This window comes from Clostridium paraputrificum (assembly GCF_900447045.1).
GTDB classification, from domain to species: Bacteria; Bacillota; Clostridia; order Clostridiales; family Clostridiaceae; genus Clostridium; species Clostridium paraputrificum.
This window is the reverse complement of record NZ_UAWH01000005.1, coordinates 1-115,343: the sequence shown is the minus strand read 5'-3', so window position 1 is coordinate 115,343 and position 115,343 is coordinate 1. Positions and strand designations below refer to the sequence as shown.

The following is a 115,343-nucleotide window of genomic DNA, read 5'->3' as shown; positions in this document are numbered from 1 at the left end:
CGGTTTAGGTATAGAAATTAACTATAAATACCTTTGCAATGAACACCATCGTGGTAAAAACGGACCACATCACTCTATTGAAATAGATTTAAAATATAAATTAGAACTACAAAAAGAATTACTTAAGCTTCTTGACAAAAATTTCTATACAATAAAAGAGTTAAGTAACACTTTAAATTTTTCTTTAAATGTTGCAAAACGTATAACTAAAGATTTGCGCCTATATAAAGAAGGTTATAAGAAAGAAGATATTATATTATATCTCATGGGTGGGACTTTATACACCGAAGAAATGATTGAAAATATAAAAATTCAAAAACTACTTGAAGAAATTTATTGAATACAAAAAGCTCTAGCATTTTTGCTAGAGCTTTTTATTAAAATGAATTGTCTAACTAAGTTTAACACCTTACTTTTTATTCATTAAATACTTATTCTATTATAAAAATTATATTAATCAAAAATAGAAGCTCCATTACTTTCAATAACTTTCTTATACCAATAAAAACTGTCTTTTTTGATTCTTCTTAAATCCTTTATTTCTTTATCTTCTCTATTTACATAAACTAATCCATATCTTTTATTATATCCATTACTTGTACTTAAAACATCCACAAAAGACCATGGAAGGAAACCAAAGATATCAACACCTAATTCAATAGCACGATGAATTGATTTTAAATGTTTTGTCCAATAATCAATTCTATAATCATCGTGAACAGTTTCATCTTCTTCTAGCTTATCATAAGCCCCTAATCCATTTTCAGTTATTATTATTGGAATATTGTAACGTTGATAAATATCTCTAAGCAAATATTCCATTCCACTAGGATCAATAGTCCAATCCCAATCATTAGTTTCAGCATTAGGATTTTTAATATATTCATAAAAATCTGGCATCATTTCATATGCTCCCATAGCGCCTTTTTTTCCTTCTAAATTACTTTTAGCTTCTCTTAAATAATTATTATCTTCACTTGGGAACTTTACACATTTACTTGCATAATAGTTTACACCTAAGAAATCAGAATATCCAGCTTTAATAATATCCATATCTCCATCTTCTATTTTTGGTGCTATATTTTGTTCTTCTAAATATTTCATTGCTCCCACAGGATAGCTTCCTTTAAAGTATATATCTAAAAAGAAATGATTCTTTAAATTCTCAGCATTTAACATCGCTAACATATTTTTAGGAGAAGAGTCTAAAGCATAGATTGGTGAATAGCCAATAGCAGCACCAGCTTTACCCCCTTCAACATATTTATGTACTAATTGGCATGCTTTTGCATGAGCAAGGTTCATATGATGATTTATTTGAAATTTTATTTGATGATTATCATGATACTTTTCTGGTATATAGTTTTTCTTTTTCCAGAATTCAACTATAATACTTTGCTCATTTATAGTAATCCAGTTCTTAATTTTATCTTTATAACGCTTAATTATAAATTCTGCATAATAAACAAAATCCTCTACGCTCTGTCTGCTTATCCATCCATCATATTTTTCTACTAATGCCATTGGCATATCATAATGATAAATTGTTGGAATAGGTTCAATACCATTTTTTATTAATTCATCAATAAAATTATCATAAAATTCTATTCCTTTTAAATTAACTTCCCCTGTTCCATTAGGAAACACTCTTGACCATGCAATAGAAAAGCGATAAGCAGTAAACCCGCATTCTTTCATTAATTTTATATCTTCTTTATATCTATGATAACCATCACTAGCTATACTAGCATCAGAAAAACCTGTATTCTCATTTAAAACATCCATCTGAGATAACTTTTTACCATCTTCTAATGCTGCTCCTTCCACTTGAAAAGCACTCGTTGCTGCTCCCCACAAGAATTTTGCCGGCATTTCCTTTTTTCTATTCACAACTATTATCCTCCAATTTCTTAATTCTTTCCTCTAAACTAGTGTATAGAATATACATATTTTCAGCTAAGTTTCTTTCTGACATAATAGTCATCAAAGTATCTTGGGCATGTATAAATAACAATGATGGAGATATAGCTGATCCTGTTGCCTCCTCTTGAATTATTTGAGTTTGAGACGCATGTGCTTGACGTATATTTTCTTTCGCCTCTTTCATTTCTTTTTCATAGCCTAATTTGTCATTTTTAGATAAACAATTTATCGCCGTTTTTATATTCTCACGTGCATCTCCAGCTTTTAAGATTATTTTCATTGCAACTTGTTCTAATCTATTATCCAATTATATCATCCTTTCTTGTATTATTCTTTTCTGCGCATAAACTACTATCATATGCTTTAAAAAATGGATACCATATTATTGTATAAACAACTAATAAAACTGCCCATAATATAATTGCTCTTAAGTCGCTAGTAACAAGTACTGAACTAATTGGCATAGGTAATTTTACCCCTGTTAATAGCTTTGCAGGAACATTAACTAGGCCACCCTTCATAAATATCCATGTAATTATAGGTCCAACAATTCCATTTATCCACATAGGTGCCATTAAATAAGGATTGAATGCTACTGGAGCTCCAAAAATTACAGGTTCATTTATATTGAAAAGTGATGGAATTAAGAACACTTTACCCATTGTTCTTAATTTCTTACTTCTAGCTCTTAGCATTAATAATACTAAGGACATTGTTGCTCCCATTCCTCCAATCCAAACAAATCCAACAAAAATAGTCTCTTGTGTAACAATATTCATAGGCTGTAATCCTGAATTTAGTGCTTCAATATTTGCAGTTATACCTTCTAACATAATTGGTGTATATATAGGTGATAATAACCAGCTGCTTATTCCTAAAGAATATAGTATAACTGGTGTAAAACATATTAAAATAAAACCTGGTAATGTTTGTCCAAATTGATTAATAGGAGCAAACAATTTAGTAACAGCTACAAAAATATCAATTTTCAAAGTATGTACAACTATCATAGTTATAAATAGCGCAAAGAAAGTTGGTATTATTTGATTCAACCATTTAAGAATAAATTCTGGTACAGATGTAACATTTTTAAATGGATTAATTTTTGCATAAATATTTAATATTACTGAAGCTAATAATCCAGCTAAAAAGGCTATAAGTATTCCCTTTGGTCCTAAACGACTAAATTCAAAAGAAATTGTCCCATTATCTAAAGTTGGATTTAACATCATTAAAAATGTACTTAATCCAATTATTCCAGAACAAATTTGATATTCCTTATGTCCTAGTTTTACCATTCCTTGATACCCTAATAAAAAGGCAAGTATTAGTGAATATAATCCAAAGCTAAAATTATATATAGGTTGAATATCAGGTATTGCTGGTATATATCCTCTAAGAATATTGTATATAGATATTATTGATCCTAGAAAAATCGTTGGTAGTACAAGCATTATACCTGTAGAAATAATTTGTATCCATTTATTCTCGGCAAACTTGTTCATTTTTGGTGCAAAATTATTTTTTAGAAACTTAATAAATGATTTCATTAAAAAACCCCCTTCATATATCCATTAGTGTAAAGTTTGTTACACATTCATAAAATTAACTTAGTTTTTCTAATACAAAATCTAGTAAACCTTCTCCATCTATTTCTCCATAAATATCTTCTGGGATAATTTCCATTTTTACACCATTTTCTTCAGCCTTCTGTCTTAATGTTTCAAATACATACTTCATATGAGGTGCAACTAATAGAATATCAACTTTAGCTATATATGAATCAACTTCACTTTCTGCTGTTGCTAAAACTTCAATTAAGACCTTTTTCTTTTTTGCAGCCTTTCTCAATGCTTGTGCTAAAAAACCACTTGACATACCTGCTCCACAACATAAAAATATTCTTTTCATTTCCATAATATATTCCTCCTTATTGATTCCGTTTTCACAATTATCATATTATAAATTTTAGATTTAATCTTTCACTAATTTTCCTTCATTAACGAAATAACTTATTTCGCCAATATACGAAATTTTAAATTTGAAAAAATCCTTTAAACTTGCTACTATTATTTTAAATATAGAGAATTGGGGTGATTACTTGAATCAAAAATTACTTAATGTTATTGAATATTTATACCAACAATCTTCTCCTATTTCTTGCAAGGAATTAGCTCAACAATTTAAAGTTACTACAAGAACTATTCAAAACTATGTTAAAGATATTAATCATATATCTAGTAGTAATGCTATTATTTCAAGTAAAAATGGATATATGTTAAATAAACAAAAAACTGATATACTTTTTAAAAAAATTAATGTAAATATTCCTGATGATAATTTATCTAGATGTACTTATATTCTAAAAAAACTTCTAACTCACACAAAAGAAAGTATAAATATATTTGACCTAAGCGATGAATTATTTATAAGCTATTCTACCTTTAGAAATGTACTTTCTTATACAAACAATTATCTCAAGAAGTATAATATTAAGATTGTTTCTAATAACAACCTACTTTATCTCCAGGGTAATGAAAGAGATTTAAGAAAACTTATGAGTACAATTATATATGATGAGGTTTCTATAAATAGTTTTTCTATTGAAAATCTATATGAATATTTTAATTCTGTACTAGTAACAAAAGTTATAGATTTTTTAGATTCATTCTCTAAAAGTAATGATTTTACTATAAACCATTTTACAAAAATGAATTTAATTCTTCATTTTTGCATCTTAATTAAAAGAATTCAAGATGGTAATATAGAAATGAATTCTTCTGTTAATTCTGATAATAGTAAATTTTCACTTGAATGTGATCATAAACTAATAGCTAAACTTCATAAGGAAATATTTGATACTTTTAATATTTATATAGACAATGATAATTTAAAGGAAGCTTATCTACTTCTTCAAATTAATTCTGATTTAAGTTTAAACTTAGCAAATGATATGCTTGGAAATGAAATACTATCTTTAATGAAAGAAATTATTAAAGAAATTAAAGTTAATTATCTATTAGATTTGAATACGCCTGAATTTATTACTCCTTTTTCCTTGCATCTTAAAAGACTTATTTTTAGAATACAACATGGAAAGGTAGAAAAGAATCCTATTTTAAAGCACATAAAGAAAACGATTCCCATGATTTATGATATTTCAACTTATGTGTCTCTTTATATAAACAATTTCTTTGAAAATGAAGTTGTTGCCGAAGATGAAATCGGGTTCATTGCTCTTCACATAGGTGCAGAAATCAATAGACAAAAGTCTGATGGGGAAAAAATATCTACTATATTGGTTTTACCAAAATATTTGGAGTTAGAAAGCTATGTAAAAAAACAAATATTAAAGAACTTCCATGAAAAATTAAATATAGTTAACTCAATTTACTCTCACGAATATATACATAACATCTCCGACACAGCAGAGTTGATTATTACTACATTTCCTCTATCACACTTTAAGAATACAAATAAATTGGAGATAGTCTCTATATCTCCGTTTTTTAATTATGAAGATCAATTAAAGGTTCATGAGGGAATTGATTCTATAAAGAAGAAAAGATTAAATCAAATCCTTATTAGTCAATTTGATTATTTTTTTAACAAAGAACTTTTTCATTTAGATAATGGTTCATACAAGGATGAATATGATGTAATTAATTTTTTAGCAAAAGATCTAATTGATAAAAATTATGCTCCAAAAGAGTTTTTAACTCATATAATTAATCGTGAAAAACTAACTTCTACTGCTTTTAATAATGTTTCTGTTCCACATCAATTTTTTACTGAAACTATGAGAACCGGAACAAATATATTAATATCAAAAGAAGGTATACATTGGAAAAACAACTTAGTTCATATAGTTTTAATGGTTTGTATAAAAAATGAAGATAAAAAGAATTTTGCCTTTTTATATGAAGCACTATTAAATTTATTTACCCAGGATGATATAGTACAAATAGTAAAAAATTCAATCTCATTTGAAGATTTTAAAAATAAAGTTCTATTATTTATCAAATAATAAATAGTACATATTAGACAACGTCAGGTTTACTTTTTTCTATTACATAATATAATAAAATTAAATATGTTACTCATATTAGGATGAAACAGTAGATGAATAGAAAAGTAATTTATAGAATCATTCTATGATAATTAGTTTAATATATAGGACAAGTTTGCTATCACAAACGTTAACATAAATATAATACACAAAAATCTAGGAAGTAGAAACTACATATTCTCTCCTTCCTACTTTTTATTAAACAGAATTATTCATCGAAGTTATTTTTAATTTATTATATAATAAGCACATATTAAATAAAGATATATGTTATTGTTCTTTTGTGAAATATGTAATAAGCCAGCTGATATACACCTCATAACTCATAGAATTGAAGGCGGTTTAGATATAGAAATTAAATATAAATACCTTTGCGTATAACTAAAGATTTGCGCCTATATAAAGAAGGTTATAAGAAAGAAGATATTATATTATATCTCATGGGTGGGACTTTATATACCGAAGAAATGATTGAAAATATAAAAATTCAAAAACTACTTGAAGAAATCTATTAAATACAAAAAGCTCTAGCATTTTCGCTAGAGCTTTTTATAAATGTAGTTTTGGAGCGGAAAACGGGATTCGAACCCGCAACATCCACCTTGGCAAGGTGGCGCTCTACCGTTGAGCCATTTCCGCATAAATGGTGCAGATGAAGGGAGTCGAACCCCCACGCCTAAGGCGCTAGATCCTAAGTCTAGTGCGTCTGCCAATTCCGCCACATCTGCATTCATTACCATTATTATACAATACCTTTTCCCTATAAATCAATATCTTTATACTCATTTTATCTTTAACTTTGTAATATAAAAAGCCAGGAGAGCCTTCTTTCTAGTTAATTTACTATCTCCCAGCTTTAATATAATTCAAATAACTTTAATGTCTTACTTTTTTATGCTCGTTTCTTTCTAATAAACATAAAAATCACTCCAGCACCCATAAGCAATAAAATTCCCCATGCAATAAAGTTGCTTGAATCCCCAGTTTTTTCAGTAGCGCTTGCATCTTTATCATCTCCATCTTCATCATTATTTGGATTTTCTGGTTTAATCGGCTTTGTTGATGTGGACTTTTTAACAGTTACTTTAATTTCTTTACTAGCATTTCCATCATTGCTTTTTACATTAACAAAAGTATTTCCTTCTTTTACAGCAGTGATGTATCCATCTTTTACTGTTGCTACTGTTTCGTCATCGCTTGACCAATTTAATGATTTATCTGTTGCATTTTCAGGAACTACTTTACAATCTACCTTAATACTTTCTCCTTCACTTAATACAACTTCATCTTTATCAGTAATAATTGTTTCAACAAGTACATTCTGTTGTGCAATGTATTCTTTAGATAAAGTCATAACACCTTCGCGCATACGTTCTGTTTCTGTAAATACAATCTTACGCTCTTCTTCACTTGCAGCTACAGCACTTCCATATCCATTTCCGCCTTGTTTTGGTCTTCTCATTGACTCAACTAGTTCAGTAATCTCAGTATTTAGTTCTTCTGACTTTTCCATAAGATATTTCGCCTTATTAATATCACGTACACCTTTTTTTAGCATTTCATATCTTGGTGTACTGTAATAATAATCAGGATTTGAATCATCACCCTTTTCTACAGGATAAATGAACCATCCATCCCCTGGCTCCCAATACTTATATGTCACATTATTTAATGGATCTTGTACCCAATTATCCCAAGCCCAACGCATAAATCCATCTGTATTATGAGCTAATGTGTACCACATCATCCATGTGTTATCAGCTGGATCACTAATTGTAAAGTTTCCTGGATAATCTCCTGTACATGCATAAATAGTAGTTGTTAATCCAAGATTTCTACGATGTTCAGACATTTCTCTCATTTTATCACTTTGATGAGATACATGACTTACCCCTATAGATATATCATCAATACGATCAGTAAATGAATAATCTGTCTGACTGTCATAATTAAATGCTGATGAAATTTTAAAACTTTCACCATTTTCATCTTTTACTGATTCAATTAAATCTACAGCTGGACGTAATTGTTCTAAGCCACGTTCATCCATAGAAATATATGTCATATCAAACCAACCTTTTTCCTTACTGTGCTTCATAAAATCTCTTAAAAATGGTTTCCACATATCTATCCAGTTTTGATTTCCCGGATTAAATGTATAACTAACATTTCTTCCTAAAGCTTCATCATAATAAGCTATTGTATTATTCCAAGGAACAATACTATAGCATTTTATCTGCCCAATATTATTTTCTGGATCTAGTACTCCACATTCTATCTGGAAATTAATCCATGCATCATACCATGTATAATCAAATTCAAATGTTCCATCTTTCTTCTTTGTCCACTTTACCATAGATGGATCACTGTAATATGATTGATGTCCCCACGCTTCTTCAACAATATTTGCAACTACATCTTTTCCACCTAAGTCTTTATATTCTTTCATTGAAGAACGCATATATTTAAAATGTTCTTCAGTAAAATATTCTTCTTCTTCTACACCATAGTAGTTTGCTACAGCAAATGGATGTTGCCAAATTTGAATTTGTGTATCAGTTTCACTTGTTTCTGGCTGAACTAAATCAAGGACTTCAAATTGATAATCAAATTCATATGCCTTATCTAATTCATCTGCTGTTACTTTAATTTTACCTTTATATATCCCTGGTTTTGCATCCTTAGGTATATTTATATTAATCCATGCAGATTGTACTGTTTCTGGTTCAATATCAATCTTTCCACCTTTGTATATTACATCCGGAAATGGTTTTACAGGTGCAGAACTATTTCCACGACCAATATTAGCCATTACTTCTTTCAACCATTTTACTTCGATGTTAGACGCTTTAATTAAAGAATTGTCACTCTTAAAATCACTTGCAATAACTTGTACATTATGAACTTTCTCATCTCTAGAACAGGTTACAATCTTAGAATTTAACACATCTCCTCTCCAAGCAACATCGCTCCAAGTTTCTTTGTACTGACTCATAAGCTTATAGTAATCATCTTGTGTATCCAATATATCTGTAGATCCTATGAATGCTGATAAATACTCAATAGCTGGTACTACTTTAACATTAACTTCCGCCTTAATGTTTGTTCCTTTTATTGAAGCTATTACCTTTGTAGTAGCTTCTACTTTACTTACTGCACTAATCATTCCTGTAGAATCTACTGTTACAATATCTTCATCTTCACTTTGCCAAACAACTTCTTTATTTGTTGCTATACTTGGTGAAACATTTGCATTAACCTTTCTTGTCATACCGCTTTCTAATAATAAATCATACTCACTTAATGCAATATTTGTAGCATTAATTGGTGTCTTGTGATACACTTTAGCAAAATCAACCTGAATTGCTTTATTTGATTCCTCTGGTAATGCAACTTTAAGTATATGCTCACCTTCTACTAAATTCTCAGAAGCATAAATTAATTGTTGGTGCTTATTGCTTCCTACAGTAGTTCCATCTGCAATTCCAACCTTTTCTCCATCTATAAACACATCATATACACCATGTGCTTCATTCTTAGTTGCATAAATTTCAATCTTTGATCCTATAAACTTAATCTCATAATAGTCACCTGAATATGCATAATGTTCATCTCCGTTAGAAAATATTTCTGGGGATCCACTACCGCTTTTCCAGTTTCCTGTATACTTAAATTTAAAAAGCTCACTTTTAGTTGTAGTGTCGCTATCTTCAATTTTAGAAATATACGTTCCTATATCCCCTTCAGTTTCTTCAGAAATCCCAAATATCTTCACATAATCAACTTCTCCGTCTGCAGCTGATGAATTAACACTCTTTGTTCCTGATAACTCAACTTTTAATATATGTTCTTCATAATCAAGCCCTGTTTTAGAATATAACTTTTGATTAGACATTATACTTGAGCTATATGCATCTACCGTATCAATCTTTTTTCCATCTAGATAAATATTATATATACCTAAATTGGGTTGCTTTTCTCCATAAAGTTCAATTCCAGTACCCTTAAATTTAACACTATAGCTTGGAAGATCATCACCTTCTGTATAATTTTCAAAATTAAACCAATGTTCATCTCCTCCGTTGAACCTATCTGGGTATCCAACACTAGTTTTCCAGTTACCTTGAAAATTAAACTTATTTACCCCTTCTCCTATGTCAGAATCATTGATAATCAACTCACTACTAGCAGCTTTTATACTCAATACTTGAAATGGAAATAGTGCTAATATAATCATTAAGGCTAAAATAATACTAGTAACCTTTTTAATTTTTAAACGCTTTACTTTCATATTTCCTCCTAATATTAATTATTGAATATGTGCAAATACCTATTTAGATATTAATTTTTATTACATCTTTTTAATATATATCATTACAACGTTTACTTTAATTAGCGATGATAATATACCTCTTTAACTTAGAACGTACTAAAAATATTCAATATCCTCCTTCCTAATATTGATTGCTTAACATTATTTATAGATACCTCCTCACCTATATTCTTAATAGATACAAAGCTCATTTTTTTAGATTATATCTACCTATAATTAAAGAGTATAGAAAGAAAACAGTTCTGTATTTACATTATATGGTAATACATTTGTGTTTTTTAACTATTTTCAGCAACAATATTTTTAAATATATAAATATCTCAAATGGTACAACTTATATTTATATCTACTTCTAGTAGTTTTTCTTTACTGTATATGTAAATATTATTTATTTTAATAATTTAACATGTTGACATAAAAAAATTAAATAACTATAATTAATAAATAAAATATAATTTTTAAAACGTTGAAGAGAAGAGTAAGTTATTAACTTCATTTTCAGAGAGAGGATACATTAGCTGGAAGTATCTTTAAATGAGCATAACTGAAGACCACCTCTGAGTGACTCTAATAAAGTCCGTAATTATCACGTTACGATAAACTTAAGTGACCTATAATATACTTTTATGGGTAATTAGAGTGGAACCACGGATATTTCTTCGTCTCTATATTTTTAGAGAACGGAGTTTTTTTATTTTAGAAAAGAGTTTGGAAGGAGATATAAAAATGATTAAAGTTACTTTAAAAGATGGCTCAGTTAAAGAATTTGAAGCCGGACTATCAGTACTTGATATAGCTAAATCTATTAGTGAAGGATTAGCTAGAAACGCATGTTGCGGTATTATTAATGGAAAAGTTGTAGACCTTCGTCATATTGTTAATGAAGATGTGGAGCTTGCTATATGCACATTTGATTCTCAAGAAGGTAAGGATGCTGTAAGACACAGTATATCTCACGTTTTAGCTTATGCTGTAAAAAGATTATTCCCAGAAGCAAAGCTTGCTATTGGCCCATCCATTGAAAATGGATTCTACTATGATTTCGATAGAGATATAGCTTTTTCTGCTGAAGATGTTGAAAAGTTAGAAGAAGAAATGAAAAAAATAATTAAGGAAAATCCAGCTATAGAAAGATTTGAACTTCCAAGAGATGAAGCTTTAAAATTAATGGCAGATGAGCCTTACAAAGTTGAATTAATAAATGACCTACCAGAAGATGAAGTTATTTCATTCTACAAAATGGGTGATTTCACAGACTTATGTGCTGGACCACACTTAATGTCAATTAAAAATGTAAAAGCAATAAAACTTCTTAGAACTGCTGGTGCATACTGGAAGGGTGACGAAAAGAATAAAATGCTTTCTAGAATCTATGGTACTGCATTCTTAAAGAAAGCTGACTTAGATGCTTATCTAGAAGCTTTAGAAGAAGCTAAAAAGAGAGATCACAATAAATTAGGAAGAGAACTTGGAATATTTACAACTCATGAAAATGTAGGTCAAGGACTTCCTCTATTCATGCCAAAGGGGGCTAAACTTTTCCAAACTCTTCAAAGATGGATTGAAGATGAAGAAGAAAGAAGAGGATATGTTTTAACTAAGACTCCATATATGGCTAAGAGTGACCTATACAAAGTATCTGGTCACTGGTCTCACTATAAAGACGGTATGTTTGTTTTAGGTGATGAAGAAAAAGATGATGAAGTTATGGCTTTAAGACCAATGACTTGTCCATTCCAATTCACTATATATAATGCAGAACAACACAGCTATAGAGACCTTCCAATAAGATATGCTGAAACTTCAACTCTATTCAGAAATGAATCATCAGGAGAGATGCACGGACTAACTAGAGTTAGACAATTCACTTTATCTGAAGGTCACATAATTGTTACTCCTGAACAACTTGAAGAAGAATTCAAAGGAGTTGTTGATTTAATTAACTACGTTATGGATACTTTAGGAATCTCTGAAGATATAACTTACAGATTCTCTAAATGGGATCCAACAGACAAGATTAAATATATAGATAACGCTAAGGCTTGGGAAGAAACTCAAGTTATAATGAAAAACATCTTAGATCACATTGGAATTCCATATGTTGAAGCTGCTGGTGAAGCTGCATTCTATGGTCCAAAGCTTGATATTCAATGTAAGAATGTTCACGGAAAAGAAGATACAATAATAACTGTTCAAATTGACTTTGCATTAGCAGATAGATTTAATATGACTTACATCGATAAAGATGGTAATAAGAAAACTCCTTATATCATTCATAGATCATCAATTGGATGCTATGAAAGAACAATTGCTACTTTAATCGAAAAGTATGCTGGAGCATTCCCAACTTGGATGGCACCAGTTCAAGCTAAGATTTTACCAATATCAGATAAATATAATGATTATGCTGAATCTATTGTTAAATCTCTTAGAAATAAGGGAATTAGAATTGAAGCTGACTACAGAGCTGAAAAGATAGGATATAAGATAAGAGAAGCTAGATTAGAAAGAGTTCCTTATATCTTAGTTGTTGGTGAAAAAGAAGCTGAAAACAATGCTGTTGCTGTTAGAAGTAGAAAGAATGGTGATGAAGGAAGCATGGCATATGCAGACTTTGAAGCTAGAATTCTTGAAGAGATAGCAAACAAAGAAAGATAGTAAAGATGGGGCTGTTGCACTAAATAATTAGTGCATAGCTCCTTTTTTAATTCTTTAGGAAATTATAATTGAAAAAATATAGTTTCTTATCTTTTTAAAAAGTTAAGAACTTACGAACTTATATTAAAAAAGAAGCTGTACACACAGCTCCTTTTTATTCACTCTCTATATATGACTCTACTTCCTCCATTGTAGGGATAGATGTTATTGCTCCATAGTTTGTGCAAGTTATTGCTCCAACCTTATTAGCAAACTCAATTATTTTCTTCCAAATATCAAATGATACATCATTTTTATTATCTATTTTTGATAATTGTGATAATACAGCTCCTACAAACGCATCCCCTGCTCCAGTTGAATCCTTTTGTTTTATTTTGATAGAGCCAATAACAATTGCCTTTCCATCTTTAATTATCATAGTACCTTCTTTTCCTAAAGTAATTGCTATTGCATTCAATTTACTATTTATCAAAGACTTAACGGCTAATTCTATATTATCAGTTTCAGTTAGAAGCTTAGCCTCTTCATCACTTATCTTTATAAATTCAGCTTCCCTCATAAAATTCCAACAATCATCTTTATATTGTTTCATTATATCATCTGTTATTAATACTTCTCTATAGTTAGGATCAAATGTTATTGTTGCCTTTTTATTCTTAGCATCTTCTAAAACTTTATAATAAGTATTTCTAAGATTTCCTGGTAAAAATGCTGTTGCTGATCCAAAATGAACTATAGTATCACTATCTATTGATAAATCATTTATATCAACCTCATATTCTCCATCTCCACCTCTATAAAAATCAAAGTTTCTTTCTCCGGATTTATCTAGGGAGACCATAGCTAAGGTTGTCCTTCCTTCTTTTTTTAGATACTTTGTATCTACATTATTATCTATTAGAACCTCTTCTAAATATTTACCAAAGTTATCTTTACCTACTTGCCCTAAAAAGTAAGCTTTTCCTCCTAACTTGCTAATTGCTACTGCAACATTTGCTGGAGCTCCCCCTGGTTTCTTGCTATATTCCTCTCCATTGTTAGATACAAAATCTATTAGTAGTTCTCCAATACAATATACTTTTTTCATTGTACTACTCCTTTAATCTAAAATTCCTGAATTCAACACATGCTTAGTATAATTATATCTTATTTCATTATCTGCATATATCTCTATTCCTGTAGACTTTTCTAATGGAAATACCCTTGTACTCATAGTTATTTTGCCACCATCTATAAATATTTCAACTATACTATTATCAACTATAACTTCAATATCTATATTTTTATCTATATTTATTTCTGCTTCTCTAGTTAATCCATATTCTTCAATAAATCTATTCTTCATTTTATTTCTATTTAAGGAAACACTATTATTTTCTCTATTGAAGTTTAACTCTAGTCTTTCTTCATTAGAAGAACATAAATTTATCCCAAAATTATTTGCTTCATTTAAAGTTAAATTCGCTTTCAAATAATAAGTATTATTGTCATTTGCTATTATTTCTTTTTTATTAACAATTCCATTTTCACTTACTACTAACTTACTTAATTTTAGTATCTCCTTAGCTGGTTTTTGTATTAATTTATTATTACTAATGGATAATTCTCTAGGAAAGGTTAGACAATGTGCCCATAACTTTTTATCTGTTGGGTATTTAAATTCTCCCATTCCAGCCCAAGCAAACAGTAATGCTTGTCCATCTTTTCCTTTAAAACTTTGTGGTGCATAAAAATCAAAGCCTTTATCTAGTTCTTCATATGAATCCACCTTAAATTTCAAATTATCTATATCTAGCTTTCCTATTGCATATATTACATTAAATATATTGTTATATTTGTTTCCTTCCTCATCTATACCTTGTGGGGAAAATATTAAAACATCTTTATCATCTATTTTCACATAATCAGGACATTCCCACATGTAACCAAATTCTTTAGGAAAATTCTCTAATTCCAGCTCACCAATTAATTCCCATTTGATTCCGTCAATAGATTTATACATAATAAATGTTCCAGTTTCATTTACTCTTTGTGCACCAAGTATCATGTAATAATTTTCTTTTAATTTAAAAACCTTAGGATCTCTTACATGTCCTGTATATCCATTAGGAACACCTTCAATTATAGGATTATTCTCATACTTCTTTATTTCGCCATCTTTATTCATTATGGCTAAACATTGATTTGCACTCCTATTATTTTTATCAAATTTTATATTTCCAGTATAGTATAGATACAACTCTTCATTTATTTCAATTGAATTTCCCGAGTAAGCTCCATGTGATTCGTACGTTTCAGTTGGAATTATCGCAACTGGTAGTCTATTCCATAAAACTAAGTCCTCTGATTCTAAATGAGCCCAATGCTTCATTCCATGTGTAACTCCAAAAGGATACCATTGGTGAAAAACATGATATTTTCCGTTAAAATAAGCTAATCCATTGGGATCATTTAGCAATCCATATTGTGGATATATATGATATATAGGTTTCCATAGCTTATCTTTTGCTTTATCTTTTAGCTCTAAAAGTTCTTCATTTGTTGCTTCTAATATAGTTCTATGTTTTTCTTCTTTAAAAATATCCATCAATACATCCTCTCTTTAACTAACTATTTTATCTTCAATTTCACTTTTTCATATAGAATTGTAAATATCGCTCCTGCTAATAATGCTATAAGATGAGCTATTAAATAATTTAAGTGTCCATTATTTTCAGCCGCTACAATAGCAAGTCCAGGAATAGCTGTAGCTCCAAATCCTATTGCTGATACCTTAGTTATATAAATGTACGCTCCACCTAGGGTAGCTGCTAAACACCCCGCTATTAATGGAAACTTATTCTTTAATGTTACACCAAAAATTGCTGGTTCTGATATTCCAAAAAGAACTGATCCAAATGATGATATGCAAATTTGCTTTGTTTTATCATCTTTCCATTTTAAATATAAATATCCTAATACAGCTCCACCTTGTGCAATTAATGCTATTGACATTAAAGGCATTATAAAGTTTCTACCTGTATCTGCTATTAATTGAGCTTCTACAGCTCCTATAACATGATGTAATCCTGTAATAACTATTATTTGTTGAATTCCTGCGAATAGCATATATCCTAATATACCTAAGTTTTCTGTAGACCATAATAATGATGTTGTTACAATATTAGCTAATTCACGACCTATTGGACCTATTATAGTAAATAATAAAAATGTAGCTACTATAACTGTAGATATTGGTGATAAAAATAATTTAACCATATCTGGTATTTTCTTATTGAAGAATTTATCTAACTTAGCAGTTACAAATCCCATCATTAAAGCTATTATTATTCCACCTTGGAATGCAACTAACTCTACTTTTAAACCAAATAAATTAATTACTTCTGGTTCGACACTTCCATTAGCAGCTGAATATGCATTTGCTAGGTCTGGATGTAGCATTATAGCTCCAATAACTAAACCTAAAACTGGAGAACCACCATAACGTTTAGTAGCTGAATATGCTACTAAAAGTGGTAATATTGTAAATATACCTGTAGATGCTATTTGTATAAACCTATTTAAACCTGCTAAAGCTGGATACATTTCTACTATTGATTGTTCACCAAATATACCTTGTTGGCTTAATAATCCTGTAATTCCCATTAATAAAGCTGCTGCAAGTAAACCTGGAATTATTTCAACAAATACATCTGATAATGATTTTATTGACTTTTGAAACCAATTTTGTTTTTGAGAAGCTACTGCTTTTACTTCTCCTAATGACATTTCACCTTTACCTGTCTCTTCTATGAATGCATCATAAACATTGTTTACAGTACCTGCCCCAAATATTATTTGTAATTGATCTCCTGCAATAAATACTCCCTTAACTAAGTCAATTTTCTCAATTGCTTTTAAGTCTGCCCTATCATTATTATTCAAAATTAGTCTTAATCTAGTAGCACAGTGAGCTGCCCCTTGCACATTTTCTTTTCCCCCAATAAACTTCAATAGTTCCTGAGAAATTAATTTGTATTGTTCTTTCTTTTGGCTCATTTTAATCCTCCCATCTTGGAAACCGGTTTCCAAAGTTCTATAAATAAAATATAGCACTATTCTTTTTTAATTCAATGCTTTCAGAAAACTTTTTCATAAATAAGTTTACAATTTCTCATATTATTAAAAAAAGTTATGAAATTTAATAAAATCTCATAACTTTACTCTTAATTTTTTATTTTTTTAATACTATTTCCTTTAATTAAATCAAATCCTATTGTTTGAAGATCCGGAATCTCCTTTCCTTCAATCATACTAATTATACTGTTAGCCGCAATATTTCCCACTTCTTCATTATGAAACTTAATTGTAGTTAAACTAGGTGTAATAATCTCTGATATATCATATCCTCCAAATCCAGATAAAGATATATCATCTTTAACCATTTTGCCTAATGACTGCATTGCTTTTAACACACCTAAGGCTATATTATCTGTAGCACATATAACCATTGTTGGATTATAATTTTGTAATACCTTATAAGCTATTTTTTCTGTTGTTTTGGTTGTAAAATCTGTAATCTCAACTCTAATTTCTTCAACATTATATTCTTTTAGCTTATCTATTATCCCAGCTTTACGTTTTACTCCAACAGCTATATCAAATTCATCTACCCCAAAATATAATATTTTTTTATGTCCTAGCTTCGCTACATATTCCCCAATAGTTGCTCCAGCATTATAATCATCATTTGCTATTGATTTAACTTCCTTACATTCCTGTCCTACTATTAAAACAGGCACCCTCAACTTATTTATAATCTCTTTATGCCTACTTGTAATTTCAGTAGCTACTAAAATTATTCCGTCTACTTTTAATCTATTCAAACTCTCTAAGTTATCTATTTCTAAATCCTTATTGTGACTAGTATTTAGTATTAATGGATTATACGAATTTTCCCTTAATGTTCTATCTATAGACATTATAACTCTTGATGTAACAATTGAATCTAAACATGGTGCTATAATTCCTATAAACTTACTTCTTTTTGCTTTCAAACTTTGTGCAAATGCATTAGGTTCATAATTATTTTCTTCTACTACTTTTTTTATCTTTATTTTTGTTGCTTCACTAACACTTCCACCATTTAAGTATTTAGAAACTGTACTTTTTGCCACACCTGCTAATTCAGCAATATCCTTAATAGTTAAATTACTCATATTTTCTCCTACATAAACTTCACTCTTATTTTATAGTAATTTATTTTGAATATTATATTCTTCTAACTTTAATATATATCAATTATAGGATAAAAATATGTTTATGTAAAAACACATTTTTCTTATTTAATAAAGTATTTTAAATAATTTAATTTCCCTACATCTATCATCACATAAAAAAGGAAGGGAAAATTACCATTCACTTTCCCTTCCACATTTCTTTTATCTTTATTATATTATTTTAACAACGCTTGTTTTAAGTCATCAATAATATCTTCCACATTTTCTAAACCAACAGATAATCTAACTAATCCTGGTGTAATTCCTGCTGCTTCTAATTGTTCATCTGTTAATTGTCTGTGAGTCGAACTTGCTGGGTGAAGTACGCAAGTTCTTATATCTGCAACATGTACTACATTTGAAGCTAAGTTTAATGAATCCATAAACTTAACCGCTTCTTCTCTTCCCCCTTTTATTGAGAAAGATATTACTCCACTACATCCTTCAGGAAGATACTTATTTGCTAAATTATGATATTTATTTTCTTTTAAAGTAGGATAATTTACAAATTCAATTTTATCTGATGAATTTAAAAACTCTGCTATCTTTTCAGCATTTCTGCAATGTCTTTCTATTCTAACTGGCAATGTTTCTAAACCTAAATTTAATAAAAAAGCATTTTGTGCAGATGGATAACACCCTAAGTCCCTCATAAGTTGAACTCTTGCTTTTGTTATATAGGCTGCTTTTCCAAAGCTCTCAGTATATACAACACCATGATAAGATTCATCTGGTTCAGCAAACTCTGGGAACTTGCCGTTTGTCCAATCAAAATTACCGCTATCTACAATAACTCCACCTACTTGAACCGCATGTCCATCCATATATTTTGTTGTTGAATGGATAACTATATCTGCACCATGCTCTATTGGTCTACACAAAATAGGTGTTGCAAATGTATTATCTATAATTAATGGTACGTTATTTTTATGGGCAATATTAGCAAACTTTTCTATATCTAATATTGAAATAGCTGGATTTGCAATAGTCTCTCCAAATACAGCTTTAGTAGTATCTTTAAATGCTTTTTGGATTTCCTCCTCTGATGCATCTGGGTCAACAAAGGTACATTCTATACCAAATTTCTTAAGAGTAACTGCCAAAAGATTTATTGTTCCCCCATATATGGTAGCTGCACTTACAATATGGTCACCTGCACTAAGTATATTTAATATACTTATCATCGATGCTGCTTGACCAGATGTAGTACATAGGGCACCTACTCCCCCTTCTAATGATGCTATCTTTTCCTCAACTGCCCCAACAGTAGGATTAGATATTCTTGAATACATATGCCCATTTGCTGTTAGATCAAATAATTTACCTATTTGATCTGTGGATTCATAAGTATAAGTTGTGCTTTGATATATTGGCAAAGCTCTTGGTTCTCCATTTTTAGGCTTATAGCCCTCATGTAAACACTTTGTTTCTATTTTCATAATAGCCCCTCCTAATAATTTTATATAAAAAATAAAGCTATCTATCAAAGAGATAAATAGCAACAACGACATAATTTATATTAACTTCGTCATAACTTAACCTCTCATTTCTCAGGAAACTCCTGCAGGATTTAGCACAGTTCTAATAAATGAATATTAGTTGTTGCTAGGCTTCATAGGGCCAGTCCCTCCACCATTCTTAATAAAAGATTATACGATTAATCTAATTATACACCATCTTATTTACTTTTCAAGCATTTTATGGTTTCTTTTTCTGTAATTACCATGTCAACTTTTATATCATGTTTTTCAGAGGGTAATTCTTTTAATATTTGAATATTATAAGCTAATGCTATAGTTGGAATATCACTGCTCATTTCACATAAAAATTTGTCATAATATCCTCCTCCATAGCCAACTCTATTTCCACTTCTATCAAAAGCTACCCCTGGCATTATTACTAAATCTATATCCTCTTTGTTAAATATCTTAGAAGTATCTGCGGGCTCTAATATTCCAAATTTATTTTTCTTTAATCCATCTAAAGTATTTATCTCTATTCCATGCATTACTTTATTTTTCATATCTGTATATGGAATAATTATTTTCTTTCCTTCATCAAGAAAGTCTTCCACATATTTAATAGTATTTATCTCGCTTCCAAAACCTAAATATATGAAAATATTTTTGCTATTTTTATATATCTTCTTATTTCTTAACCTCTCCTCAATTACTTTATCTAGTTCACTTTTGTTCTTTAACAAATCTCTTTTTGCAATTACTTCTCTTCTTATCTCTTTTTTATTCATATTAACCACCAAAATAGAGAAACCCAAGCGTTATTTGCTTGAGTTTCATAATTATTCTTATTGCTTATTTTAACCTAACTAATTACTTCCTACAATAACTTCTAAGTTCTTAATCTTTACATCACACTCTTCAACTACTACATAGTGTTCTAAGAACTTATCAAAGATAACGTCTGTATCCTTTAAGTAGAATTCATTTAATCCAACTTCAAACTCTACTTCTGCTCCCTCTACAGGACAGAAATAAACAACTTCATCATCGTAATGGTCTAACATATAATTAAGTATTAATTCATTTAGTTTTTCACATACAACTAGATATGCTACTTCCATACCCTTTTTCTTATGTATTAAAGAAAATATACAAGCAGTAGTTCCTAATATACCTTCTTCTTTACTTCTTACATTATATTTATTTTCATAGAAGCTCTTAATAGCTTTTACCCTAACTTCAAACTTATTTTCTATTGCATAGTTTAATTTACTTTCTACAGCATCATTATACTCATCTATTATTCTTACTAAATCTTCATAAGATATATCCGATCCCTTTACCTTAGTTAAATCTGTAACTTGAACAACCTTCTCAATCACATTCTCAACCACGTTCTCAACAACCTTTTCTTCTATTTTATTCTTTTCCTCTTTTACTTCTTCATTAGAACTATTGTAATAGTAATTAAAATAGTCTTCATTAGTTGTATTTTCTTCTAAAGAAGCAACATCTCCTTGAACAGGTTGTACAACTTCCACCTCTGGGATTTCTTCTGCAGCTTCCTTTGCTTCTACCCATTGGCTGTCTACTATAGGATCTTCAACTATTTCTTCTAAGTTATTCTCATCAGCATTAACTAATATAACTTCGTCATCTAGCTTAATATTAGATGAACCAAAATCACTATTATCTTCTTCTGCGATTAAATCTAAGTCATCATCATATCCTAATAAATCGTCATCTCCATCTGCTTCTCCCATAAGATCTTTTAATATATCTTTTTGAAGTTCTTCTTCATAAAGCTCTGTTTCACTTTTTAAAGTTACTATATTTCCTTCCACCTTAAACTTTGGTGATTGCTGTAATGCCTCTAATATGTCTTCCTTTTTTAATTCAGGAAACCACGCATATACAGCACTTAAAGTTAACTGTCTTAACCCCATAAGCATAAATTCAAGTTTACTTAACATTCTCTCCATAAATACCACCTCAACGCCTTAATTTAACATAAACACCCTATAATTAATATTTTATACTATTGTGGAAATATTTACAATGAGTTTTTCTTTTTTTACTTTAAATTTGTTATATCTCTAACTATTGATGCTGCTGCATTTTCTACACCTGAAGCTCCCCCTATAATTGTTATATTGCCAAGGACATCAGTATTAAATAAAATCCCTTTGTTTTTCCTATCTACACTATATAAACTATGGTCAGCATTTAATACTTCTGGTGAAACTTTTATTTTTATTTCATTATTTTCTATATATGTTTTTCCCAAAAGTTTAATCTTTCCTCCACTATCTTTTGCCCTATTAATAACTTCTTTGGATATATTGCTTATACCAACTATATCTACATCCTTTAGTTTTATTTGTGAATCAAAAAAATAGTTGGTAAGAATAATCATTTTTATAGCAGTATCATACCCTTCCACATCCATATAAGGATTAGTTTCAGCTATGCCTATACTTTGCGCTTTATGTAAAGCTTCCTCATAGCTAACTGCCTTTTCTGACATCTCACTTAAAATAAAGTTACTTGTTCCATTTAATATTCCTTCAATGCATAATATATCTGCTCCTGCACAGCCAACTGCACCACCTTCTATAGTAGGAAGTGCAGCTCCCACTGTGCATCCTATTCCTAACTTAGCATTATTTTCTTCAGCTAACCTTTTCAAACCTTTATAATCTATTAATATAGGCCCTTTATTTCCAGTAACTACACTTATACCATTTTTCAATGCTAACTTTATAAATGATAACGCAGGCTCTCCAGTATCTTTATTAGTTGGAGTAATCTCAATTAAGTAATCAATACCAATATCTATAACATTCTCTAAGCTTAACCCCTTTGACCAAAATTCATGCCTCTGCAGGTTATCTTCATTTATAAGTATACTATCTATATTTATTCCACTTTTGCAGACAATTCCACCATCACTCTTTATTACAAATTTTATATTAAAATCATACTTTTTCTTTTTTATTAATCTAACTAATGCTTTTCCAACGCCACCATAACCTATTATTCCTATATTCATACTCTCTCCCCAATCTTAAGTAATAAAAAGGTTGGGTGGATATTTATTTTACTTGTTCCATCGCTACGTTCCAAGTCACATCAAAATAAATATCCACCACACTCCTACTAAAGGTAATGAAATTATAAAATTATTATCCTTGATTTTATAATTTCCTATTCATCAAAAAAACTCGCAAAGCGAGTTTTTTATTATATATTATAAAATTCAGTGAATGCTTTTACTGTATATTCATTATCTAGCACACTTGCTAACTCTCTTACAGAATGCATTGATAATAAAGGTGCTCCCATATCAACGACTGGAATACATAAATTAGCTGCTGTTATTGGTCCTATTGTAGTACCACCTCTTACATCTGATCTATTAACAAACACTTGACATGGAACATTTGCGTTTGCACAAACTCCCTTAAAAATAGCAGATGCATAACTATCAGTTGAATAGCTACCTGATGCTGCCATTTTAATTACAGGTCCTCCACCTAGTACTGGTTTATTAACTGGATCATGTTTTTCCACCTGATTTGGGTGAACAGCATGAGCTAAATCTGCTGATATCATAACTGAATTTGATAAAGCTCTCATAAACTCTTCTCTGTCTTTTCCTAAAGCTAGTGTAATTCTTTCTAAAACTGTTTGTAATAGAGTTGAGTTTGCACCTTGAGCTGTTAAACTTCCAATCTCTTCATTATCTATACATACCATAACCTTTGTAGCTTTAGAATCATTACTATCTATAAGCGCTTTAACTCCAGCATAAACCATCCATAAATCATCAAGTCTTCCTGCAGAAATTAACTCCTCTTCTAAACCTAATAAACAACCCTTTTCACATTCATATAAGAATAAATCAAAATCTAAAATTTCTTCTATTTTTACTCCTAATTCATCACTTATTAACTTTAAAAGATATCCCTCTTTTTCAAACTTTTCATTTATAAAACCTAATAGTGGTAATGTATCTTTTTGTCTATTAATTGCATATCCTTCATTAACACTTCTATTCATATGAATAGCTAAGTTTGGTATTATTAATAGTGGCTTTTTTAAATCTATTAGCTTTATTGAAGGCTTTAAAGGATTTTCTCCCTTTATCGCAACCCTACCTGCTAATGAAAGTGGTCTATCAAACCAAGTACTTAAAATTGGGCCACCATAAACTTCAGTATTTAATTTTACATACTTATTTTCCACCTTCATTTCTGCATTAGGCTTTATTTTAAATGTAGGTGAATCAGTATGTGCCCCTATTAACTTAAATCCACCATTTTCAATTTCTTCACTTCCTATTTGAAAGGCTATTATTGCAGAACCATTCTTCATAAAGTAATACTTACCACCACTAGTTAAATTCCACTTTTCATTTTCCTTTACTTCCTTATAGCCAACTTTGTCTAACATATTCTTTACATTATGTGCTCCATGATACGCAGTTGGACTTTCATTTATAAATTCGATCAATTCTTTTGCTAATTCTTTTTTCATGTTTATGCTCCTTAATTTTATCTTATAGTGATTATATTTTAACAAAACTACCCAAGCTTTATAAAGTATTTTTCAACAAACCCTATCCTTTTTCCTATTGTACTTTGGTACACTATCTTATACCAATCTCCAATTTCCTGCATAACATTAACTTTTTGTGCAGCTAATAAGTAACCCACTACATAGTTTTCTTCTCCTGCACCTCTTCTTACAGCTAAATTGGTATCTATATTTACAACAGTTCCTTCCCTGTTTATATCTCTTTTTATTGTAGGAACAGTTACTTCTCTTTTTTTAGTTATAGTACTATTCTCTACCTTAGGAACTTCTATTATACTATCTTTTCTTTTACTCAATTTTTCTAGTTCTTCTAAGGCATTGTATGTCTTTTTAGGTTGTTTATAAAACTTACTTATTTCTTTTAATGCCTCTTCTTCACTTATGTCCCCTAAAGCTTCTTCCTCTTCAGTATCTAAGTCTTCTATTTCTATATATTCTTTATTTAAATAACCTACTATTATTTTATCTTCTGTTTCATAGGTAGTCTTTACCCATTCTCCCCGTTTTTCGTATATATTAAAACTATCTTTTGCAGCAATCCTACCTATTACCTCTGATTCATCATTAGGCTCTTTTCTTAAATTTAGTGATGAAAGTACTCCTATAATTTTTCCCTTTGCTATAGGAGTTAATTCGCTTTCTATCCCCTTTAAAGCAAGTTTAAATCTATTCCAAGCCTTCTCATTCACTAATAATTCAGGACAAATCTTACCTGTAACATCATAATGTCTTTTTACGTTATTAATTCCTATACCATAAATCCCTCTAAGTTTATTAACTAATACTATAACATTTTTTAGAGTTCTACTTATATCCTTACTATCTCTAATAAACATAGCAACAGAAATACTGTTAGAATTAGTTACTTCCTTTGATGGCTTGTCCCCTACGTGCCACCCTCTCCAATCGTCCTCTAATAACTTTATTACATTCCTTGGTCCTACTAAATAATGTATAGATTCTTTTGCATCTTTCTCTCTAGCAATATAATTTCTATACTCTCTCATAGTAGTAAATCTATTATCTGATATATCATGAACAACTATATATTTAGGCTTTATAAATATTCCTTTTGTATAGTTTATTCCAATTAAGTTTTTAGTTATGCTTATTCCGTTTACTTCTGTAATAGCCTGCTTCATGATATTTCCCACCTCACTTACCACTAATTTACATAATTGATTATACCATATTCATCCAAAATTAAGTACAGATTTTCTGCATTTTTAGTGATATAATTGATTATTATATTTAAGTGATATAGAATAATATATGTTTATATATAATGATAGGAGTTGATGTTATTGATATCAAACTTTTTAGTAAAGAAGTTTATTAAAAATAGTGAAGACATAAAAAGTGAAAAGGTAAGAAGTACCTATGGAGTACTTGGTGGCGTAGTAGGAATAACAATTAATTTAATTTTATTCGCTATCAAACTTACAGTAGGTGTGGTAGCTTCAAGTATTGCTATTATGGCAGATGCATTTAATAACTTATCTGACGCTGCTTCTTCTATCGTTACAATTATTGGTTTTAAAATGGCTGATAAGCCTGCTGATGCTGAACATCCATTTGGCCATGGTAGAATGGAATATATATCAGCTTTAATAGTAGCATTCATGGTAATGCTAGTAGGTATACAGTTTATTAAGTCATCTTTTGAACGTATACTTAACCCTGTTAGTATAACATTTGAATTTATACCATTTGTACTATTATTAGTATCAATTTTATTTAAACTTTGGTTATCAAGATTTAATAAGTTTATAGGTAATTCTATTAATTCTTCTGCATTGAAAGCTGCTTCTGTAGATGCATTAGGAGATGTTTTCACTTCTTCTTGTGTTACAATTTCATTTTTAGCATCTAAGTTTACATCTTTCCCTATAGATGGATACTTTGGTCTTATTGTAGCAGTATTTATAGTTTATTCTGGTTATACACTCATTAAAGAAACCATAAATCCTATCTTAGGAGAAGCCCCTGACCCAGAATTAGTTAACAGTATTAAAGACATGGTTCAATCATATGAACACATTACAGGAGTTCACGATTTAATTGTTCATAACTATGGGCCTGGAAGATGTATGGCATCTATCCATGCAGAAATACCATCTGATATATCGGTTATGAAAATTCATGAAATAATTGATACAGCTGAAAGAGAAATTTCTAGCAAGTTAAATATCTATTTAGTTATTCATATGGATCCTATTTGTGTATTTACTGATGAAGTTAAGCTAGCTTATGATGAGATTAATAAAATAATAAAATATAATCCTTTAATAAAATCTATGCATGACTTTAGAGTTGTTGGGGAAGGTGAAAAGAAGAACTTAATTTTTGATATTGTAGTTAATCCAGAAAATCTTAAAAAGATTATGAGTGTTGACGAGTTAAAAGAAGATATAATAGCAGCAATTAAATCTATACATCCGGAATATAATTGTATAATAACAATAGACAATGATTATGTATAAATATAAGTAGATAGATAAAAGGAAGTTGCATAGCAACTTCCTTTTACCTTTTTACCTTGTACCTATCAAAGTACTTTTGATAAGAAATCTATTGTTCTTGGATTTTTAGGATTGTTGAATATTTCCTCAGGAGTTCCTTGTTCTACAATTACTCCCCCATCCATGAATAAAACTCTATCTCCAACTTCTTTAGCAAATCCCATTTCATGAGTAACTATAACCATTGTCATTCCGCCCTTGGCTAAGTCCTTCATTACTCCTAAAACTTCTCCTACCATTTCAGGGTCTAATGCAGATGTTGGCTCATCAAAAAGCATAACATCAGGTTCCATTGCAAGTGCTCTAGCTATAGCTATTCTTTGCTTTTGTCCTCCAGATAGGGATGATGGATAAGCTTCTGCTTTGTCAACAAGGCCTACCATCTTCAAAAGCTCCATAGCTTTTTTATTAGCTTCCTCTTTATTTATTCCTTTAACCTTAATAGGAGAAATTGTTATATTCTCTAACACTGTTTTATGTGGGAAAAGATTAAATTGTTGGAATACCATACCCATCTTTTGTCTTAACTTATTAATATCATTCTTTTTATCTGTAATATCATTACCTTCAAATATTATTTTACCTTCAGTAGGTACTTCTAAAAGGTTAAGGCATCTTAAAAAAGTTGATTTTCCTGAGCCAGATGGTCCAATAACAACTACCACTTCCCCTTTATTTATGTGCTCATTAATTCCCTTTAAAACATCATTTTTTCCAAAGCTTTTGTGTAAATTGTTAACGTGAATCACTAGCCTTCAACCTCCTTTCAAGATATCCCATAAGTCTTCCTAAAGTAAATGTAAGTATGAAATAAAATATAGCCGCGATCATTAGTGGTTCCATACTTCTATATGTAGCTCCAGTAACTATTTTAGACGCATACATTATTTCCGCCACACCAATTACAGAAGCCATAGATGACTCTTTTATTACTGCAACAAACTCATTACCTATCGCTGGTAATATATTCTTTATTGCTTGCGGTAATATAATATTAAACATTGCCATTTTACTAGTCATCCCTAAACTTCTAGCTGCCTCCATCTGGCCACTATCTACAGCCTCAATACCACTTCTAATTATTTCTGCTACGTAGGCTGCAGAATTAACTGATAATGCAATAATTGCTGATGTAAATGCACCTAGCTTTATTCCAAAAGCTGTTAATCCAAAGTAAACAATATATACTTGTAAAAGTACTGGTGTACCTCTAACTATCTCGATGTATATATTTGCAATTGCTCTTAATATTATAAATTTTGATTTCTTCATAAAACATAGAATACTTCCTAGTATAACACCAAATATCACGGCTAATAAAGCTATTAATAATGTCCATAATAATCCTTCAATAAACAGTGGAAAATATTCACTTAAAAAATTAAAGCTTAAACCTTTCATACTTACTCTCCTTAAAAATATAGTAAGAGCCTCTTAAAACATTAAGAGACTCTATCATTAATTACTCTCCAACAACTTCACTCTTAGATAGTTTAACTGCATCCTTATAGAATGTATCTATCTTTCCTTCGTCAATTAATCTCTTGATTGTCTTATTTATTTCATCTAATAAAGCTTTTTGATCCTTTGGAACGGCAATTGCGGACCCTCCGCCTGCTTCGTCTTTAACTTTTTCTTCTGCTCTTGCAAGTTCTGGATGAATTACACTTTGAACATCTGCAACAGGTAATTCAACTATAACTGCATCTAAATTTCCTGCAAGTAAATCTTGAATTAATACTGGAACTTCTTCTAAAAATTTAGTTTTTGCATCTGGAATTGTGTTTGCAATATCTGCTTGAATAGAACCAAGTTGAGCTCCTACTTTTAGTCCTTTAAGATCTTCTAGTTTTTTAATTTTAGAAGCATCTTTTTTATTTATTAATATTCCTTGCTCTGCCTCAAAATAAATGTCTGAAAAATCTACTATTTCTTTTCTCTTTTCATCCGGTGATAATCCAGATAATCCTATATCAACTTGTCCAGCATTAACTGCTGTACATATACCCTTAAACTCCATTTCTTCGACTTTAAAGTCAACTCCAATATCTTTAGCTACTTCTTTTAGAATCTCTAAATCCATTCCAACCATCTTTTTCTTACCATTTTCCATAACAAAAAATTCATATGGAGCATAGTCTACACTCATACCAACTGTTAATTCACCTTTTTCTTTTATTTTTGTTAATGCATCTTTCTCACCTGCATCTTCTCCCCCACATGCAACCATTGAAATTGCCATAGTCCCAACAAGTGTTGTAGCGAATAGCTTCCTTAATAATCCTTTTTTCATTTTATGTTGTCCCCCTTTATTTCTAAAACTTATCTTTCATTTATCATGGTATAATTATACACCATAGTTTTATATTTATGCAATACCCTTTGTATATTTTTTTAATATTTTTCCATACCATTAAAAATTATTCCTTGATATTATGCAAAACACTTATATTTATACCACCTTTCCTTATTTATCAAGTAACTTTATGCATAGTTTATTTTTATAAAACTTTTATCACCTTACTCATGTAAATCATATATTATATTGATTTGAAAATATAATTTGAGTATAGGAGCAAAGTATGAATTATTCTAAACAAAGAGATTTATTTCCAGGTGGTAACACTTCCAAAGGTTTTTATTCTTTCTATAGGTATATCTTGACACAAGAAGATGCTAACAAAATTATTTGCCTTAAAGGTGGACCTGGTACAGGTAAATCTTCATTCATGAAAAAGATAGGCGCTTACTTTTTAGATCTTGGCTATTCCCTTGAATACCATCATTGTTCTTCAGACAATAATTCTTTAGATGGTATAGTAATTAAGGAACTTAACGTAGCTATACTAGATGGAACTTCACCTCACGTTGTAGATCCTATTACTCCAGGTGCTGTAGATGAGATAGTAAACTTAGGAACAGCTCTTGATATGGATTTACTTAGTAAAAATAAAAAAGAACTAATTAGTATTAACAAAGAAATAGGAAAAACCTTCAAACGAGCATACAGATTTTTAGGAGCAGCAAAAGGTGTTCATGAAGATTGGAGCACTTTAAATTATGAGTCCTTAAACTCTTATAAGGTAAATACTTTTATGGATAAAATAAAAGGTGAAATATTAAACTCCTCAAAATCAGGCTTTGGTGGCGAGAGACATTTATTTGGTACGGCTTTTACACCTAATGGAATAGTCACTTACAATAAGGCTTTATCCTCTAATGTTGATAAATTATATGCTTTAAAAGGCGGTCCTGGCTTTGGCAAAACTGATATATTAAGATATATAGGATCTGAAGCTCAAAAGCTAGGCTACTTCGTTGAATATTTACACGACCCTCTAATTCCAGAAAGATTAGAAAACATTATAATTCCAGAAATATCAACTGGAATATTTACAACAAATGAAATAAGCAGACTTTCCTATGATTGCACTGTATATGATATGAATGACTTATGTTCATCTCAAGCTCTATCTTCTAGAAAATCAGAAGTTGAAAATGATAAAGTTTTATTTGATACTCTTATAGCTAAAGCTTTGCAATGTATTAAAAAAGCTAAAAGCTTCCATGATGAACTTGAAAGTTATTATATTAAGGCCATGGATTTTTCTGTAGTTGATGATATATATAAAGATACTTTGAAAAAAATAGAGAAATATACCAAGTAAAAAGGGTGGGGAATATTTATTTTGCTTGTTCCGTCACTGCACTCCTAAACAGTAAAAAAGCAGTCTTATGACTGCTTTTTTATTATAGATAATCTATGAAGTGCTCTTGTGCACATAATATATTTAACTAAATTTGGAGTTTCTTCTCCCTCTTCTAGAATTATTACCCCGTCAAACTCTAGGCCTTTTGCATAATATGCAGGAATTACTACATTTCCTCCATTATAAATTAAATCATCTCTATCAAAGCTCATGATCTTAATTCTTTCTTTTAATAAACTTGATATTTCCGGAATGTTTTCTTTATTTTTAGTTATAACTGCTATGCTCTCTAATCCATCTTCTTGATAATCTTCTATTATAGATACAATAGTTTCAACTAAATCTTCCTTTGATGTAGTTTCTTCCTCTATAACAGGCTCTCCTTCTCTAACTAAAGGTATAACCTTATCTTCATTTAAGAATCTACTTGCATATTCCATTATTTGTTGAGTTGATCTATAGCTCTTTAATAAACTAAATTCCTTAACAGAATCTCCAAATACTTCTTCTAGATTTAACATAGCTGGCTCTTCTAATGTTGTAATTAGCCTTTGATTACTATCTCCAACTATAGTATAGCTCTTACATCCAGTAAGCTCCTTTATAAGCTTAAATTGTGTTGTATTATAATCTTGTGCTTCATCAATTACTACATGCTTATATTCTTTTTTACACTTTTTGCCCTCAAGCATAACCATTAAATATAATATTCCTGCTAAATCCATATATCCAAGAGCTTCAGTATTAGTTATTCTTTTATATAGGCTTACTGTATCTTCGTGATTAATCCATGATTCTAACTCATCTCTAGAATTCATCACCCCTCTAACAATTTCCCTTATTCTTATTCTTCTCTTAAATAAAAGATTGTTCTTTTCAATTTCTAATTCATCTGGAGATAACTTTGATATTTCTTCTTTAATATTAGCTTCTAACTCCCTTACTAGTTCATCTCTCTTATCCTTAATTTTAGAAGTAAGTATTCTCTTAATCTTTTCACTTCTTCTAAATAGAGGCATATATCCATAATATTTAGTAAATAATTCTTTAATTTCATCTACAGAAACAATCTCTTCATCAAAGAATCTCACAGGTTGTATTTTAAAATATTCCTCATTCATCTTTTCTAAAGTCTTATCTAATAACTCTGTAAATTTCTTAGAACTTTTATACTTATATTCTTTAAGAGCTTCTTCATTTCCACTCATTGCTTCTTCTATATATTCAGAGAAACCTTTTACTGGTTCTTCTAATCCTATTTCTGATATAGCAAAGTTTTGGAATGTCATTTGAGTAACTCCACTTTCACCTAAGGTAGGCAGAACCTGACCAATATAATCCATAAATATGTCATTAGGTCCAAGTATTAATACCTTATCGCCAAATTGTTTTCTAAAATTATAAAGTAAATATGAAACTCTATGAAGGGCTATAGTTGTTTTACCTGAACCTGCCACTCCATTTACAACAACAACCTTATCCTTTGGAGCTCTTATTATTTCATCTTGCTCTTCTTGAATTGTCATTACTATATCTTTTAGCTTTTCACTTGAATTAGATGTTAAAACCATTTGAAGTATATCATCTTTTACATCTATAGCTGAATCAAATAAGCCTTTAAGTTCACCTTTTTTAACTATTAGCTGTCTTCTTCCTAAAAGATTTGCATTTATAGCTCCATTAGGACAATCATAAGTAGTTTCTCCTAATGTACCTTTATAAAATAATGATGCAACTGGTGCTCTCCAGTCTACTATAACAGGGTCATAACTATCTTCTGGTGTTAACCCAAATCTACCAATATAGAATTCCTCTGCCCCTTCATCCTCTTCTGTGAATGCTATCTTACCAAAGTAAGGGGAATCCTTTAATATAGTAAATTCCTTTAATCTCTTATCTATAGTTTTAAATGCTTCTTCCTTAACATAGTTTTCATGGTCAAAGTACTCAATTACCTTATCTTCATCATCTCTATATTCTTCAATTACCTTTTTTCTATAATCAACTATATAATCTGTTATACTTTTTCTTTTAGATAGATAATTTAAAATTTCATTATTTAAAATCTTAAGTGTCTCCTCTAGCTTTCCTTCTTCCATAATAAACTCTAAATCCTTATTCAAAAAAACACCTCCAAAATAACTAGGCTAAAAAATCACAGAAGTCTATTTTAGGCAACTGTGATTTTTTTACTATATATTATTATTCATTATTTGTTTTATCTTCTGTTTCAGTAGTATTATCAACTTCAACAACTGCTTCAGTATTTACCTCTTCAAGCTTTTCTTTAGCTTCTTCTTTTTTTAGCTCTGGATATTTTTCACATACTATTGCCATGAATTCATCTCCAAATAGAGTTTCCTTCTCTAATAATATCTCAGATATCTTATCTAATAAATCTCTATTCTCTCTTAATAACGCTCTAGCTTTATTATGAGCATCTTTTATTACTTTTAGTATTTCTTCATCTATTATAGTAGAAGTTTCTTCACTACAATTTCTTACAGCTCTACCATCTAAGTATCTATTTTGCATTGATTCAAGGCCCATCATATCAAATCTTTCACTCATACCATACATAGTAACCATACTTCTTGCTGTTTGAGTTGCTCTTTCAATATCATTAGATGCTCCTGTAGATATTAGCCCAAATACTTCTTCTTCAGCAGATCTACCACCAAGCATAACCATAATTTGATTCATAAGCTCTTCTTTTGAAATTAAGTATTTTTCCTCTTCAGGAAGTTGCATAGTGTACCCTAAAGCTCCCATAGTTCTAGGCACAATAGTAATCTTATGTACTGGATCTGTTCCTTCTAATAGGGCAGCAACAAGTGCGTGTCCTACTTCATGGAATGCAACAGCTTTCTTTTCCTTATCTGAAAGTATTCTATCCTTCTTTTCTTTACCAGCTATTATAACTTCCACAGCATCTCTTAAGTCTTCTTGTAAAACTGCTTTTCTTCCATGTTTTACAGCTCTTAAAGCAGCTTCATTTATAATATTTGCTAAATCTGCCCCAACTGCACCTGGAGTTCCTTTAGCTATTTCTTTTAAATCAACTTCTGCATCTAAGCATACATTTTTAGCATGTACTCTAAGAATAGCTTCTCTACCTTTAAAATCAGGTCTGTCTACAATTATTCTTCTATCAAATCTTCCTGGTCTTAATAATGCCTTATCTAAAATTTCTGGTCTATTTGTAGCTGCTAGTATTACAATACCTTTAGAAGAATCAAAGCCATCCATTTCAGAAAGTAATTGATTTAGAGTTTGCTCTCTTTCATCATTACTTTGTAGCTGATTATCTCTACTCTTACCTATAGCATCAATTTCATCTATGAATATTATACATGGTGCTTTCGCTTCTGCATCCTTAAATAATTCTCTTACTCTTGATGCACCTACACCAACAAACATTTCTACAAAACTTGAACCTGATAACGAGAAAAACGGTACCTTTGCTTCACCTGCTACAGCTTTAGCAATAAGTGTCTTTCCTGTACCTGGAGGTCCTACTAATAATGCTCCCTTTGGAAGTTTTGCACCTATTTCAGTATATTTAGCTGGACAATTTAAGAAATCAATTACCTCTTCTAATGATTCTTTGGCCTCTTCTTGTCCTGCAACATCTTTAAATGTTACACCAATTTCATTTTCAACATATACCTTAGCATTATTTTTGCCTATAGAGCCCATTCCTCCACCCATTTTACCCATTCTATTGAAAACCATTTTCCACATAAAGAATAGAAGTAACAGTGGAATTGCCATAGAAATTAAACTCTCTAATAAAACAGATTCCTTTGGATTTGTTCCATAGAATTCTATATCATCTGACTCCTTCAATTCCTTTATTAATTCTTCATCATTAAGATTTACTGTATATAATGTTTTACCTTTATATTCTGAATCCTCACTTGGAGTTATTATTAAATTTTCTTTAGATATAACTATTTTAGTTATTTGCTTTTTTTGCATTAGTGCTAAGAAATCATTGTATGAAATCTCTTGATTCTTATACATATTTCTTCCATAGCTAACCATGAATAATATTGCTCCAATTAATATAAAATACGTCCAAAAAGACGACTTATTCTTTTTAGGTTCCTTTTCCATACCTATATTCACCTCTTTCGTAAAATTACTTTATACTACCAAAATCCTTAAATGGATATACTTTTATTTGTGCCTTAGCTTCTATATATTTTCCATCAATATATGGATTTATCCACTTTCTAGAATCATGAGATATTGGCCTATTATCTCCTAAGAAGAAGTATTTCCCTTCTGGCACTTCAAATTTACCATAAAAGTGATCATTATTTACTACATAATCTTCTTGTAAAACTTCGCCATTTACCGATACTACTCCATCTTCTATATCAATTTTATCTCCTGGAAGACCAATTACTCTTTTAATTAGCATATCATCTAATTCTTCTGACCTAAACACAAGTATATCTCCACGTTTTATGTTATCAAGGTTGTATATCCTACTAACAAATAACTGATCATCAACATTTAAAGTAGGAATCATTGAACCTGATGGTATTTCAACTTTAAATATTAAAAATTGCTTAATTAATAAAGCAATTACAAATGCTAGTAAGATTGGTAATACCCAGTCTTTTATAAAATTACTCTTTTGCTCACTCATTAATCAGCCCACATTCCCTTCATTAAGTTTGAAATTTCTTCTTTTCTTTTTTTAGTTTCTTCTATATCTATACGGAAGTGGCCATCTTTCTTTACTAAACAATCTCCCTCTTTAGCTCCACTTTCTACTAAATACTTCTCTACATTTATTATATCTTCTTCTGGTGTTTCTATTACAAAATAGTCACCCTCTATTCTATCTACTGTAAACACTTCTTTCATCTGTCTATATCTTATCCTTCCTTTCCCCAAATTCATATTTTAAGTATAACATATTAAATGTTTTTTATAACCTCTTTACAATATATTTAATAAAAAATAAATATTTTATTATTGTTATTATACCCAATATTTCGACATAAAAAAAAGGCTATATAAAACTTAATATAACCTTTTAATAATTAGCTAATTTATTTCATTTTTTATTAAGTCTTCATAGCTTTCTCTCTTAGCTACTACCCTTGAATTACCTTCCATTGTCATTACTACTGCAGCTTTTGGAATCTTATTATAATTATTAGACATTGAATATCCATAAGCTCCTGTTGACATGATTGCAAGAATATCTCCAGTTTCACAAACTGGTAACATTGTATCCTTAATTAAGATATCTCCTGATTCACAACACTTTCCAGCTATAGTTACCTTTTCAATACAATCTTCATTCATTTTATTGGCTATGCAACATTCATACTTAGCATCATAAAGAGCTGGTCTAATATTATCAACCATACCTCCATCTACTGAAATATACTTTCTTACCTTAGGTATATCCTTAATTGCTCCAACTTTGTATAAAGTTAACCCTGCATTTCCAACTATTGAACGTCCTGGCTCTATAGTCAAGATTGGCTTCTTAATATTTAGGTTTTTGCATACATAATCAACCTTATTTAAAATAGCCTTACAATATTCTTTTGTTTCTTTAGGTGAATCTGCTTCTGTATAGTATATACCAAATCCTCCACCTAAATCTAACTCATCTATAATATATCCAGTTTCATTTTTTATCTTGTTTATTAAATTAAGCATTACTTCCGCTGCATCTTCAAAAGGTTCTAATTCAAATATTTGAGAACCAATATGACAATGAAGCCCTGATAAATTTATATTCTCTAGGGATATTGCTTTCTTAATAGCAGACATGATAATATCTCCAACTGGTGCAAATCCAAACTTAGAATCTATTTGACCTGTCTTTATATAATCATGTGTGTGTGCTTCTATACCTGGAGTAATTCTTAAATATATATCTTGTACCTTTCCATACTCCTTGGCAAACTTATCAAGATATTCCATTTCATATAAATTATCTACAATAAACCTACCTACGCCTAATTTTACTCCTAATTCTATCTCATCTAGGGTCTTATTGTTTCCATGAAAATATATTCTTTCCATAGGAACCCCTGCTTTATATGCAGTATATAATTCCCCACCAGAGACTACATCAAGACATAATCCCTCTTCTTTTATTAACTTTGCCATTTCTACTGTTAAAAATGCTTTTCCTGCAAAAGCTACCCTATTTCCCTCTTCATCACATTTGAAGTTTTTATAATACTCATTACAGGTATCTCTAAGTAACTTTTCATCCATTACATATAAAGGTGTTCCATATTCTTTTACTAAATTACTTGCCCTAACGCCCCCAATTATTAACTCTTGGTCTCTTACTTCCATGCTTCCAAATAATTTCATACATAAAGCCCCCAATTTTAAAATTAACCTTTTAGAGTAAAAAAAATGTCACAGAATCTTCTGTGACTACTACTAAACAAATCTAAACTTGTTAAAATACATTATGATAATGTACCTTGTAGCTCATCACACTTTGTGACAGTTATATATATATTCTATATATAACCAGAAAAAGCATCTGCAAATACTATTTCTTCGGCCTAACACCTTTCATTAATCTTCTTCATCTGCCGACTCTGATTAACTACTATTTGCTTTGGCACCTCTACCCTAGGCATATTCCTACTATATTATTTTACTCAAGGTTTAAACTTATGATACCATATTTTTCACTTATTTCAATATTTTTATCCGCATTCTTCTAAAATTCTCTATACTTATCCATTAATTCACTCATTACCTCTGCTGTAGTTGGTGGAGTATATGTTATAGCATTTGCTCCTGCTAATATTGTCTCTTTAATACTTTCCCTTGTTGGACCACCTGTAGCTATAACAGGGAACTCTGGGAACTGCTCTTTTATCTTTCTTACTATCTTAGGAGTATTCTTTCCTCCTGATACATTCAAAATTGTAGCTCCTGATTCAATTCTTTCAGCTATATTTTCATATTCAGATACTATTGTAACAACTACAGGTATATCTATAGTTGCTCTTACTTTCCTAACTACTTCATTTGATGTAGGAGAATTTACAACTACACCCATTGCACCTTTAAACTCTGCATCCATAGCAAGATTTACAACTCTTTTCCCTTGAGTTATTCCTCCTCCTACTCCACAAAATACAGGTACATCAGCTGCCATTATTAGCGCTTCCGTAATAAGAGGCTGTGGGGTAAATGGATAAACTGCGATAATAGCATCTGCATTTGTATTTCTTATAATTGCTACATCTGTAGTAAATAATAATGATTTAATTCTCTTGCCAAATATTTTTATTCCTCCACAATTTCTGATTTCAGGTGGAACTTCAACCACATGATTTCTTAAAGTCCCCTTAATTTCAGGAAGGAATTTGCTTTCTTTCTCCATTCCCTACACTCCCTTTTAATTATTATGTTATTTCCTAAATATATTATAAGATATTAATTGAGTATTTTTATAAAAAATATATTAATTTTATAAATAAAAATTATACTCTTATACTACTTTACCCAAAAAGAGATCCTAGCTAGACTAAGATCTTATCTTTTTAAAATATCTAGTACTTTTTTAATAACCTTTTTTCCTATTACATCTTCACTCATTAATTCTAAAGACTTATTGAGTTTTTCCCAAGAAACAGCTTCAACTTCATCAGATTTGATTATATGTCCATCCTTATAAAAGGCCATAAATGTAAGCATCAACAATTCCTTACCTTCTACATATTCCGTTCCTAAGAATCTAACATTATCAATTTTTATTCCAGTTTCCTCTAAAACTTCTCTATGAACTGTATCCTCTGCCTTTTCATCTATACCTATATACCCTGAAATAAGAACTCTAGAATTCTTATAAATATAACTTTGCTTTAATAATAAAACTTCATCATCTTTAATTACAGCCACCATAATGCAAGGTTTAGGCACATCAAAGAATAACAAATCATCCTTTACACAATAGGGTACTCCACCTTCATCCCAACTATATTTTTCTTCTAACTTAGCTCCACACTTAGGACAATAAATAAATTTCATAGCTTACCCCCAAATACAATTATACTATTAACTATATCATAGAGAATTTTCTATCACAATATAATATCTAAAGGCTTATATAAAGTAATACCATCCTCTGTAACCCTACAAGAATAAGCAAAAATATCCACACCATTTTCATTAGCTAATCTTAAAGCTTCTGCAAACTTAGGATCTGTTTCATCATTAGGAGTAAAGGATATTACATCTTCAATTTGTATTAAAAATAATACCCCAGCCCCTCTGCCACTTTTCTTAACTTCTATTAACTCAAGTAAATGTTTTCTTCCCCTATCAGTTGGTGCATCAGGAAATCTGCATCTTCTTTCTTCTTCTAAAGTTACACCCTTTACTTCTAAATAATATTCTTCTCCATCATCATTAGATAATTTAAAATCGAACCTACTATCTCCAAAAGTTTTCTCACTTAATATATTATTATATTTTTTTAACTTTTCCACAGCTCCTAATTCTAATGCTTCTTTTACCACCTTATTAGGAATTTGTGAATCAATACTTATTAACTTATCTCCCTTAATTGCAGCTATTAAATCATACTTAGTCTTTCTATTTGGATTTAACTCCTCCCTTAGATAAACTGTACATCCAGGAATCAATATTTCTCTGCATCTTCCTGTATTAGGAACATGAACTACAATTTCTTCCCCATCAATTAATACAGATGCATTAAATCTATTAGGTCTTTTTATAAAGCTTGCTTTTATAATTTTCTTATTATATTTCATTTTTCCACCTCATTATCCACATTATCCACAGATTTAATCCACAGTTTTGTGGATTTTGTGTATAGTTATCAACAAAAATTACTATCTATATGTAACAAATTCTAACTGATAATAATTTTTTATGCAATATTCTCTATATTGTTGTAGAAATATATCTTATTCATATATATTGTGTCCACACTTATATTAATCTTAATCCCCAATTAAAATAATTTATCCACATTTTTGTTCACTTTATCCACACTATAAACAAAACCTTGTATTTATCAGCCTTCTCACTGTTAATAACTTATAATAGTTATACACATCCACTTTTTAATAAAAAATTAAGAAATCTTAACTTTATATTAAACATCATTCACTATCTTGTATTGTATAATACCAAATCATATAATATAGTTATAAAATAACATAGGAGGCTTGGTAATGAACATACAGTTAAAGAAAGGAATCTTAGAACTATGCGTCTTATCAGTACTTTCTAAAAAAGATTGCTATGGATATGAACTAGTAAATGAAATATCAAAGCATATTTCTATATCTGATGGAACTATATACCCTATTCTTAGAAGATTAACCAACGAGGGCTACTTCACAACATATTTACAGGAATCTCAAGAAGGACCACCTAGAAAATACTATCGACTTACAGAGTCTGGATATAAAATAAAAAATGAGCTAGAAAGAGAATGGTTAGACTTTCAAAACTCAGTAAACAATATTTTATTAGGAGGCTTAGAATATGAATAAAATGGAATTTTTTAAAATTCTTGAAGAAGGTTTAATAGATTTTCCTGCTCATGAATTACAAGAAATTTTATATGACTATAAAGAACACTTTTCCAATGCACAATCTGATGGAAAAACAGAAGAAGAAATAATAGAGGAACTTGGTGACCCCTATACTATAGTAAATCAATATAGAAGTAACTATATGCAAGTTTCTGCCACTAATACAGAATACGAAGATACTTATGAAGAAAAAGAACCTATCAACGAAACATACACTAATTACAGTGATGATTCCAATGAAAAATACTCTAATAATACTAATAACTCATCTAATTCTTTAATTAATACAATTCTAAAGATTTGTATGGTTATTGGTTTGTTAATATTGTTTTTCCCTATTGGAGTAGCAGGGTTAGCAACTGTATTTGGACTGGGAATAGGTTTATTAGCAATACCTTTTGCCTTTAGTATCTCAGGAATACTTATGCTTTTAGGAAAATTCGGTTTTACCATTTTAGGATTTGGAGTACCTGCATTCTTTGCTGACTTTCCTACTTCCGTGACTCTCTTAATTACTATAGGTTCAGTTTCAGCTACTTTAATATGCTTCATTCTGTTAATTTATCTTATAAAATTTATAATTTTAATAATTAAAAAGCTTATAAATAAATTATCAAATAAGGAGGGTATATAATGAAAAGCTTTATGTCTAGAAAAATGAAAATTTTTCTCTCTGTTCTTGCTATAATAAGTCTTACTTCTTATATATCTGCAGCTATTGTTCTTTATAATAGTGATTTTAAGTTATCTAATTATATAAATAAATGGAATGATGATTTTAATTTTAACTGGCACAATTATAAAAATATAGGCTCTTTAGAAAAAGAACTTTCCTCGGATATTAAAACAATAGATATTACAACTTCATCAGTTGATGTAAAAATACAATTTTATGATGGAAATGTTATAAAAATAGATGGTACTTCCTATACCTTAGGGGATATTACTATCTCAAATATAGTTAGTGATATCTCTTCGTTAAATAATACATTTACAGTAAATTTGAATACTAACGGATACAATGATATTAATATAAATATTTATGTTCCTTTAACTTACAAAAATAATATTAAGATCAATTCTATAAGTGGTGACTGTGAAATTACTGGTGGAGATCTTGAAAATATTATCATTAATTCTAATAGCGGAGAAATTCAACTAAAAAACCTAACTTCAAAAACATTAAAACTTCAAACTACTAGTAATGATATAGATTTATCTGATATAAAATCACTTGATTCAACCTTAAACACCTCAACTGGTGATATTAAAGTTTCAGTTTCTTCACTAGGAGAGCTTTCTTCTTCTACATCTTCTGGAGAAACCGAGTTATATCTTAACAACTTAGGAGACAAATCTACAATATCCTCTACATCAGGAGACATAGATTTATTTATAAATGAATCTATTGGTTATGCTTTAGTATTTAGCACTTCATCAGGTAATATTGATAGTGATAGATTAACACCTAACTTTTTAAATAATAATAACTACTCTGTAACTAATGGTGATGGTAGTAAGAAGGTAGAGGTAAAAACCACAAGTGGTGAACTCTATGTAAGGTAAAAGACTCTGAATTAACAGAGTCTTTTATTTTTATTCTTTATATTTTTTCAATTTTAAATCTCTTCTTATATTATAAATATCTTCTTTGGTAAGTTGTCTATATTTTGTTGCCCATAATAATTCATCCTTCTTTACAAAGACTAATTGTCCATCTTTCTCCTTAGATATATCTCTGCACCAATATTCTAATGAATATCTACAACTACACTCAATTATTATACCGTTCTTTTTATTTTTTCCTATCTTGATATCAAAACATTGTCTTCTTTTTAAATAATTAAAAAATTCTATAGGGGTATCAGCTAACTTTTCTTCACTTATAAATTCATCTAGAAAAATACAATTAGATGTATCTGAAAATGCTCCAAGTTTTATTATATCTATATTATTTGAGAATAAATACTCTTTACAATAGGAATATAAATATAAAGTATATAAATCTAGCTGCATAAATACACCACCCAAAAGATAATTATATTTTAATTATACAATATTTTCCTTAGGCGTTCTATAAAATTGTCTTTATTTTCTAATTTTTCTGAAAATTCTATTTTTCTCCTAATCTTATAAGTTCATCAGCTACTTTTTCTTGTATTTCCTTTATATTAAAGTTCTTTCCAGGACATAGTGTATTATAAACATCCTTATGCCTCTCAGATTCTTCAATGTTATATTTTATTATCATATCTGCTGAGAGCTTTACTAATGAATTCATTTGTTTATATGTAATTAATTCCTCTTCAAAATTTCCTTCTAAACATATACCTATACTATCTCTGTTTCTCCCTTTAGCATGAGCACCTATCATTTCTTCTTTTCTACCTCTATATATTGTTCCATCTTTTCTAATATAGAAATGATATCCTATACCACTCCATCCCCTTTGTAAGTGCATATCATGTATTTGTTCTGGAGACAAATTAGAGGATGCTGAATGATGATAAATAATATATTTGGGTTTATTTCCTAGTTCAATCCCATCTCCCCAGTTGTAATCTATATTTTGTATATTTAGTTCCTTCTCATAGTCTTTCCTTAAGTCCCTTAAGTCCTCTAATACATATCTACCTTTTCCAATATTATATAAATAATCAACTTTATTTTTAGAATGTCCATAAATTATAATACCTAAAATAGATATTATTAACAGAAGCGAAACTATATAAGTTCTTTTTCTTCTCCTTTTCATTATCCTTTGATAATCTATTCTCTTTATTTCTAGCTGTTCCATAATCGCTCCTCCATTCTTATGTAAAATTATACCATATATATTTTACAACAAATGTAGATATTCTTCATATCCTTTCTTTTTCATTTCTTCTTTAGGTATAAACTTTAAAGCTGCAGAATTAATACAATATCTTAGTCCACCTAACTCTTCAGGACCATCACAAAATACATGTCCTAAATGTGCATCTCCAGTTTTACTTCTAACCTCTGTTCTAACCATTCCATGACTTCTATCTACTTTTTCATTAATTAGCTTTCTATCTATAGGTTTTGAAAACGCAGGCCATCCACACCCTGAATTAAATTTATCAGTAGAAATAAATAGTGGCTCTCCTGTAGTTATATCCACATATATCCCCTCTTCATAATTATCATTGTATCTATTTCTAAAGGGATATTCAGTACCATTCTCTTGAGTCACCCTATACTCTTCATCTGATAAAACCTTTTTAAGTTCTTCCTTATTCTTTTTTCTATATCTATTAGTCATTATTTCTCCTCCTTACCTTTTCTCTAATTTATTATCTGTTTTTATGAATTTTTTATTATATTACACAAAAACTATAGTGGGTGATTTTTATGTATATGTTTATTTATTCTTCTATTTCAGCTATTTTGACTGCTTTACCTTTTTATTTTGAAAATTTGTGGCCTATTACTTTTATTAGCCTTACTCCATTTTTATACTACTTAATAAAAAATAAGCTCTCTAAGTTAAATGCTTTCTTGTATGGTTTTACATATGGCTTTATCTTTTATTTATTAGGAGTTCATTGGCTATGGTCTCTATACCCACTGACTAACTTTGGATTTAATAAATTATCAAGTTTTCTTATTATCCTTGGTTGTTGGTTATTTATAAGTATATATGAAGGAGCTTTGTTTTCTCTAATAAGCTTTTTATTAAATATATTAAATTTAGGTTTAATTCAAAAAGCTATTTACATAGCAAGCTTATGGATTTTTTTAGAGTGGTTTCAAGGTTTAGGCCCATTAGGGTTCTCTTGGTTTCCTCTTTCTCTCCCTCTAACTAACTGTCCATTCCTTATACAGATAGCATCCGTATTTGGAAGCCTATTTATTTCCTTTTTTATAGTTTTTATAAACTGTATTTTTTCAATAATTATACTTAATAAAAATAGTAGAAAAAAATCTTTCGTAATATTATGTATATCGCTAGTTCTTATCACCATAGGTAACTATATATGTTTAAATATAGGAAATAATAAATATAGCACTATTGACTATTCTATTATTCAAGGTAATATATCTTCTTATAATAAAATTGAAGAAAACTTTGTTAAAGAAAACTTAGATACATACATATCTTTAACTAATGAATCTTTTGAAGATAATCCTAACATTGATTTAGTTATATGGCCAGAAACAGCTGTACCAATATATTTGAATAAAAATGAGGATGTATATAATTTATATAAAGAAATTGCAATAAAAAATAAATCTAATTTACTCGTAGGAGCTTTTACATTTTCTGATTTTAAAAAGTATAATGCTTTATATTGTTTTAATCCTGATGGAAATATTTCAGGCATATATAGAAAAGGACACTTAGTCCCTTTAGGGGAATTTATTCCTTTCTCAAATATGATATTTAAAACCTTTCCTAAATTAAAAGAATTAAAGGCTTTTTCAGATAACTTACAGGGAGATGAAAGCACTCCTACAATAAAAACTAGTTTCGGAACAATAGGACCATTTATTTGTTTCGAATCCATTTTTTCTGATATACCTAAAAGCGAAATAAAAAAGGGAGCTCAAATATTATGTGTAGCCACCAATGATTCATGGTTTAAAGAATCAAAACAACTTGAACAACATCTTAGACATTCTGTATTACGTGCAATCGAATTTAATAGATATATACTTACTTCTGCAAATACAGGAATATCTGCAGTTATAGATAATAAAGGTAGGATATTAAATACAGTTCCACAATCTACTTTGGGATATATCACTGGAACCGCAAACTTAATTGATAACAGAACACTATATTCTTATTGGGGGAACATACCTATACTAACTTTCTGTATTTTTATAATATCTTTTCAATTCTTAAAAAGTAAAAATCTATACAAAAAGTGTTGAGCCATTTTCATAGCTCAACACTTTTCTTAAATTTATTTTATTTTTCTTCTATCCCATAAAGATACGCTCCATACTCTGGAGTATATAAAGGAGTTTTTAATCTCCCCTTTTTATTCATATATTTCATAATTGGTGTCTTTATTAGCTCTTCTGACTTAAATACACCACCAATATAGGAAACAGGTACATTATCTTCCTTAAAGTCAATCAAAAGTAAATTAATTAATTCAGCAATTTCTTTTCCTGCATCATTAAATATTGAAATAGCCACTTCATCATTTTTTTCTGCTGCCTTTGAACAAGTTAATGAAAACTTAGCAATCTCTTCTCTCTTGAATTTAAGCTTCTCATTAACATAAGAAATTAACTCATAAGGATCACCAAAGCCACATTCCTTCATAACTATATTATATAGTTCTCCTTTAGGTAGTCTTCCATCAACTTCTTTTGAAAAAGCATTTAATGTTTTATTACCTATCCAATAAGCACTACCTTCATCACCTATACTAAAGCCCCAGCCACCTGATCTTTTAGTCTTGCCTTTATTAATAGAGAATGCGATAGATCCAGTCCCTGCTATTACTACTATTCCATCCTTCCCACCTAGAGCACCCTTCATTGCAATTTCAACATCATTATGTAATAAGTACTTAATACCATTGCATGCTTTTTCTACTGAACTTTCTATATTTGCTCTTATTTCAGGGTTTTTACCATAGCCTGCTAATCCAAAAGAAACTATTAAATCCTCCTTTTCAATCTCTACTGGAGAATTTTCTAATATATTATTAATTCCTTCCTTAATAACACTATATAATCCTTCATATCCAACCTGCATAAAGTGGCAAGTACCTAAAATCACCTTATATAGTACATCTCCTTCATGGTTAAATAATGAAAATAATGTTTTTGTACCGCCTGCATCTACTCCAATATAGTACATATTTACCTCCTATACACTCTGAAAGCTAAACTTTTGCCATGGCTTTATTTCTTTCAAAATAAATACCTCATCTTCTATAATATGACCAACTACATTACTCCTACCACTATTCTCCATTTCATTTAATACTATCTGTAATTCTCCGGCATAGTGTCCATATTCACTACTTTCAATTATTATATCTCCTGGCTTTAAAATATCTGGAGTATTAAACTTTCTAAACTCATGATTCTTATACTTAACTCTACTTTGAGTGGAACGTATCATATTGTCACTCTTATCTCCCCTATTAAAATGTAATTCATCTAAAATTATCTTTTTTTCTATTTCCGGAAGATTATCAACCAAATTTACGTTAAAAGTAACCATATCCCTACGTATTTTTGACAATTCATTTATTTCCTCTTTCGTTGGATAACAATTAGAAATTACTATATCATCAATACAACCTAAAGCAATTAAATGCTTAGCTTGTACCTGAATTGGTAAAGTTCTATGAATCTCTAAAGTAGGTAATCCATCTGTTACAGGCCAAGGCCCAAAAGCCTCATTACTTTGTGAAGTAATGAATGCTGCTGTTCTTAACCCATACTTTTTAAATCTAGCTGTGCAATCTAAAAAATGTTGTAAGTTTAATCCACTATACCTATGAGGATAAAAATTATGACAAGCAATTAAATTATACTTATTAGGCATATAGTCCATTATAGTATCAATATAATTTGTATTGTTACTCATATTTATCTCAATCTTCAACCCTTGAGGATTGAAAGTCATAATTGATTCTTCACTTCCACTATAACCTGCATCTAAACGTACTCCATCTGCTCCTATTTCTTTAAAAAAGGTTAAATCATTATAACTAATCCCTAACTTTGTAAACACCTTTGGACTTACATCTACTATTATTTCAAATCCTTTCTTTGAGGCATATTCATTTATACTTTTAAAAGTTTTTTTAATATTTTCTTTATCTTCTTCTGCTGAAAGAAGACATGAAAAAATTCTGCTAAAGCCTGCTTCATGTGCTTCATCTATATATTTTAATATTCTTTCTTTAGTAGACTTCTCTGGATAAATCGAAATTCCTAACTTACGCATGTTTTATTCTCCTCGTAAAATATTCTATTATCATATAATTTAAAAAATGGATAATATACAATTACTGATATTATTATTTGTATAGCACATAAAATAATAGCTGATATATCTCCACCTGTAGATACGAAAGCCCCTATTGGAGCTGGAAGTACCCACGGTACTAATATAAATGGAGCATTTACTAATCCACTATTCATAGCAAACCAAGCTACTGTTCCAGATATAAGTGGTGCTATTAAAAATGGTATCATCATATTCTTATTACATGATATAGGTGTACCAAATATTACTCCCTCATTTATATTAAACAAGGATGATATAAATGTACTCTTTCCGATTTCTTTAAGATGATTACTCTTAGATAGGTATCTCATCAAAAGTACAAGTCCTATAGTACATCCAGAGCCCCCCACCCATATAAACCATTGATAAAATATTTCATTAGCTATATAAGGACAAGTAAATCCATTTATTTGGGCAAAGGCATTTAAGAATATCATTTGAAACCAAAAAGGCCTAATTAATGTGCCTATTACAGCTACTCCATGTATACCTAGAATCCAAAACAAACAAGTAATTACTACTATTAATACCATACCAAAATATGATCCTATAAAATTCATTACTACAGTTAATATATTACTTATAGGTGTAATCCAATTAAAGGATAATAAATTCGCAAATATAGTTATTATTATAACTACTAGAAAAATAGAAATCATTCCATCTAAGTATTCTATAGCAGCTACGGGAACTTCTTTAAAACTTAATTTCTTTAGACTTATCTTAGAAAACAATCTATACAATTCTACAGATATAATTGAAATTATAATGGTAGGAAAATATGATAAAAATAAATATTCATATATATTCATATATATTTCCCCAAAATTAATATATTGAATAAACAAAATTAAAGTGGTAGAAAAAATGGATATAAATCCAACTTTTTTCCCATCAAGTCCATAAGAAATACTTAATTCCGATCCTATTCCATATGAAATATAGATAAATAATATAGCATTGAAAAGAAAATATGGAAGCACTAAAGCTACCTTATTATCTTGTATAAAACCACTATTAAATCTCATTCCTAAAGAAGCAATTAATAAAAATGTACCTAATACTGTTAATAATGGCATTGCGCCTATTATTGCCATCTTTATAGCCTTTAAATGTCTTTGCCCAGATAAAAACATTATGGGTGTTGATAGTTTCTCGTTTAACTTTTCTGCTAATTCATTCATTTAATTTCCTCCTACAAAAGGACAGTCACATATAGATCCCAGTACAACCTTTTCCCTTGCTCCTGTAGCACTTGGTACATTAGAAAAACTTCTATGTATTGTTTCATTTCCTAATATAATAAAAGCAATGGCCTCTTTTGCATCACTTGAATATCCTTCTTCCTCTTGAGTTACCACTTGAATTTCTGGTAATAATTCTCTTAAATATCTTAGTAATGTATAGTTATGTGCACCGCCGCCACCTATAATAACTTTATTAATAACATGCTTTTTTAAGATAAAATTCTTATAATTTTCTGCTATAGATTTCGCTGTAAACATAGTTACCGTCGAAACAATATCTTCCTTTTTAATAGAATTAAATTTCTTAAGTAACTTTTCTACATATTGTTCTCCAAACTCTTCCCTACCTGTTGTTTTAGGTGGAATAGCACTTATATAAGGATTAGACATCATAAACTCCAGCATCTCTTCATTTACACTACCTATAGCTGAAGTTTCTCCATTTAAATCATATCTTTTATTGAATAGTCTAAGCATTACCTCATCAATAATCATATTACCTGGTCCAGTATCAAAGGCGTAAATTTCATCAACTCCTACATTCTTAGGAATCACTGTTACATTACCTATTCCTCCTATGTTTTGAAGAAGCACCCCTTCTCCCTTGCTTCCATAAAGTATATACTCACTAAATGGTACGAGTGGAGCTCCCTCCCCTCCAGCTGCCATATCCATAACTCTAAAGTTTGAAATTACTTTTTTTCCGGTTTCATAGGCTATGATAGCGCTTTCCCCTATCTGTAAAGTAGACGGAATCACATCCTTACCTTTCCTTGGAACATGATAAATAGTCTGTCCATGACTAGCTATAAAATCCAATTTTGATATATCAAAGTTACTTTCTTCACATATCTTCTTAACACAGTCCGCAAATAAATATCCCAATTTAAAATTTAAGCTACATATTAATCTCACATTAGAATACTCTAAACTACATGCCATTTTTATTTCTTTTTTTATATCATCTGGAATTACATAAGTATTAAATCCTATCATCTCTATTCTTGTATCTAAACCACTTCCATTTACTTTTACTAGAGCAGCATCTACGCCATCTAAGGAAGTACCTGACATTAAGCCTACAGCATACATATACTTTACCTCCTATTCGAAAAAAGACTGTATAAAAATACAGTCTTTTTAATTATTAATTATTTATAGCCTTCTTAACAAAGCCTTTACTTGCATTTAATCTCTTAACTGCCTCTTCTTTGCTACAATCTAATAACACCATTATTATAGCTACCTTACATTCTCTATCTGACTCCTCAAATTTAATGCTTGCTGTTTCATAGGTACACCCTGTAGCCTCCATTATAATTCTTTTAGACCTTTCAATAAGCTTTAAATTTGTAGCTTTCATATCTACCATTAGGTTTTGATATGTTTTTCCTATACCTACCATACTAGCTGTAGAAAGCATATTCAATACTAACTTTTGAGCTGTTCCTGCCTTTAATCTTGTGGACCCAGTTATTACTTCCGGCCCAACTTCAACTTCAATAGCAATATCAGCAATTTTTCCTACTTCACTATTAGGGTTACAACTTAAGCTTACAGTAAATGCTCCAATTTCCTTTGCTTTTTCTAATGCACCTATAGTATGAGGAGTTCTGCCACTAGCAGCTATTCCAACTACTACATCATTGCTTTTAACCCCCGCATCTACTATATCTTTTGCTCCTTGTTCCTTTTCGTCTTCAGCACCCTCTTTGGCCTTAACAAAAGCACTTGGACCTCCTGCTATTAATCCAATTACCTCAGTGGTAGTCCCAAATGTAGGAGGACATTCTACTGCATCAAGCACTCCTAAACGTCCACTTGTACCAGACCCTATATATATTAACCTTCCATTATTATTTAATGCCTCTATAATATGTTTCACAGCTTCTTCTATTTCAGGAAGTGCTTTTTTAACGCTCTCGGCAACTGTAGAGTCCTCTTCATTCATTACTTTTAAAAAGCTACAAATGCTCATTTCGTCGAGTCCCATAGTTTTCTGATTTCTTTTTTCTGTGATTAAATGAGTGATTTTTACTTCTGACATTGGGAACCTCCTTAGTTTTCTATTCTCTTATATATTTATGCTCTAAATTCTAACGAATCTAATTTTTGTCTTGTAATCCAAATATTCTAGTAAATCTACATATTCAGGATGTATAAAACCAATAATATTAACTCTGGCATCAGCTTCAAAATCTTTTTTAAGTAATTGAATCTCTCCACAATATCTACCTATAAGCTCATTATCTATAGTTATAGAGCCTCTTCTACGGAATCCATTATTATATGGTCTGATTCCAGATGTTCTTGGTGTAATTAAACGTAAAACTGATTCCGAGAAATCTTTACGACAAGTATATTCTTCTTTATATAAATACTCATACTCTTTTTCAAAATGAGCTTTTATAGTTATTACTTTATCTTCTATATATCTATTTATATATTCTAATGTTTCTATCTTAGCTTTACTGTCTCCTATTAATACATCATCTACTCCACAGTTCTTGATTAATTCTACAGCAGCAACGTATGGATGAACTTGACGATGTCTTTCTACAGTAGGCAACCCTTCATATAATGGAAAACGCTTTAAATCATCTCCTGGTACAAAAGCTTGTACTTTTAAACCATATTCCTTAAATACCCTATTCTTCTCTTTAAAATAATCTAATCCAAGTCCTGTATTATTTCTAGGATAAAAATTATGAGTTAGGGAAATATTTGTAAAATCTACTTGAGCTTCTTTTGCCTCTTTTAAATATTCTTCATTAACAACACTTGCATTTAGCATTAATTTAAAATTTTTTGATAGCTCCTTTATAGTATCAAAGTCATCAAATCCATAATCTAGTCTTAATGCCTTAAATCCTAACTCTTTTAATTTCTTATAATCCTTAGGTGGAACATTCAACTTTTCAAAAGTTACTGGAGATACATCGGGAACTATTTCTAAATCTAGACTTCTACAAGTTTCTAAAAATATTGGCATCTTTTTATCTAATTCCGAATAATCTTCCTCTGGAATATGAAGTGATGTAAAAATGTATTTTGCACCTATCTTTGCTGCTTTTTCAAGATAATCATAATCTAAATCTTGAAAGTAAACTGAGATTCCTAACATATTCTCCTCCTACTATTTACCATCTATTGGTAATAATTCATCCTTTAAATCATTCTTTTCCATAGCTTTTACGAATGGCCAGAATACAACTGCTAATATAACCCATGTTGCTATAACAAAAAGTGCTGCTGCAAAACTACCATTAGTAGATAAGAATGCTTTTATTGGGGCTGGTGTTATCCATGGTACTGTTAAGACTGGTACTGGTAAAATACCTGTTGATACTAACACAACTGCTACAACTGCAATTACCATATAACTTAAAACAAATGGAATCATCATTAATGGATTCATAACTATTGGTAATCCAAAGATTAATGGTTCCCCAATATTAAATAAAGCCGCTGGTAATGATAATACTCCTAATGCTTTAATACGTTTTGACTTAGAGAAACACATAATAGCTGATAAAGGTGCTAGCCCTATCCAAATATAGTTGTCATAAAATACACCACTAAATAAATGTGGTAATGATTCACCAGCAGCCATAGCAGCTTGGTTAGCAACATTCATTTGAGTCCAAATTGGTGATGCAACAGAACCTACTACGTTACCTCCATGTATACCAACTGACCAAAGTATACGATTTAAGAAGCTGGATGTCATTACTGTAGCTACACTATCACCTGCGCTTACTAGCGGTTGGAATGCATTCATAATGATTTGTGGTAAATTAATATTAAGTACAACTCTAATTACCCACCAGAAAGTAACTATTAATAGTGATGGTATTAAAGCTACAAAAGCTTGTGCAACCATTGGAGGAACTCCTTCTGGCATCTTTATAACTAACTTTTTACGCACAAAGAAACGATATAATTCTGCAGTAACAATTGCAATTATAAGTGCTGCAAATACTCCCTTAGGCCCTAAGAAATCTGTAGGAACCCCTGCAAAAGTTCCTGGATCTTTACCTTCAATAAAAGTTTTTACAGTTTGAGCTGGAACTATTAAAAAGAAACATGCAACTGAAAGAATTACTGGTCCTAAAATATCATTGTTTTCACCATTTTTATTGTAATACTCTATAGTTGCGAAAGCAGCTGATATTACTACAAATAAACCTATGAATGATGTACCAACTCCTGATGCTGCTGCAAACTTAGCTGAAAAAGTTCCAATAAAATCTTTATATCCTTGTACAGGGAATGATGCAAGTAATAAGAATAATGACCCAACAATTAGTAATCCTGTAAAAGTAATAAAAGTTCTTTGAATAATTTGAACATATCTCATTTGAGAAAATTTTATTAGTGGTGGTGCTATCTTTTCCTCAATGAATCTTGTTAATTTTTCCATGTATATTACCTCTCTCTCTTTATATTTGTAATCTATTACAATAATAAGTCTATCACACTAAAAATATTATTTCAATATTTTTTTATATTTTTTGAAATAATATTTTATAAACACTAAAAATTAAGGAGGAAGTCTCAATAAAACTTCCTCCTTTAACAATGTTTTTATATTAGCTAAATAATATTTTCATTATCTTTTCATGTATTTTCTTACGCTCTTCAATTATCTTAATATTTTCTCTTGTAGGATGCACCCTATTACTAAGTACTATTATTGAAATTTTATTTCCTTTATCAATCAACAATGATGTTCCTGTAAACCCAGTATGAAAGATAGATTCACTAGAGTTCATTGTACTAAATGGACTCCTTACATCAAAAGTAAGATAACCTAATCCTCTATTAATTTCTCCAATAGGAGTTTGTCTCTTAAATAATGATTCTACTGATTTCTCACTTAAAATTCTTTTTTTATTATATTCGCCTCCATTCAAAATCATCCTTGCAAACTTACTCATATCATCTATATCTGAAAAGATTCCTGCATGACCTGAAACTCCCCCCATTAAATAAGCCTTCCTATCGTGAACCTCTCCCCTTAATATCTTACGAAAATGTGGAGAATTTTCTGTTGGTGCACATCTATCAACTAATTTACTATCTGGTAGATAAGAAGTATCATCCATATTTAATGGGGTAAATATAAATTCCTTGGATACTATATCCAGAGGCTTCCCTACTATCTCTTCAATTATGAATCCAAGCAATATAAATCCTATATCCGAATATAAAACTTTTGTGTTTTTTTCATATATTGAATCACAATAATATATTTTCCTTCTTATTGTCTCTTTATCTGCACTTAAATCTAATTTTATATCAGCTGGTAATCCACTAGTATGAGTCAATAAATCAAAAATATTTATATTTTTATTTTTAAATTCTGGAATTACATCTTTTACAAGAGTATCTAACTTTAATTTTCCAATATCTATCAGTTTCATAGTCAATGTCGTAGTAACTAATACTTTTGTTAAAGACGCTATGTCGTAAATAGTATCAATACCATTTAATTCCTCTTTCGGTAAAATTGATTTTTTCCCTACCGAAAATAAATATTCATCATCGTCTAATAAGATAGCAACATTTGCTCCGGGAAATACTCCTCTAGAGCAACAATCCTCAATAATAAATTTAATCTCTCTTTTTTGATCTTCTCTCATTTAAATACCCCTCTTGAAATTTTATTTTACTTACATTATCTTTATATTGATATTTTATGTCAAGGTTGGTAAACTATATTTATAACTAAGAATATTAATATTAAAAAGAGAGGATGATTATAAATGATAGTTGTAAACAGTGCAATAATGCAAGATAAGCTAAAAAAATTAATTGAATCTATTGATTCTCCAAAATTTACTTTTATAAAAAAAGAAGGTATAAAACTTTGTTTTTCATGCGATTTTGAAGATGATGAAGCTGCTATAGCAGTAGCAAAAAAAGCTATTAAATCAGATCCTATAGCTTCAACCCTACTAATCTCAGTAAAATCAGAAGCTTAATTTTATATTATATATAATAAAAATCCAAAAGAATTCATTTATATAAATAAATTCTTTTGGATTTTTTATAATATATCACTTTATTTTTCCTATTATTTCTCGAGTTTTAACTATCTGCTTTTTAGTTATTCCTATATCTTGTTTAGCAATTCCTAAGTACAATAAGTCAGTTAAAATCAGAGACGCCATTCTTGATGATATAGCTCCTATCCTTAATTCTTTTTCTTCACTTGGTATATGTAAAACTAACTCTGATGCCTTAACCAAAGGACTATTACTAAATTGAGTTATTGCTATTGTTTTTGCTCCAACTTCTTTTGCATAAAACATAGCTTCGTTTATCTCCTTTGTATTTCCACTATAGCTTATTGCTATAGCAACATCATCTTTATTTATATGTACAGCTGATGCCAATTGAATATGCGTGTCTGTATGATGAATAACATTCCTATTAATTCTCGATAGTTTCTGTTGGAAATCGTTGCATACAATTCCCGATGTACCAACACCAAATAGATAAATATTCTTACATCCAATTAAATACTCTATTGCTTTCTCTAAATTACTATAATTTATTAGATTATAAGTTTTTTGTAAAGTTTGATAATTTAAACTTAGTGTTTTATCTACTAAAGCCTTAACATCATCATCTTCTTTAATAACTTCATCAAAATATTGATTTGGCTCACTATTATCTTTTGCCAATTCAACCTTTAACTCAGTAAATCCTTTATACCCTACTTTTTTAGAAAACCTAATTACTGCAGCAGCTGATGTTTCTACTCTATCCGCAAACTCTTGAGCACTCAGCATAACCACTTCATTTTTATTATTTAAAATATATTCTGCTAATTTTTCTTCTGTGCCTGTAAAACTCCCCATACCCTCTTTTATCTTATATATGCAGCTCATTTTCTCCCCTCCTTATGTTAATTGTAAAATTTCATATATATCTTTGTCAACGCGAAATTTTATTTCACCATTAACTTATCCACTTATCTCCAAAATACTTTATTCCAACAGCCCCAAGTGGAGCAGTAACTATTATAGATAAAACTGCAATAGCTAATATTAAATTTCCTGAAGCCACCCCTGATGCAAGTGGCACTGCCCCCATAGCTGCTTGAACTGTTGCTTTTGGTATAAATGAAATTATACAAAATATCTTTTCTTTTAAATTAAGGTTACTTCCCATAAGAGAAATATATACACCTATACTTCTTGCCACTAACCCTATAAATAAAACTAATAATCCTAATAATCCAGAGTGTACAATTACCTTCACATCTACTTGAGCCCCAACCAATACAAATAAAAGTATTTCCGCAAAAACCCATACCTTATTAAACTTTTCAGATATCCTGTTTGCTACCTTAGGATATTTATCTAACAATATAAAGCCTACTACCATAACTCCTAATAAACTAGCTATAGGCACTCTGTTTTTAAATATATCTTCTAAACTAGTTAAAAACATACCTGATGCAAGTATTATTAACGTCTTTTCTGTATCTCTTAGGTGGAATTTCTTAAATATCCCTATTAATAATAGTGCTATTAATATCCCCATTCCCCCTCCTAGTAATATAGAAATAGGTATACTAAGTAACTTTCCAGAAATACTAATATTACTTCCTCCATATAACCCTAAAAAGGTTGAAAATATAGTTATTGCAAATACATCATCTATAGATGATGCTGCTAAAATTATAGTTGGAACACCATTTTCTCTTCCTTTTCCTTTATTTATTAACTCTAACATTTGAGGTACTACAACTGCAGGAGAAACCGCTGCTATTATAAAACCTAACATTCCAGCCTCAATAAAGGATATATTTAATATATGCTTGCTAACAAAAGCAATAGTAAACCCTTCAATTACACAAGGCAGAAAGCTCATTTTTAAAGCTGTCTTCCCTACCTTTTTTAATGTGCTTCTATTAATTCCAAGACCAGCTCTTAAAAGTATAACAATTAATGCTATCTTTCTTAAATCTGATGATATAGTAAGTATATCATCGCTAATTAAATTCAACATATTAGGACCAACTATAATTCCTAATATAAGCATACCTAATAATCCTGGCAATTTTATAGACTTGAATAGCTTATTAAATATAAGCCCTAATGTAATAATTACTGCTAAACTTAGTATCATACTTTAACCTCCATATAATTTTTGACAATAAAAAAACCTACAAAATATAGACTTCAATCTATACTTTGTAGGAGTCATTAGCATAAAGCATTTAATGGCGAACTCCATCGCCCTTATTATTCCAACTTATTTTATCATTTATTATATTATATGTCTACTAAAGAGCCCACTTTTTATCTCCCGTAAAATTTACATTCATCCACTTATCTAACTTTATACCAGCCATATTTTTATAAACTCTTTCTCTTACTTTATCCATTTCTTCAAGCTCATTTAGTGTTGATTCCTCATTAAACACAAAATCAATTTCAATTCTTAATTCTCTTCCAACTTTACTTACCCTTGTAATAGAATCTTCAAAATTATAATCCTCTTCAATATCTTTTACAATTGTATATATCTTATTATTTATATCATCGTCAGCATTAACATTTACAATCTCTTTAAAACTATTTATTAGTGTTACTACAGGAACTCTGATAAATATTACAGATGATATTATAACCATAAACGGATCCACATATATTGTTAAATATGATAAAGAAGTTTTAGATAAAATAAATGATACCATAAATCCAACAAGAACTGCTGCACTTAAAATTGTATCCATAAGCCATTGGTTACTTTCCGCATTCAAAAGGTCAGATGATAATTTTTTCCCCTTCCTATCTATTACAAAATATACAATGGCACAACCTACAGTAGATATTATTGAATACCATAATGCCATATTAGTATCTACAGGATTGCCTCCTGCCATCACTTCTTTCACTGCATTAATAAAAGTTGTACTACACATTATAATTAACACTATAGATTTAAAAGCTACAGTTATTGGCTCTAACATACCTTTTCCAAAAGGAAACTTTTCAAAATCATTTTTACTTATATAATTAGTTATCCATAATGCTAGAATAGATAAAAATAAACTAATAAATGAGTATAATCCATCAAACATAATCATGCTTGACTTTATTACTATTCCCCATCCTAATCCTAATGCAGCGAAAAACAAACAGCCTAAGGCTGAAAACTTCAGCATGTTTTTTTCCACTTTCATATTATTCACCTCAATTAATAATCGCTAATTCTATTATACCGTTACAATTTTTCAGGCACAACTGACTAAAACTAGTTAAATACGACACTAATATAGGGTGATATGAATTGTTACATTAATTGTAAATAACATATTAGTACCTTTTTTATATTGAATAAGTACATATTTACATCAATATTCACCATTAGCTAAATAATAGATATTCAATTTTATCAGCCAAAGTAATATTATTAATATTCCATTCTCTATCCATATATTCTTTATATTCTATTCTCTTATTAATACCTTTTATAAATTCTCTAAACTCATTATCTAACCATGGTGCTGTCCAAGCACCAGACCTACATACATGCAATGTATTTACCTGTACTTGTGGCTCTAATTCATCAATTTCTTTATATAATATATCAAAGCTTTCGTTTATTTCCTTAAAATATTCCTCTTTTTCACTTGTGTATGGACTTAATATAATATTTCCTCTTCTCACTTCTCCTTCATTAAGAAGTTTACCTAACCAATTTGCACAATTAACTTCATAATTAAGACTTTCTAAACCTCCATATCCTAAGTCAGTATGAGAATCAAAGTTATACACTTCTTCACACTTAGTTATTTTAGCTAAATCATAAGCTATTTTATGGGAATCAGAAACTATTATTTTATCTATAGTATTTAAATTAAAATATTTACTTATTTTTGTCCAAAAATTATTCTTCTCTTTTCCAACAACCATTCTTTTAGTTATATCTATACCACATTGTTTTTTCTCTAAATATAATTTATACCAATGCTTGTCTATATTTCTCCTATTCTCTAGATAAGATAAATTAAAATAACCTACATATGGCATAAAATAATCCCAATCTATAGTCAAGAGCGCCTTCATAATAATCACATTCTCCTTATACTTATAAAACATTTCTTACCCTCATTATATACTTCCTATATATTCCAATCAAATATATATTGTAACACTACCTCAATAATTTACATAGTATATACAAGTAAAACCTTTAAAGAGGATTAGGAGGAGAACCAATGAGAGATTTATGCGAATGCAGTGGTTTTGAGAGAAATTGCTGTTGCGAAAATAATAGTCAAGATCCATGTTCAACCATAGGAAATATCCAAAACGATTTATGTGATATGAAAGCTAACCTAGCAGAAATAAAGGCTAACTTGCTCAACCTTGTTAGAATTATGTGCATTTGCAATGGATGCATTTGTGATGAAGAACAAGAGTTATTATTAGCTATTGAAAGAGGAGTGAATGATGCTACTTCTACACTTGCTCAAACAAGAAAAAATATCAACTCTTTAAACAATGATATTTGCTAATTAAATAATTTAACTGATATATGTCAAAATTAATTTATTATTTTTGACATATATCAGCACATTTATCTCTTTAATTGCAAAAACAATAACCTTAACACCCTATTATTCATACTATATATTGAATAATATTAGGAGGTTATACCTATGGATAAAAACATGTTTGATTGTCGTACAAGCTCAGATGAATTATCTTCATTATTTGAATCTCAAACTTGCCCTCAAAAACCTTGTGTTGACCCAGTAACTAAAGAATTAAGTACTTTATCTGAAGAATTATGTGATATGAGAGTTACTTTAGCAGAAACAAAAGCTAATTTATTATTTCTAACTCAAGTTTTATGTAATTCAGGATGTATAAATGAAACTGAAAAATTCCTTCTATTATCTTTAGATAAGCAAGTTAAAGGTCTAAACTGTCATGTAGCAGATTCTCGTTGTGCAGTTGATCGTCTATATGATTTATTACACTAATTGAAAAATAAAATATTAGTGGATAATAAAAAGTAGTCTAATTTTAATTAGACTACTTTTTGCTATCATAATGCTTCTTTAAATAAAACCTTAGATAATTAAGGCTTTAGGATTACCTTTATGCAGTTATCCAATTTTTCATCAAATATACTATAAGCGTGTTTTCCTTCATCTAAGCTTAATTTATGTGTAATTATATCTGTGGCATCAAACTTACCACTTTTTATTAAATCTAAAATAGGATCTACGTATCTTTGAGCTGGACATTGCCCCATCTTTAAAGTAACATTTCTCGCATAAAAATCACCTAAAGGAAACATATTATATCTTGCTCCATAAACTCCTACAAAGACAACAGTACCACACTTTCTAACTGCTTGAGTAGCAATTTCTATAGCTGATTTTGATCCACCTTGAAGCTTAAACATAGTTTCTACTTTTTCTATATTAGACGCTTTTCCATCCATTCCTACACAATCTAAAACCACATCTGCACCACCATGAGTAATTTCTTTTATATATTCTCCCGTATTATCATGTTCTTCAAAATTTATAACCTCAACACCTTTGTATGAAGCTGCATGTTCTAACCTATAACTTATATGATCTACTGCTATAACTCTTTTAGCTCCTCTAAAAATAGCCCACTTTATTGATAGCAACCCTACAGGACCACAACCTAACACAACAACTGTATCCCCAGGTTTTACTCCTCCAATTTCTGCGCCCCAATATGAAGTAGGTAAAATATCAGTTAAAAATAGCACTTGCTCATCCTCAAGCTCCTCTGGAATAACCTTAGGTCCAACATTAGCATATGGAACTCTTATATATTCTGCTTGCCCTCCTGCATATCCACCATAAGTATTACTATATCCAAATAAACCACCAACCTCGCCATTTGAATTGGAGTTATCACATTGACTATATTGTTCATGTTCACAAAAATAGCAATGCCCACAAGCTACAGGAAACGGGATTATAACTCTATCATTTTTCTTTACTTTTGTTACTCCACTACCTACTTCTTCTACTATTCCCATAGTTTCGTGCCCTAATACAAATCCACTTGGCATATTGGGAATCATTCCATGAATTAGGTGAAGATCTGATCCACAAATGGCTGTTGATGTTACCTTAACAACTATATCGTCTTCCTTTTCAATTTTAGGATCTTCAACTTTTTCAACCTCAACATCTCTTTTTCCTCTATAAACTATTGCTTTCATACGTACCCTCCTTAATCTAACTTGTGCTTATTTTTACCAACTAAGGAATGTATTATGTATGTAAAACAAAAAAGGACATATACAAAATGTCCTTTTTACATTATTTCCTCATCCTTAACAGTCCTTGACAAGTAAAGCTACGTTCTCCGCAGTAGTATGCAATACAAATCTCTTCGTTCTTTGGCATACCTTGCATGGAACGTGCTATATACTTCTCTTCGTCCTTAACAGTCCTTGACAAGTAAAGCTACGTTCTCAATATGAGCTGTTTGTGGAAACATATCTACAGGCTGTACTTCAATAGTCTTATATCCTTGTTCCTCTAATATCTTTAAATCTCTGCCTAAAGTACTTGGATCACAAGATACATAAACAACCCTCTCTGGTCTAGTCTTACCAATAGCTTCTAGTAATTTTATATCGCATCCTTTTCTTGGTGGGTCAACAACTATTACATCAGCTTCAATTCCTTTACTAATTAACTCTGGAATAACCTCCTCTGATTTCCCCACAAAAAATTCTGCATTATTTACACTATTTAACTTTGCATTTTCTTTAGCATTAACTATAGCCGGCTCTATTATTTCAACCCCATAAACCATCTTTGCTTTTTGCGATAAAAATAAAGTTATTGTTCCTGTACCACAATATGCATCAAATACAACCTCTTCACCGCTTAAATTTGCAAATTCAAGTGTTTTGTTATATAGCACTTCAGTTTGTATTGGATTAACCTGAAAGAATGATAAAGGAGATATATTAAACTTAAAGTCCCCTATGTAATCCTGAATTGTATCTGACCCATATAAATTTATACACTCTGCACCTAATATTACATTTGTATTCTTACTATTTATGTTTAAAACAATACTCTTTATTTCTTTAATATTTTCAATAATTAACCTCTTAAATTCCTCTATATGAGGTATGTCTTTTTTAGTTGCAACTAAAACAACCATAACATCTTTAGTTTTAAATCCTCTCCTAATCATGATATGCCTTAATATACCATTAGGATTGAATTCTCCATCTATAGTTACTGGCTCTAAGTTATACTTTTTTATCCATTGCTTTGTTAATATTGCTACTTTATCAGCTACCTCATCTTGAATTAAACAAGTATCTATATCTATAATATTGTGACTTCTCGGTGCATAAAAACCAACTACAACCTCACCATTTACTTTTCCAATTGGTAGTTGTACTTTATTTCTATATCTATATGGATTAGTATCCATCCCTAAAGGATAACTTACTATATCTTCTGATAAACCACCAATCTTACTTATACAATCTTTAACTCTTTCCCACTTAAAATCTAATTGTTTTTTATAACTCATGTGCTGTATAGAACATCCACCACATCTTTTGTAATATATACACTTCTCTACTTCTCTATCTAATGATGGTGCTATTATTTCTTCTATTTTTCCATAAGCATAACTTTTTTTAACTTTAATTATCTTAACTCTAACCTTTTCTCCAGTAAGTGCTCCCGAAATAAATATTGGATAACTATCTATCTTTGCTATCCCTTCTCCTTCATATCCTTGAGCTACTATATCTAAAACATATTCTTTATTCTTTTCAACCACAAAAATCACCTTTCGTTTACCTAATTCCAATAAATTATATCATATAATAATAGCTCAAGTCCTTTATTATTCAACAAATGTTTCACATAAGGTTTCTCTTGGTTCTGAAGCTTTATCTCCTCTTATTGCTATATCTAAAGCTTCGCACTTTCCATTTCCATTGTAAAAACAACGAATAGCATGACACCCTACATTAGGACTCATTTTTATCTCATCATTTGAAGAAAAAATTTGCATAAGCTCTCCCATATAATTAGTATTTGTAACTGCTGCTGTAAATTGTTCACCTATTGAATCTTCTCTAAAGCTACTACAAAATGTTTCTGTGCTAGTATTTGCATCAGTTCCTTCTACTAATATATTTTCTGCTTCACACAAACCTCCTTCATTATGAACACAAGTCCTGGCTGTACAACTTAATCTTGTCATAATAATCTCCTCCAAATAAAATAAATTTCATTTATGCTATAGAATAGTATGCTCTTTTATATAAGAATTTATTTATTTTTTCATATGCTTATCTATAAAACGGTTATTCTATCAGTATTATGGCAAATAGATTTCTTTTAGAATTTATTAAATAAAAATTTATTCATCTACTCATCTTTACTATGCACATTTATTTCTTTATATATTTATATATTGGGGGGCTAATAGTTCATTAGCCAAAAAATCTATTCAACACCGTATTTTTACTATAACTTCTTAAGAACTTATATTTTTTCATATAAAATTTTTCAATGTAAAAAGATTACTCTCCCAATCTTTTTTCATATATCTATTCTTTTTCTATGGATAAAATATTGCAGCCCCTTTTGTATTGACTATAAGTATACAGCCTCCTGCTCATATTCATATTTCTTTACACTTTTATTAAAGAACTAATCTACAAAAATAATACCTTTTTAAAATAAAACAACTAGATTAGAATTTTAATAAGCAAAGATATTAAGAAGATTTATATAAAAATATTGGGATATTTATTTTGCTCGTTCAGTCGCAAGCTTCAAGTAGACTATATATCAATCGATTTTTTTCGCCCATATACATTTGCAAAGCTTGCCTGTGAAAAATCTCGCATGTACATATATTTTATTTTTATCCTTTAGGAACTAATAAGCTTTAGTAACATCAAAATACTGAAGTTATCCATAATTTAATTGAAGCTATAGTTTCCTAAAAAATAAAAAAAGCACCCTTTCGGGTGCAAATACAGAATCAGTTGCCATTTAATTCCATATTTCAATTATGCCTAACTTCTGCTGATATTATACATTATATCCTAATATATGGATGGCTATTTGTAAACTTTTTGTTAATATTAACTATTTGTATTAAAAAATAATAATACCTTTGATTTATAACTAATTAAAATTTTATACTTTTCTAGAAGTTAAAAAAACAGAGCATTGATAATTTCAATGCTCTATTTTATATATTATTCTACTACGCTTATCTTCATTAAGTTAGTAGCTCCAACCTTATCAACTGGAACTCCAGCAGCTATAACTACTGTTTCACCCTTATTAACGAATCCATTCTTTTCAGCTATTTCAACTGACTTATCCATCATTTCATCTGTAGATTCTACTCTATCAGCAACTATTGGATATACTCCCCATGAGAATGCTAATGACTTAGCAACCTTTTCACATGGTGTTACAGCAATAATTGGACATTCTGGTCTACATTGAGAAATTCTTCTAGCAGTTGCACCACTTTGAGTTGAAGAAATTATAGCTGATGCTTGTAATTCATTTGCAGCATTACATGCAGCTCTTGAAATAACCCCTCCAATAGCTGGTATATGTTTCTTAGCTTGTGATACAGCTATTTCATAATCTAATTGCTTTTCTGTTTCTGTAGCAATTCTAGACATTGTTTGAACAGCTTCTACTGGGTAAGTACCGTTAGCACTTTCTCCTGATAACATTATAGCATCTGTACCATCTAAAATAGCATTAGCTACGTCTGAAACTTCTGCTCTTGTTGGTCTTGGGTTTCTAATCATTGAATCTAGCATTTGAGTTGCAGTTATTACTGGCTTACCTACTGCATTACACTTTTCAATAATCATCTTTTGAACTGCAGGTACTTTTTCTATTGGAATTTCAACACCTAGGTCTCCTCTAGCAACCATTATTGCATCAGAAACTTCTAAGATTGAATCAATGTTATCTACACCTTCTTGGTTTTCGATCTTTGAACAGATCATGATGTGTTCTCCACCATTTTTGTTTAATAACTCTCTTATTGCAACAACGTCAGCAGCTTTTCTGATGAAAGATGCAGCAATCATTGTTACTCCAATTTCACAACCGAACTTTAAGTCTGCTTCATCTTTAGCAGTTAAAGCTGGTAGCTTAATTGATACTCCAGGAACATTAACTCCCTTATGAGTTCCAACTAATCCAGTATTGTTAACAACACAGTGAACCTTATTTCCTTCTACAGACTTAACAGTTAATCCAACTAAACCATCATCTATAAGAATAGTGTCTCCTGCTTTAACATCGTTAGCTAATCCTGCATAAGTTACTGAGCACTTTGTTGTATCTCCAATAACTTCTTCACCTGCATATATAGTAAAGTCTGTACCTAATTGTAATTCAACTTTGTTTGGTTCAAACTTACCTGTTCTTATTTCAGGTCCTTTTGTATCTAAAATAATAGCAATTTCCTTATTGTACTTCTTAGCTAATTCTTTAACTTTATTGATTCTTCCAGCATGTTCTTCATGATCTCCATGTGAGAAGTTATGTCTTGAAGCATTCATACCTGCTTCTATAATCTTCGATAATACCTCTTCGTTTTCACTAGCTGGTCCTATAGTACATACCATTTTAGTTTTTCTCATGTAAATAACACTCCTCTTTAATATTTTTTCCTCTATTAATATTAAAATATAAAATATTAACTAATTATTTTGATAAGACTTCTGCAATATCGTATAACTTTTCGTCAAACTTTCTTTCTATTGCTAATGCTTCGTCTATATCATCATCGATTATTTCGTTATTTCTTATACCAATAACTCTTGAAGTCTTCCCTTCCATTAGTACCTCTACAGCTTTCGCACCCATTTTTGATGCTAAAACTCTATCATAAGCACTTGGGCTTCCACCTCTTTGAATATGTCCTAAAATAGTAGCTCTTGTTTCTATTCCAGTAACATCTTCTACTTCTTTTGCTAATTCAAAAGCTCCACCTATTCCTTCTGCTAAAAGTACTAAGTTGTGCATTTTTCCATTAGCTTTTCCTTCAAGAATTGTTCTGCATAATTCATTTTTATCGAAATCTTTTTCTGGAACAACTATAGCTTCTGCTCCTCCTGCAAGTCCTGCATATAATGCAAGGTCTCCACAATGTCTTCCCATTACTTCTACTATTGAAACTCTTTCATGAGAAGTGGATGTATCTCTTATTTTATTTATTGCGTCTAATACTGTGTTTAATGCTGTGTCAAATCCTATTGTATAATCTGTGTAAGCTAAATCGTTGTCTATTGTTCCTGGTAATCCTACTGTTTTTACTCCTAACTTAGATAAAAGCTTGGCTCCTGTAAAAGATCCATCTCCTCCAATTACTACCAAAGCATCTACTCCATAAGCTTGAAGTATCTTAACAGCCTTTTTTCTAACCTCTTCTTGTTTAAACTCTGCACATCTTGCTGTTCTAAGGATTGTACCACCTCTTTGGATTATATCTGATACAGAGGTTCTATTCATGTTGAATAACTCACCATTTATTAACCCTGCATATCCTCTTTGAACTCCCATTACTTCTAATCCGTTAGCTAACGCTGTTCTTACTACGGCTCTTATAGCAGCATTCATGCCTGGTGCATCGCCACCACTTGTTAAAATAGCTATCTTCTTCATATTTGTTCCTCCTTACACACCACCGGGACTACTTAAGTCCCACACATACTAAATTTAACCACATATTAATGACCGTATTTAATTGTACAAAAGTTTTGTCTTTTTATCAATGCAATTAACTCAACTTTTCATACTTAGTTTATAGAATTTTGTCGTTTTATCTAAATTTACAATACTATTATACCCTAGCAAAGCTTAATTTATAAACCTTTTTAAAATATTTCACGATTTGATTTTTGTAATATTTTTCATTTGCATTTTTGTTAATATCACTATAAATTTTCAACATTTAATTATAAATCCACTACTTTTATTATTACTTTTTTAACATTTTATCTTTATATTATACTTTAACATTAAAAAAAAGCCATATTAGCACAAAATTTTAATGCTAATACAGCTTTTTAGACTATCCTTCTATAAGTTTAACATTTTCTTCTCCGAAGTGATTTTTTAAATTTTCTATAACTTCATCATCTTCATTTATCCATTTATCTTTAGATAATCTATAATTTTGCCTTTTTTCTGCATCAAATAAATATATAGGAGTATTTCCCAAGTAATCTCCTATGATATTTTTTATAACATTACTAGCTTCTCTTATTGCCCCTTTATCCTTAACTCTTATATAAAGTTTGTTACCATTAATTTTTTCTAATCCCTCTATGTTTTCACATATAATTTTAGGTAACTCATCTTCCTTTATACTTACTCTACCTTTTAATTTTACTAAGGTATCCTCTTTTATTATATCTCTAAGTCTATCTAGAGCTTTAGGGAACACTATTACTTCTATAGTACCAGTTAAGTCCTCCAACTTTAAGAAAGCCATCATGGTGTTGTTTCTTGTTACTTTTTGATTAACTTCTGTTAGTATACCACCAACTATTACTGTATCATTATCATTAATTATAGGTTCTTCACTAATCATGCTTTCATCTAACTCGGCATTTATACTCTCTAAGAATATTTCATATGATTTTTCTATAGTTTCAATGGTAGTTGATGTCTGTAACTTTAAGCTTTGTTTATATTCATCTAATGGATGACCTGATAAATATAAGCCTGTCATCTCCTTCTCCATCAAAAGAATATGTCTTTTATCAAACTCTTTTATATTTGGAAAAACAATCTTTGGAATATCAATAGCGTCCTCAGCTAAGCCAAAAAGACTCATTTGACCATCAATATTTCTCTTTCTTTCATTAGATGCACCATCCATAACTTTTTCAAATACAGCCAATAGTCTTGATCTAAATACTTTAAATCCATCTAATGCACCTGCTTTAATTAAGCTTTCTATAGCTCTTTTATTAACTGCTGTAAGATCAATTTTATCTATTAAATCTTCTAAGGATGTGAATTTTCCTTTTTCTTTTCTTGATTTAACTATACTTTCTACAACGTTCCACCCTACATTCTTAATAGCTGCTAAGCCAAATCTAATACTATCACCTTTAACAGTAAACTTTGAATAGCTCTCATTTATGTCTGGTGGTAAAACTTGAATTCCTTGACTTTCTGCAAACTTTATATAATTAGATACTTTTTCTGCTGTACCCATAACAGAATTAAGCATGGCTGCTATAGTTTCAACTGGATAATATCTCATTAAATAAGCCGTTTGATATCCTACTACAGCATAAGCAGCAGCATGACTCTTATTAAATGCATAAGATGCAAAATCCATCATTGTATCAAAAATCTTATTACCTGCTTCTTCACTAATTCCATTTCTAACACAGCCTGGAACTTCAACATGACCATTTTCATCTGTTATTCCATATATAAAGTTCTTTCTTTCCTCTTCCATTACCTTATGTTTCTTCTTAGACATGGCTCTTCTAACCATATCACTTCTACCCATAGAATATCCGCCAAGCTTTCTAACTATCTCCATAACTTGTTCTTGATATACCATTACTCCATATGTAACATCTAATATATCTTCAAGTTCTGGCACTATATAATTAACTTTATCAGGATTATTCTTACACTCAACATATCTTGGTATTTCTGACATTGGACCTGGTCTATATAACGAAATTCCCGCAATTATATCCTCTAAACTATCTGGTTTTAATTCCTTCATAAAGGAAGTCATACCTGCTGATTCTAACTGGAATACACCTGCTGTTTTCCCTTCACCAAGCATCTTATAAACTTTTTCATCTTCAAAATTTATTTTATCTAAATCAATATCTACCCCTTGGTTCTCTTTTATCATCTTTACTGCATCATTCATTACAGTTAATGTTCTAAGCCCAAGGAAATCCATTTTTAATAGCCCCAATTCTTCTAAAGTTGTCATACCAAACTGAGTTACTATCATTTCTTCATTCTTTTGTAGTGGTACATATTCAACTAATGGCTTTGATGCAATTACTACACCAGCTGCATGAGTTGAAGAGTGCCTTGGAAGTCCTTCTAAGTCTTTACTAACATCTATAAGAGCTCTTACCCTATCATTAGTGTCATATTCATTCTTAAGCTCTGGGTTTAACTCTAATGCTTTATCTATTGTAATTCCAAGCATAGTAGGAATCATTTTAGATATTTTATCTACTTCTGCATAAGGATAATTCATTGCTCTTCCTACATCTCTTATACATGCTCTTGGTGCCATTGTTCCAAATGTTATAATCTGCGAAACATTATCTACTCCATACTTTTCTACAACATAGTCTATAACTTCTTGTCTTCTTTCATAACAGAAGTCAGAATCTATATCTGGCATACTTACTCTTTCAGGGTTTAAGAATCTTTCAAATAGTAAGCTATATTTTATAGGGTCTATTTTAGTTATCCCAAGAGTATATGCTACTATAGATCCAGCTGCTGATCCTCTTCCTGGACCTGTTGGTATTCCATTTTCATTAGAGAATCTTATAAAATCCCAAACGATTAAGAAATAATCAACATACCCCATTTGTTTAATAATACCAAGCTCATATTCTAATCTATCCACATATTCTTTAGCTTTTTTACTTTTATCCACAATTAAATTAACATCTTGGTAATTTAATTCTTTATTTCTTAAGCTTTCAAATACATCATATCTTTCTATTAAACCTTTATAGCATGTTTCTTTTAAATACTCATATGGATCAGTTCCTTCTGGAAGTGGAAACTTTGGCAACTTAGATTCATGAAATTTGTAATCATAATTACACTCTTCAGCAATCTTTATAGTATTCTCTAAAGCTTCTGGTATGTACGAAAACATATCCCACATTTCTTCTGGGGATTTAAGATAAAATTGATCTGAAGGATATCGTCTTCTATTTTCATCTTCTACTGTTTTACCTGTTTGAATACACATTAATATATCATGTGATTTTGAATCCTTTTGATTTATGTAATGTACATCATTTGTAGCAACTAAAGGTATTCCTGTCTCTTTAGATATTTTTATGTTAGTTTCATTTACTTTTCTCTGTTCATCCATTCCATGATTTTGAAGTTCTAAATAAAACCCCTCTTTAAATATATCCTTATATAGTAATGCAATCTCTTTTGCCTTATCATAATTATCTTTTAATATATTACTTTGTACCTCTCCACCTAAACAAGCACTTAAAGCTATAATCCCCTCACTATGCTTTTTTAGATATTCGTGGTCAACTCTTGGTTTGTAATAAAAACCATCTATAGATGCCTGTGAAACAATCTTCATTAAATTTTGATATCCAACTTCATTCTTCACAAGAAGTACTAAATGGTTAGTTGAATTTTCTTTATCCACTTGCTTTATATACATTGATTTGCTTGCAACATATACTTCACATCCTAGGATAGGCTTTATACCTTGATCTACAGCTTGCTTATAGAATTCCACACAACCATACATAACTCCATGGTCGGTGATAGCTATGCTATCCATGCCCAATTCCTTAGCTCGCTTTATAATTTTAGAAACCTTTCCCGAACCATCTAATAAACTATATTCCGTATGAAGATGAAGGTGGCAGAATTTCTTTTCCCCCACACTTTCACTTCCTTTCTATTCACTAGCTCTTAATTCTTCAGCTATTTTTTCAATTTTTCTTAATCTATGATTTACTCCTGACTTTCCAACTGGTGGATCTAACATTTCTCCAAGTTCTTTTAAAGATTCATCAGGATAATTTAGTCTTAATTCTGCAATTTCCCTTAAATTCTTAGGAAGTCTTTGTAAACCTATTTGTGATTGAATAAGTTTTATACTTTCCACTTGCCTTACAGCTGCATTAACTGTCTTAGATAAATTAGCAGTTTCACAATTAACCAATCTATTTACGTTATTTCTCATTTCCTTCATTATTCTTATATTTTCAAGTTCTAGAAGACAAGAATGAGCCCCAATTATATTAAGTAAATCTACAATTTGCTCCCCTTCTTTTATATAAATGATATAAGAATTTTTTCTTTGGATAACTTTTGAATTTAATCCATAACTATTTATAAGTTTTGACAAGTCTACTGCATATTCTTCGCTATGAGTTACAAATTCTAGATGATATGTCTTCTCTGGATTGCTTATACTACCACCGCCAATAAAAGCACCTCTTATATAAGCTCTTCTTTCTTCATCATCCTTTACCATTTCATCCTCTATCCTATAGTTAATACTCATAACGCCATCAATTTCTCGTAATATACCCGTTTCCTTAAGAAGATTTCTCACACCCATCTCTTCATCAATAACAACCATATATATATTATTCTTTTTTAGAGAATTACTCTTTTTAACCATTAACTTAGAATGTATATTAAAATTATCTTTTAATAATGTAAATATTAATCTCGCACTCCCAGGATTCTCTGTAGTTATTCTAAATGTTATACCTTTTCCACTAAATCCTATAGTTCCACTTACCTTCATAATTGCAGATATTTGTGCTAATGCTTCAGACTTCGTTATATCTACATATCTACAAATTTCTCCTTTTACTTTTGATGAAAATGACATATGGTATTTCTCCTTTTATCTAAAAAACTATTATTTTATAATATTTAATTATAACATAAATTAATACTATAAACGACATAAGAAAAGAACTACCTTTACTTGGTAGTTCTTACAATCCAATGTCCTTATTAATTTTTTCTCTATCCTTAATTCTTTGTGATAAATACATATACTCAATAATTTTCTTTCTATCATACAATAACTTTTTCTCCATTATTGTATCAGCTAAAATCTCTGCAAGCTTATCTGCATTATGCTTAACAGTTCCATTTTTTATTTTTATTAAATCATCACAAATAACTTCTACACTTAAATCTTTTAATTTATCTATATCTAACTTAGCCAATGTAGAACCTTCTTCTAAATATCTACTTTTTATTTCTTCAGATATTTCTCCACTGTTAGCTATTACATAATCAACGATCTCTTTACCACCATATTTTTTTATTATTTTAACATGATCAGATACATCAAAATTATCTGTTTCTCCTGGTTGAGTCATTATATTTGAAACATATATTTTTATAGCATCACTCTTTCTTACACTATTGCTAATCTTTTTTACTAAAAGGTTAGGAATTATACTAGTATATAAGCTTCCAGGACCTATTACAATTGCATCTGCTTCTTTTATAGCATCTAAAGCGTCCTTTAAAGGCTCTGCATTTTCTGGATTTATCATAAGCTTTTTTATTTTAGACTTTTGATTTAATGCCTCAACAGGAATTTGTGATTCTCCTATAACCTTATTTCCATTTTCAAGTATTGCTTCAAGTTGCATATCGTCTAAAGTTACAGGTAAAACTTTTCCTGTAACCGCTAATACCGAACTCATCTTTTGAACTGCATCTTCAAAATTATCTGATATACCATCCATAGCAGCTAAAAATAAATTACCAAAGCTTTGTCCTTTCAAGGTTCCATCTTTAAATCTATATTGCAATAAATCTTCCATAAGAGGTTCTGTATCTGCCAATGCTAATATACAGTTTCTTATATCTCCTGGTGGTAGAATTCCCAAGTCTTCTCTTAATGTTCCCGAGCCTCCCCCATCATCTCCTACAGTAACAATGGCCGTAATATTAGATGTATAATACTTAAGTCCTCTTAACATTGTAGACAAACCAGTTCCTCCACCAATTACTACAATTTTAGGACCCCTTACAAGTAATCTTTTTTCATAAATCATACTTTCAATTTTTTTACTGTCTAATGAAACTTTAATATACCCTTTATTAACAAGTACAATTATTGACTTCATTGCCTCTGTAACCGAAATATATATTACAAATAAACCTGATAAGTTTAAAAATATATAAAACATTTTATAGTAAAAATCATAAAGTCTCTTTGTAACTAATTCTGTAAAACCAAAGGCTATTAATAATATACCAAATACCCCAAATACAACCCATCTCTTAACCTTAATTCCAGGCTTTAACCAGTCTGAAAACCTCATAGTTTCTTTACTCCTTTATGTAGGTCTTCACTGATATCTCTATGTTCTATTCTTGAGTCAAAGCTATCATTAAGTAATTGTTCATGTATTGCATTAGCTATTGCAACTGAACGATGTCTTCCACCTGTACATCCAATAGATACTATAAGTTGTCTTTTCCCCTCTTTTATATAATTAGGTATTAAAAATCTTAACATATCTTCTAATTTTTCAATAAAGCCTTGGGTTTCTTTTTGATCTAACACATATTTTTTTACTGGTTCATCACTACCAGAATACTTCTTTAATTCTGGTATATAGAATGGATTGGGAATAAACCTAACATCAAACACCAAGTCAGAATCTACAGGAATACCATATTTAAAACCAAAGCTTAATATAGTTATAGATAACTGCTTCTCTGGTGATTTAACATCTCCATAATACTCATTTATCTTTTCTCTTAAATCTCTTATAGCGTATTTTGAAGTATCTATTATAATATCTGCTCTATCTTTTACTTCCCTTAACTTATTTCGTTCTTCACTAATACCTGTTAATACTCTTCCTTGCGGTGCTAGAGGATGGCTTCTTCTAGCTTCTTTAAATCTTTTCACTAGAATTTCATCAGAAGCATCTAGAAATAATATTTCGTATTTAAACTCACTAGATTTTAAATACATTAATGATTCAAATAAATCATCAAAGAATACGCCTCCTCTTATATCTATAACCAAAGCCACCTTTTCAATATTACCAGAGTTACATGCTTCTGCAAATTTAGGAATAAGCCTTGGTGGTAAATTGTCTACACAAAAATAGCCCATATCTTCTAAGCTTTTAGTAGCTTCAGTTTTTCCTGCTCCTGATAATCCTGTAACTATTACAAATCTCATACTTTACCTCCTACTAAACCTTACTATTTACACCTATTATATCACACATCAAATGGTATTAACCTATAATAACTGCACAAAACATTTATTTAACAAAAGGTGTATTAGAATGAGAAAGTCATTCCAATACACCTTTCAAAAAGAAGATTTCACCTACTTAAATTTCTTTTCGTAAACATTGTAAGCTATCACTGCTAACGCAGAGCAACCAATTAGTATTGCACTTAAACAACCTACTGTCATAGCCAATCCTCCTACTTAATGTTAAGATAGGCCCCTTTAATGTATCAACTATATATTAAAGGAGGTGCTCTATAGATTTATAACATTCTAGATTGACCACAAATGAAATCTTCCTTATTCATTTTACTTTTATATACTTAATAATAGAACTCTTTAATTAATACTCTTTTCTTTTTATCTTCTCATCTATACTAGAATTTAAACTACTCCATCTTGTTGAAGCAATTATAATTAATATTAATCCTATAAATGAGCCAACTCTTCCTGCAAAATAAATAAGACCTGCACAAACAAAACATGCTATTGCCAATAAAATCATCCCATTACCAAAATCACTTGCCACCTTATCCCTATTTTTTATCTTTCTTAACCTTTCTTCATTAATAGAAGAAATAGAATCTATTTTCTTAGATACCTTAATTCTCAATCCAAACATTAATAAACCTAACCCTATAATTGCAAATATAATAACACCAATCATTTATATCTCCCCTTCCTTTATTTAACTATTATATCACTTGCATTTAATCATTTAAATAAAAAAGGTGGGAGATATTTATTTTCCTTGTTCTATCCTAAGGTCCAAGTCACATTAAAACAAATATCTCCCACTAATACTAAATGTAAAGAAATAAAGAGAGCCTATCCAAAGGCTCCCTTTATCTATATTTCCCTCTATTTGTCTTCTCCAATTATTCTTACTTCAGTATGAAGTTCCACTCCAAATTGCTTTTTAACTTCATTTTGAACATGGGCTATTAAATTTAATACATCTTCTGCTGTTGCACCATCTTTATTGATAACAAAACCAGAATGTTTTTCAGATACAGCAGCTCCTCCTAGTGATGCTCCCTTTAATCCTGCATCTTGAATAAGTTTACCTGCAAAATATCCCTCTGGTCTCTTAAACGTACTACCTGCTGATGGATATTCTAAAGGCTGTTTAGACTCTCTTTTTTCTGTAAGTTCATTAACTCTTTCTCGTATCTTTTCTTTATCTCCCTTAGTCAACTCAAAAGTTGCACTTATTACTACTAAATTATCCTTCATAACTTTAGATGTTCTATATCCTAGTTCAAGTTCTTCTTTAGATAATACCTTTATGTTTCCATCCCTATCTAACACTTCAGCTTCTTTTATTACATTCTTAATTTCACCATCATAAGCTCCAGCATTCATAAATACAGCACCACCTACAGAACCAGGGATACCACATGCAAATTCAAATCCTGTCAAAGAATTTTCTACTGCCTTCTTAGATACATCTTCTAAAAGAGTACCACTACTAGCCTTTATTATATTACCATTTACTTCTATAGATAATAAATTGCTTAATTTTATAACTACTCCTCTAATTCCACCATCTTTAACTAACAAGTTAGAACCATTTCCTATTATAAAATAAGGAATATTTTCGTTCTTACATATTTTTAAAGTTTCCACTACTTGGCTTACCTTTGATGGAATCAATAATATATCCACTGGTCCACCAACCTTAAAATGAATATGATTGCTCATATTTTCATCTATCTTTATCTCAGAATCATCATATATCTTCTTAAAACTATCTATATACTTTAAATATTGATTCATACTACGCTCCTTAAAAGTATTCTCAAAAATAATCTTTAAATAGTATAAAATAATATCAACTATTTAACAAGTTACAACTTCTTAACCTTATATTTTTTTATTATATCATATTAAGTATAAAATGTTACTTCTGATTGAAATAAGAATATATACTTTCAGCAGTTCTTCTATCTATTGTTGGCGTTTCTAATAATTCTTCTATAGTTGCTTTCTTTATATTATCCACGTTTCCAAACTTAGTTAGCAAGGCAATTCTTCTCTTCTCCCCAACATTAGGTATATCTTCTAATACTGAATGTAATGTTCTTTTATCTCTTAATGTTCTATGATATGTAATAGCAAACCTATGGACCTCATCTTGTATCCTTCTAATTAGTTGCATCAAATTAGAATTTCTATTTATTATAATTTCTTTATTATTATATATAATACCTCTTGTTTGGTGTTTATCATCCTTAACTAACCCACAAACATTTATATCTATATTTAATTCATTTAATACCTCTAATGCAACATTAACTTGACCTTTTCCACCATCCATCATAATCAAATCTGGAAAACTAGAAAACTTTCCCTTAGAAAAATCCAAATTTCTTTCTTGAATTTCCCTTATCTCCCTTAAACCATGCTCAAACCTTCTTGTTAATATTTCCCTCATACTATTATAATCATTAGCACCTTTTACAGTTTTTATTCTAAACTTTCTATAATCACTGCTTTTTGCTTTACCTTCTTCAAACACTATCATAGTTCCTACAGAATCTACACCTTGTATATTTGATATATCATATGCTTCAATTCTAAAAGGAGGTTCTTCTAAATTTAAAACTTCTTGAAGTTCACCTACAGAAACTCTATTAATTTCTTTCTCTTTTAATATTTTATCTTTGAATTGCTCCAAGGTTAGTTTCGCATTATCCCTAACCATTTGTAATAAATCTTTCTTTTCACCTTTTTGTGGTACCTTTATCCAAACCTTAGATTCTCTTTTTATAGTTAAAAATTCTTCTAATAGCTCTAAATCCTCTACTACAGGGACATAAATATTTTTAGCAATTTTTCCTGCTCCAGAATAAAAATTAATTATAAACTGACTTATTATTGTCTCATCACTTTCATCAGCTGTATTTTCTAACATAAAATGTTCTCTGCCAGTTATCTTACCATCTCTAAGGAAGAATACTTGAACACATGTGTCTTTTTCATCTTTATATAAATTAATGAAATCTTCATCCCCCTCAGTAACCCTAAACATTTTTTGCTTTTCAACTAAATTTTCAATAGCTAAAATTTTATCTCTAAGAGATGCAGCCTTCTCAAACTTCAGCTCCATAGATGCTTCTTGCATTTCATCTTTTAACTTCTTAAGTATACTTTTATCTTTACCATTTAAAATATCTAAAACTTCATCAATTATTTTATTATAATCCTCTTTTGATATATATCCACCACATGGTGACATACATCTTTTTATGTGATAATTCAAACAAGGCCTTGTAGGAGCCTCTCCTTCAACAATATTCTTCTTACAGGTTCTTATAGGAAATATCTTTCTAATTAGGTTAATGGTCTCATATACTGCAGTTACATTTGTATAAGGCCCAAAATATTTATTTCCATCCCTCACAAAGTTTCTCGTAACAAACACCCTAGGAAAATCTTCATTCGTTGTAATCTTTATAAATGGATAAAACTTGTCATCTTTAAGTGCTATGTTATATTTAGGACTATACTTCTTTATTAGATTGCACTCTAATATTAAGGCTTCCATCTCTGTATCTGTTACTATATATTCAAACTCAGCTATGTTTTTTACCATAGATCGAACTTTTTCTGAGTGATTTTTTGAATTTTGAAAATATTGTCTCACCCTATTTTTAAGTATCTTAGCCTTACCAACATATATAACTTCTCCTAAGCTATTTTTCATTAAATATACACCTGGCTTATCAGGCAAAACTTTTAGTTGATATTCAAAATCAAATATTTTAACCACCTCCTAAATTTATTCTAACTCTTTTTATATTAGTGTTCTACATATTATTATTTATAACATTTATTTTATCTATAGCTTATTAATTTTTTAATATGAAAATATAATAAAATTAAAATTGTATATTTTCCTAGTATAAATAAAAAGAAGAAGATTAATTCTATAATCTTCTCCTCATTATTACTATTTTAATGCTGCTTTCATTACTGCCCCTGCAATTGGTGCAGCTGCTTCTGAACCATATCCTCCATTTTCAACTATAACAGCTACTGCTATTTTAGGATTATCTGCTGGTGCAAAACCTATAAACCAAGCATGAGGCTTTTGTAAATTACCATTACTATCTCTTTGATCAGCTGTTCCAGTTTTACCTGCTGCATTAATACCACTAAAATATGATCTATTTCCAAAGTTATTTTTAACCATATTAACCATATAGTCTTTTATTGTCCTTGCATCACTAGTAGGAAGTACCTGACCATACTTTTTATCTCCATACTTCTTTACTACATTCATATTTAAGTCTACTACTTGATTAACAAGCTTAGGTTCCATCATTACCCCATCATTAGCTATAGTACTTGCTACTAGAGCCATCTGTATTGGAGTTGAAACAATACTACTTTGACCTATACCTGATTGCGCTATCATACCTACTTCATAATTTTCTAGAGTAGGGAATTCACTTTTTGAAATTGAGAACCCTGTAGAAGGAATATCTTTATTAAATCCAAAATCTTCTGCTGTTTGTTTTAGAGTTTTATTTCCTAACTCTTGTGCTAAAGTACCAAACACTACATTACTAGAAACTTGGAAAGCTTTTTTTAAATCAATATTTCCATAAACTTTATTTTGACTGTTAGATAAAGATTGACCACCACCAAGCTCTATCTTTCCTTTATCTTCAAAAATTCTTTTTGTTATTCCATCAATATTTTCAAGGGCACTAGCTGTTGTTATAACCTTAAAAGTAGATCCAGGTGGATATTTACCTGAAGTAGCCCTATTTATAAGTGGGCTTCCTAAATCCTCTCCAGCATTAATTTTATTCATTACTGTTTCTAAATCGTTAGGATTATATGTTGGTTTTGATACCATTGCTAGTACTTCTCCAGTATTAGGATCTAAAGCAACTACAGCCCCTTTTCTATTTCCTAACGCATCGTAGGCAGCCTTTTGAACGTCATAATCTAATGTTGTTATAACTCCATTACCTACTTTATTTTCCTCTTTACTTCTATCTTTAAATGCTTCTTTTAATGATTCAAAACTTAAATCCTTAAAGAAATTTCTTAATCCAACTTGCACACTACTATATGTAGTTAGCTCTGTATCAAAAGTTTTTTCTAAACCTGATAAATCATACTTTTGACTGGCATAACCTAATGCGTGTACATATAAATCTCCGTATACATATTCTCTAGATTGAGTTAAAGTCCCTGTTCTTTCACTCTTAGTTAGTGCATTTTTATCTCTATCGTATATAGTTCCTCTAACAACTTCATTTCTCTTTGCCCATAATCTTTTATTTCCAGCATCAGCTGCTATATCAGGCGCCTTAAATGTTTGAAAATACGCTATATATGATATTAGAGCTACAAAGAAGAATAAAAATATTATCATTACTTTTTTTACACTATCTTTAAAATCATTCATCTTTAGCCCTCCTCTGAAACCTTTTGTAATAAACCTAAGGTAAAGAACATAGTTACCATAGAACTACCACCATAACTTACAAAAGGTAATGTTATACCTGTTAAAGGAATAACTGCAAATATACCGCCTACAATTACTAAAGCTTGACATGCAATCATTATACTAAATCCAACAGCAACTAATTGGGAAAATTTATCATCCGTTACAAATGCTATTCTTATCGCTCTATAAAACAGCAAGAAAAATATTATCAATATTCCTATTCCAAATATTATTCCAAACTCCTCACATATTGCTGCAAAGATATAATCACTTTCCTTTACAGGAACAAATCCTGGATATCCTTGTCCTAAGCCAGAACCAAGCATACCTCCAGAAGATATTGAATATAATCCTTGAGTTACTTGATAATATCCATATCCATTAGGATCTGCCCAAGGATTTCTCCATATATCAACTCTTGTTCTTACATGTGGGAACAGCTTATATGCTATACTTGACCCTAATGCAAAAAGACCAAGACATGTAAAGGCATACTTTTTCTTTGATGTAGCGATATACAATACTGATACTGATATTCCAAAGAATATTAATGCTGATCCTAAATCTCTCTGTAAAACTAAGCATCCTAAGAAAATCATTACTACTATAGCAGGCTGAATAAGCTGCTTAATATGTTCAAATCCCTTTTTCGTATTATCAAAATCCTTCAAAACTGATGCCAGATATATTACTAAAAATATCTTTCCAAACTCTGAAGGCTGAAATCCAAATTGCCCTAAGAATACCCAGTTTTTTGCTCCATTTAATTCTTTTCCCAATAATAAGGCCATAGGTGCAAAAATAAGAGTTGCTACTAGGTATATAGTTTTATATTTTGCAAAGCTCCTAATATTAGGTACAATTACAACTGTCAAAATATACACAATAATACCAACTATAAACCAAACTATTTGTTTTATAGCCAGTGATGTTTCTAGTCTATATAACATGGCTATTCCGATTACAGACAAAATTCCTGCAAAAATCAATAAAAATTTATCTCCATCTGGATAAAATCTTCTTATAACAAAATGTGAATATCCTATAACTAAACACAATGCTCCACCAATTATAAGTGCTTTTTTATCTATAGGATCAGATAATATAGCTAGATTACTAAAAAGGCCTATACATAAAATATAAGTAAGTATAAGTAACTTTCTTTCATCCTTTCGCATTTTCATATAATCACCTCTAACTCTTCCAGTTAACCTAATACCTTAAGCTTAGTTGTTCCTATTGTAACTATATCTTTGCTAAATAATTTGACCCTTCCATTAATTTTCTTATCATTAACGAAAGTTCCATTTGTACTATTTAAATCTTCAATTAACAACACATTGTTCTTAACAATTAGCTTTGCATGATTACCTGATACATGTAAATCTTGCAATATAATAGAGTTATCCTCTTTTCTCCCTATAGTTATAATACCTTTAACTGGAATTACTGAACCCTTCTTTAAGTTTCCTTCTTCACTAATTTCTATTACTTCCAACCCATGATTTTTCCTAGATTCTGAAGGTCTTCTTCTTCCGCCACCTTTAACATCTTTATACATTATCTTTAATGCTGAGTATATTAAAGAATATAATAAAATTATAAAAAAGATTCCAAATACTATGGCAGATAATTTCGTAAAATTCATAACTTCACCTCGAAAACTTTTCATATATAAGTAGATTATACAACAAAAGTTATATAAAACCATAATATTTATACTTAACTAAGAATAATTTAAGATTTATATCATCCTCTTTAGATACTTACCTGTATAGGATTCTTCACATTTAGCAACCTTTTCTGGAGTACCTTGAACAATTAAAGTACCTCCCTTATCTCCACCCTCTGGTCCCAAATCAATAATATAATCTGCACACTTAATCATATCTAAATTATGCTCTATAACTACAACTGTATTTCCTGCATCTACCAATCTTTGTAATATTTCAACTAATCGGCTTACATCATCTATATGTAAACCTGTTGTAGGCTCATCTAGTATATATAATGTTTTTCCTGTACTTCTTTTAGATAATTCATATGCTAACTTTATTCTTTGTGCTTCTCCTCCAGATAATTGGGTAGATGGTTGACCCAATCTTACATACCCTAGTCCTACGTCATATAATGTTTGTAACTTATTCTTTATCCTTGGTAAATTTTCAAAAAACTCTAGTCCTTCTTCCACTGTCATATTTAATATATCATCAATATTCTTACCTTTATATTTTACTTCTAAAGTTTCTCTATTATACCTCTTACCTTTACATACTTCACAAGGTACATATACATCTGATAAGAACTGCATTTCTATTTTTATTATTCCATCACCTGAACAAGCTTCACATCTTCCCCCCTTTACATTGAAAGAAAATCTACCTGGCTTATATCCTCTCATTTTTGCTTCAGTAGTATTAGCAAACAATTCTCTTATTATATCAAAAGTTCCTGTATATGTAGCAGGATTTGATCTTGGAGTCCTTCCTATAGGGCTTTGGTCTATATCAATAATTTTATCAATATTTTCATATCCCGTAATTTCTTTATGTGAGCCTACTGGATTTTTGCTTCTATTTACAATCTTATTTAATCCTTTATATAAGATTTCATTAACTAATGTACTCTTCCCTGATCCAGAAACCCCTGTAATCATTGTTAAAGTTCCTAACGGTATTGAAACATTTATATTTTTTAAATTATTTTCTTTTGCTCCTTTAATGGTAATCTTATTGCCATTTCCTTTTCTTCTTACCTTAGGAACATCTATTTTTTTCTTCCCACTCAAATATTGACCAGTAATTGATTTTTCATTATTTACTATCTCATCAAATGTTCCAGCTGCAACAATTTCCCCACCATGTTCACCAGCTCTTGGTCCAATATCTACAATATAATCTGCTTCTCTCATTGTATCTTCATCATGTTCTACAACTATAACAGTATTACCTACATCCCTTAAGTTTTTCAATGTAGCTATTAATTTATCATTATCTCTTTGATGAAGACCTATACTTGGTTCATCTAAAATATAAAGAACTCCCATTAAAGATGATCCTATTTGTGTTGCTAACCTGATTCTTTGTGATTCTCCTCCTGATAAAGTACCTGAATTTCTTGATAAATTTAAATAATCTAATCCTACATCTATTAGGAAATTTAATCTACTTCTTATTTCCTTTAATATTTGCTCACTAATAATTTTATTTTTCTCTGAGAATTCTATTCCATCTAAAAACTCTAATTCTTCTCTAATTGGCATACTTGTAAATTCATAAATATTTTTCCCACCAACCTTAACGGATAAGGCCTCTTTTTTCAACCTTGCTCCACTACACTTTGGACAATGATTATCGCTCATATATTGTTCGATTTCATTTTTCATCATATCTGAATTTGTTTCACTATATCTTTTAGTTAAATTATTGATTTCTCCTGGATATGAATAATTATATTCAGCAGTAACCCCTTCCTTTGTATAAGTAACATTAAGTTTCTTTCCCTTAGTACCATAAAGAATTACATCTACTATTTCCTTAGGTAAATCCTTTATTGGAGTATTAAGTGAAAAATCATATTCCTTACTTAAAGCTTGAAGTATTGCATAAGTCCAAGAGTCATCTTTTAACCTTCCAGCTCCCCAGCTTGAAATTGCCCCCTCCATAAGACTTAGACTTTTATCTGGTATTACTAAATCTGGATCTATTTCATATAGAGTTCCTAGACCATCACAATAATCACATTTACCAAATGGTGAATTAAAAGAAAATAATCTAGGAGCTAGTTCATCTATACTTATTCCACAATCAGGACAAGCAAATTTTTCACTAAATAATATATCATCATCTCCTATAACACTTACAAGTGCTAATCCTTCTCCTAGCTTTAAGGCTGTTTCTAAAGAATCTGTAAGCCTTCCCTCTATTCCATCCTTTATAATTATTCTATCTACTACTGCTTCTATATTATGCTTTATATTCTTCTCTAACTTTATTTCATCTTCTGATAAATCGTATATCTCTCCGTCTATTCTTGCTCTGACAAAACCATTTTTCTTTATTGTTTCTATTACTTTTTCATGATTCCCTTTTCTACCTCTTATAAGTGGAGATAATATTAAAATCTTAGTTCTATCCCCAAGAGACATTACTTTATCAACAATTTGGTCAACAGATTGTTGACTTATCTCTTTACCACACTTTGGACAATATGGTGTTCCAACTCTTGCATATAATAATCTTAAGTAATCATATATTTCTGTTATTGTACCAACTGTAGACCTAGGATTCTTACTTGTAGTCTTTTGATCTATTGATATAGCTGGTGATAATCCTTCTATATAATCAACATCAGGCTTATTCATCTGACCTAAGAATTGTCTTGCATAAGCAGATAGTGACTCTACATACCTTCTTTGCCCTTCTGCATACAATGTATCAAAAGCTAAAGATGATTTTCCAGAACCTGATAGCCCTGTAAATACCACTAACTTATCTCTTGGAATTTCTAAATCAACATTTTTAAGATTATGTACTCTAGCTCCCTTAATTACTATTTTATCTATCATACTCTTGTCCCCTCTTCATTTTATATATATATTCTGTCCATATTAAACTTAACCAATCTGCGAACGTAAGTTCCTATTATTGTATTTTAAACTTTATATTTATTCTTGTCAATTATTGAGAAGAATATGAAAAAAACATAATAAAATCATTTTTTCTAAGCTGTTTATACTTTCCTATACATTAAAAAAATGCTATGACACCTGTCATAGCATTAATACTACTTTGCAATTTTGCCATGTATATTTATAGTAACATTCTCATCTTTATCATTTCTCAATAATAATATATTTTCTTCATAATCATCACCATATAAATCTGTATTATTAATATAATATCTGTCATCTAATTCTAATAATAACTTTCCCTTTTGTGAATATACTTTTGTATTGGTATTATCACTTTTAGACAGTATTATAAAATCCCCATAAAACTGAACTATTACTTCATTTAAATCTTCAATTTTATTCCCCATCTTACCTACTAAATATTCATGCTCGTTGCTACTTAATACATTTATTTCTCCGTACCACTCATTTACATCGGTATATCCTAACTCAGTATAATTAGCTATTATATTTCCTTTATTATCAATACAGACTATTTCATACTTACTTCCATTGTATATCTCCCCATAACTTATTCCATTGATAACCTTATTAACGAAATCTACTTCTGCTTCAAAAACTATATTTCCCTCATAATCCATAAATCCACATTTATTATTTCCGCTACGGAATATTACTCCATCTTTTTGATACCTTATAATATCTCTTTCATCAATAGGTAAGTTTATCTTTTTACCTGTGTTATCAATCAAATAATAATTTTCATCATCACTACACAAGAAATATTTATTTTCATAGGACCTTATATAGTCAAATCCACTGTTAACTAGCTTTTTACCATTCTTCCCAATAAGATAATAATTATCTTTATCTTTAACAATAGCTACTCCATTAATAAAATCCTCACAGTACTCATATTTAGCTTTAACTAATATATTGCCTCTAGCATCAATGTATCCGTACTTATTTCTTTTCTTATAAGTTGCTATGCCATCAACAAAATTGCTAACATAAATATCTTCATCTATTTCACATATTTTTTCCCCATCATAGTCAATTAAAACACTTTTACCATTTTCTTCAGCCATAGCATAACCACCACAAAATGGTCTAGCATAATAATAGGCATTATCAAATATGTAATTTCCATCCTTTGAAATGTACCTATATCTATTATCCTTTTCTACTAATCCTATACCTTCGCTAAAAATTGTAGCATTATCAAATTTAGCTTCTATAACTACATTCATGTTTTCATCTACATATCCCCATTTTTTATTCTCTGCTTGATATGGATAGTACTTAACATCCTCATACTTTAAAACTACTTCTTCAATCTCTACATATACTTCTTCTTCCTCCTCTTCTTCACTAGAGAACCAACTTAAAATTTTATTAAAATCAGGTAAAGATATGCTACTATCTTTTGATAACCTAATTCCTATTGTAGTAAATACCCCAATTATAGAAATTATTAATACTACAATAATAGAAAACACTATAACTTCATTTTTCCTTTTCAAAAGCCCCTTCTCCTCTTACCACCTTATTATTTTTTTAATTGCTCTATCATATCCCTCAATTGAGCAGCTCTTTCAAATTGTAAGTTCTTAGCTGCATCCATCATTTCTTCTGTATACTTTTTAATAAGCTTTTCTTTTTCCTTTTTACTCATTTTTTCTTCAGCTTTATATTCAACTGCTTCTTCAGCAACTTTTGTGGCTTCTATTACATCTCTTACTTCCTTTAATATTGTCTTTGGCGTTATTCCATGTTCCTCATTATATTGTTCTTGTATTTCTCTTCTTCTATTAGTTTCCTTTATAGCTCTATCCATAGATCTAGTAATATTATCTGCATACATTATTACCTTACTTTCAGAATTTCTAGCTGCCCTTCCTATTGTTTGTATCAATGATGTTTCAGATCTTAAGAACCCTTCTTTGTCAGCATCCAAGATAGCTACTAATGCTACTTCTGGAATATCTAACCCTTCTCTTAAAAGATTTATACCTACTAAAACATCATATTCACCTAACCTAAGTTCCCTTATTATTTTCATTCTTTCTATTGTTTCAATATCAGAATGCATGTATGTTGTTTTTATTCCTAACTCTGTTAGATACTTAGTTAAATCTTCTGCCATCCTCTTAGTTAAAGTAGTTATTAAAGTTCTAAATCCTTTTTCTGTAGTCTTCTTAATTTCAGCATACAAATCATCAATCTGACCTTTTATTGGCCTTATAATTATTTCAGGATCTATCAATCCTGTTGGTCTAATTATTTGTTCTGCTATAACAGATGAATTATCTAACTCATATTGGCTTGGTGTAGCACTTACATAAACAACCTGATTTATTTTCTTTTCAAATTCTGGAAACTGAAGAGGCCTATTATCATATGCACAAGGTAACCTAAAGCCATAATCCACCAAGGTATTTTTTCTTGATCTATCTCCAGCATACATTGCCCTTACTTGAGGTAGGGTTACATGACTTTCATCAATAAACATTAGATAGTCATCTGGGAAATAATCTAGTAATGTTTTAGGTGGAGTCCCAGGATCCCTTGAGTCTAATATTCTTGAATAATTTTCTATTCCACTGCAATATCCCATTTCTCTCATCATTTCTATATCAAAATTTGTTCTTTGTCTTAATCTTTGTGCTTCCAATAATTTATCTTGAGCATTCAACTCCCTTAATCTTTCTTCAAGTTCATCCTCAATTCTACTAATTGCTTTTTCTAATGTTTCCTGTGATGTAGCAAAGTGCGACGCAGGGAATATAGCAACATGCTCCCTATCACCAAGTATATTTCCTGTAAGCACATCAAATTCACGTATTCTATCAATTTCTTCACCAAAAAATTCTACTCTTATTCCTTTATTAGAAGAAGAAGCCGGAATTATATCTAAAGAATCCCCTCTAACTCTAAATGTTCCTCTCTTAAAATCTATATCATTTCTTTCATACTGTATATCTATTAATCTTCTTACTATTTCATCCCTATCTTTTTCCATTCCTGTTCTTAAACTTACAGTTAATTTCTTGTATTCATCTGGATTACCAAGTCCATAAATACAGGACACTGAGGCAACTATAATTACATCCCTTCTCTCAAATAAAGCAGATGTAGCAGAGTGCCTTAACTTGTCTATCTCATCATTAATTGACGCATCTTTCTCTATAAATGTATCTGTTTGAGGAACATAAGCTTCTGGTTGATAGTAATCATAATATGATACAAAATATTCAACTATATTATCAGGAAAAAATTCTTTAAATTCTGAACATAGTTGAGCCGCCAAAGTCTTATTATGGGCCAGTATTATTGTAGGTCTTTGAAGTCTTTCAATAATATTTGCCATAGTAAAAGTTTTCCCTGATCCTGTTACCCCCAGTAATGTCTGCCCTTTATGATTTTCTTTTAATGATTCTACTAATGTGTCTATGGCTTGAGGTTGATCACCGGTTGGTTTAAATTTCGAATGTATTTTAAAGCTATTCATCATTAATCTCCTATCTCGAACTTATATTCGTATTATTATTTTACTTTTTTTGTATATTATAGTCAATAATATTAGTACTTAAAGCCCTTTTTATTCAAAAAAGTGGAATAGATATTTATTTTGCTTGTTCCGTCGCAAGCTCCAGGTCACAGAAAAGTAAATATCTATTCCCCTCCTACTTAAGGTAAGGAAAATATAAAATTATTATCCTTAAATTTATATTTTCCTAGATGTTAAAAAGGATATAAAATGAATTTATATCATTTTATATCCTTTCTCTTTTCTTTTATTTTCTCTAATACTTCAGAAAACTTCTTATCTTCAAAAGCCACAACTTTATCACTTTGCACCACTTTAGGTACTAAAACAGCACCTAAGTTATTATTTCTTTGTGGTTTTAATGTAATCTCTTTTCCATTACCATTCATATCTAAAATTTTTACATTTATATCATATATACTACTTCTAACCATCTTATATATTTCCGTTACATCATCTATACTCTGATCATTAAGAGATACAATTTTATCCCCAACTCGTATCCCAGCCTCATAGGCTATAGAATAAGGAACTACTTCTAATACAGATATACCATCTTCATCACTAACAAATATAGCTTCTCTTTTTTCTTCCATCTTCTTTTGCAACATTAACATTCCTTCATGAGCTAAAGGAGCAAAAATTAACACTACAACCTCTCCAACTAATCCAAACCTAGCTAACTGAGATACAATGGTTAGGATTATTCCATATATTAATATAGAAATTCCAGAAGAAAGAACTTTCTTTTTTTTTCTTCTGCGTAAAGGTAACAGAAGAATAACCTAAAACTCCAAAAAACGGAATTAGTCCTAATATCATTGTATTTATAACATTTAATATGTCATTTGTTCTGAGTATAGGCCACCAACTTGGTGTTGATATACTTTCTGCTCCTGCTGTTGATCCCATAGATGTAGCTGCATATGCAATAAAAATAGCTACAGGTAATACCCAAGATCTATTTAAAGCATATCCACCTGAAATCCTGCCTCCTTTATTCGAAAAAACAGGAATGGCACCCTTTTCTCCATCTAACATTACCAAAATAGACTCTACTATATGAAGAACTCCAACAAAAACCATTAATGACATTATATCTATTCTTAATATTTTTACTCCATCAGTAGTTGTTATATTAAAATAAGTAAAAATTAAACTAACTAATCCAAGAATAGATGCAGAGTAAGAAAAACATACAAATCTTGGTTTTATAAACATTAACAATATAGAAATCATAAATAAAATTTCTATTCCAGAATTCTCTTTAAAAACAATTCCTAAATGACTTAATATTAAACTAGCTATAACGCCCGCCAAAATTCCTAAAACTATTTGAGATAAAGTAAGCTCTAAAGCAGAGTTTACTTTATCTCCTATAATCATCTGCTGCATAGCAGTTACTTTCTTATTCTTCATATAAAACATTACGCCTAAAAGAATTAATATTAACATTAATGAGGGCTCAACTATAACATATGCCACCGATCTTAATGTATACATAATTAGATTCATAAGTTTTGCTCCTCCTATTTTATCATGTCTTTTATCACTTCAATGCCCTTTTGTAATTGAGGATCTGTATCTTTACTATAATCTTTATTAACATCTTCTTCAGTTAACTTAACTTCATAATCAGGTATAATCCCTTTTTTATTTATATCTTCTCCCTTTGGAGTGTAATACTTAGAAACAGTTACCTTTAAGCCACCTATGCCACTTTTAAGTTCAAAAGGAAGTTGAACTACCCCTTTCCCAAATGTAGTGGTTCCAACAGTTACAGCTGCATTATAGTCCTTTAAAGCACCTGTAACGACTTCAGATGCACTTGCTGTACCTCCGTCTGTTAATATCACAAGAGGCAATCCTATTGCAACTCCTCCCTCAGATTTACTTATTTCCTTACTTTCATATTTATCAATTCTATAAGTAATAACTTCACCCTTAGGAATAAATTGTGATGCAATATTTATTGCTTCTACTAGATAGCCTCCACCATTTCCTCTAAGATCTAATATTAACCCTTTCATTCCTTTTCCTTTAAGTTCTTCTAAAGCGTTAACAAAATCAATTGAAACATCTTTATTGAAAGTAGAAAGATTAATATATCCTATATTATTTTCTAACATTTCGTTCTTTACTGAAACAGTTTTTATAGTTTCTCTAGTTACATTAAACTCTAACTCTGTATCTTTTCTTCCTACTATAATATTTACTTGAGAATTTTCAGCACCTGTTATTAGTGCAACGGCTTTACTTTGGTCACTTCCAACCTCTTCACCATCAACCTTAAGAATTACATCTCCACCTTTAATTCCTACTTTTTCGGCAGGACCTCCAGAAATAGTTGAATCAACAACCACTTTATCATCCTCAAGCTTTACATATACTCCAATACCTTTAAACTCTCCTGAATTGGATTGCATAAACCTATCATATTCTTCTTTATTCATAAACACTGTATATGGATCATTAAGGGAACTTGTCATTCCCTTAATAGCTCCATCAACTAGCTTTTCTTGATCTATGTCTCCAACATATAGCTTCTCTAAATCTTCTTTTACTTCATATAAGCCCTTAAATTGTTCTACATCATCTGCATATTTTAATAAAGTTCCATATTTAGAACCATCTTTACCTATAACTATTCCATATCTAGTAATATAATTTCCCACAAAAAATGCTACTAATATTGATAATATAATCGCCAATGGTTTTATAATCTTTTTCATTTTATTATTTTTACTAGACTGGTACATCCAAACAACTTCCTTTCAATTCCAAAATACCTTTTCCCATAGTAAATATTTTATTCTTAATATTTATATTTATACTACCAAGAATTTCCTTAATGCTATGTAACTTGCAATTCCACCAACAGCAATTCCTCCTAAGGCAAACTGCCATGATAACATTGTTAACACATATGTAGGATTAATTAAACTAACCATAAGTATATTATTTGCAATAATACCAACACCAAATCTATATATAAAGTATACACCTATTACAGATAGTATTGCTCCTAATAATCCAATAACCATTCCTTCGATTATAAATGGCCATCTTATAAACCAATCTGTAGCACCTACAAATTTCATTATTCCAACTTCTCTTCTTCTTGAATAAACTGTTAGCTTTGTAGTGTTCATAATTAAGAATATTGATACTCCTATTAAAATTATAAATAATACTATACCAACAACTCTTACCACCTTAACAATACTATGTATTTGATTTATAACATCTTGTTGATTTCCTATACTCTCAACACCAGGAAGATCCTGAACCGCTTCACTTATAGCTTCTGCATAACTAGGGTCTGTAAGTCTTACTATATAAGAAGCTGGTAATGGATTATTTTTTAGTGTATATCCCTCTAATAAACCTGGGGTATCTTTCATCATATCTTCGAAATTTTTCAAAGCTTGTTCTCTTGACTCATATTCTATTTCTTTAACACCATCTTGTTCTCTTAACTTTACTTCTATTTCTCTTTGATCAATTAACTTTACATCATCTAATAAGTAAACTTTTAACTCTATCTTCGACTCTACTCCACCTATGGCCAAATTAGCATTTTTAGCTACTAAAGTAAAAATCCCTAATACTGAGAAAGTAATTAAAACAGTAATAACTGAAGCAAGACTTATAGTTTTATTCCTTCTTAAACTTTTAAATGCATCACTAATAAAATAATTAACTGTATTAATTTTCATCTTCGTACATACCTCTCTTTTCATCTCTTGCTATTTCTCCACCTTCAATAGCGATAACTCTCTTCTTCATAGTATCAACTATATCTTTAGCGTGAGTGGCCATTAAGATTGTAGTTCCAGCTTTATTTATATCATCTAATAAATCCATTATTTCTTTTGCAGTTTCTGGATCAAGGTTTCCAGTAGGTTCATCTGCAATTAATAACGATGGATTATTTACTATAGCTCTTGCTAATGAAACTCTTTGTTGTTCTCCTCCTGAAAGTTCATTTGGGAACATCTTATACTTATGAGAAAGCCCTACAAGAGATAATACCATTGGTACTCTTCTTCTAATTTCTTTTGGTGTGGCTTCAACAACTTTCATAGCAAAGGCTACATTCTCATATACATTTAGATTGGGAATTAATCTAAAGTCTTGAAATACCATTCCTATCTTTCTTCTAAAGTATGGCACATCATTTCTTGCCAACTTTGAAAGGTCTGTATTATTAACCACTACCTTTCCTGATGTAGGTTCAACTTCTTTTAATATCATTTTTATAAAAGTTGATTTACCAGCTCCAGACGGTCCAACCAAGAAAACGAATTCCCCCGATTCAATATTTATGCTAACATCTGAAAGAGCTTTTACATTATTATTATAAAGTTTTGAAATATTCTTAAATTCAATCATTCTAACACTCCTTAGTATATTAAGATATTTTTCGTTAAAATACCTGTCCATCTTACAATGCTATTATAGCATACACCTATGGTAGGATACATTATTCCCCTATATTCCTTTATTATATATTTTTTTTTACATTAATAAAATAGAAATATGATTTTATTTGTCATTAAATTTCTTCCATATCCTTGAATCCTTCTCCTAAAACTTCATGGGATGCTCTAACTGTTATAAACGCTTTGGGATCTATATCCTTAATTAACATCTTTAACTTTATAAAATCCGATCTTGATAATACAGAATATATAACCTTAAGTTCTTGACCTGTATAAGCTCCCTCACCCTTTAAATAAGTACATCCTCTATATAGTTCTTCCAATATAAATTTGCTAATCTCCTCTACTTTATCACTCATTATCATAACTTCTTTACTAGCATTAAATCCATCTATAAAATTATCTACTGCTATTCCAAGAATTATAACACTGAGCATAGAGTAAAATCCTATATCTAATCCAAAAGTTACTGCTGCACCAAAAGTTATTAATATATCTACTATTAACAAGCTAGTGCCTATATTTAAATGAAAAAATTTATTTAATATTTTTGCTAATATATCTGTTCCTCCTGTCGAAGAATTATTGTTAAAAACTATTGCCATACCAAAAGCAGATATAATCGTTCCGAATATAGTTGCAATAATTAAATCCTGTGTTATTGCATATGGCGAAAAATATTCTTCTATTATCCACATAATTACTGATAATCCTAAACTTGCATATATAGTTTTACCACCAAAATTCCCACCTATAACCATAAATGCTACAGCAAAGAGAACTATATTTACTATCAAAGTTATACTTCCCACACTTATTACTGGTATATAGTTGTTGACTACTATTGCTAAACCAGTCACACCACCCGCTGCAAGATTATTAGGCGCAAAAAAGTATTCTACAGAAATAGCTACAAGTATTATTCCTAATGTTATTAGACCGTACTCCCTAAGTAATTTTTTACTCATATTATCCTCCTCCAACTATAATTACTAATATAATTATAATTCCTCTGACAGATTAATAATATCCCTATATAACAAAAAGAACACCTTTCGGTGTTCTTTTTATTATCTACTAATCTATTTTTTTAATTCTAAAGCTTTTTTTACTTTATTAACTATATCTTTTGAAGTTAATCCGTACTTTTCTAATAACTCATTTGGCTTTCCACTTTCCCCAAATGTATCCTTAACACCAACTCTTAAAACAGGTACTGGACACTTTTCTGAAACAACTTCTGCTACTGCTGATCCTAGTCCACCTATTATACTATGCTCTTCAGCTGTCACTATAACTCCAGTTTCCTTTGCAGCTTTTATTATTAATTCTTCATCTATCGGCTTAATAGTATGTATGTTAATAACCCTTGCATTTATTCCTTCTTTAGCTAATTCTTCTTTTGCTTCTAATGCAGCTTCAACCATTATTCCTGTTGCTATTATTGCTACATCATTTCCTTCAGCTAAAGTTATTCCCTTACCTATTACAAAGTTATAGTTTGTTTCATCATTAACTCTTGAAACTGCCATTCTACCAAGTCTTACATAGCAAGGTCCTTCCATTTCTGCAACTGCCTTTATTGCAGCTTCTGTTTCTATATCGTCTGCTGGATTTATAACTACCATATTAGGTACACTTCTCATTAAAGATATATCTTCAATAGCTTGGTGAGATGCTCCATCTTCTCCAACTGTTAAACCAGCATGAGTTGCACATACCTTTACATTTAATTTAGGATAACATATTGAGTTTCTTATTTGTTCAAAAGCTCTTCCTGCTGCAAACATTGCAAAAGTACTTACAAAAGGTACCTTACCACAAGTTGAAAGTCCTGCTGCAACTCCCATCATGTTTCCTTCTGCTATTCCCATATTAAAGAATCTTTCAGGAGCTACTACCTTAAAATCTGCAGTCTTTGTTGACTTTGAAAGGTCTGCATCTAATACTACTACGTTCTCATTTGTATTAGCTAATGCTGCTAATGCTTTACCATAAGCTTCTCTAGTTGCAATCTTCTTACTCATTATATTTCTCCTCCTAATTCCTTAACTGCTACTTCACATTGTTCCTTGCTTGGAGCTGTTCCATGCCATGAAGCCTCATTTTCCATAAATGAAACTCCCTTTCCTTTAACTGTGTTACAAATTATTGCTGTTGGCTCACCTTTATGGTTTTTTGCTTTTTCTATAGCACCTAAAATTTCATCATAGTTATGTCCATCTATAACTAATACGTTCCAACCAAAAGCTTCAAATTTCTTATCTATTGGACATGGACTCATAACCTTAGTTATATCTCCATCTATTTGTAATCCATTAAAATCTATAAATATAGTTAAATTGTCTAAGTTATAATGAGCTGCACACATACTAGCTTCCCACACTTGACCTTCTTCTAATTCTCCATCTCCAAGTAATGCATATACTCTATAGTCTTTTTTATCTACTTTACCTGCTAAAGCCATTCCTACTGCTGCTGAAATACCTTGACCTAATGAACCAGTTGACATATCTATTCCTGGTAGATCATTCATGTTAGGATGCCCTTGTAGATCTGAACCAATCTTTCTTAATGTCATTAATTCTTTAGGATCAAAGAATCCTCTTCTTGCTAATGCACTATATAGTACTGGAGCTGCATGACCTTTTGATAAAACAAATCTATCTCTATTTTCATCCTTCGGATTTTCAGGATTAATATTTAGTTCATTAAAAAATAGTGTAGTAACTATATCTGCTGCTGAAAGTGAACCACCTGGATGACCTGATGCTGATTCTGTTAACATTTCTACTATGTCTTTTCTAATTTGCTTAGAAATTTGGATTAATTCCTCTTTGTTTTTTTTCATGATACGTCCTCCTAGAAAATTTAAAATAATTATAGACTTTATTTTTCCCTATTTAATTAAGATTATTGTAACACACTTTTTAATCTTTTGCTATTCTATTTAATCATTTATGTTAACTTTTTCGTATCTAAGCAAGCATTTAGTATATACTATTTAATTAATATGTTTTCTTTTATCCTTAAATAATACTATATTTTCTGTTTTACAACATAATAAAAGGTACTGAAGATTATCCTTCAATACCTTTTTGTTTAATCTAAACTTAAACTAATTAATAAAGCTTTATTTACTTTTTCCATATCACTATCTGTCATATGTCCTATTTTCTCTTTTAATCTTCTCTTATCTAATGTTCTAATTTGTTCAAGTAAAACAACTGAATCTCTATTTAAACCATATTCTTCAGAAGATATTTCTACATGTGTAGGAAGCTTAGCTTTATTAATTTGTGATGTAATAGCAGCAACAATAACAGTTGGGCTATATCTATTACCAATATCATTTTGCATAATGATTACTGGTCTTATTCCACCCTGTTCTGATCCTATTACAGGACTTAAGTCAGCGTAGAATATATCCCCTCTTTTTACTAACATAGTCGTCATTTGAAAAATCACACTCCGCAAAGCCATGTCTCATAATCACTTATTTCGTCAACACACTCTTCAGCTAATTCTAAGTTAATCTGTGACATTTCTATATATCCTCTCTTCATAACTTCTAACATTTGTGAGGAATCAACCTCATTAATATATACTATTAAATTCTCATCAAATAATTTACTATTATTTTTATGTTTCTTATCTTTTTTTAAAATATCATTATCTATTGACTCAAACGACATAATTCGGCCTCCTTAGCTAAGGATTCTATGTATACTAAAATTATATTTCAGTTTATGTCATATTGTCAAAGATAAAATCATATTTTTATACTTTTCTGTTAATTATATACTTATATTGTTGTTTAAAATAAATTTTTGTCTATTTCTTTTAAGTAATTGAACTCTTTATAAACTATATCTACTCTACTTTTCCCATCTTTATCATAAATTTTAGTTACTATAGGAGTCTTATCTTCTTTATTTATATAAATTTTAGCCGATGTCATATGATCATTTATATTAGACAAATTAACTTTTATCTCTAAGTACTGTATATCTCCCCACTCTTCAGCTCCTTCATTAATTTCCTCTATATCTCCACATAAAAGATTACTAACAAAAGACAAAGGATATAGGGAATCAAAGTCCTTTTCTAATTCATACTTTCCACCCTTATCTTGCATACTTATATAACCATCTTTATAAATTTTAATTCTATCTTGTCCAAATTCAATTCTCATGCCAACATCCTTGCAGTAATATATATTGGTATCCTCTTTGTATTCACCTTTTGAATTTTTTATCTTGTATTCAGCTTTAGATGTATAAGCCTTAGACTTTTTAATATATTCTATAATTTCTTCATTGGTTGGTGCATAATTATGCCTAAACCCAATAATAGCTATTATAGATATAAAAGGAATAAGTAATAATAGTAATAACAAGACTTTTCTCTCTTTAATTTTGTTCAATAAGTTCTTTTCACTCTTCATATTGCCTCCAAAGTTAATTATTCACTAATACTATTATTAAAACCTTAGAGAAAATATTCTAACTAATGACTGCTTCTTCTATTATTTTAGGTAGTTCTTCTATTATATCTGTAGCAGAAATACTATATTTATCCTTACTAAGTTTATCTCCAGCTAAGCCGTGTATGTAACAAGCTAATATAGACGCTTTAAATCTATTCATACCTTGACCTATAAAAGATGCTATTATTCCAGTAAGGCAATCTCCCATACCTCCAGATGCCATCTTACTATTACCAGTATAATTAATTACAACGTCATCACCATTTGTAATTATTGTATTATACCCCTTCAATACAACTATAACATCATGTTGCAGAGCATAGCTTTTTGCTAAATTTACCCTATCCTTTTTTATTTCTTCTATACTATACCCAGATAACCTACTAAACTCTCCAAAGTGAGGTGTTATTACTGCTCTATTTTTCACAAAAGATAGTAACTCTTTATGATTGTCAAGTATATTTAAAGCATCAGCATCTAATATTATAGGAATCTCAGTTTCCTTTATGCATCTCTTTAAAATATCATACTTATCATCACTTACACCTAATCCTGGGCCACATGCAATAACATTACAAGTTTTAAGTAAATTTTTAATTCGGCCTTGCTCTTCATAATTAACAGTCATTGCTTCAATTAATTTATTTGATAATACTTGTTGTGTATTTAAGTCTGTCAAAAGTGAAACTAATCCAGCTCCGCTTCTTACAACAGCTTCAGTACAAATATACGCTGCTCCTGAATAACCTGGACTACCTCCTATCAATAGAACTTTTCCGTAATCTCCTTTATGTCCCCAAACCTTTCTTATGGGAATCATTTTTTTATATTCATACTTATGTAAAAACGAAACTTTCTCATTAAACTTTTCTTTTACGAAGTTAGGAATTCCTATATATACAACTTTTACTTTCCCTAAATATTCAAAAGCATCATATCTAACAAAACCTTTTTTTATATTTTCTATAGTATAAGTTTCATTAGCCTTTATTGCTATTCCTAATACCTCTCCAGAATTACTATCTATTCCAGAAGGAATATCTACAGAAATAACATATTTAGAATATGTATTTATTGATTCTATAACCTTATAAATAACGCCCTCAATTATTCTATTTAATCCTATACCAAGTATAGAATCTAAAACAATATCTGAATTTTTTATATCATCTATAAGCTCTTTATCAAAATCACTGTCCTTATTAATTTCTTTTATTTCTATATTTAACTTTTTTATAATATTAATATTTGTAACAAATTCCAGACTTTTTTTTGTACCACAATTTACAACAACAATTTTTACACCCTTACCTAATAAAAAAAGCTTTCTTGCTATTACTAATCCATCGCCACCATTATTACCTACACCACAAAATATAATATATTTATCTCCCTTGGATTTTATTGATTCAAAAATCTTTTCTCCTGCGTTCTCCATAAGAACTATACTAGGGATTCCAATAGTATTTATAGTATATTCGTCAATTAACTTAGCTGTCTGCCTTGATACCACATACATTAATTATGTCATCTCCTCCCAGATAGCAAAAGCAATTGCATTCTCATTTGTATGAGATATAGATACATGTATTGAATAATCTTCTTTAATAGAAATAAATTCTTTTACTTTATCACTTATATTTACAATAGGTTGTCCCATCTCACTCCTTAATATTTCTATATCTAACAATCCAAATCCCCTTATTCCAGTTCCCATTGCCTTACTAATAGCTTCTTTAGCAGCAAAATTTCCTGCAATAGTTTCTAAATTGTTGTTCCTACTTTTAAAATACTTTCTTTCCTCTTCAGTAAAAACCTTTTCTAAAAACATAGGAGTTCGTTTAATTGCTGTCCCTATTCTACCTACTTGGACTATATCTGTTCCTACACCTCTAATCATTTGCCACCTCCAATCAATATTTTACTATTATTAAAGCATATTAACCATCTTTTTAGATTCTTCAAAATCCCCTACCCATTTATCAACATACTCACCTATAATATCTATTAAATGTATTGGAGATACTTCATTTTTATAAAGCAAATTAAGTAAACCTTTAACTTTATGACGTTGAGTTGATATATACTTAACTCCATCTTCTACTCTATTAATAATAGCTCCATCTTTTATATCTACTCTCTCAACCTTTATTCCATATGCTTGTACATTATTAAGGCTTTCCTTAGTAAGACTATAAGTATACTTCATTTCTATATCGTTTATTGATCTTGTAATTATAAGTTTTTCTAATACCATATATATTACCTCCTAAGTCTTAAAACAATTATTATTGTTAAGTAGATGTTATCATAACAATTGTTAGAATATTGTCAAACCATGAAGTCCTAATAAAAAAACAATTATATATTTATTTACATAAAACACCTTTTTACTTGCTTCTTCTATTACTATTAACAAGTGTAACCTCTTTTTTATCCAATTAATTAATACATATTGTCGAAAAAAAGTTATTTACCCACTAAATATTAAATAAATAATAAATTTTAATATATATTTTGTATAAAAAGAAAGAAGAGCAAAAAAGCTCTTCTTTCCTTACCCTACCATAGTTGATTTTGTATACGTTACCACACATATTATAAGTATACCATATTTCATAAGTTATTCAACTATATTTAAACTTTCTTATTCTCCTGTGGCATGATCCATATTATTTTCTTCTGTACGCCTACCCCCAACAAATTTAAAATCTTCTGCTACTACCTCAGCAAGGTACTTCTTATTACCGTCTCTATCCTCATAACTACCAGTTCTTAATCTTCCACTTAGGCTAATATAACTTCCCTTTTTCATATACTTACATATAACCTCAGCCTTTTTTCCCCATACTGTAACTGGAATCAAATCAGCTTTTCTTGTGCCGTCAGCAGACTTAAAATTTCTATCTACTGCTATAATGAATTTTGTAAATGACTTATCTCCGTTTTCTAATTCTCTTAGTTCAGGATCTCTTATAAGTCTCCCTAATAATACTATTTTATTCATACTAACACCTCCTGAATATTTTCTTTTATAATACTTGACAACTAATTCCACTAATATTCATCTTGTGTCAATATTTTTTAGCATTCTACCATTACTGAAAAAAAAATAAACTTATATGTTAAATATGTTAAAACCATCAAAATATTAACTAAGATAGTAGCCTCCTAAAAAAACAAAAAAAGAAACTACTAAATTGTAGCTTCTTAATTATTTTTTCTACCCTTTTCCAATACAGAATTAATTTCTACTCCTAAAATAAATATTATAGCCATTAAAAATAACCATATCATTAATATAAAGACTGCTGCTAATCCCCCGTATAATCGTGAATAGTTTCCAAAGTTATTAATGTAAAATGAAAATACTAGAGAAAATATTATCCATCCAAATGTACTAAACACGGCTCCTGGAATAGTATTTTTCCAGGGAACTCTCTTACATGGAGTATACCTATATATAGTTGCAAAGACTAATATTAGTACTACTAATATTACTCCATATCTAACTATATTCCATATAAAAGCCATTAACCCATTTAGTGGTAATAATGCAACTAAATAATCTCCTATTATTTTACCAAAAACCAATAATGTTAAGGTTAATATAATTGTAATCGCAAGAACTATTGTACTTAAATAAGATATAACAGATCTTGTTATATATGATCTTTTATCATTTAGGTTATATGCCTTGTTTATTCCTTTTATAACTGCCCTAAAACCAGAAGAAGCTGTCCAAATTGTTAACAAAACTGATACCCCTAATAATCCTGCATTTTGTGAACTTATTATTTCACTAACAGTAGATTGAATAAGTTCAAATACACTTGTAGGAAGTAACACACTTATGCCATATAATACTTGCTCTGGATTTGGTTTTATAAACCCTATTAAAGTAATTAAAAAAATCAAAAAAGGAAAAAAGGATAATACCAAATAGTATGCTAATTGTGATGCTAAAGAAAATATATCATCTCTTTTTGACTTAACTATTAAATGTATAAACAAATCCATCTTTGACATAGTATACTTTTCTTTTTTCATAATCTCACCATTTCAATTCTTTTATTTTATTCTATTAATACTTTCTATATCTTATGTTCTCACTTCAAGAAGTAATTATGTATTTACAAATAAATTAGGAGAGCATTTCTCTATACTCTCCCAAGATTAGTCCATTATTATCATTATAATTTTATCACATAGTTTAAAATTTATATACCTGTTTTATTCTTGTATGTACTATAGTATAATTTTCATGTATTATATTAACAATTTTAATAATTCTAACTAACTGAAAGGTGGTATTTTTGTGATTTATACATTAGAAAATTCTAATATAAGCATAGTAGCAAGCACTTATGGTGGAGAAATCCATTCTTTAAAAAGCAAAAAAGATAATACTGAATACTTATGGAATGGTAATCCAGAATATTGGAAGTATCATGCTCCTATACTATTTCCTATAGTCGGTAAGGTTAAAGATCTTAAGTACAGAGTTGATGGAAAAACTTATGAGTTACCTCAACATGGTCTAGCTAGAATATCTGAGTTTAATCTACTAACTCAAAATAAAGAATCAATAACTTTTGAATTAGTATACTCAGATGATACATTAAAAGTCTATCCATTTAAGTTCTCTTTACAAATAACTTATACTTTATTAGATAATGGAGTTAAAGTAACTTATACAGTTAACAATTTAGATGATAAAAATATTCTTTTCTCTATAGGATCTCACCCAGCATTTATGTGCCCTATAGAAGAAGGACTTTCATTAAATGATTATTACTTTAAATTTAACGAAAAAGAGAATGCTCCTATTAGGTTATTAAACTCTCATGGATTATTTACTGGAGAAACAGAAGATTTCTTAGATAACTCAAATATAATTTCTTTATCTAAGGAATTATTTAAAAATGATGCTCTAGTTTTTAACAACTTGAAATCAAATCAAATATCTATAGAATCAAAAAAAGGTACTAAATCTTTATCTTTAGACTTTACTGGATTTCCTGACCTTGGTCTATGGGCTCCTGCAACAGGTGCTCCTTTTGTATGTATCGAACCTTGGTATGGTCATGCCGACTTTACTGACTTTGAAGGTGAATTCAAGGATAAAGAGGGAGTTATATCTCTAGAAGTTAACGGAAAATTTGAATGTAACTTTATAGTAACAATATAATTAAAAGAGAGTGGACTACCACTCTCTTTTAATTATATTCCATTGACTAGGTAATAACTCTGAATAAGCTCTACTCAAATATCTATCATCTATTAATAATATTCTTCCTTTATCCTCTTCAGTCCTTATCACTCTACCCACAGCCTGCATTACTTTATTCATTCCGGGATATATATATGAGAAGGCATCTCCATCGCTATTATAATATTCCTTTATCAATTCTCTTTCTAAACTTATCTTAGGGTACCCCACTCCAACTATAACTGCTCCAATTAATTTCTCTCCAGGAAGGTCTACACCTTCTGAAAAACTACCTCCCATTACACATAGGGCAATATTATTTCTACCACCTGAAAATTCATTTAAAAACTTTTCTTTTGCCTCTTCATCCATATCTCCAGATTGAATCATTAATCTATCTAAACTTATGCATTCCTTTAAAAAATCATAAGCCTTATACATATATTCATAAGAAGGAAAGAAAACCATATAATTTCCCTCCACCTCTCTTATAAACTTATTTATTTCATTACATATGCTAGGAAGAGTACGCTCTCTTTGTTTATATCTTGTATTCCCAGCATATAAATATACTTCTAAGTTTTCTTTAGGAAATGGTGAGCTTAACCTTATTCTATAATCATCACTACTTCCCCCTAGAGATTTAATAAAATAATGAAAGGGCTCTAAGGTTGCTGAAAAAAATATACTTGCTTTAACTTTATCCACAATTCCTTTTATTTTTTCAGAAGGATTTACACAATATATGCACAATTCCACATCATCATTTTTTAATTCTACATAAGTAAAGTATTCCTCTCCATATAATTCTGATATGGTTAAAAACTTACTACAATCAAAATATAACTCTAATAGATCTTCATTAAAGGAATATTTATCTCCCTGGGTTAAAAATTCATCAGCTTCCTTCATAAGGTTTCTTAATAACTTATATATTTCTTTAGGCTCATCCTTTGTGTAATAATATCCCTTATCTTCTGATTCACATATCCTTTTTTCTTCTATAAAAAAACTGTTTATCTTATTTAAAGCTTTATACAATGTAGGACACTTTCCTTTAGTCTCTTTTCTTAATTGCATAAATTTGCTTTTTAATAATCTTGCAGTATACATATCTCTTCCTCTATCTACAAGATTATGAGACTCATCAATTAATAAGATACTATCTTTCCCCGATTCATCTAGAACTCTTCTTAAATAAACCCTTGGATCAAATATATAATTATAATCACATATTACTCCATCGCTCCAGTTTATAAGATCTAAAGCTAGTTCAAAGGGACATACTTCATACTTTTCCCCAAATTCACAAAGTATTTCCCTGGAAATTGAATATTCACTCATTAATATAGAATATATAACATTTTTCACCTTATCATAATATCCTTTAGCATAAATACAATCATCAGGATTGCAACTAACTTTATCATTAATACATATTTTATCCTTAGCAACTAATGTTACTGTCCTATAAATCAAGCCTTTATCTCTAAGTTTCTCTAAAGTTTCTTCTGCAACCTTTCTATTAACATTTTTTGCTGTAAGGTAAAAAATTCTTTCTCCAAGTCCTTCTCCAACAGCTTTAATTGCAGGAAAAATTGTAGATACAGTTTTCCCTATTCCTGTAGGTGCTTGTGCAAAAATTTTATTGCCTTCTTTTATGGTGCTATACCAAGACTTTGCCAATTCAAGTTGTCCTTTTCTATACTTAGTAAATGGGAATTGTAAGTTCTTTATGCTCTCATTTCTTTTTTTCTTATGATTATAATCAAGTTCTGCATATTGATGATATAACTTTACCATACTCATGAGAAAATCATATAATTCTTTAACTGAGTAGCTTTTTCTAAAAGACTTTACCTCATTAGTATCAAGATTATAATAACTTAGCTGTACATATATATTATCTATATCACGCTCTTTGCATAGCATATATCCATATAATTTTGCTTGAGCCCAATGCAATACATTATAATCTTCCTCTATCTCGTATAAAGGCTTATATGTAGATTTTATCTCCTCTACTATTACATCATTGCCTTCAGTAATAATTCCATCGCATCTTCCTTCTAAATCAAGAATAAATATATCCATATCAATATTAAGTTTTAAAAATACTTCTTTTTCGTACTTTTTATATACTTCAGCATTACTTTTTTGAAGTTTTTGATGAGCTTTTACGCCTTCAATAGCTCTTGCATTAGAAGTAAATCTATTATCTAGACTCCCAGAACTTAAAACAAGTTCTACAAATTCTCGTACAGACTTCTTCAGTACTCTAACCTGCATACAATCAACTCTTCTATCTTTAATATAATTTAAATAAAAAGGTGGGGTAGATATTTACTTTGCTTGTTTCGTCAAAATGTCCAAGTTATATAGAAACAAATATCTCCCCACTTGTACTAAAGGTAAGGAAAATATAAAATTATCATCCTTGATTTTATATTTTCCTAGACGTTAAAAATAGGAGAAATATAATTCTCCTATTCTGCATCGTATTCTGTTGCTATCTTTTGAACTAGCTTCTTTATAACGCTAGCCTGTGCTATTAATGATATTACTAATATAAATACTCTGATTCTATCTTCATCTTTCTCTTGAAGTTCAAAATTCTTCATTATTTCATCAAGCTTTTCCTCATCACCTATTGGATTAGATAAGAAGGAATCATAGCTTTCTTTTTGAATTTCTACGAATATTTTATAAGCTGTTTCCCATGAAATTATATCATCATTTCTATCGTTTATTTCATTAAAAGCTAAACTGAATACCTTTTTTATTTCTTCTGTTGTTAATACAGGTCTCATATAACTTAATAAAACTAGTTGCACTAAATGTAACTTAGTATATCCTCTTTTTTTACCATCCTCAGGTTTAGTAATAACTTCACTCTTTATATAGTTTTGAACGATGTTATTTGTATATTTATCCTCAGTAAACTTATCATTCAGAAAGTCAATTACTTGAGATAAAAATAAATCATATTGTGGTAAATCATTGTATGATATTAAACTATTTTTAGACATCTCTTCTGCCAGAGTCTTTATATAATCTGAATCTATCTTTTTATTCATACTTACTTCCACCTTTAACTTTTATTCTCTAAATATATTATATAGTATATAAAAACTTATTACAAGTTACTTTTAGCATTATAATATATATTTTTAGTATTTTCATAAATTATGAATTTAATTCATATTATTGTTATCATTCTTTCGACATTATATTATATTAATTCATCATATTTGACAATTATTAATTAACATTTTTTGTTTATTTTTTTCTATTTTTTTTTGAACTTTAATTATACATTTTCTTATTAGTCTCTCAAAACAAGAGGACAAGCCGTTTGTAATAAAAATATTTATTTTCATTTTTTAATTGTAAAGTATTGACAATTCATTTTTATGGTAGTATATTCTATTTATAACATACTTTTAGATAGAATTTTGTAATTTATGAAAATATTTTTGATTTTTTGGTTGACTTTAAATTACAATTTTGGTAACATAGCATAGTAAAATGTCGAAAGATGCGAAATCAAGGAGGAAAACTTTTATGAAATCAACAGGTGTAGTAAGAAGAGTAGATGAACTAGGAAGAATAGTAATTCCTATAGAATTAAGAAGAACATTAGACATAGCTGAAAAAGACGCTTTAGAAATATACGTTGACGGTGAACAAATTATATTAAAGAAATATGAACCAGCTTGTATTTTCTGTGGTGACGCTAGAGATGTTATAAACTATAAAGGTAAAAACATCTGTAAAAAGTGTTTAGAAGAAATAAGAAATAATAAATAATAATATAGAGAGATTTCCCCAAAATCTCTTATTTAGAAAGACCTCTATCCCCAGAGGTCTTTTTTAATTCCTAAGAAAGTACGAACTTTTTAAATAACAAAGCCTTATATATGCTAAATATCTGTGGAATGCTTATATATCTCTCCCTTAGGAACATTTCTATCTTTAGCAACTAACTTAATTGCATCCTTTTTACTAGAACCATTTTCTATGTAGTATACTATATGCTCTCTTATAGTTAGGTTCTCCCACTTCTTTCTATTCTCTTCCTCTATCATTTCTTGCTGCTTACCTTCAATAACTAAAACAAATTCTCCCTTTATAGTTCTTTCTTCAAAGATCTTAATAACCTCTTCTATACTTCCTCTAATTATCTCTTCATGTAATTTCGTCAACTCTCTACATACAGCTATCTTTCTATTACCTAAATTATTGTATATTAAATCTAATGTTGATAAAAGTCTATGTGGAGATTCATATATTATTATGGATTCCTTAACATCTTTTATCTCTTCAAGAAGTATTTTTCGTTCTTTAGTTTCTCTTGGAATGAATCCCCTAAAAATAAACTTAGTTGTATCTAGTCCCGAGTAAATTAATGCAGTTGTTATTGCTGTAGCTCCAGGTAACACTTCAAATGGAATTTGTTTTTCAATACACCTACTTACAATAATAGCTCCTGGATCAGATATTCCAGGCGTTCCTGCATCTGTAACTAATGCTATATTCTCTCCTCTTTCTAATCTATCTATAATTTCTTCACTTTTTCCTTGTTCATTATGTTGATGGTAGCTAATCAAGGATTTCTTTATTTCAAAATGATTTAATAACTTTAATGATTGTCTAGTATCTTCTGCAGCTATAATATCTACAGATTTTAATACCTCTAACGCTCTTAAGGTTATGTCCTTCAAATTTCCTATTGGTGTAGGAACTAAAAAAAGCTTTCCTATTGTCATTACACTTCACTCCTTCCGTAAATTCTATTTATCTCATCACTATATTCACCATTATCATTGTATACATATAATGATTCTTCCCACTTTAAAAAGCTTCCACCGTCCCTTTGCCCTTCAATAAGAACAATATTAGGTGCCTTTTTAGTGTTAGGATGAACCATCCTTACTCTCTTTGGTTCTATCTTATACTTTCTCATTAAAACCATTATATCTGCTAATCTTTCTGGTCTATGTACCATATACATCCTTCCATTATCTTTAAGCAATGTCCTCGCAGCCTTAATAACATCCTCTAAAGTACACATTACTTCATGTCTAGCTATAGCTAACTTGTCTGATGGATTTACTATACCCCCATTATTAATCTTATAAGGAGGATTTACTGTTAACACATCAAATCTTCCAATACTCTTTAAGAAGTCTATATCTTTTAGATCTCTATTATATACCTTTATCTTATCTTCTAAAGAATTTAACTTTACACTTCTCTCTGCCATATCAGCCATATCATTTTGTATTTCTAAAGCCACAACCTCTTCTGGATTATATTTTCCCATTAATAAAAAAGGAATTATACCAGTTCCTGAACATAAATCTATAACCCTATGTTTGCTCTTTACTCTTGAAAAGTCAGATAATAAAACAGCATCAACGCCAAATCTAAAAGCATCTTTCTTTTGAATTAGCTTTAATCCTTTTAGCTGTAAATCATCTATAGACTCATCATTTAACACAAGTTTATCTAAATTACTCATTTCAAAACCTCTCTTAAAAAATATCCATATCATTATACATTAATATCAATTTATTCACAAACTAAATTAATAAAGCTGCAATTTAACTATAAAATCTTAACTTTTACATTCTTATGTCTACAAAAAAGTAGGCCGGATATTTATTTTGCTTGTTCCGTCGCAAGCTCCAAGTTACAAAAAAAATATCTATTTCATTCCTACTAAAGGTAAAGAAACTATAAAGTTATCATTATTTTTAATATGAAATTATAATAACACCTTTAATTTATAATTTATTAAAACTTTATATTTTCCTAGACATCAAAAAAGAGAGCAAAACTTTGCCCTCTTTCATATTAATTCAATATTCTTCTAGCTCTCCAGAAACCATACATAGGTATAACTTCTACATTCTTACCTGGTTTAGGTGAATGTATCATCTTGCCATCACCTACATAAATACCTACATGGTCAGCATGTGGGAACACTAAGTCTCCAGGTTGTAATTCAGATCTAGAAACTTCTCTTCCTGCATATATTTGATTTTTTGTAGTTCTTCCTATATTTATCCCTGCTGCATTTTTATAAACATAAGATGTAAATCCAGAACAGTCAAAGGAATTAGGTCCAGTAGCACCCCAAACATAAGGCTTTCCAATATGCTTGTACGCTTCATTTAATATAGCTGATGCACTACCAGTTACAGTAGAACCATTTCCCCTATTAGGTGCATTAGCCGCAGCTTCTTCTGCTTTTTTCTTTTCAATTAGCTTCTTAGCATTTTCTATCGCGTCTACCACCTCAGAATCTACTATAGGGCTCTTAAGTTGTCCCTTTCTTAAAGCTCTTAATTGAAAAACTGCATTTTCTAGGCTTTGTCTTGAATTACTAGAATCATAACAAATATTAACCAAGCCTTTTACTATTTCTCTTTCAAGGTCTGCTAAGTAAAGTCTATCAAACTCTTTTTGTTCGCTTTCTGCTTGATTTATTAACACTTGTTGCTCATCTTTTTTAGATTCAAAATCTTGTAGTTTCTTTTGTATATCCTCATTTATCTTCTTTATCTCTTCGCCCTTAACTTCTAAAGACTTAACCTTTTCATCAAGTTGCTCTTGCTTTTCTAATAACTCTTCAACAACCTGTTGATCAAGTTTAACTAATCTAGAAGCAGAATCTATCTTAGTTATTAAATCACTAAAGCTTTCTGCTGAAAAAATTAGTGATATGTAACTAGTTTGTCCACCTGACTTGTACAACTCTCTTAATCTTTTACCTAATAGTTCTTCTTGACCAACTATTTCTTCTTTTGCTTGCTCTATTTCTTTATTTGCATTATCTATTTCTCTATTTATATTTGAAATTTCATTCTTATTACTATTTATCTTCTCTACTAATGGAACTATTTGATTATCTAAAACTTGGATTTGTCTATCGATTTCATTAATTTTTTTAGTTAATTCTTCATACTTCTGTCTAGCTTCTTGTACTTGTCCACTATCAGGAGTAGCACTTACTGCCATAGGTGGTACTATTAATGTAATCGCCATTATACCCGCAACAATTGCAGATAAAAACTTTTTTTTCATTATATGTGGTCGTTTTGACCATCCCTCCCCCCGTATTTTGTTATATTATTTAGAATCACATTTTTTATTATAACATTTCCCTTCACTTGAAACAACGGTAAATGCTTCTAGCGACATATTTATACACATAATTATCTTCTATATACTTTACTTAATATCAATATTCTTCTATATACACCTAATATTATTTCTTACACTAATATAAAAGTTATATTTGACAATATAATATTATAAATATATAATATTATATGTGCTACGGGGTGTGGCGCAGATGGGAGCGCGCGTGGTTTGGGACCATGAGGTCGCAGGTTCGATCCCTGTCACCCCGACCAAATAAAAAAAAGCAGACATATGTCTGCTTTTTTTATTTTACTTAATATCTTCTTTATATTCCTCGTCCATACTGGCAGCCTTGCATAGCGCATATGCCATAACTAAAGTAAATACATAAATACAAATTCCCATAAAAATCATAATACTATCTCCCTTTAATAATTTATTTAAATAGTATCTGCTAATCCTTTTATTTTATACATTACAATATATGCCTTTAACAAAGTTTTCATTATGTCTTTATTTATGAATTAAGTTTAATATTTCATTTTCTCTTTCGTATTCTTCTATAGTTTTTCCTGTATCTTTCATTCTGAACCCACAGCTCTATTTATGGTTTAATTTCTTTATTTAAAATGTATCCATATAAATATATATTTATATATTCTTATATTCATATCTATGATATTTTAAATATTTAGGTTATCATATAATTATATTTACATACAAGAGGTGAGCAATGTTTACTAATATAAAAGGCGCCATATTTGACTTGGATGGAACTTTAGTTGATTCAATGTGGATATGGGAACAAATAGATATAGATTACTTAAATGAAAAAGGATATGAAATGCCTCAAAATTTAAAAGACGAAATAAATCATTTAAGCTTTCAAGAAACAGCTGTTTATTTTAAAAATAGATTCCATCTAGATGATTCATTAGATGAAATAATGAACGCATGGCACAACATGGCTTATAAACATTATTTGGAAGATGTCAACTTAAAAGAAGGTGTACTAGAATTACTTACACATTTAAAAGATAAGGGAATAAAAATAGGACTAGCTACAAGCAATTCCTATCCTCTATTAGAAGCTGTTTTAAAAAAGAGAGAGATTTATAATCTTTTTGATACAATAGTCACAACAGAAGAAGCAAAAAAGAGCAAGTCTAATCCTGATGTTTATTTAATGGCTGCCGCAAGACTTGATGTAAAACCATCAGAGTGTATTGTCTTTGAAGATATAATAGAAGCTGTTAGAGGAGCTAAATCAGCTAATATGAAAGTCATAGCAGTATATGATAAAGCTGCAGGGTATCAAAAACAGGATTTAATAGAGACTGCTGACAAATACATAATGAACTTTAAAGAATTATTATAAAAAAGAAGCCCTAACGCATAGGGCTTCTTTAATTATTTTCTATCTACTCCATACTTGCTTTCTAATTCAAGTACCATATCAACATATTTCTTTTGTTGTGCTTGTTGCATTAATTGATTAGCTACCATATCTTTAACTTCTTCAAAAGATTTTTCTTTAGGTTCATTCTTTTTCTCAACTAATATTAAGTGATATCCGAATTGAGTTTGTACTGGATCAGTCACCTTACCTACTTCAGAAGAAAAAGCCATATTTTCGAATTCTGGCACCATCATTCCTCTTCCAAATTCACCTAGGTTGCCACCTTCTTCTTTTGAAGGACATGAGGAATATTTAGCTGCAGCATCTTCAAAAGATATTGAACCATTATCTATCTCTTCTTTTATTTTCTTAGCTACATCTTCACTTTCAACTAAAATATGTTTAGCTGATACTGTTTCTTTATCCATAAATTGTTCTTTATTATCTTCATAGAACTTCTTAATTTCTTCCTCTGTAACAGTTACATCAGAAAGAATCTTTTGAACTGACATTTGAGTTAAAAGTTCCTTTGCTAAACTATTTAATGTATTTTTATACTCATCAGTATTATCTAATCCTATTTCATTACCAAACTTATTAAATAATTCAAAAGCTATAGTCTGTTCTAATAACTCTTTTCTACCTCTTTCTGTATTTAAATACATTCTTCTATCTTCTGGATACTTATTTATTATATCCTCTAAATCTTTTTGTGTAATTTCGTTTCCTGCAACAACTGCTAATACCTTATTTTCCATTATTAGTCTCCTTTATTAAAAATTTAGGGTTAATTACATTTTATCAGTATTATTTGTTTATAACAACTTAATTATTTATACTCCTAATATTCTTCTTGATAAAGGATAATAATTATTATATAATATATTTTAATTAAATGGAGGTAGATAAACATGTTAAAAATAGGTGAATTAACCCCAGATTTTGAACTTATGGGATCTGATAATAAGAAACATAAACTTAGTGATTATAGAGGTAAAAAAGTTATTCTTTATTTTTATCCAAAGGACAATACTCCTGGTTGTACAACTGAAGCCTGTGACTTTAGGGATAACCATACTATAATTAATGATAAAAATGCTATAGTTATAGGAATTAGTAAAGACACACTAACTTCTCATGATAAGTTTATTAAAAAATTTGAATTACCTTTTATTCTTTTAAGTGATGAAGAAAAAGTAGTATGCTCATTATATGACGTTATAAAAGAAAAGAATATGTATGGAAAAAAGGTACTAGGAATTGAAAGAAGCACATTTATAATTGATGAGAATGGTATCTTAACTCATGAATTTAGAAAAGTAAAAGTAAAAGGACATATAGAATCTATTTTAGAAATTTTATAAAAATAAAAAAGCACTAACAGATGTTAGTGCTTTTTCCTGGTGGCTCGACCAGGAATCGAACCAGGGACACGAGGATTTTCAGTCCTCTGCTCTACCGACTGAGCTATCGAGCCAAAATAAAAACCTGGCAACATCCTACTCTCCCACACAGTCTCCCATGCAGTACCATCGGCGCTATAGAGCTTAACTTTCCTGTTCGGTATGGGAAGGAGTGTTTCCTCTATGCCATCATCACCAGATTACTTCAGATTCAAAATCTTTGATTTTATTCTCTGAAAATTGCACACAATTATTGAAATATTTTTAACTTGGTCAAGCCCTCGACCTATTAGTATCAGTCAGCTACATACATTACTGCACTTACACCTCTGACCTATCAACCTCGTGTTCTTCAAGGGGTCTTACTAGCTTATGCTATGGGAAATCTCATCTTGAGGTGGGTTTCACGCTTAGATGCTTTCAGCGTTTATCCCTTCCCGACTTAGCTACCCAGCTGTGCTCCTGGCGGAACAACTGGTGCACCAGAGGTCAGTCCATCCCGGTCCTCTCGTACTAAGGACAGCTCCTCTCAAATTTCCTACGCCCGCGACGGATAGGGACCGAACTGTCTCACGACGTTCTGAACCCAGCTCGCGTGCCGCTTTAATGGGCGAACAGCCCAACCCTTGGGACCTACTTCAGCCCCAGGATGCGACGAGCCGACATCGAGGTGCCAAACCTCCCCGTCGATGTGGACTCTTGGGGGAGATCAGCCTGTTATCCCCGAGGTAGCTTTTATCCGTTGAGCGATGGCCCTCCCACGAGGTACCACCGGATCACTAAGCCCGACTTTCGTCCCTGCTCCACTTGTGGGTGTCGCAGTCAGGCTCCCTTCTGCCTTTGCACTCTTCGAACGATTTCCGACCGTTCTGAGGGAACCTTTGGGCGCCTCCGTTACTTTTTAGGAGGCGACCGCCCCAGTCAAACTGCCCACCTAACAATGTCCTGTCACCAGATTCATGGCATCCAGTTAGAACCTCAGTACTGTCAGGGTGGTATCCCAAGGACGACTCCATCAAGGCTGACGCCCTGATTTCCCAGTCTCCCACCTATCCTGTACAGACAATACCGAAATTCAATGCTAAGCTACAGTAAAGCTCTACGGGGTCTTTCCGTCCAATCGCGGGTAGCGAGCATCTTCACTCGCACTACAACTTCGCCGGATTCACAGTTGAGACAGTGCCCAAGTCATTACGCCATTCGTGCGGGTCAGAACTTACCTGACAAGGAATTTCGCTACCTTAGGACCGTTATAGTTACGGCCGCCGTTTACTGGGGCTTAAGTTCACACCTTCGCTTGCGCTAAGTGTTCCCCTTAACCTTCCAGCACCGGGCAGGCGTCAGCCCCTATACATCAGCTTTCGCTTTAGCAGAGACCTGTGTTTTTGCTAAACAGTTGCTTGGGCCTATTCTCTGCGGCCTGCTCTCACAGGCACCCCTTCTCCCTAAGTTACGGGGTCAATTTGCCTAGTTCCTTAACTGTGATTCTTCCGTCGGCCTTAGGATTCTCTCCTCATCTACCTGTGTCGGTTTGCGGTACGGGCACTACATCTCTCTCTAGATGCTTTTCTTGGAAGCATGGAATCAAGTACTTCGGTTCCGTAGAACCTTCCCCATCACGCCTCAGAATTGTTAAGATGGATTTGCCTTTCCTAACTCCCTAAACGCTTAGACTAGCATCCAATAGCTAGCACACTCTATCCTTCTCCGTCACACCATCGATAATAACGATCAGTAGTGGTATCGGAATATCAACCGATTGTCCATCGCCTACGCCTTTCGGCCTCGGCTTAGGTCCCGACTAACCCTCAGCGGACGAACCTTCCTGAGGAAACCTTAGATATTCGGCCTGTGGGATTCTCACCCACATCTCGCTACTAATGCCAACATTCTCACTCGTAATCAGTCCACCGCTCCTTACGGTACGACTTCAGCCCGATTACGACGCTCCTCTACCGCTCACACATAAGTGTGAACCCGTAGCTTCGGTGGTAAGTTTGAGCCCCGGACATCTTCGGCGCAGGATCTCTCGACTAGTGAGCTATTACGCACTCTTTTAATGAGTGGCTGCTTCTAAGCCAACATCCTAGTTGTCTTAGAAATCCCACATCCTTTTCCACTTAACTTACACTTTGGGACCTTAGCTGACGATCTGGGCTGTTTCCCTTTTGACTACGGAACTTATCTTTCGCAGTCTGACTGCCGGACTAATAGTATGTGGCATTCGGAGTTTGATAAGGTTCGGTAAGCGCTATGCCCCTAGCCCATTCAGTGCTCTACCTCCACTACTCATATCCGACGCTAGCCCTAAAGCTATTTCGAGGAGAACCAGCTATCTCCGAGTTCGATTGGAATTTCTCCGCTATCCACAGCTCATCCCATGCTTTTTCAACAGCAACGTGGTTCGGTCCTCCACGGGGTTTTACCCCCGCTTCAACCTGGCCATGGATAGGTCACCCGGTTTCGGGTCTACGCATGCAACTAGTCGCCCTATTAAGACTCGTTTCTCCGGTCCGTACCTTAAGTACTTAACCTTGCTACATACCGTAACTCGTTGGCTCGTTCTACAAAAAGCACGTCATCACCCTCATAAGGGGCTTTGACCGGTTGTAGGCACACGGTTTCAGGTTCTATTTCACTCCCCTCCCGGGGTTCTTTTCACCTTTCCCTCACGGTACTGCTTCACTATCGGTCATCAGGTAGTATTTAGCCTTGGAGGTGGTCCTCCCTGCTTCCCACAAGGTTTCACGTGTCTCGTGGTACTCTGGATCAGAACTTGATTATTATGAATTTCACTTACGTGGCTATTACACTCTATGGCTTGACTTTCCAGTCATTCAATTATCCATAACTTCTCGTTAATGTTCTGTCCGCAACCCCGGAAATAAATTTCCGGTTTGGGCTTTCCCTTTCGCTCGCCGCTACTAAGAAAATCGATTTTTCTTTCTCTTCCTCCAGGTACTTAGATGTTTCAGTTCCCTGGTTTACCTTCCATAAGCTATGTATTCACCTATGGATACATGGGGTTTCCCATTGAGTTTCCTCATTCGGAAATCTTCGGATCTCTGGCTATGTGCGCCTACCCGAAGCTTATCGCAGCTTATCACGTCCTTCATCGGCTCCTGATGCCAAGGCATTCACCATGCGCCTTTGTAGCTTGACCTATTGTCATGATATTAGTTTTAAAACTAAGTTACAAAGAATATTTCTTGGCTATGTTGTATTAACATATCTATATAATTATGTGCAATTTTCAAAGAACATTTGAGCAAAACTTGGTCGCTCAAAATTGAACAGAAAGTTAAAAAACAGATTCTAATTTGTACTAGTCAAGCTTCTTGCTTGCTAGATTTCTCCATAGAAAGGAGGTGATCCAGCCGCAGGTTCTCCTACGGCTACCTTGTTACGACTTCACCCCAATCGCTGACCCTACCTTAGTGGCTTCCTCCCTTACGGGTTAGATCACCAACTTTGGGTATTGCCAACTCTCATGGTGTGACGGGCGGTGTGTACAAGGCCCGGGAACGTATTCACCGCGACATTCTGATTCGCGATTACTAGTAACTCCAGCTTCATGTAGGCGAGTTTCAGCCTACAATCCGAACTGAGACCGGTTTTATAGTTTTGCTCCACCCTCACGGTATTGCATCTCGTTGTACCGGCCATTGTAGCACGTGTGTAGCCCTAGACATAAGGGGCATGATGATTTGACGTCATCCCCACCTTCCTCCGGTTAACCCGGGCAGTCTCGCTAGAGTGCTCAACTAAATGGTAGCAACTAACAATAAGGTTGCGCTCGTTGCGGGACTTAACCCAACATCTCACGACACGAGCTGACGACAACCATGCACCACCTGTCTTCCTGTCCCGAAAGGACTTCCCACATTACATGGTAATTCAGGAGATGTCAAGTCTAGGTAAGGTTCTTCGCGTTGCTTCGAATTAAACCACATGCTCCCGCTACTTGTGCGGGCCCCCGTCAATTCCTTTGAGTTTTAATCTTGCGACCGTACTCCCCAGGCGGAATACTTAATGCGTTAGCGGCGGCACAGAGGTCATGACAACCCCTACACCTAGTATTCATCGTTTACGGGCGTGGACTACCAGGTATCTAATCCTGTTTGCTCCCACGCTTTCGAGCCTCAGCGTCAGTTACAGTCCAG

The 115,343-nt window shown here is 30.5% G+C and carries 97 protein-coding genes, 4 tRNA genes, 3 rRNA genes, 1 pseudogene, 3 riboswitches and 1 other annotated feature (1 of these 109 running past the window's edge); of the genes and pseudogenes, 18 read left to right on the top strand and 87 right to left on the bottom strand.

Going from position 1 to position 115,343, the window contains the following annotated elements; translation table 11 throughout:
- On the top strand, positions 1-340 hold the 3' portion of the coding sequence (locus DR024_RS00635) for an HNH endonuclease signature motif containing protein (RefSeq protein WP_111918018.1). It extends 65 nt beyond the left edge of the window; only the last 340 of its 405 coding nucleotides appear in the window; the start codon falls outside the window, past its left edge; it ends in the stop codon at positions 338-340.
- Between the two features lie 113 nt (positions 341-453).
- Here the strand turns inward: DR024_RS00635 and DR024_RS00630 are convergent, their stop codons facing one another.
- Genes DR024_RS00630 through DR024_RS00615 form a run of 4 tightly spaced genes read right to left on the bottom strand, consistent with a single transcriptional unit; the run spans position 454 to position 3,840 of the window.
- Positions 454-1,890 (bottom strand): glycoside hydrolase family 1 protein, encoded by a 1,437-nt coding sequence (locus DR024_RS00630; RefSeq protein WP_242983068.1) that lies wholly within the window; start codon positions 1,888-1,890, stop codon positions 454-456.
- Entirely contained in the window at positions 1,883-2,230 is a 348-nt protein-coding gene (locus tag DR024_RS00625; RefSeq protein WP_111918016.1) for a PTS lactose/cellobiose transporter subunit IIA, read from the bottom strand. The genes DR024_RS00630 and DR024_RS00625 overlap by 8 nt, the downstream gene beginning before the upstream one ends.
- Positions 2,223-3,473 carry a PTS sugar transporter subunit IIC gene (locus DR024_RS00620; RefSeq protein WP_049179973.1) on the bottom strand — a complete coding sequence of 417 codons (1,251 nt, stop codon included), beginning with the start codon at positions 3,471-3,473 and terminating at the stop codon, positions 2,223-2,225. Before DR024_RS00620 ends, DR024_RS00625 begins: the two co-directional genes overlap by 8 nt.
- Positions 3,474-3,528: 55 nt before the next feature.
- On the bottom strand, positions 3,529-3,840 hold the full coding sequence (locus tag DR024_RS00615; protein ID WP_049179975.1) for a PTS sugar transporter subunit IIB: 312 nt from the start codon (positions 3,838-3,840) through the stop codon (positions 3,529-3,531).
- A 184-nt stretch (positions 3,841-4,024) separates the two neighbouring features.
- On the opposite strand from DR024_RS00615, the gene DR024_RS00610 reads away from it, so the two are divergent.
- Positions 4,025-5,950, top strand: coding sequence for a BglG family transcription antiterminator (locus DR024_RS00610; protein ID WP_146742878.1), 1,926 nt, complete (start codon positions 4,025-4,027; stop codon positions 5,948-5,950).
- 315 nt (positions 5,951-6,265) lie between these two features.
- A pseudogene (locus DR024_RS17935) lies at positions 6,266-6,507 on the top strand (hypothetical protein).
- 49 nt (positions 6,508-6,556) lie between these two features.
- Here the strand turns inward: DR024_RS17935 and DR024_RS00600 are convergent.
- The 3 genes from DR024_RS00600 to DR024_RS00590 form a co-directional block, all read right to left on the bottom strand.
- Positions 6,557-6,631, bottom strand: a tRNA-Gly gene (locus tag DR024_RS00600).
- A 5-nt stretch (positions 6,632-6,636) separates the two neighbouring features.
- Positions 6,637-6,720: transfer RNA gene (locus DR024_RS00595), tRNA-Leu, on the bottom strand.
- A gap of 164 nt (positions 6,721-6,884) precedes the next feature.
- A complete protein-coding gene (locus DR024_RS00590; protein WP_111918012.1) occupies positions 6,885-10,283 on the bottom strand; it encodes a glycoside hydrolase domain-containing protein in 3,399 nt (1,132 codons plus the stop codon).
- 499 nt (positions 10,284-10,782) lie between these two features.
- Positions 10,783-10,995 (top strand) — a binding site (T-box leader).
- 56 nt (positions 10,996-11,051) lie between these two features.
- On the opposite strand from DR024_RS00590, the gene thrS reads away from it, so the two are divergent.
- A complete protein-coding gene (gene thrS / locus DR024_RS00585) occupies positions 11,052-12,983 on the top strand; it encodes a threonine--tRNA ligase (RefSeq protein ID WP_111918010.1) in 1,932 nt (643 codons plus the stop codon).
- Between the two features lie 154 nt (positions 12,984-13,137).
- Here thrS and DR024_RS00580 read toward each other — a convergent pair whose 3' ends face one another.
- The 10 genes from DR024_RS00580 to DR024_RS00535 all read right to left on the bottom strand — a co-directional run bounded on the left by DR024_RS00580 (position 13,138) and on the right by DR024_RS00535 (position 25,442).
- Positions 13,138-14,070, bottom strand: a complete 933-nt coding sequence (locus DR024_RS00580; protein WP_111918008.1) for a carbohydrate kinase family protein — start codon at positions 14,068-14,070, stop codon at positions 13,138-13,140.
- A gap of 12 nt (positions 14,071-14,082) precedes the next feature.
- Positions 14,083-15,570 (bottom strand): glycoside hydrolase family 32 protein, encoded by a 1,488-nt coding sequence (locus tag DR024_RS00575; protein ID WP_111918006.1) that lies wholly within the window; start codon positions 15,568-15,570, stop codon positions 14,083-14,085.
- Positions 15,571-15,593: 23 nt separating this feature from the next.
- Positions 15,594-17,021: a PTS transporter subunit EIIC gene (locus tag DR024_RS00570; protein ID WP_111918004.1), complete on the bottom strand. Its 1,428-nt coding sequence runs from the start codon at positions 17,019-17,021 to the stop codon at positions 15,594-15,596.
- A 167-nt stretch (positions 17,022-17,188) separates the two neighbouring features.
- Positions 17,189-18,181: a LacI family DNA-binding transcriptional regulator gene (locus tag DR024_RS00565; RefSeq protein ID WP_111918002.1), complete on the bottom strand. Its 993-nt coding sequence runs from the start codon at positions 18,179-18,181 to the stop codon at positions 17,189-17,191.
- A gap of 236 nt (positions 18,182-18,417) precedes the next feature.
- Positions 18,418-19,680, bottom strand: coding sequence for an O-acetylhomoserine aminocarboxypropyltransferase/cysteine synthase family protein (locus DR024_RS00560; RefSeq protein WP_111918000.1), 1,263 nt, complete (start codon positions 19,678-19,680; stop codon positions 18,418-18,420).
- Between the two features lie 101 nt (positions 19,681-19,781).
- Positions 19,782-19,889: riboswitch (SAM riboswitch) on the bottom strand.
- Between the two features lie 30 nt (positions 19,890-19,919).
- On the bottom strand, positions 19,920-20,489 hold the full coding sequence (locus tag DR024_RS00555; protein ID WP_111917998.1) for a 5-formyltetrahydrofolate cyclo-ligase: 570 nt from the start codon (positions 20,487-20,489) through the stop codon (positions 19,920-19,922).
- Between the two features lie 78 nt (positions 20,490-20,567).
- Positions 20,568-21,683 (bottom strand): hypothetical protein, encoded by a 1,116-nt coding sequence (locus tag DR024_RS00550; RefSeq protein WP_111917996.1) that lies wholly within the window; start codon positions 21,681-21,683, stop codon positions 20,568-20,570.
- Positions 21,684-21,775: 92 nt separating this feature from the next.
- Positions 21,776-22,753, bottom strand: a complete 978-nt coding sequence (locus tag DR024_RS00545) for a homoserine dehydrogenase (protein WP_111917994.1) — start codon at positions 22,751-22,753, stop codon at positions 21,776-21,778.
- Between the two features lie 191 nt (positions 22,754-22,944).
- Entirely contained in the window at positions 22,945-24,240 is a 1,296-nt protein-coding gene (locus DR024_RS00540) for a M18 family aminopeptidase (protein ID WP_111917992.1), read from the bottom strand.
- A gap of 47 nt (positions 24,241-24,287) precedes the next feature.
- Positions 24,288-25,442, bottom strand: a complete 1,155-nt coding sequence (locus tag DR024_RS00535) for an SH3 domain-containing protein (protein ID WP_111917990.1) — start codon at positions 25,440-25,442, stop codon at positions 24,288-24,290.
- Between the two features lie 162 nt (positions 25,443-25,604).
- Between DR024_RS00535 and DR024_RS00530 the strand changes: the two genes are divergently transcribed.
- On the top strand, positions 25,605-26,783 hold the full coding sequence (locus DR024_RS00530) for a cation diffusion facilitator family transporter (RefSeq protein ID WP_111917988.1): 1,179 nt from the start codon (positions 25,605-25,607) through the stop codon (positions 26,781-26,783).
- 65 nt (positions 26,784-26,848) lie between these two features.
- Here DR024_RS00530 and DR024_RS00525 read toward each other — a convergent pair whose 3' ends face one another.
- From DR024_RS00525 to DR024_RS00515, 3 genes are all read right to left on the bottom strand, one after another.
- Positions 26,849-27,571, bottom strand: coding sequence for an amino acid ABC transporter ATP-binding protein (locus tag DR024_RS00525; RefSeq protein ID WP_055184805.1), 723 nt, complete (start codon positions 27,569-27,571; stop codon positions 26,849-26,851).
- Positions 27,558-28,223 (bottom strand): amino acid ABC transporter permease, encoded by a 666-nt coding sequence (locus tag DR024_RS00520; protein WP_027097222.1) that lies wholly within the window; start codon positions 28,221-28,223, stop codon positions 27,558-27,560. The genes DR024_RS00525 and DR024_RS00520 overlap by 14 nt, the downstream gene beginning before the upstream one ends.
- A gap of 61 nt (positions 28,224-28,284) precedes the next feature.
- Positions 28,285-29,115 (bottom strand): transporter substrate-binding domain-containing protein, encoded by an 831-nt coding sequence (locus tag DR024_RS00515; RefSeq protein WP_111917986.1) that lies wholly within the window; start codon positions 29,113-29,115, stop codon positions 28,285-28,287.
- A 289-nt stretch (positions 29,116-29,404) separates the two neighbouring features.
- Between DR024_RS00515 and DR024_RS00510 the strand changes: the two genes are divergently transcribed.
- Positions 29,405-30,490 carry a PRK06851 family protein gene (locus DR024_RS00510; protein ID WP_111917984.1) on the top strand — a complete coding sequence of 362 codons (1,086 nt, stop codon included), beginning with the start codon at positions 29,405-29,407 and terminating at the stop codon, positions 30,488-30,490.
- Between the two features lie 65 nt (positions 30,491-30,555).
- Here the strand turns inward: DR024_RS00510 and DR024_RS00505 are convergent, their stop codons facing one another.
- The 8 genes from DR024_RS00505 to sfsA all read right to left on the bottom strand — a co-directional run bounded on the left by DR024_RS00505 (position 30,556) and on the right by sfsA (position 39,318).
- Positions 30,556-32,655 carry a HelD family protein gene (locus DR024_RS00505; protein ID WP_111917982.1) on the bottom strand — a complete coding sequence of 700 codons (2,100 nt, stop codon included), beginning with the start codon at positions 32,653-32,655 and terminating at the stop codon, positions 30,556-30,558.
- 79 nt (positions 32,656-32,734) lie between these two features.
- Entirely contained in the window at positions 32,735-34,651 is a 1,917-nt protein-coding gene (gene ftsH, locus DR024_RS00500) for an ATP-dependent zinc metalloprotease FtsH (RefSeq protein WP_111917980.1), read from the bottom strand.
- A gap of 25 nt (positions 34,652-34,676) precedes the next feature.
- Positions 34,677-35,192 carry a signal peptidase I gene (gene lepB / locus DR024_RS00495; protein WP_049179996.1) on the bottom strand — a complete coding sequence of 172 codons (516 nt, stop codon included), beginning with the start codon at positions 35,190-35,192 and terminating at the stop codon, positions 34,677-34,679.
- On the bottom strand, positions 35,192-35,449 hold the full coding sequence (locus DR024_RS00490) for a DUF3006 domain-containing protein (protein ID WP_242979719.1): 258 nt from the start codon (positions 35,447-35,449) through the stop codon (positions 35,192-35,194). The genes lepB and DR024_RS00490 overlap by 1 nt, the downstream gene beginning before the upstream one ends.
- Positions 35,450-35,596: 147 nt before the next feature.
- The gene (gene lysA / locus DR024_RS00485) at positions 35,597-36,892 is read right to left on the bottom strand and encodes a diaminopimelate decarboxylase (protein WP_049179997.1); all 1,296 of its coding nucleotides are present in this window, start codon (positions 36,890-36,892) and stop codon (positions 35,597-35,599) included.
- A gap of 111 nt (positions 36,893-37,003) precedes the next feature.
- Positions 37,004-37,168: riboswitch (Lysine riboswitch) on the bottom strand.
- A gap of 85 nt (positions 37,169-37,253) precedes the next feature.
- Positions 37,254-37,925 (bottom strand): beta/alpha barrel domain-containing protein, encoded by a 672-nt coding sequence (locus tag DR024_RS00480; RefSeq protein WP_049179998.1) that lies wholly within the window; start codon positions 37,923-37,925, stop codon positions 37,254-37,256.
- A gap of 152 nt (positions 37,926-38,077) precedes the next feature.
- A complete protein-coding gene (locus DR024_RS00475; protein WP_099329320.1) occupies positions 38,078-38,572 on the bottom strand; it encodes an NAD(+) diphosphatase in 495 nt (164 codons plus the stop codon).
- A 53-nt stretch (positions 38,573-38,625) separates the two neighbouring features.
- Positions 38,626-39,318: a DNA/RNA nuclease SfsA gene (gene sfsA, locus DR024_RS00470; protein WP_099329319.1), complete on the bottom strand. Its 693-nt coding sequence runs from the start codon at positions 39,316-39,318 to the stop codon at positions 38,626-38,628.
- Positions 39,319-39,744: 426 nt separating this feature from the next.
- Here sfsA and DR024_RS00465 point away from each other — a divergent pair, with 426 nt between their 5' ends.
- From DR024_RS00465 to DR024_RS00455, 3 genes are read left to right on the top strand one after another with little or no spacing between them, the layout of a single operon-like run.
- The gene (locus DR024_RS00465; protein WP_027097232.1) at positions 39,745-40,068 is read left to right on the top strand and encodes a PadR family transcriptional regulator; all 324 of its coding nucleotides are present in this window, start codon (positions 39,745-39,747) and stop codon (positions 40,066-40,068) included.
- Positions 40,061-40,744 (top strand): DUF1700 domain-containing protein, encoded by a 684-nt coding sequence (locus tag DR024_RS00460; protein WP_099329318.1) that lies wholly within the window; start codon positions 40,061-40,063, stop codon positions 40,742-40,744. Before DR024_RS00465 ends, DR024_RS00460 begins: the two co-directional genes overlap by 8 nt.
- Positions 40,744-41,676 carry a DUF4097 family beta strand repeat-containing protein gene (locus DR024_RS00455; protein ID WP_111917978.1) on the top strand — a complete coding sequence of 311 codons (933 nt, stop codon included), beginning with the start codon at positions 40,744-40,746 and terminating at the stop codon, positions 41,674-41,676. The genes DR024_RS00460 and DR024_RS00455 overlap by 1 nt, the downstream gene beginning before the upstream one ends.
- A gap of 30 nt (positions 41,677-41,706) precedes the next feature.
- Here DR024_RS00455 and DR024_RS00450 read toward each other — a convergent pair whose 3' ends face one another.
- From DR024_RS00450 to msrB, 3 genes are all read right to left on the bottom strand, one after another.
- Positions 41,707-42,126 carry a hypothetical protein gene (locus tag DR024_RS00450; RefSeq protein WP_111917976.1) on the bottom strand — a complete coding sequence of 140 codons (420 nt, stop codon included), beginning with the start codon at positions 42,124-42,126 and terminating at the stop codon, positions 41,707-41,709.
- 97 nt (positions 42,127-42,223) lie between these two features.
- Positions 42,224-42,907, bottom strand: coding sequence for a peptidoglycan recognition protein family protein (locus DR024_RS00445; protein ID WP_111917974.1), 684 nt, complete (start codon positions 42,905-42,907; stop codon positions 42,224-42,226).
- Between the two features lie 42 nt (positions 42,908-42,949).
- Positions 42,950-43,396: a peptide-methionine (R)-S-oxide reductase MsrB gene (msrB, locus tag DR024_RS00440; RefSeq protein WP_111917972.1), complete on the bottom strand. Its 447-nt coding sequence runs from the start codon at positions 43,394-43,396 to the stop codon at positions 42,950-42,952.
- 89 nt (positions 43,397-43,485) lie between these two features.
- Between msrB and lnt the strand changes: the two genes are divergently transcribed.
- Positions 43,486-45,012, top strand: a complete 1,527-nt coding sequence (gene lnt, locus DR024_RS00435) for an apolipoprotein N-acyltransferase (RefSeq protein ID WP_111917970.1) — start codon at positions 43,486-43,488, stop codon at positions 45,010-45,012.
- Positions 45,013-45,049: 37 nt separating this feature from the next.
- On the opposite strand, the gene DR024_RS00430 is transcribed toward lnt, so the two are convergent.
- The 8 genes from DR024_RS00430 to DR024_RS00395 all read right to left on the bottom strand — a co-directional run bounded on the left by DR024_RS00430 (position 45,050) and on the right by DR024_RS00395 (position 54,011).
- Complete coding sequence (locus DR024_RS00430) at positions 45,050-45,955, bottom strand: N-acetylglucosamine kinase (RefSeq protein WP_111917968.1); 906 nt, start codon at positions 45,953-45,955, stop codon at positions 45,050-45,052.
- Positions 45,956-45,964: 9 nt separating this feature from the next.
- A complete protein-coding gene (locus tag DR024_RS00425) occupies positions 45,965-47,056 on the bottom strand; it encodes a DUF871 domain-containing protein (RefSeq protein ID WP_111917966.1) in 1,092 nt (363 codons plus the stop codon).
- On the bottom strand, positions 47,044-48,303 hold the full coding sequence (locus DR024_RS00420) for a PTS sugar transporter subunit IIC (protein ID WP_111917964.1): 1,260 nt from the start codon (positions 48,301-48,303) through the stop codon (positions 47,044-47,046). Before DR024_RS00420 ends, DR024_RS00425 begins: the two co-directional genes overlap by 13 nt.
- Positions 48,304-49,458: an anhydro-N-acetylmuramic acid kinase AnmK gene (gene anmK / locus DR024_RS00415; RefSeq protein WP_027097242.1), complete on the bottom strand. Its 1,155-nt coding sequence runs from the start codon at positions 49,456-49,458 to the stop codon at positions 48,304-48,306.
- 55 nt (positions 49,459-49,513) lie between these two features.
- Positions 49,514-50,413: an N-acetylmuramic acid 6-phosphate etherase gene (gene murQ, locus DR024_RS00410; protein WP_099328011.1), complete on the bottom strand. Its 900-nt coding sequence runs from the start codon at positions 50,411-50,413 to the stop codon at positions 49,514-49,516.
- Between the two features lie 42 nt (positions 50,414-50,455).
- Positions 50,456-51,490, bottom strand: a complete 1,035-nt coding sequence (locus tag DR024_RS00405; RefSeq protein WP_027097244.1) for a MupG family TIM beta-alpha barrel fold protein — start codon at positions 51,488-51,490, stop codon at positions 50,456-50,458.
- A 12-nt stretch (positions 51,491-51,502) separates the two neighbouring features.
- Complete coding sequence (locus tag DR024_RS00400) at positions 51,503-52,789, bottom strand: PTS sugar transporter subunit IIC (RefSeq protein WP_027097245.1); 1,287 nt, start codon at positions 52,787-52,789, stop codon at positions 51,503-51,505.
- A gap of 169 nt (positions 52,790-52,958) precedes the next feature.
- Complete coding sequence (locus tag DR024_RS00395) at positions 52,959-54,011, bottom strand: serine hydrolase domain-containing protein (protein WP_111917962.1); 1,053 nt, start codon at positions 54,009-54,011, stop codon at positions 52,959-52,961.
- 123 nt (positions 54,012-54,134) lie between these two features.
- On the opposite strand from DR024_RS00395, the gene DR024_RS00390 reads away from it, so the two are divergent.
- A complete protein-coding gene (locus DR024_RS00390) occupies positions 54,135-54,353 on the top strand; it encodes a hypothetical protein (protein ID WP_111917960.1) in 219 nt (72 codons plus the stop codon).
- A 75-nt stretch (positions 54,354-54,428) separates the two neighbouring features.
- Here the strand turns inward: DR024_RS00390 and DR024_RS00385 are convergent, their stop codons facing one another.
- The 4 genes from DR024_RS00385 to DR024_RS00370 form a co-directional block, all read right to left on the bottom strand.
- Positions 54,429-55,265 carry a MurR/RpiR family transcriptional regulator gene (locus tag DR024_RS00385; protein WP_027097247.1) on the bottom strand — a complete coding sequence of 279 codons (837 nt, stop codon included), beginning with the start codon at positions 55,263-55,265 and terminating at the stop codon, positions 54,429-54,431.
- 70 nt (positions 55,266-55,335) lie between these two features.
- Complete coding sequence (locus tag DR024_RS00380; RefSeq protein ID WP_111917958.1) at positions 55,336-56,511, bottom strand: cation:proton antiporter; 1,176 nt, start codon at positions 56,509-56,511, stop codon at positions 55,336-55,338.
- Positions 56,512-56,572: 61 nt separating this feature from the next.
- A riboswitch (Fluoride riboswitch) is annotated at positions 56,573-56,632 on the bottom strand.
- 36 nt (positions 56,633-56,668) lie between these two features.
- Positions 56,669-57,571, bottom strand: a complete 903-nt coding sequence (locus DR024_RS00375; RefSeq protein WP_242829693.1) for a cation diffusion facilitator family transporter — start codon at positions 57,569-57,571, stop codon at positions 56,669-56,671.
- A 184-nt stretch (positions 57,572-57,755) separates the two neighbouring features.
- Positions 57,756-58,457 carry an arginase gene (locus DR024_RS00370; protein ID WP_242829694.1) on the bottom strand — a complete coding sequence of 234 codons (702 nt, stop codon included), beginning with the start codon at positions 58,455-58,457 and terminating at the stop codon, positions 57,756-57,758.
- A gap of 152 nt (positions 58,458-58,609) precedes the next feature.
- Here DR024_RS00370 and DR024_RS00365 point away from each other — a divergent pair, with 152 nt between their 5' ends.
- The gene (locus tag DR024_RS00365; protein WP_027097251.1) at positions 58,610-58,909 is read left to right on the top strand and encodes a hypothetical protein; all 300 of its coding nucleotides are present in this window, start codon (positions 58,610-58,612) and stop codon (positions 58,907-58,909) included.
- A 144-nt stretch (positions 58,910-59,053) separates the two neighbouring features.
- Positions 59,054-59,380 carry a hypothetical protein gene (locus DR024_RS00360; protein ID WP_055184838.1) on the top strand — a complete coding sequence of 109 codons (327 nt, stop codon included), beginning with the start codon at positions 59,054-59,056 and terminating at the stop codon, positions 59,378-59,380.
- A gap of 98 nt (positions 59,381-59,478) precedes the next feature.
- Here the strand turns inward: DR024_RS00360 and DR024_RS00355 are convergent, their stop codons facing one another.
- The 34 genes from DR024_RS00355 to DR024_RS00195 form a co-directional block, all read right to left on the bottom strand.
- On the bottom strand, positions 59,479-60,609 hold the full coding sequence (locus DR024_RS00355) for a zinc-dependent alcohol dehydrogenase (protein WP_027097253.1): 1,131 nt from the start codon (positions 60,607-60,609) through the stop codon (positions 59,479-59,481).
- A 224-nt stretch (positions 60,610-60,833) separates the two neighbouring features.
- Positions 60,834-62,204 (bottom strand): 23S rRNA (uracil(1939)-C(5))-methyltransferase RlmD, encoded by a 1,371-nt coding sequence (rlmD, locus tag DR024_RS00350; protein ID WP_111917956.1) that lies wholly within the window; start codon positions 62,202-62,204, stop codon positions 60,834-60,836.
- 66 nt (positions 62,205-62,270) lie between these two features.
- Entirely contained in the window at positions 62,271-62,633 is a 363-nt protein-coding gene (locus tag DR024_RS00345) for a DUF1540 domain-containing protein (RefSeq protein ID WP_027097255.1), read from the bottom strand.
- A gap of 1,009 nt (positions 62,634-63,642) precedes the next feature.
- Positions 63,643-65,061, bottom strand: a complete 1,419-nt coding sequence (gene pyk / locus DR024_RS00340) for a pyruvate kinase (protein WP_027097256.1) — start codon at positions 65,059-65,061, stop codon at positions 63,643-63,645.
- A gap of 64 nt (positions 65,062-65,125) precedes the next feature.
- Positions 65,126-66,085, bottom strand: coding sequence for a 6-phosphofructokinase (gene pfkA / locus DR024_RS00335; RefSeq protein ID WP_027097257.1), 960 nt, complete (start codon positions 66,083-66,085; stop codon positions 65,126-65,128).
- A 409-nt stretch (positions 66,086-66,494) separates the two neighbouring features.
- The gene (locus DR024_RS00330; RefSeq protein ID WP_055254536.1) at positions 66,495-70,073 is read right to left on the bottom strand and encodes a DNA polymerase III subunit alpha; all 3,579 of its coding nucleotides are present in this window, start codon (positions 70,071-70,073) and stop codon (positions 66,495-66,497) included.
- A gap of 15 nt (positions 70,074-70,088) precedes the next feature.
- On the bottom strand, positions 70,089-71,036 hold the full coding sequence (gene whiA / locus DR024_RS00325) for a DNA-binding protein WhiA (protein WP_027097259.1): 948 nt from the start codon (positions 71,034-71,036) through the stop codon (positions 70,089-70,091).
- A gap of 109 nt (positions 71,037-71,145) precedes the next feature.
- The gene (locus tag DR024_RS00320; RefSeq protein ID WP_027097260.1) at positions 71,146-72,495 is read right to left on the bottom strand and encodes a gluconeogenesis factor YvcK family protein; all 1,350 of its coding nucleotides are present in this window, start codon (positions 72,493-72,495) and stop codon (positions 71,146-71,148) included.
- On the bottom strand, positions 72,492-73,370 hold the full coding sequence (rapZ, locus tag DR024_RS00315) for an RNase adapter RapZ (protein WP_027097261.1): 879 nt from the start codon (positions 73,368-73,370) through the stop codon (positions 72,492-72,494). Before rapZ ends, DR024_RS00320 begins: the two co-directional genes overlap by 4 nt.
- Before the next feature lie 400 nt (positions 73,371-73,770).
- Entirely contained in the window at positions 73,771-74,094 is a 324-nt protein-coding gene (locus DR024_RS00310) for a hypothetical protein (RefSeq protein ID WP_055184851.1), read from the bottom strand.
- Between the two features lie 194 nt (positions 74,095-74,288).
- Positions 74,289-75,206 carry a UDP-N-acetylmuramate dehydrogenase gene (murB, locus tag DR024_RS00305; RefSeq protein ID WP_027097263.1) on the bottom strand — a complete coding sequence of 306 codons (918 nt, stop codon included), beginning with the start codon at positions 75,204-75,206 and terminating at the stop codon, positions 74,289-74,291.
- Between the two features lie 124 nt (positions 75,207-75,330).
- A complete protein-coding gene (gene uvrC / locus DR024_RS00300) occupies positions 75,331-77,193 on the bottom strand; it encodes an excinuclease ABC subunit UvrC (protein ID WP_055184877.1) in 1,863 nt (620 codons plus the stop codon).
- A gap of 189 nt (positions 77,194-77,382) precedes the next feature.
- Positions 77,383-78,855, bottom strand: coding sequence for a peptidoglycan D,D-transpeptidase FtsI family protein (locus DR024_RS00295; RefSeq protein WP_027097265.1), 1,473 nt, complete (start codon positions 78,853-78,855; stop codon positions 77,383-77,385).
- 2 nt (positions 78,856-78,857) lie between these two features.
- Positions 78,858-80,081 carry an FtsW/RodA/SpoVE family cell cycle protein gene (locus tag DR024_RS00290; RefSeq protein ID WP_055184853.1) on the bottom strand — a complete coding sequence of 408 codons (1,224 nt, stop codon included), beginning with the start codon at positions 80,079-80,081 and terminating at the stop codon, positions 78,858-78,860.
- 23 nt (positions 80,082-80,104) lie between these two features.
- Positions 80,105-80,545 (bottom strand): FHA domain-containing protein, encoded by a 441-nt coding sequence (locus tag DR024_RS00285; protein ID WP_027097267.1) that lies wholly within the window; start codon positions 80,543-80,545, stop codon positions 80,105-80,107.
- A gap of 96 nt (positions 80,546-80,641) precedes the next feature.
- A complete protein-coding gene (uvrA, locus tag DR024_RS00280; RefSeq protein ID WP_055254539.1) occupies positions 80,642-83,464 on the bottom strand; it encodes an excinuclease ABC subunit UvrA in 2,823 nt (940 codons plus the stop codon).
- Positions 83,465-83,682: 218 nt separating this feature from the next.
- Entirely contained in the window at positions 83,683-85,053 is a 1,371-nt protein-coding gene (locus DR024_RS00275) for a WG repeat-containing protein (RefSeq protein ID WP_027097269.1), read from the bottom strand.
- A gap of 26 nt (positions 85,054-85,079) precedes the next feature.
- Positions 85,080-87,041 (bottom strand): excinuclease ABC subunit UvrB, encoded by a 1,962-nt coding sequence (uvrB, locus tag DR024_RS00270; protein WP_055254541.1) that lies wholly within the window; start codon positions 87,039-87,041, stop codon positions 85,080-85,082.
- Positions 87,042-87,301: 260 nt separating this feature from the next.
- The gene (locus DR024_RS17930; protein WP_242983066.1) at positions 87,302-87,730 is read right to left on the bottom strand and encodes a PDZ domain-containing protein; all 429 of its coding nucleotides are present in this window, start codon (positions 87,728-87,730) and stop codon (positions 87,302-87,304) included.
- Between the two features lie 25 nt (positions 87,731-87,755).
- Positions 87,756-88,595 (bottom strand): hypothetical protein, encoded by an 840-nt coding sequence (locus tag DR024_RS17925; protein ID WP_242983065.1) that lies wholly within the window; start codon positions 88,593-88,595, stop codon positions 87,756-87,758.
- Between the two features lie 14 nt (positions 88,596-88,609).
- Positions 88,610-89,812, bottom strand: coding sequence for a S41 family peptidase (locus tag DR024_RS00260; RefSeq protein WP_242829695.1), 1,203 nt, complete (start codon positions 89,810-89,812; stop codon positions 88,610-88,612).
- A gap of 96 nt (positions 89,813-89,908) precedes the next feature.
- Positions 89,909-90,799, bottom strand: a complete 891-nt coding sequence (gene ftsX, locus DR024_RS00255) for a permease-like cell division protein FtsX (protein WP_027097273.1) — start codon at positions 90,797-90,799, stop codon at positions 89,909-89,911.
- A complete protein-coding gene (gene ftsE / locus DR024_RS00250) occupies positions 90,789-91,475 on the bottom strand; it encodes a cell division ATP-binding protein FtsE (RefSeq protein WP_027097274.1) in 687 nt (228 codons plus the stop codon). The genes ftsX and ftsE overlap by 11 nt, the downstream gene beginning before the upstream one ends.
- Positions 91,476-91,638: 163 nt before the next feature.
- Entirely contained in the window at positions 91,639-92,493 is an 855-nt protein-coding gene (locus tag DR024_RS00245; RefSeq protein WP_055254543.1) for a YitT family protein, read from the bottom strand.
- A 114-nt stretch (positions 92,494-92,607) separates the two neighbouring features.
- The gene (locus DR024_RS00240; protein WP_055184863.1) at positions 92,608-93,552 is read right to left on the bottom strand and encodes a transketolase family protein; all 945 of its coding nucleotides are present in this window, start codon (positions 93,550-93,552) and stop codon (positions 92,608-92,610) included.
- Positions 93,552-94,376: a transketolase gene (locus DR024_RS00235; RefSeq protein WP_055184866.1), complete on the bottom strand. Its 825-nt coding sequence runs from the start codon at positions 94,374-94,376 to the stop codon at positions 93,552-93,554. The genes DR024_RS00240 and DR024_RS00235 overlap by 1 nt, the downstream gene beginning before the upstream one ends.
- 251 nt (positions 94,377-94,627) lie before the next feature.
- Entirely contained in the window at positions 94,628-94,981 is a 354-nt protein-coding gene (locus DR024_RS00230; RefSeq protein ID WP_027099169.1) for a type II toxin-antitoxin system PemK/MazF family toxin, read from the bottom strand.
- 8 nt (positions 94,982-94,989) lie between these two features.
- The gene (locus tag DR024_RS00225; RefSeq protein WP_027099168.1) at positions 94,990-95,220 is read right to left on the bottom strand and encodes a hypothetical protein; all 231 of its coding nucleotides are present in this window, start codon (positions 95,218-95,220) and stop codon (positions 94,990-94,992) included.
- Between the two features lie 122 nt (positions 95,221-95,342).
- A complete protein-coding gene (locus DR024_RS00220; protein ID WP_027099167.1) occupies positions 95,343-95,972 on the bottom strand; it encodes a germination lipoprotein GerS-related protein in 630 nt (209 codons plus the stop codon).
- Positions 95,973-96,030: 58 nt separating this feature from the next.
- On the bottom strand, positions 96,031-97,533 hold the full coding sequence (locus tag DR024_RS00215) for an NAD(P)H-hydrate dehydratase (RefSeq protein WP_055185294.1): 1,503 nt from the start codon (positions 97,531-97,533) through the stop codon (positions 96,031-96,033).
- 3 nt (positions 97,534-97,536) lie between these two features.
- Positions 97,537-97,914: a holo-ACP synthase gene (gene acpS, locus DR024_RS00210; RefSeq protein WP_065254616.1), complete on the bottom strand. Its 378-nt coding sequence runs from the start codon at positions 97,912-97,914 to the stop codon at positions 97,537-97,539.
- 30 nt (positions 97,915-97,944) lie between these two features.
- Positions 97,945-98,271 carry a DUF6514 family protein gene (locus DR024_RS00205; protein WP_027099164.1) on the bottom strand — a complete coding sequence of 109 codons (327 nt, stop codon included), beginning with the start codon at positions 98,269-98,271 and terminating at the stop codon, positions 97,945-97,947.
- 390 nt (positions 98,272-98,661) lie between these two features.
- The gene (locus tag DR024_RS00200) at positions 98,662-99,021 is read right to left on the bottom strand and encodes a single-stranded DNA-binding protein (protein WP_027099163.1); all 360 of its coding nucleotides are present in this window, start codon (positions 99,019-99,021) and stop codon (positions 98,662-98,664) included.
- Between the two features lie 203 nt (positions 99,022-99,224).
- The gene (locus DR024_RS00195) at positions 99,225-100,064 is read right to left on the bottom strand and encodes a YihY/virulence factor BrkB family protein (RefSeq protein WP_065254617.1); all 840 of its coding nucleotides are present in this window, start codon (positions 100,062-100,064) and stop codon (positions 99,225-99,227) included.
- Between the two features lie 268 nt (positions 100,065-100,332).
- Here DR024_RS00195 and DR024_RS00190 point away from each other — a divergent pair, with 268 nt between their 5' ends.
- Entirely contained in the window at positions 100,333-101,205 is an 873-nt protein-coding gene (locus DR024_RS00190) for an aldose 1-epimerase family protein (protein WP_111917954.1), read from the top strand.
- A 15-nt stretch (positions 101,206-101,220) separates the two neighbouring features.
- On the opposite strand, the gene DR024_RS00185 is transcribed toward DR024_RS00190, so the two are convergent.
- Positions 101,221-103,515 (bottom strand): ATP-dependent DNA helicase, encoded by a 2,295-nt coding sequence (locus tag DR024_RS00185; RefSeq protein ID WP_099328002.1) that lies wholly within the window; start codon positions 103,513-103,515, stop codon positions 101,221-101,223.
- A gap of 197 nt (positions 103,516-103,712) precedes the next feature.
- Positions 103,713-104,303, bottom strand: a complete 591-nt coding sequence (locus DR024_RS00180) for a DUF1836 domain-containing protein (protein ID WP_027099159.1) — start codon at positions 104,301-104,303, stop codon at positions 103,713-103,715.
- Positions 104,304-104,790: 487 nt separating this feature from the next.
- Here DR024_RS00180 and DR024_RS00175 point away from each other — a divergent pair, with 487 nt between their 5' ends.
- On the top strand, positions 104,791-105,036 hold the full coding sequence (locus DR024_RS00175; RefSeq protein ID WP_027099158.1) for an AbrB/MazE/SpoVT family DNA-binding domain-containing protein: 246 nt from the start codon (positions 104,791-104,793) through the stop codon (positions 105,034-105,036).
- A 113-nt stretch (positions 105,037-105,149) separates the two neighbouring features.
- Here the strand turns inward: DR024_RS00175 and rsmI are convergent, their stop codons facing one another.
- The 3 genes from rsmI to DR024_RS00160 form a co-directional block, all read right to left on the bottom strand.
- Positions 105,150-105,995, bottom strand: a complete 846-nt coding sequence (gene rsmI, locus DR024_RS00170) for a 16S rRNA (cytidine(1402)-2'-O)-methyltransferase (protein ID WP_055185300.1) — start codon at positions 105,993-105,995, stop codon at positions 105,150-105,152.
- The gene (locus DR024_RS00165) at positions 105,995-106,750 is read right to left on the bottom strand and encodes a tRNA1(Val) (adenine(37)-N6)-methyltransferase (protein ID WP_027099156.1); all 756 of its coding nucleotides are present in this window, start codon (positions 106,748-106,750) and stop codon (positions 105,995-105,997) included. Before DR024_RS00165 ends, rsmI begins: the two co-directional genes overlap by 1 nt.
- Before the next feature lie 335 nt (positions 106,751-107,085).
- A complete protein-coding gene (locus tag DR024_RS00160; protein ID WP_027099155.1) occupies positions 107,086-108,318 on the bottom strand; it encodes a C40 family peptidase in 1,233 nt (410 codons plus the stop codon).
- 256 nt (positions 108,319-108,574) lie between these two features.
- On the opposite strand from DR024_RS00160, the gene DR024_RS00155 reads away from it, so the two are divergent.
- Both DR024_RS00155 and DR024_RS00150 read left to right on the top strand, forming a co-directional pair.
- Positions 108,575-108,650, top strand: a tRNA-Pro gene (locus DR024_RS00155).
- Positions 108,651-109,111: 461 nt separating this feature from the next.
- Positions 109,112-109,756, top strand: a complete 645-nt coding sequence (locus DR024_RS00150; RefSeq protein ID WP_027099154.1) for an HAD family hydrolase — start codon at positions 109,112-109,114, stop codon at positions 109,754-109,756.
- Positions 109,757-109,788: 32 nt separating this feature from the next.
- Here the strand turns inward: DR024_RS00150 and DR024_RS00145 are convergent, their stop codons facing one another.
- Positions 109,789-110,535: a peptidylprolyl isomerase gene (locus DR024_RS00145; protein WP_027099153.1), complete on the bottom strand. Its 747-nt coding sequence runs from the start codon at positions 110,533-110,535 to the stop codon at positions 109,789-109,791.
- A gap of 153 nt (positions 110,536-110,688) precedes the next feature.
- Here DR024_RS00145 and bcp point away from each other — a divergent pair, with 153 nt between their 5' ends.
- Positions 110,689-111,141 (top strand): thioredoxin-dependent thiol peroxidase, encoded by a 453-nt coding sequence (bcp, locus tag DR024_RS00140; RefSeq protein ID WP_027099152.1) that lies wholly within the window; start codon positions 110,689-110,691, stop codon positions 111,139-111,141.
- Positions 111,142-111,178: 37 nt separating this feature from the next.
- Here the strand turns inward: bcp and DR024_RS00135 are convergent.
- The 4 genes from DR024_RS00135 to DR024_RS00120 all read right to left on the bottom strand — a co-directional run.
- Positions 111,179-111,254: transfer RNA gene (locus DR024_RS00135), tRNA-Phe, on the bottom strand.
- Positions 111,255-111,263: 9 nt separating this feature from the next.
- Positions 111,264-111,380, bottom strand: a 5S ribosomal RNA gene (gene rrf, locus DR024_RS00130).
- A gap of 69 nt (positions 111,381-111,449) precedes the next feature.
- A 23S ribosomal RNA gene (locus DR024_RS00125) occupies positions 111,450-114,343 on the bottom strand.
- Positions 114,344-114,541: 198 nt separating this feature from the next.
- Positions 114,542-115,343 (bottom strand): 16S ribosomal RNA (locus tag DR024_RS00120); the annotation flags it as partial.

What these genes read in the sequence shown, in the direction of transcription:
- DR024_RS00185 (WP_099328002.1), bottom strand. Translation starts at nt 103,515, where the DNA reads ATGCAGGTTAGAGTACTGAAGAAGTCTGTACGAGAATTTGTAGAACTT.
- DR024_RS00375 (WP_242829693.1), bottom strand. Translation starts at nt 57,571, where the DNA reads ATGAAAGTGGAAAAAAACATGCTGAAGTTTTCAGCCTTAGGCTGTTTG.
- DR024_RS00205 (WP_027099164.1), bottom strand. Translation starts at nt 98,271, where the DNA reads ATGGTATTAGAAAAACTTATAATTACAAGATCAATAAACGATATAGAA.
- DR024_RS00370 (WP_242829694.1), bottom strand. Translation starts at nt 58,457, where the DNA reads ATGAAGGCGCTCTTGACTATAGATTGGGATTATTTTATGCCATATGTA.
- anmK (WP_027097242.1), bottom strand. Translation starts at nt 49,458, where the DNA reads ATGTATGCTGTAGGCTTAATGTCAGGTACTTCCTTAGATGGCGTAGAT.
- DR024_RS00295 (WP_027097265.1), bottom strand. Translation starts at nt 78,855, where the DNA reads ATGAATGATTTTAAAGATAGTGTAAAAAAAGTAATGATAATATTTTTA.
- DR024_RS00560 (WP_111918000.1), bottom strand. Translation starts at nt 19,680, where the DNA reads ATGAAAATAGAAACAAAGTGTTTACATGAGGGCTATAAGCCTAAAAAT.
- DR024_RS00475 (WP_099329320.1), bottom strand. Translation starts at nt 38,572, where the DNA reads ATGAAATTTATTTATTGTCCTAAGTGTGGAGCTAAGTTAGAAGAAAAA.
- DR024_RS00480 (WP_049179998.1), bottom strand. Translation starts at nt 37,925, where the DNA reads ATGGAGAAAGAAAGCAAATTCCTTCCTGAAATTAAGGGGACTTTAAGA.
- DR024_RS00430 (WP_111917968.1), bottom strand. Translation starts at nt 45,955, where the DNA reads ATGTACTATATTGGAGTAGATGCAGGCGGTACAAAAACATTATTTTCA.
- DR024_RS00235 (WP_055184866.1), bottom strand. Translation starts at nt 94,376, where the DNA reads ATGAAAAAAAACAAAGAGGAATTAATCCAAATTTCTAAGCAAATTAGA.
- DR024_RS00360 (WP_055184838.1), top strand. Translation starts at nt 59,054, where the DNA reads ATGGATAAAAACATGTTTGATTGTCGTACAAGCTCAGATGAATTATCT.
- DR024_RS00445 (WP_111917974.1), bottom strand. Translation starts at nt 42,907, where the DNA reads ATGGAACAGCTAGAAATAAAGAGAATAGATTATCAAAGGATAATGAAA.
- DR024_RS00590 (WP_111918012.1), bottom strand. Translation starts at nt 10,283, where the DNA reads ATGAAAGTAAAGCGTTTAAAAATTAAAAAGGTTACTAGTATTATTTTA.
- pyk (WP_027097256.1), bottom strand. Translation starts at nt 65,061, where the DNA reads ATGAGAAAAACTAAAATGGTATGTACTATAGGACCAGCTAGTGAAAAC.
- DR024_RS00400 (WP_027097245.1), bottom strand. Translation starts at nt 52,789, where the DNA reads ATGGAAAAATTAACAAGATTCATTGAGGAAAAGATAGCACCACCACTA.
- DR024_RS00570 (WP_111918004.1), bottom strand. Translation starts at nt 17,021, where the DNA reads ATGAGCCAAAAGAAAGAACAATACAAATTAATTTCTCAGGAACTATTG.
- DR024_RS00390 (WP_111917960.1), top strand. Translation starts at nt 54,135, where the DNA reads ATGATAGTTGTAAACAGTGCAATAATGCAAGATAAGCTAAAAAAATTA.
- DR024_RS00425 (WP_111917966.1), bottom strand. Translation starts at nt 47,056, where the DNA reads ATGCGTAAGTTAGGAATTTCGATTTATCCAGAGAAGTCTACTAAAGAA.
- DR024_RS00355 (WP_027097253.1), bottom strand. Translation starts at nt 60,609, where the DNA reads ATGAAAGCAATAGTTTATAGAGGAAAAAGAGATGTTGAGGTTGAAAAA.
- rapZ (WP_027097261.1), bottom strand. Translation starts at nt 73,370, where the DNA reads ATGAGATTTGTAATAGTTACAGGATTATCAGGAGCAGGAAAAACTGAA.
- bcp (WP_027099152.1), top strand. Translation starts at nt 110,689, where the DNA reads ATGTTAAAAATAGGTGAATTAACCCCAGATTTTGAACTTATGGGATCT.
- DR024_RS00195 (WP_065254617.1), bottom strand. Translation starts at nt 100,064, where the DNA reads ATGAAAAAAGAAAAGTATACTATGTCAAAGATGGATTTGTTTATACAT.
- DR024_RS00345 (WP_027097255.1), bottom strand. Translation starts at nt 62,633, where the DNA reads ATGACAAGATTAAGTTGTACAGCCAGGACTTGTGTTCATAATGAAGGA.
- DR024_RS00565 (WP_111918002.1), bottom strand. Translation starts at nt 18,181, where the DNA reads ATGAGTAATTTAACTATTAAGGATATTGCTGAATTAGCAGGTGTGGCA.
- DR024_RS00545 (WP_111917994.1), bottom strand. Translation starts at nt 22,753, where the DNA reads ATGAATATAGGAATAATAGGTTATGGTGGCGTTGGAAAAGCATTAGTT.
- DR024_RS00380 (WP_111917958.1), bottom strand. Translation starts at nt 56,511, where the DNA reads ATGATACTAAGTTTAGCAGTAATTATTACATTAGGGCTTATATTTAAT.
- DR024_RS00310 (WP_055184851.1), bottom strand. Translation starts at nt 74,094, where the DNA reads ATGATTGGTGTTATTATATTTGCAATTATAGGGTTAGGTTTATTAATG.
- whiA (WP_027097259.1), bottom strand. Translation starts at nt 71,036, where the DNA reads ATGTCATTTTCATCAAAAGTAAAAGGAGAAATTTGTAGATATGTAGAT.
- DR024_RS00455 (WP_111917978.1), top strand. Translation starts at nt 40,744, where the DNA reads ATGAAAAGCTTTATGTCTAGAAAAATGAAAATTTTTCTCTCTGTTCTT.
- DR024_RS00580 (WP_111918008.1), bottom strand. Translation starts at nt 14,070, where the DNA reads ATGAAAAAAGTATATTGTATTGGAGAACTACTAATAGATTTTGTATCT.
- thrS (WP_111918010.1), top strand. Translation starts at nt 11,052, where the DNA reads ATGATTAAAGTTACTTTAAAAGATGGCTCAGTTAAAGAATTTGAAGCC.
- lysA (WP_049179997.1), bottom strand. Translation starts at nt 36,892, where the DNA reads ATGAAATTATTTGGAAGCATGGAAGTAAGAGACCAAGAGTTAATAATT.
- DR024_RS00620 (WP_049179973.1), bottom strand. Translation starts at nt 3,473, where the DNA reads ATGAAATCATTTATTAAGTTTCTAAAAAATAATTTTGCACCAAAAATG.
- DR024_RS00385 (WP_027097247.1), bottom strand. Translation starts at nt 55,265, where the DNA reads ATGAGCTGCATATATAAGATAAAAGAGGGTATGGGGAGTTTTACAGGC.
- DR024_RS00420 (WP_111917964.1), bottom strand. Translation starts at nt 48,303, where the DNA reads ATGAATGAATTAGCAGAAAAGTTAAACGAGAAACTATCAACACCCATA.
- DR024_RS00215 (WP_055185294.1), bottom strand. Translation starts at nt 97,533, where the DNA reads ATGTATGTGGTATCAAGGCAGACAGCTAAGTTAATTGACGAATATACT.
- DR024_RS00240 (WP_055184863.1), bottom strand. Translation starts at nt 93,552, where the DNA reads ATGAGTAAGAAGATTGCAACTAGAGAAGCTTATGGTAAAGCATTAGCA.
- DR024_RS00260 (WP_242829695.1), bottom strand. Translation starts at nt 89,812, where the DNA reads ATGAAAAAGATTATAAAACCATTGGCGATTATATTATCAATATTAGTA.
- DR024_RS00575 (WP_111918006.1), bottom strand. Translation starts at nt 15,570, where the DNA reads ATGGATATTTTTAAAGAAGAAAAACATAGAACTATATTAGAAGCAACA.
- DR024_RS00285 (WP_027097267.1), bottom strand. Translation starts at nt 80,545, where the DNA reads ATGAATTTTACGAAATTATCTGCCATAGTATTTGGAATCTTTTTTATA.
- DR024_RS00225 (WP_027099168.1), bottom strand. Translation starts at nt 95,220, where the DNA reads ATGTCGTTTGAGTCAATAGATAATGATATTTTAAAAAAAGATAAGAAA.
- DR024_RS00465 (WP_027097232.1), top strand. Translation starts at nt 39,745, where the DNA reads ATGAACATACAGTTAAAGAAAGGAATCTTAGAACTATGCGTCTTATCA.
- DR024_RS00175 (WP_027099158.1), top strand. Translation starts at nt 104,791, where the DNA reads ATGAAATCAACAGGTGTAGTAAGAAGAGTAGATGAACTAGGAAGAATA.
- DR024_RS00450 (WP_111917976.1), bottom strand. Translation starts at nt 42,126, where the DNA reads ATGCAGCTAGATTTATATACTTTATATTTATATTCCTATTGTAAAGAG.
- DR024_RS00150 (WP_027099154.1), top strand. Translation starts at nt 109,112, where the DNA reads ATGTTTACTAATATAAAAGGCGCCATATTTGACTTGGATGGAACTTTA.
- DR024_RS00145 (WP_027099153.1), bottom strand. Translation starts at nt 110,535, where the DNA reads ATGGAAAATAAGGTATTAGCAGTTGTTGCAGGAAACGAAATTACACAA.
- DR024_RS00550 (WP_111917996.1), bottom strand. Translation starts at nt 21,683, where the DNA reads ATGGAGAGAATGTTAAGTAAACTTGAATTTATGCTTATGGGGTTAAGA.
- DR024_RS00510 (WP_111917984.1), top strand. Translation starts at nt 29,405, where the DNA reads ATGAATTATTCTAAACAAAGAGATTTATTTCCAGGTGGTAACACTTCC.
- uvrB (WP_055254541.1), bottom strand. Translation starts at nt 87,041, where the DNA reads ATGAATAGCTTTAAAATACATTCGAAATTTAAACCAACCGGTGATCAA.
- DR024_RS00540 (WP_111917992.1), bottom strand. Translation starts at nt 24,240, where the DNA reads ATGAAAAAAGAATTAGCAAAAGAATTGATCGAATTTATAAATGAAAGT.
- DR024_RS00160 (WP_027099155.1), bottom strand. Translation starts at nt 108,318, where the DNA reads ATGAAAAAAAAGTTTTTATCTGCAATTGTTGCGGGTATAATGGCGATT.
- ftsX (WP_027097273.1), bottom strand. Translation starts at nt 90,799, where the DNA reads ATGAAAATTAATACAGTTAATTATTTTATTAGTGATGCATTTAAAAGT.
- DR024_RS00460 (WP_099329318.1), top strand. Translation starts at nt 40,061, where the DNA reads ATGAATAAAATGGAATTTTTTAAAATTCTTGAAGAAGGTTTAATAGAT.
- DR024_RS00320 (WP_027097260.1), bottom strand. Translation starts at nt 72,495, where the DNA reads ATGAGGTTTTCAGACTGGTTAAAGCCTGGAATTAAGGTTAAGAGATGG.
- lnt (WP_111917970.1), top strand. Translation starts at nt 43,486, where the DNA reads ATGTATATGTTTATTTATTCTTCTATTTCAGCTATTTTGACTGCTTTA.
- DR024_RS00515 (WP_111917986.1), bottom strand. Translation starts at nt 29,115, where the DNA reads ATGAAAAAAGGATTATTAAGGAAGCTATTCGCTACAACACTTGTTGGG.
- sfsA (WP_099329319.1), bottom strand. Translation starts at nt 39,318, where the DNA reads ATGAAATATAATAAGAAAATTATAAAAGCAAGCTTTATAAAAAGACCT.
- DR024_RS00535 (WP_111917990.1), bottom strand. Translation starts at nt 25,442, where the DNA reads ATGAAGCAGGCTATTACAGAAGTAAACGGAATAAGCATAACTAAAAAC.
- acpS (WP_065254616.1), bottom strand. Translation starts at nt 97,914, where the DNA reads ATGATTAGAGGTGTAGGAACAGATATAGTCCAAGTAGGTAGAATAGGG.
- DR024_RS00615 (WP_049179975.1), bottom strand. Translation starts at nt 3,840, where the DNA reads ATGGAAATGAAAAGAATATTTTTATGTTGTGGAGCAGGTATGTCAAGT.
- uvrA (WP_055254539.1), bottom strand. Translation starts at nt 83,464, where the DNA reads ATGATAGATAAAATAGTAATTAAGGGAGCTAGAGTACATAATCTTAAA.
- DR024_RS00200 (WP_027099163.1), bottom strand. Translation starts at nt 99,021, where the DNA reads ATGAATAAAATAGTATTATTAGGGAGACTTATAAGAGATCCTGAACTA.
- DR024_RS00520 (WP_027097222.1), bottom strand. Translation starts at nt 28,223, where the DNA reads ATGAAAGGTTTAAGCTTTAATTTTTTAAGTGAATATTTTCCACTGTTT.
- DR024_RS00180 (WP_027099159.1), bottom strand. Translation starts at nt 104,303, where the DNA reads ATGAATAAAAAGATAGATTCAGATTATATAAAGACTCTGGCAGAAGAG.
- DR024_RS00365 (WP_027097251.1), top strand. Translation starts at nt 58,610, where the DNA reads ATGAGAGATTTATGCGAATGCAGTGGTTTTGAGAGAAATTGCTGTTGC.
- DR024_RS00290 (WP_055184853.1), bottom strand. Translation starts at nt 80,081, where the DNA reads ATGAAAATGCGAAAGGATGAAAGAAAGTTACTTATACTTACTTATATT.
- murQ (WP_099328011.1), bottom strand. Translation starts at nt 50,413, where the DNA reads ATGTCAGAAGTAAAAATCACTCATTTAATCACAGAAAAAAGAAATCAG.
- ftsE (WP_027097274.1), bottom strand. Translation starts at nt 91,475, where the DNA reads ATGATTGAATTTAAGAATATTTCAAAACTTTATAATAATAATGTAAAA.
- DR024_RS00395 (WP_111917962.1), bottom strand. Translation starts at nt 54,011, where the DNA reads ATGAGAGAAGATCAAAAAAGAGAGATTAAATTTATTATTGAGGATTGT.
- DR024_RS00220 (WP_027099167.1), bottom strand. Translation starts at nt 95,972, where the DNA reads ATGAAGAGTGAAAAGAACTTATTGAACAAAATTAAAGAGAGAAAAGTC.
- ftsH (WP_111917980.1), bottom strand. Translation starts at nt 34,651, where the DNA reads ATGGAAAAGGAACCTAAAAAGAATAAGTCGTCTTTTTGGACGTATTTT.
- rsmI (WP_055185300.1), bottom strand. Translation starts at nt 105,995, where the DNA reads ATGACAATAGGAAAGCTTTTTTTAGTTCCTACACCAATAGGAAATTTG.
- DR024_RS17925 (WP_242983065.1), bottom strand. Translation starts at nt 88,595, where the DNA reads ATGAATCTAATTATGTATACATTAAGATCGGTGGCATATGTTATAGTT.
- DR024_RS00555 (WP_111917998.1), bottom strand. Translation starts at nt 20,489, where the DNA reads ATGAATAAAAAAGAGATAAGAAGAGAAGTAATTGCAAAAAGAGATTTG.
- DR024_RS00490 (WP_242979719.1), bottom strand. Translation starts at nt 35,449, where the DNA reads ATGAATTTGGGGAAAGGAAGGATAAGATATAGACAGATGAAAGAAGTG.
- DR024_RS00245 (WP_055254543.1), bottom strand. Translation starts at nt 92,493, where the DNA reads ATGAGTAAAAAATTACTTAGGGAGTACGGTCTAATAACATTAGGAATA.
- pfkA (WP_027097257.1), bottom strand. Translation starts at nt 66,085, where the DNA reads ATGAAGAAGATAGCTATTTTAACAAGTGGTGGCGATGCACCAGGCATG.
- DR024_RS00405 (WP_027097244.1), bottom strand. Translation starts at nt 51,490, where the DNA reads ATGTTAGGAATCTCAGTTTACTTTCAAGATTTAGATTATGATTATCTT.
- murB (WP_027097263.1), bottom strand. Translation starts at nt 75,206, where the DNA reads ATGAATCAATATTTAAAGTATATAGATAGTTTTAAGAAGATATATGAT.
- msrB (WP_111917972.1), bottom strand. Translation starts at nt 43,396, where the DNA reads ATGACTAATAGATATAGAAAAAAGAATAAGGAAGAACTTAAAAAGGTT.
- lepB (WP_049179996.1), bottom strand. Translation starts at nt 35,192, where the DNA reads ATGAGTGAGCAAAAGAGTAATTTTATAAAAGACTGGGTATTACCAATC.
- DR024_RS00230 (WP_027099169.1), bottom strand. Translation starts at nt 94,981, where the DNA reads ATGACGACTATGTTAGTAAAAAGAGGGGATATATTCTACGCTGACTTA.
- DR024_RS00165 (WP_027099156.1), bottom strand. Translation starts at nt 106,750, where the DNA reads ATGAGTAATTTAGATAAACTTGTGTTAAATGATGAGTCTATAGATGAT.